This is a genomic window from Patulibacter minatonensis DSM 18081 (assembly GCF_000519325.1).
Taxonomy (GTDB): domain Bacteria; phylum Actinomycetota; class Thermoleophilia; order Solirubrobacterales; family Solirubrobacteraceae; genus Patulibacter; species Patulibacter minatonensis.
On record NZ_KI912613.1, the window covers coordinates 975369 to 1090416 of the forward strand.

The window sequence follows — 115048 nt, forward strand, 5'->3', positions numbered from 1 at the left end:
ATCCGGACCTCCTGCGCCGTGACCGCCGCCGTCCGCCCCCCGCCGCCGCCCGACCGCCCCCGCCGGCCCGCCCGCTCCTACGCCGCGCTCGTCGTCCGGAACCTCCGCAGCGCCAGCGGGATGCAGACGCCCATGATCAGGGCGCACCAGAGGACCATGCCGATCACCGGGTGCTCGAGGGGCCAGGAGCCGGTGGCGTTCGTGCCCTGGCTGACGTGGCGGATGCCCGCGACGAGGGTCGAGATCGGGTCCCACTCGCCGATGAACTGCGGGACCGCGTCCATGCCCTCGATCGGGACGAAGGTGCCGGCGAGGAACGAGAGCGGGAAGACGATCGCGAAGCCGACGCCCTGCATCGCGTCGGACGAGCGGACGATCATGCCCATCAGCACGCCGAACCAGGTGAACGCGAACAGCCCGAGCAGGATCAGCAGCAGGAGGAGGACCACGTCGCCGGCGCCGACGTCCGGCTTCCAGCCGAGGAGCAGCCCGAGGCCCGCGACGATCGCCATGCCCAGGATCTGCTCGAGGACCTGGCCGATCACCTGGGCGGAGATCACCGCCAGGCGGGTCACCGGCAGGGACCGGAAGCGGTCGATCACCCCGGTCGAGAAGTCGGTCGCGGTCGCCGTGCCGGCCCCGATCACGCCGAACGCGATCGACTGGCCGATCAGTCCCGGCAGGAGATAGTCCTGGTACCGCGTGCCGGGGATCGCGATCGCGGACCCGAAGACGTAGAGGAACAGCAGCGTGAAGATGACCGGCTGGATCGTCACGTCGCTCAGGCGCTCGGGCACCCGCGGGATCGTGCGCAGCTGCCGGCCGACGAGCAGGAGGGTCTCGCGGACGTACCGCGAGACGACGGCCGGACGGGCGGGCAGCGCCGGCAGCGGCGTGCCGGGGGTGGGGGCGGTCTCGGTGCTCATGCCGCCACCTCCTCGCCGTCGGTCTCCGGATCCGGCGCCGGCGGCTGGCCGGTCAGGGCGAGGAAGGCGTCGTCCAGGGTCGGACGGCGGAGAGCGAGCTCGTCGATCGGGACGCCGGACTCGCGGACGACGGCGGAGATGCGCTCGAGGTCGAGGCTCTCCTCCGGCGCCGGGATCGAGAGGGTGCGGCTGCCGCGGCTGACGGTGACGTCGAAGCGGCCGTCGAGGGCGGCGTGCAGGCCGTCGACCCCGGCGGCGTCGATCGCGACGACGTCGACGCGCTGCTCGCCGATCCGGGCCTTCAGCTGGGTCGGGGTGCCGGCGGCGACCTCGCGGCCGTGGTCGATCAGGACGATGTGCTCCGCGAGCGCGTCGGCCTCCTCGAGGTACTGCGTGGTCAGGAGCAGCGTCACGCCCTCGGCGACGAGGTCGCGCACGGTCTGCCAGACGACCTGGCGGCTGCGGGGGTCGAGCCCGGTGGTCGGCTCGTCGAGGACGAGCAGCTGCGGCTGGACGACGAGGCTCGCGGCCAGGTCGACCCGCCGGCGCTGGCCGCCGGACAGGCCCTTGATGAGGCGGTCGCGGAACTCGCCGATGTCGAAGCGCTCGATCAGGTGGTCGGCGATCGTGGTCGCCGCCTTCTTGCCGTGGCCGCGCAGGCGCCCCATCAGGACGAGGTTCTCGCGGGCGGTGAGGTTGCCCTCGAGCGCGGCGAACTGGCCCGTCAGCGAGATCACGCCGCGGACCGCGTCGGCCTCGCGGGTCACGTCGTGGCCGCCGACCCGGGCGGTGCCGGACGTCGGGGCGATCAGCGTGGCGAGCATGCGGACCGTCGTGGTCTTGCCGGCGCCGTTGGGGCCGAGGATCGAGACGACGGTGCCGGGCTCGACGCGCAGGTCGAGCGCGTCGACGGCGGTGAAGTCGCCGTAGCGCTTGGTCAGGCCGTCGGTCTCGACGGCAGGGGTGGCGGAGGCCATGGGCGAGGTCCTTGGTCGGGGCGCGGTGCCGCCGGGGCGGTCGGGGGACTGCGGGGCCGGCCCGCGGGCGGGAGGCAGGCGTACGGTGCCTGCGGGACGACGACGCCGGGGAACATACAGTCACTAGAAAACTTCTGCAACTGGAACGTTGCTAGGCTGGCTCCGTGAGTCCCAGCGCGCCCACCCCGGACCCGGACGTCGCCGAGCTCGAGGTCGGGCCCGACGAGCGGGTCCCGGTGTCGCGCTCCGAGATCGCGGCCGGTCTCGCGCACATCCGCGAGCTGCACGAGCAGGATCGCCGTCCCGACGAGGGGCTCCGGGAGCGCAAGAAGCGCATCACCCGCCAGCTGATCTCCGACACCGCCACCTGGATGTTCTGCGAGCGCGGGTTCGACCGCGTCCGCGTCGCCGAGGTCGCCGCCGAGGCCGGGGTCTCCGAGAAGACGGTCTTCAACTACTTCCCCACGAAGGAGTCCCTGGTCTTCGACCGGGAGGACGACGTCGTCCGCGGACTGCGCGAGGCCCTGATCGAGCGCGGCCCGGACGAGTCGCCGACCCAGGCGGTCGTGGCGTTCATCGAGCGCGAGTGCCGGCACATCGCCGGGATGGGGGCGGAGTTCCAGCCGATGTTCCTGGCGTTCATGCGGCTGATCCAGGAGACGCCGGCCCTCCAGGTCGCGCGTCAGCGGATGGCGGCGAACCTCGTCGAGGCGGTCCGCGAGGCGCTCGCCGAGTCCGTCGGCGTCGACCCGCGCGACCCGGAGCCCTCGGTCGCGGCCCACGCGCTCGTCGCGTTGTGGGAGGTCCAGCTCAGCTCGCGGCAACGCCACATCCGCGCCGGCACGCCGCCCGCCGCCCTCTTCGACGCGGTGATCGACGACACCCGCCGCGCCGCCCGGCTGCTCGACACCGGGCTCTGGTCGTTCAACCAGGTCGCACAGGGCGCCAGCGCGCGGTCGCAGCTCCAGGCCGCCGCCGCGGCGGCGAACGAGGCCCGGGCCCAGGTCTTCGAGGCGCTCCGACAGGCGAAGGCGGCGTGGAGCGAGATCCGTCGCGGACACGACGACGGGCGTCGGTGACGACCGCGGCCCGGCAGCCGGCCCCGCCCGGCCCAGGCCCGCCCGGCCCCGCCCCGGCCCGCCGGAAGCGACCGCGAGGGTGCGTGCGGACCGACGACCCGGGTAGGGACAACGGCGTTCACCACCGACGCCGATGCGATCCCCCGGAGATGCCGAACTGATACCGCCACCCACGATCCTCGTCCTGTGATCGTTCCCTCCGATCCCCCGGCGGACCGCCGGGGCCCGGCCCCCGGGCCGACCGCCGACGCGCGCCACGACCTGCGCGCGCGGCCGGTGATCGGGGTCCTCACCGGGTTGTGCGCCATCGTCGCGCTGGCCGGCGCGGTCGCCGCCACCGGCGTCGCGGTCGTCGTGGTCGGCGGCGTGCTCGCCCTCGGCCTGGCGGGCACCACGGGCGCGATCTGGTCGCGGTCGCTGCTCGCGCCCGCCGCCGCCGTCCCCGGAGCCGTTCCGCCGTCGATCGCCGCCCCGGCCACCGCCGCGTCGCCGGCGCTCGCCCCGACCACGGGGAGCTCGCCGACCGCCGTCCCGGCCGGAGCCGCCATCCCCACTGCGAACGCGCCGTCCGCCACCACGCTCCTCGCGCCGCACCCCGATCCGACGCTGCGCGCCGAGCTCGACCGCATGGAGCGCCTGCAGCAGCAGGACCTCGCCCAGCGCCTGCACGACGGGCCCCTCCAACACGTCATCACCGCGCTGCAGGACGTGACCGACATGCGCGAGGGCGAGGACGTCGACCTGCGCGAGCTCGAGGTCACGCTGCGCGAGGCGATCCTCGGCATGCGCGACGCCTCGACCGACCTCTACGACGACGTCGTCCGCGACGCCGGCCTCGCCGCCGCGCTCGGCCAGGTCGCCAAGACGGCCGAGCGGGCCGGGGGGCCGACCGTCGACGTCGCGGTGGCCGCCGACACCTCGTCGGCGCACGACGCCCTGGTGATCGCCGCGGCCCGCGAGCTCCTGACGAACGTCCGCAAGCACGCGCACGCGTCCCACGCGCTCGTCGTGGTGGAGCGCACGCGCGACGGCCTGCTGCGCCTCGTCGTCGACGACGACGGCATCGGCTTCGACGACGACGCGCGCCGCGACGCCGCGGCGCGCGGGCACCTCGGACTGCGCTCGGTCGAGGACCGGGCACGGCGTGCCGGTGGTCGGCTCGTCGCCGGCAGCAGCGACCGCGGCGCGGTGGTCGAGGTCCTCCTCCCGGCGGACGACGGCGCCCGACCCGTCGTGGCGCGCCGCGGCGTCCTCGGCGCCGCGCGCACCGGCGACGGCCCGGGCCGCCTCGTCGGCGCCTGACCGGCCCCGGACGAGCGGCCCTCGGCCGGGCCGCGGGCACGATCCCGTCGGGTCGCCGCTCGTCGACGGAGCCCCGAGCCGTGCTCGGGCATACCACGCACCCGGCCGCCGGTCGCCGGCGATGCCGACCCGATCCTGACTCGCTCCGAATTCGATACGGACGTCCACGATCGTGGACCCATGTCGTACGCCGCCCTCCGTCCGGCCGGCGGGTGGTCCGCCTCACGGATCGCCGTCGTCGCCGCCGCCCTCCTCCTCGTCGCGCTCGGCTCGTACGCCGCGCTGACGACGCACAGCTCGAAGGTCGCGGTGCTGCCCCTCGCCGCCACGCTGATCGTGACCCTCGGCCTCGGTGTCCTCCTCGCCCGGTGGCTCGACGTGCCCTCACCGGCGGTCCCCGCCACCGCCGACGACGCCCGCCCGTCCGGCCTCGGCGTCCTCGACGGCGTCTCGGCCCTCGACCGGGACCAGCAGGAGGACCTCGCCAAGCGCCTGCACGACGGCCCCCTGCAGGACGTCATCTCAGCGCTCCAGGACGTCGAGGAGCTGCGCGCCGGCGAGCCGACCGACCTCGCGGACGTCGAGACGTCGCTCCGGGCGGCGATCGCCGGCATGCGGGCCACGAGCGCCGACCTCTCCGACGACGTCCTCCGCGACGCCGGCCTGTCGTCGGCGCTGCGCCGCGTCGCCCGCAAGATCGAGCGCGACGGCGGCCCGGTGATCGAGGTCGCGGTGGCCGCCGACACCTCCTCCGAGCACGACGCCCTCCTCGTCGCCGCCGCCCACGAGCTCCTGACCAACGTCCGCGCCCACGCACGCGCCGGGCGCGCGGTCCTCCTCGTCGACCGGACCCCGCAGGGCACCCTGCGCCTCGGGGTCCAGGACGACGGCGTCGGCATCAGCGCGTCGGACCGTCGTTCCGCCGTCGCCCGCGGGGCGCTCGGGCTCCGCGCGGTGCAGGAACGCACCGTCCGCGCGGGCGGCACGTTCCGGGTGATCGACGTCGACCCCGGCACCAGCATCCGGCTGGAGCTGCCGGTCGCCGGCGCCGCCGACGAGCGCTGGAGCACCCCGGCGGTCGCGCCCGCGGGGCCGTCGGTGCCGGTGGCCTGACCCCGTCGACACGCCCCGGGCCCGGCCACGGGGCCGACACGCCCCGGGCCCCGCGCATCGTCGGGCCCGTCCCGCTCGGGCCCGACCGCTACTTCGAGGGCTGGACGAGCCCCGGCGCGATCATCTTCCGGACGTCGACGCGGCCGCCGAGCTCCGGGTCGTCCTCGTCCAGCCGGTCGGCCAGGGTCTGCTCGCGGCGGATCGTGGTCTCGTCGAACGGCTCGACGGTCTGCAGGCGCAGCGGGACCGCGCGGCGGGTGACCTCGAGCGGCAGGCCGGACTCCTTCGACCACGCCTGCGCGTACTTGTCCGGGTTCTTCGCCGCCCAGTCGAACGCCTTGCGCAGGCGCGGCAGGAAGTCCTTGATCGCCGCGACGCGCGCGGGGTCCTGCAGCGCGCTCTTCGACGCGAGCGAGAAGTAGTAGCCGTAGTCGTCCGGCGGGCCCGACGCGATCGCGCGGGCGGGCCGCGACGGGTCGATCTCGGCCTGCGTGACGAACGGCTGCCAGGCGGCGAGCGCGTCGACGCGACCGGACTTGTAGGCCGCCAGCGCATCGGCCGGCGGGACGAACACGAGCTTCACGTCCTTCGGCTGGAGACCCGCGCGGTGCAGCGCCTGGAGCAGCGCGCCGTGCGCGGAGCTCGCCCGCCCGACCGCGATCGACTTGCCCTTCAGGTCCTTCACGGTGCGGATGTCGGAGTCCTTCGGCACGACGATCGAGTCGTCGCCGCCGCTGCGCAGCCGGAGGGCCGCGACCGCGCGGAAGTCGGTGCGGTTCGCGGCGCCGTAGATCGGCGGCGTCGAGCCGACGGAGCCGATGTCGACGCGCCCGGCGTTGATCGCCTCGACGATCGGCGGGCCGAAGGTGAAGCGCGAGAAGCTGACCTTGAACGGCGCGCCCTTCAGCGCCCCGGACTGCTCGAGGACGGAGCGGATGCCGTCGGACTGCACCGCGACCTTCAGCGTGGCACCCTGCGCGGACCCCGCGGCGGCGACCTGGAACGACCCGCCCTCGTCGTCCCCGACGGAGCCGCTCGTGAAGCCGACGACCGCGAGGGTGACGAGCGTCGCGGCGGCGAGGCTCAGCCGGGGCAGCAGGCTGCGGCGGGCCGGTGCGGGGCCCGACGCCGGCGCGCCGGCGGTGTCGTCGCGCTCGTCGCCGAGCCGGCCGAGGAGCGCAGCGCTCGCGGCGATCAGCTCGGGATCCTCGCGACGGCGGGGACGGGCGACCTCGACGCGTTCGTCGTGGACGATGCGGCCCTGGTCGATGAGGACGATCCGGTCGGCCAGGAGCAGGGCCTCCGTCACGTCGTGCGTGACGAGCAGGACGGCCGGGCGGTGGCGCTCCCAGAGCTCGGTCACGAGCCCCTGGGCGGACGCGCGGGTCAGGGCGTCGAGCGCGGAGAACGGCTCGTCGAGCAGCAGCAGGTCGGGATCGCGGACGAGACCGCGGGCGAGGGCGACGCGCTGGCGCTGCCCGCCGGAGAGCTGCCGCGGCCAGGCGGACTCGCGACCCTGCAGGCCGACCTCGGCCAGCGCGCGCCGGCCGCGCTCGTCGGCGTCGTCCCCGCGGAGGCCGAGCGTGACGTTCTGCAGCGCGGAGCGCCACGGCAGGAGGCGCGCGTCCTGGAAGACGACGGCCGGGCGCTCGCCGCTGCGGACGTGCCCGGAGGCGTCGGGGTCGAGCCCGGCGAGCACCCGCAGGAGCGTCGTCTTGCCCGACCCGGAGCGGCCGATGACGGCGACGAACTCACCCGGCTCGATCGTCAGGTCGAGATCGCGGAGGACGTCCTGGCTGCCGAAGCGGCGCGAGACGCCGCGGAGGTCGACGACGCTCACGACGCCGCCTCCTCGCGCCAGCGCAGCGCGCGGCGCTCGAGGCGGCGGACGATCGCGTCCGTCAGGAGCCCCAGGACCGCGTAGGCGATCAGCCCGACGACGACGGTGTCCGTCGCCGACACGTCGCGGGCGTTGTTGATGACGTAGCCGAGACCCTCGGACGCGTTGACCTGCTCGGCGACGATGAGCGCCAGCCACGCGAAGCCGAGCGCCTGGCGCAGGCCGATCAGGAAGCCGGGAAGCGCGCCGAGCAGGATCACGTGGCGCAGGCGCTCACGCGGGGTCAGCCGCAGGGTGTCGGCGACGTCGTAGAGCTCCGCGTCGACGGAGCGCAGGCCGCCGACGAGGTTGAGGTACAGCGGGATCGCGACGCCGAGGGCGACGAGGAGGAGCTTCGGCAGCTCGTCGATCCCGAACCAGATGATGAAGATCGGCACCAGCCCGAACAGCGGGATCGTGCGGACCATCTGCATCAGCGGGTCGATCGTGGCGTCCGCGATGCGGGAGAAGCCGACGGCGAGCCCCGCCGAGATCGCGACCGCCGCGCCCAGGAGGAACCCGAGCAGCGCGCGGCGCAGCGAGACCCAGATCGCTTCGAGCAGGTCCTCGTGGACGATCAGGTCGTACGCGTTCGAGACGACCTGGCTCGGGGCGGCGAGGATCCGCTCGGGCGGGACGCCCGTGACGGAGAGCAGCTGCCAGACGACGATCAGCGCCAGGGGCGAGATCCAGCGCAGCTCGGAGGGCAGGAGCGCCCAGTCGGTGCGCAGACCCGTGCGACCGCGGCCGGACGGACCGCCCGACCCGCCCGTGCGGCCCGCCGGGGTCCCCGCGGCGAGGGCCCCGGACGGGTCGCCGCCGCCCCAGGCGGTCGGCGGCGCGACGCTCTCGCGGTCCTTGGTGGAGCTCACGCCGGGACGAGCGTCGGCGCGGCCTGGCCCGGCTCCTTCAGGAGCCCGCGGGCCCGCAGGATCGGCCGGATCCCCTCGCCCACGTGGTAGGCCTCCTCGAGGTGCGGATACCCCGAGAGGATGAACTCGGAGAGCCCGAGGTCGTGGTACTCGGCGATGCGGTCCGCGACCTCCTCGTAGGACCCCACGAGCGCGGTGCCGGCGCCGCCGCGGACGAGGCCGACGCCCGCCCAGAGGTTCGGCGAGACCTCGAGCGCGTCGGTGCGCCCGTTGTGGAGGTCGCTCATCCGGCGCTGCCCCTCGGACTGCGAGGCGCGCTGCGTCTCCTGGGCCTTGCGGATCGCCTCGGGGTCGAGGCCCTGCAGGAGCTTGTCGGCCTGCGCCCACGCCTCCTCGGAGGTCGGGCGCGCGATGACGTGCAGGCGGATCCCGAAGCGCAGCTCGCGGCCGGCGAGGTCGGCGCGCTCGCGGACGCGGTCGAGTTTCTCGGCGACCTGCGCCGGCGGCTCGCCCCAGGTCAGGTAGACGTCGGCGTACTTCGCGGCGACGTCGAGGGCGGGCTTCGAGGAGCCGCCGAGGTAGATGTCGGGCCAGGCCGGGGTCTCGACGAGCTGGGCGTTCTCGACGTCGATGTGGGTCCCGCGGAACGTGACGGGCTCGCCGGTCCAGAGCTCGCGGACGACGTGGAGGAACTCGCCGGCGCGGACGTAGCGCTCGTCCTTGGGCAGCTTGTCGCCGAAGCGCCGCTGCTCGACGTCGTCGCCGCCGGTGACGACGTTCAGGAGCAGGCGGTTCCCGGTGACCCGCTGGAACGTCGCCGCCATCTGCGCCGCGAGCGTCACCGACTGCAGCCCGGGCCGGAACGCGACGAGGAACTTGAAGCGCTCGGTCTGCGCCGCGAGGGCGGAGGCCATGACCCACGACTCCTCGCACCACGTGCTGGTCGGCGTCAGCGCGGCCTCGAAGCCGAGCTGCTCGGCGGTGCGGGCGATCTGCCCGAGGTAGCCGACCGTCGGCTCGCGGTCGGAGCCGCCGCCGAGCGAGACGAGCTGCCGGGTGTCGGGGCGGTGGGATCCGTCTCCGTCCAGCCCTCCGCCGGTCTGCACGCGCGACCCGCGGCCGCCGACGGCGTTGCCGAGGCTGAGGTCGCTCCGCGAGTCGCCGTTGGTGGGGAGGAACCAGTGGAGGGTGACGGACATGCCGGGCTCCGAGGGGGTCGGAGGAAGGAGTGCGGCACCGCGTGGACGCGGGGCCGTCCTTCAAACGTAGCAATGTCGGTCGGGATTACTGCCTACACGGCGGCGTGGCGGCGGATCCGAACGGTGCGGGTATGCCGGGGACGCGGGCGGACCGGGTGCGCGGGGCGACGTGGCGCCGATCCCCTCGCCTGGCATCGGGGCGGGCACCGGACGGGACCTGCCCCGACCCGCCGGATCTCACCCCGGTGGTCACCCTCGCCACGAGTACGGTGCCCGCACCGACGGGGTCCTCCCGCCGTGTCCCCCCCTCAGGAAGCACCAGATGTCCCCATCGACCATCCGGCGGCTCGCGCTCGCGGGCGCCACGGGCGGCCTCGCCGTCGCCCTCGCGGGCTGTTCAGCCCTGGCGACGAACGGCCCGTCCGGCGCCGTCCAGCCGACGCCGCTCTCCGACACCGTCACGGTGAGCCAGCCGTTCTGCACCGCGAACGGCCGCGACGTCTCCACGCGAGCGGCCCTGCAGCGCGCAGCGCTCACGGCCGACCCCGGCTGCGACCCCTTCACCTCCGTGTTCACCGGGCTCGAGGACTTCACCGGTCCCGGCGGCAACCGCATGCTCGTCCCGATCCAGGTCGCGGACGGGACGCCCGCCCCCGTGCTGACGCTGCGTCGCCGGCCCGGCGTGATCTTCGAGCAGGAGCCCGCCGTCCTGTCCGCGTCGCCCGAGGCCCCGGCCGGGCGCCATTGGGTCGGCTACCGCTCGGGGGAGTTCCGCTTCGCATTGGACGAGCCGGACGCCGGGGACGTCGTCGATGCCGTCGTGGCGATCCCGCGCGCGGCCGACCGTCCCGCCTCCGAGCGGCTCTCGACCACGATCGCGATCGGGTCGCAGGTCACGGCGGACGGATTCGGCACCGAGTACGCCGCCACCCGCCCCGTCGACTGCGACGAGCACCTCGAGGAGGGTGCGACCGGGCCCAGCGTCTTCGTGGACTCGACGACCTGCCCGAACGTCGCCGGTGACACCGAGGGCCCCGAGCCGTCGGACTCCGAGCTCACCCCCACCGACGCGGCGGTCCTCACCGGCGACGGGGAGACCGCGGTCGTCGCCGGCGACACCGCCACGGTGCCGTTCACGTTCGCGCGGACGGGCACGGTCGACGACCCCGCCGACGTCGCGCTGAGCGCGTCCACCACCGTCCCCGGCGGCGAGGCCACCCCGACGCCCACCACGGTGCGGTGGGAGACGACGCCCGTCGACCCCACGACGACCACGGGCCCGACGCCGCCGACCGATCCGACCGGCACGCTGTCGCGCGCGGCCCCGGCCACGCGCGCGTCGTCGCCGCGCGCCGCACTCGCGGACGCCTCGACCGACGTCCCGGTCGCCGTCGTCGTCCCCGCCGCGACCGCCGCCGGCGTCTACGACGTGACCCTGAAGGCCTCCGACGACGGTGGCTCGCGCTCGGCGACCGCGCGGATCCGCGTGACGGCCGCCGCGGTGCCCGCCGCGCCGACCGCGCCTGCCACACCCGCCGCACCCGCCGCACCGGTCGGCCCCGCCGGGACCCCGGCACCGACCCGCAAGCCGATCTCGACGACCGTGAAGCTCCTGAAGGTCTCGCTCGTCAGCCGCCGCACCCGGCGCCTGCACCTCGGGCGCGTCACGTGCGTCCGCGAGAAGGGCTCCGGCCCCTGCGTCGTCCGGAGCCGCGTGACGAGCTCGGGCAAGGAGATCGGGCGGATCTCGGTGAAGGTCCAGCCGAGGACCTCCGCGAAGATCACGCTCCGGCTGACCCGCTCCGCGCTGGCGAAGGTCGTCGCGAACGCCGCCCGGGCGACCACGACGGTCTCGGCCGCCGGGTCGACCGACGTCGTCCGGGTGACGAAGGTCCGCGCGAAGCCGCTCCCGCGGAAGCGGGGCTGAGCGGCGGCGGTCGCCGGGAAGGCCCGGCGATCGCGGCACGACGTTCACGCCGGGGCGGGCACGCCCGGCGTCGGTCCTGGCCGCGGCGCGAGGCCGCGGCGGGGCGCTCAGGCCTGCGCCAGCTCCGCCTCGGCGCGCTGCTGCGAGGCGATGATGATGTCCATGACGTCCTTCTCGCGGCCGTCCTTCAGGAGCTGGATCGGGTCCTGCTCGCCGCGGACGATGCCCTCGAAGAACGCCTTGCGGTCCTGGTAGGTCGGCAGCGTGCCCTTGGCCCAGCCGCGGACCTCGTTCAGCAGCACGGCCATGCGGGCGTACTCCTCGCCGAAGAGCTCGGAGACCTCGTCCTTCATCCGCTTGGCCAGCGCGGGCGACGCGCCGGCGGTGGAGATCGCGATCGCCAGCGGGCCGGTGCGCACGATCGCCGGGAGGATGAAGTTGCACAGCGGCGGGACGTCGACGATGTTCGCGAGCATCGCCCGCTCCTCCGCGTCGTCGTAGATGCGGATGTTCGTCTCGGTGGAGTCGGTGCACGCGATGACGAGGAACTTGCCCTCGAGGTCGCCCTGCTCGTAGTCGCGCTTCAGCCACGTGATCGAGCCCTCGACGGCGAGCGCCTCGACCTCGGGCAGGACCTCCGGCGAGATGACGATGACGTCGCCGTCGCACGCGAGCAGCCCCTCGGTCTTCTCCAGCCCGAGCTCGCCGCCGCCGATGACCAGGCACTTCCGGTTCCGGAGCTTCAGGCATGCGATGTAGAACGGCGTGTCCAGCATGTCCTGGACGCAGGTCTGATCGCAGATCCCACGCTTGAACTGACAGACGCAGTCCTTCCCGGCGTACGCAGCAGCAGGCATCGACCCAGTCTACGCGCGGACGTTCGGGGCCGGTTGCCGGAACGTCGCCTGCCGGGAGGAGCCGCGGTCCGCACGCGCGTCACGGGGTTCGGTGTTGCCCCCGAACGCGGCGGAGACCCGCTCCGAACGGCAGAAGCCGAGCACCGGTGCACGCCCCGGCGAGCGGTACCGTAGGCGCCGTGACAGGACCGGCCCAGACGGTGGGCTCCAACCTCCGTCGACTACGTCTCGCCCGCGGGCTCTCGCTCGTCGAGCTCGGTCGGCTGTCGGGCCTCGCGAAGGGCACGCTCACCCAGCTCGAGGCCGGCCGGGCCAACCCCACGATCGAGACGCTGCAGGCGCTCGCCGGGGCCCTGGGCGCCGGGCTCCCCGACCTCGTCGCGCAACCGCCGCCGTCGATCGCGGAGGTCGTCCGCGCCGACGAGGGCCCGATCACGTCGGGCCGCACCCTCCACGGCCGGCTGCTGAACCGGTCCCACCTCGGGTCGATGATCTCCGAGCTGTTCGCGCTCCGGCTGACCGCCGGGTCGATGCACCACGCGCAGTCGCACGCCCCGGGCGTGGTCGAGCAGCTGTTCGTGATCGAGGGCACGATCGTGATCGGCCCGGACGACCACACCGAGACGCTCGGGCCCGGGGACTTCGTCCGCTTCCCCGCGGACCGCCCGCACTCCTACGGGGCCCCGGACACGGAGGCCCACGGCCTCCTGTGGCTGCTGTTCCCGACGCTGCCCACCGCGGCGGTGACCCTCAGGCCGATGCCGTCCGACGAGGGCGCGATCGGCGCGGTCGAGGGCCTCGTCGCGCGCGACCCCGCGCCGCCGCCGCCCGTGGGCCGGGCCGTCTCGTCGCAGTCGGGCGGCCGACCGGCGCACCCGGACATGCCGCGCGTGCTCCCGCACCCGCCGGTCCGCGGCCGCCGTCCGACGTCGCGCACCGTGCCCGGCCCGAACCCCGATCGACCGAAGCCGCCCGGCCCCGGCCGCTGAGCCGTCCTCAGCGGCGCACCGTCATGAGGCGCGACTCGTCGGCCGTGGCGGAGACGGTCGCCCGGACGGGCGCGTCCGGGGTCCCGGTCAGGAGCGCCCGGCCGGCGGCGGTGAGCGGCAGCTCGACGATCGCGCCCATCCGCCCGGCCGGCGCGGTCAGGCGCCCGGCCGCGATCGGGACGACGCGCGGCTTCGCGGCGGCGGTGCGGCGGGCGCTGCGGGCCGCGCGCCGGGCGGCCGCGGCCTGCCGCCGGGACGTGGTCGCCGCGCGGGAGGCGGTCCGGGCCTGCGCCGGCCGACCGGCGCGTCGGGCGGCGGCGGCCGCGCGGTCGCGGGAGGCGGCGCGGCGGGCCAGGGTCCGGGCGCGCCGGTCGTGGCGCCGCGCCGCGCGGCGCGCCTTCGCCGCGGCCCCGGGCACGGCGGCGGGACCGGCCGAGCGCAGCGTCGCGGTGGCGTCGCAGGCGGTCCGCAGGTCGCCCCACCGCTCGAGGCGGACGGCGATCCGGCCGTCCCTCGGCGCGACGAGCTGCGCGACCCGCAGCCGGCAGCCCGGGGCGGGCGACGCCGGAGGGTTCGGGCAGCCGTCGGCGCCCGCGGCGCCGCCCTGCCCGCCCATGCGCGGGACCTTCGAGGTCTTCAGGAACGACTCGAACGCCGCCGGCCTCGTGGTCATGATCCCGTCGCCGCAGACGTCGAGGACCTGGCGGTAGGCGGCCTCGTTCTCCGGGACCTCCCAGTAGTGGACGGCGACGCCCTTGCCGTGCGCGCGGTCGGTGACCCAGCGCTGCGCGAGGTTCAGGTCGACGGGCAGGTCCTGCACGACCGGCAGCTTCAGGCCGATGCTGCCGGGGTCGAACGCGAACGGCAGCTGCAGCGCGACGGTCCCCGGCGGCAGCTCCTGGCCGAGCAGCAGGAACTCGACCGCGGCCTGCACCCCCGCCGCGACCGGGATCTCCGGCGCCCGCGCGTGGAAGCGGTCGATCGACGCCTGGTCGAAGCTCACGATCACGAGGTCGCGCCGCGGGCTGTCCTTCAGCAGGTGCGCGAGCGCATCTGCCACCCGGAACTTCTCGGCCTGGTCGGCGCCCTTGATCTCGATGTTCAGCGGCACGTGCGGGAACGCCTGCATGACCTCCTGGAGCGTCGGGATCCGGAAGTCCTCGGCGTCGAAGCCGGCGGGCGCGGGCCGGGCGCCGGTCCGGACGCCGCGCAGCGGGTACGACGACGCCGGGAGCCCCTGCACGGTGCTGCGCCCGGGGACGAACCAGTGCGCCGCGTCGAGCCCACGGAGCTGCGCGAGGGTCAGGTCCTGCACCGCGCCGTGCCCGTTCGTCGTGCGGTCGACGGTGTCGTCGTGCCCCACGACGATCGCGCCGTCCTTCGTGCGGTGGACGTCGATCTCGAGCATGTCGGACCCGTCGCCCAGGGCGGTCGCGAACCCGTACATCGTGTTCGACGGGACCTCGTCCTCGCCGCCCTGGTGCGCCTGGTGCAGGAAGCGGGCGGTGGTCCAGGAGAACGGGACGGACGCGGCCGAGGCGCCCGGCGCGACCGCGAGGAGGCCGAGGACGGCGAGGATCACGAGCCGGCGCCACATGGGCGCCAGCCTACGCGGGATCAGGGCGTGCGGCCACGCGCCGTCCGGGCCGCGGCGAGGCGGTCCCGCAGGACGGTCTCGTGCGGGGCGGGTCGGAGGAACCGCACGTCCTCGAGGCCGGCGGGCATCAGCTCCTGGTCGCTGACCCCGCCCGGGTTCGTGTGCGGGTAGTCGTAGCTCCCGGGCGCCGCGCCCTCGCTGATCTTGCCCCGCAGGTAGGGCGGCGGCGGGGTCACGCCGTGCTCCTCGATGTGCGCCATCGCGTCGTCGATCGCCCGGTACGACGCGCTGCTCTTGCCGGCGAGCGCGAGCCGGACGGTCGCGTGCGACAGCGCGATCCGGCACTCGGGCATCCCGACGCGGTCGACGACCTCCGCCGCGGCGATCGCGAGCGGCAGGCACTGCGGGTCGGCGAGCCCGATGTCCTCGGACGCCGAGACGACGAGCCGCCGGGCGACCGTCCGGGGGTCCTCGCCCGCCGTGAGCATCCCCGCGAGGTAGTAGACGGCGGCGTCGGGATCGCTGCCGCGGATCGACTTGATGTACGCGGAGAGCAGGTCGTGCGGCTGGTCCGGCCCGGCGGTCACGGTCGCGCGGTCGAGCGCCGCCCCGGCGTTCCGGGAGGTCACGCGGACGGGGACGATCGCGCGGCCGCCGGCCGCCCCGTTCCCGGATGTCGCGTCGGCGTCACCGGCGGCGGCGCCCCGGCCGTCGACGTCGCCCGTCATCGTCGCGGTCGCCGTGCGCGCGAGGGCGACGGCGGCCTCGAGCGCGCCGAGCGCGGTGCGGGCGTCTCCGGCGCTGCGGGTGGCGAGCAGCTCGAGGGCGTCGTCGTCTGCCGTGACCTGCGGCCGCGCCGATGCTCCGCTGGTCGACGGGTCGCTCGCGGCGGCCGTCGGGTCCCCTTCGCCCCCCGGTGCGCCGTCGCCCGGCCCGTTCTCGGCGCGCGGCGCCGCCGGCCGGTCGAACATGCGGCGCTCGACGGCGCGGCGGAGGAGCACGAGGACGTCCTCGGTCTCGAGCGCCCGGAGCCGGTAGATCCGCAGCCGCGAGCGGAGCGCGGGCGAGACCGCCGCCCACGCCGGCTCGGTCGTCGCGGCGATCAGGGTGACGAGGCCCTCCTCGACCGCGGGCAGCAGCGCGTCCTGCTGGGTGCGGTTGAAGCGGTGGATCTCGTCGATGAAGAGCACCGTCGGGGTGCCGTTCGCGGCGCGTCGCTCCTGGGCGCGGGCGAGCGCGGCGCGGACCTCGGCCTTCCCGGCGTCGACGGCCTGGAGCCGCTCGACCGCCGCGCCGGCGGCGTCGGCCACGATCCGCGCGAGCGTCGTCTTGCCCGACCCGGGCGGCCCGTGCAGCAGCATCGCGTGCGGCATCCGGGCGTCGATCGCGGCGCGCAGCGGCCGGCCGGGCCCGAGCAGGTCCGTCTGCCCCACGACGTCCTCGACGACCTGCGGGCGCATCCGGGCGGCGAGCGGCGCGTCGGCGGGCACGGCAGCCGTCCCGGCGGGGGCACCGTCGTCGGGGTCGGGGACGAAGAGCCGGTCCACCCTTCGAGGATCGCAGGCGGTCCGGCCGGGGCACCGGCACGCGGAGGTCCCGGACGCCGGTGCCGCAACCGGACCGCGACCCGAAGGCGTACGGTCGGGAGGACCGGGTAGCGCAGGCATCCGGTTCGCCACCCGCCCACTCCCGTGCACTCGACCGACTCCACCCTCCCGATCGACGACCCCGCCCGGCCCCGGGGCGTCATGACGAGCGGGCACGCCAGCCCGGACGGGCTCTTCGACGACCACGCGATGATCCGCCGCGTGCATCGCGAGCGCGCGGTGGCGCTGCACGGGCAGCGCGCGCTCCTCATGCAGGCCGCGCACCCGCTGGCGTTCGTCGGCTTCTGGGGCGCGACCGCCGCGCAGGAGCCCGAGAAGGCCTACCCGCGGCTCGCGCGCACCGCCGAGGCGATGGCGACCGCGGTCTTCGGGTCCGCCACCGACGCCGAGGCGATGGGCCGCCGCGTGCGGTCGATCCACGGGGCGATCTCGGGCACGCTCGCCGAGGACGTCGGACCGTGGACGGCGGGGACGCGATGGAACGCGGACGATCCCGAGCTCCTGCTCTGGATCCTCGCCTCCCTCGTGGACTCGGCCCGGGTCACCTTCGACCGCTTCGTCCGGCCGTTGCGTCCCGAGGAGCGCGACGCGTTCTGGCGCGACTATCGCGTCGTGGGCGAGCTGTTCGGGCTGCGTCAGAGCGACATGCCGCAGACGATCGCGGCGTTCGACGCGTACATCGCCGACATGCTCGCGTCCGACCGGACCGAGGTCATCCCCTCGGCACGCGCGGCCGGCCGGCAGATCGTGCTGCGACCGCCGGTCCCCGTGAAGTTCCGTCCGGTGCTCAAGGTCGCCAACGAGATCACCGCGTCCATGCTGCCCGGGAAGGTCCGCAAGGGCTTCGGCCTGCGGTGGGACCCGGCGCGCGATCTCGGGGTCGACGTCCTGGGCGTCTGGTCCCGGCTCGTCCTGCAGCCGCTGCTGCCGACGACGGTCGCCTGGACGCCCCACGGCAGCCCGGCGCCGATCACCGGCTGACGGCTCGCGTCGCGGGGCCGCCGGGTCCGCCCGCCGGTGTGGTCCTCGCGCGCGCTCGTCAGCCCTCGCGTGACGGCAGCGCCCACACGGCCACCCCCGGGAGGACCACCAGGAGGCCCAGGGTGAGCATCTGGCCGACCGCGTCGACTGCGCCGAAGCCGTCGAGGTGCGTGATGTGGAAGACGAAGTGCAGCAGCGCCGAGACCGTCCACGCGACGCACAGCGGGACGACGAGCTCCCGGGACGGCCGCAGTGCCGCCCACGTGAAGAGCACCGCGAACGCGCAGAAGAAGCCGCCCGCGTCGGTCACGAGGTGCTCGTTGAACGGCGGCAGCAGGTCGACCCAGGCGCTGAGGAACGGGAAGTCGTCGAAGAACGTCCGCGGGAAGAACGCGGCGGGGATCCCCGTGAACGCACTCGAGACCGCGAGGACCCAGAGGGCCGTCCGGCTCAGCAGCGGGTCGCGCACGGCGGCGAGGCCCCGGGGGCGGGAGGCGGTGCTCATCGGGACCCCTCGGCCCGGTCGGCCGCGAGCCACTCCGCGAACGTGGGGCCGCGCGACCCCGGACCGCCGTCCGCCGGCCCGCCGGACCCGGCGCCGTCCTGGGCCGGACCCTCCGCCGCGCACAGCCCGCCCGCCTTCAGCGCCCTCGCCGTCCGCCCGGCCAGCGGGATCCGCAGCGGCACCCGTCCGCGCCCGGTGGCGGTGGACCACGTGTCCGCCAGGTCCGCGACGCGCTCGCGGCGCGGGCCGCCGAGGTCGGGGAGTCGTCCGCCCGGACCGGCGTGCGCCGCATCGGCGAGCCGCGCCGCGACGACGGCCGGATCGATCGGCTGCAGCGGCACCCGGACGCGGGGTCGGACGCCGAAGCGCGCCGTCGCCTCGAAGAGCCCCGCCACGAGCCCGTGGAACTGGGTCGCCCGGAGGATCGACCACGGCACGGGGCCGTCCGCCACCGTCCGCTCCTGCTCGGTCTTCACGCCGTAGTAGGCGATCGGGACGCGGTCGCAGCCGACGATCGACACCAGCACGTGGTGGCCGACCCCCGCGGCGGCGCCGGCCTCGAGCGCCCGCCGGCTGCCTCCGACGAGCAGCTCCTGCGGGCGCTTCGTGGCGTTCGCGAGATCGAGGACCACGTCGACGCCCTCGAGCGCGGCGGCCAGGCCGTCGCCGGTGGTCAGGTCGACCGCGTGGTGGACGGCCCCGCCCGGCGTCGCCGGTGGCGCCGTGCGCGAGAGGACCCGGACCTCGTCGCCGCGCCGCGCGAGCTCGTGCACGACCAACCGCCCCACGCTGCCCGTCCCGCCGATCACCGCTGCCCGCATCCCCGCTCCTCCGCGTCCACGTCCGGCCTGCTCCGGCGACCGTACGCGGCGCGTGGTCCTGCCACCAGAGCCAGTTCGGACCCGGTTCCGTGGACCAGTTCGGACGCGCGTCTCGCGTAGCCTGGGGCGCGTGTCCCCTTCCGCGCCCGAGCCCACCGCGCCGCTGTCGGCCACCGAGCTGCTCCAGCGGCTGATCCGGTTCAACACCGTCAACCCGCCCGGGGACGAGCGCGAGGCCCAGGAGTTCCTCGCGGGGCTGCTGGAGGAGGCCGGGTTCGAGGTCTCGCTCGTCGGCCGGCTCCCGGAGCGCCCGAACCTCGTCGCGGAGCTGCGCGCACCCGAGGGCAGCCCGGAGGGTCCCGTCCTCGGGCTGCTCTCCCACATGGACACGGTGCTCGCCGCGGCGGAGGACTGGGAGCACGACCCGTGGTCCGGCGACGTCGAGGGCGGCGAGATCTGGGGCCGCGGCGCGATCGACATGAAGTCGCAGACCGCCGCGGAGGCGACCGCGGCGATGGACCTCGCGCGGTCCGGCTGGCGGCCGTCCCGCGGGTCGCTGAAGGTGATCGTCGTCGTGGACGAGGAGGTCGGCGGTGCGGAGGGCGCGGTCTGGCTCTGCGAGAACGAGCCCGACCTCGCGCGCTGCGACCTGATGCTCAACGAGGGCGGGGGCGCGCCGCTGGTCTTCCGCGGGCAGCGGCACTACGGGGTCTGCGTCGGCGAGAAGGGCCCGCTGCGGTTCGGGCTGAAGGCGTCGGGCGTCGCGGCGCACGCGGCCACGCCCGGGCTCGGCGACAACGCGCTGACCCGGCTCGCCCCGCTGATCACGCGGCTGGCGGAGGCCGAGCTCCCGTTCGACGTCGACCCGGCGATCCGGGAGATGCTGATCGGCCTCGGCCTGGACGGCGACCACCCCGAGCGGGCCTACGCGCGGCTGCGCGAGGAGGACCCGGCGCTGTCGGCCGCGATCGAGCCGATGGGGCGGATCACGTTCTCGCCGAACATCGTGTCGGCCGGCGACAAGATCAACGTGATCCCCGACCGCGCCGAGTTGCGGGTCGACTGCCGGGTCCCGCCGAACCTCACGACCGCCGAGGCGAAGGAGCGGATCCTCGCCGCGCTCGCGCCGCTGCCCGACGGGGTCGAGGTCGAGTGGGGCATGGAGGTCCCGGGCAACAGCTCGCCGGCCCAGGGCGAGCTGTTCGACGCGCTGCAGGAGTGGCTCGGCGACAACGTCCCGGGCGCCGGGATCGTCCCGACGTTCCTCCCGGGCTTCACGGACTCCCGCACGTGGCGCGAGGCGTTCCCGGACCTCGTCGCCTACGGCTTCTTCCCGCACCGGAACCTGGAGCTCCGCGAGCAGGCCGGCCGGATGCACGCGAAGAACGAGCGGATCGACGTCGAGGACCTCGACTTCGCGACGACGTGCTTCTCCGACGTGACGCGGCGGATCCTGGGGTAGCGCCACCCACCCTGCGAGGATGGCCCCGTGACCGAACCGCGGATGCTGCTCCTCTGGGACTCGCCGAACATCGACATGGTGCTCGGGCAGCTGATCCTGCGGCGCAAGCCGACGGGGCGCGAGCGGCCGCGGATCGACGCGCTGCGCGGCTGGCTGCGGGAGCGCGCCGACGACACCGGGGACCGCGAGGGCGACCGGCCCAAGGTCGAGGCCTCGGTCTTCGCGAACGTCACCGAGCGGACGTTCAACGGCGTCGTCGGCTGGGCGGAGGTCGTGCGCCAGCAGGGCTTCCGCATGTTCCTGAAGCCGAAGACCCGGGACGACTCGGACGTCGACGACGACATCCTCGACCTGCTCGCCCAGCGGCACCGCGAGGGCGGGCTGCGCGAGGCGATCCTCATGTCGCACGACGGCATGGCGTTCGTGGAGGCCGCGAAGACGCTGATCGCCGACGGCGTCCGCGTGACCGCGCTGGTCTTCCCGGAGCACGCGCAGCAGCTCTGCCAGGTCGACGGCATCGAGGTCTTCGACCTCGAGGACGTCCCGGGCCTGTTCGAGTCGCCGCTGCCCCGCCTGACCTACGCCGGCCTGCCCGCCGAGGGTCGCTGGCTGGAGCCGCTCGGCGAGATCTAGCGGCGACGGTCGGCTGCCGTGGGCCGCCGACCCGAGGCGTCCGGCGAGACGCAGCGCGGCCGCCGGCACCGCAGGCCGACGTGCCCCGGGCCCCGCGTGCGCTCAGCCCTCCGACGGCCCGTCCAGTTCCTTCGCGGCCTTCCGCGCCCCCGGCAGCCGCCCCGCCACCCGCGCCAGCGGGACGATCGCGCGGCCGAGATCGTGGGCGGCGTGCTGCATCCCGTCGAGGGCGGGCTCCAGGCGGCCGAGCTGCTCGCCGATCGCCCGGACCTGGGCCTCCACGGACTCGACGCGGCCCGGGAGCTGCGGCAGGACCTCGACGGCCTTCGCGAGCTCGGGCAGGACCTGCGTCGTCTCGGCCAGGCCCTGCAGCGCGTCGACGACCTTCGCGATCTCCTGCAGCGACCGGTCGAGCTCGCCCAGCGGGGCGAGCATCGTCTCGACGTTCGCGAGCGGCCGGAGGTGTTCCTCGAGGCGGCCGAGCTGCCGCAGCGTGTCGTCCAGCGCGGCCAGGCGGGCGAGCGCCTTCGAGAGGTCGGCGAGCTGGTCGAGCGGACCGTCCTCGGCCAGCAGGCGCTCGACGCCACCGTCCTCGGCCAGCAGCCGGTCGAGCGTGCCGCCCTCCTGCACCAGGCGGTTGACGGTGCTGCCGGGCGCCAGCAGGAGCTCGAGCGTGCCCTCGCGTGCCAGGAGCTGCTCGACGAGCCCACCCGGCGCGAGGAGCCGGTCGAGGATGCCGTCGGGCTCGAGCGCGCGCTCGAGCGTGCCGCCGTCCTCGGTCAGGCGGTCGACGGCGCCCCCGGGGGAGAGCAGGCGGTCGAGCGGCCCGTCGGCGACGAGCAGCCGTTCGAGCGGGCCGTCCTCGCCGATCAGCCGGTCGACCGAGCCGCCCGGCGCGAGCATCCGGTCCAGCGGCCCGCCCGCGGCGAGCATGCGGCCGAGCGGCCGGTCGTCGGCGGTCAGCACCGCCAGCTGCTCGAGCCGCGAGAGCGGCCCCGTCGGGCTGGCCAGCCGCGCGAGCTGGTCGACGACGCCCCCCTCGGCGATCAGCGTCTGCAGGCGCTCGCCGAGCCCACCGGGCCGGCGCAGGGGTCCCTTCGGCGCCGCGAAGTCCCGGGCCGCGAGCACGAGCTCCGCCGACGCGACGACGGTGCGCGCCGGCAGCAGCGCGAGCGTGAGGAGGCCCATGGGTCGCGACGCTACCCGCTGGCGGGGTCGCGGAGCCGTCGGAACGCGATCTTCCGGTCGCGGACCGGCGGTCGCGGCCGACGCTCGCGGGGCGGCGGCGAGCCCTCGGCCGCCTCCTGCACGGTCATCGGTCGCCGCGGTCCGTCGCCTCGCGGAGACGGTCGCCGGGCGCGTGGTCGCCGAGGTCGGTCGTCGGTCGCCGCGGTCGGGCTCCGGTTCGGCGGGACGTCAGTCGCCGGGACGCCGCGGACCGTCCGCCCACCAGGGGATCGCCGACGCCACGCCCATCGCGACGCCGACGACGATCAGGACCACTCCGGTGGCGCCGCCGTCCGGCAGCAGGATCACGAGCCCGACGAGGACCAGCCCGAGCCCCGCGCCGAAGATCACGGGCGACCTCCTGCGCTGTCCCACGCCGGGTCCGGCGTTCGCCGAGGGGCCGTCGTCGATCGTCATGACGTCCGTGTACCCCGTCCTCTGCGCGTCGAACGCCCGACGGCCGAGGACGGATCCGTGGCCGCGCTTGCGCTCGAGCCGGGGACGGGACGGCGACCCCGCTCCACCTTCCGAGGTCCTCAGAGCGCGACGACGCCCGCGATGCAGACGACCGCGTCGCCGCCGACCCAGATCCGCTCGCCGTCGTCGACGACGTGCACGCGCCCGGCGCGCCGCAGCGCCGTGCCCTGGGAGGCGACGTAGGACGCCGGGGCGACGCCGTCCTCCCGCAGCCACTGGGCGAGGCTCGCGTTGAGGCTGCCCGTGACCGGGTCCTCGAAGCCCGTCCGGACGACGCCGTCCGCGTCGGGGGCGGCCGGGAAGAACGCACGGACCTCGAAGGCGGCGCCGCCCGGTCCCTCGGCCGCGCCGTCCGCCCCTGCGCCGTACGGCCCCACCACGCCGAGCTTCGTGTCCCCGAGCACCCCGAAGTCCGCGCGCAGCGCGAGGACCTCGGCCGCCGAGGACAGCCGCACCGCGCACCATCCCGGCCCGTTGTCGACCCACGCGTGGGCGAGGATCGCGCCGCGGTCGACCCCGACGCCGGCGGCGATCCGGTCGACGAGGGCGTCGTCGAGGACGCCCTCGCGCAGGCGCTCCGGCGCGGCGAACGCCAGCCGCGTGCCGTCGCGGCGGAGCTCGACGAGCCCGACGCCGCACTCCTGGACGATCCGCTCGGGGTCGCGCGGCGTGGCACCGGCGTTCAGCCACGCGTGGCAGCTGCCGAGCGTCGGGTGGCCCGCGAACGGCAGCTCGCCCGACGGCGTGAAGATCCGCAGGCGGTAGTCGGCGCCCTCGTCCGCGCCCTCGGAGGTCGGCGGCAGCAGGAACGTCGTCTCCGAGAGGTTCGTCCAGCGCGCGAACCCCGCCATCGCCTCGTCGGACAGGTCGTCGCCCTCGAGCACGACCGCGACGGGGTTGCCGAGGTGCGGGACGTCCGTGAAGACGTCGACCTGCCGGAACCCGCGGGAGCGCATGCGTCGATGATGACGCGCGACCGAGGCATCGGCGGGCGACGACGGGACGAGGACGGCCGCGCTATAGGCTCCGCCGCATGTTCGACCGGATCGACCACCTCGGCATCGCCGTCCGTCCCGAGGACCTCGACGACCAGATCGCCTACCACCGCGACGTGCTCGGCTTCGAGCTCGTGCACCGCGAGACGGTGGAGTCCCAGGGTGTCGAGGCGGTCCTCTTCGACGTCGGCGAGAACCACGTCGAGCTGATCTCGCCGCTGGGCCCCGACACCGGCGTCGCGAAGTTCCTCGAGAAGAACGGCCCCGGCCTCCACCACGTCGCGTACCAGACGCAGGACATCGTCTCGGCGCTCGCGACGTTGAAGGAGCGCGGCGTGCAGCTGATCGACGCCGAGCCGCGCGTCGGCATCCGGAACAGCCGCGTCGCGTTCCTGCACCCGAAGTCCACCGGCAAGGTGCTGACCGAGCTCACCGAGCCGGCGCACTGACGCCGCACCCCCTTCCCACCCGCACCCCGCAACGATCAGGAGAGCCCGTGTCTTCCGACGACAAGCTCCGCGTCAGCATCGGTCTGGACAGCGCCCCGCCGCTGGCCGTCCGCCTCACCGAGTCCCAGCTCCAGGGCCTGCAGCAGTCGCTGCCGGGCGGTGGCTGGACCGACCTCGACGCCGAGGACGCCCGCGTCCACCTGAACCTCGACAAGGTCGTCTTCATCCGCGTCGACAAGGACGAGCAGAAGGTCGGCTTCGGGCTCTAGGCCCCCGGGCCCGGCCCGCGCCCCTCGCGGGTGCCCCGCGCCTCGCCGCAGTCCGGCGCACTCCGACCCGAGACGCACGGGGCGGGGCCCGCTTCCCCTCACCGCAGGGTGCAGCGGGGCCCGGAGTCCGGCAGGCAGCGCGTCAGCTCGCCGCGGGCGTAGCGCGCCCCGTTGGACTGCTCCTTCTGCAGCACGCGGTAGTCCGTCCGCTTGAGGCAGTCGTCGTAGTCCTGCCCCTCCTGGATCGTGTAGGTGCAGTAGCGCGTGACCTCGTTCAGGCCGCCCTGCTGGCCCTGGACGGTGCGGTCCGGCGGACCGCTCGCCAGCGAGTTGAGCACGACGACGACGAGCACGACGAACGGCAGCGCGGCGAACAGCAGGACGAGGATCAGCCGGGCCTGCGACCGGCCCTTCGCGATCTCGCCGACGTCCCGCGGACGGTCGTACCGGTTGCGCAGGTGCGGGGCCAGCTCGGGCAGGTCGTCGGCCGAGGACGCGCCGCCGGTCGGGGCGGCGCCGGCGGCCGGTCCCGCGTCGCCGTCGGTCGGTCGCCGGTCGTCCGGCTCGTCCTCGCCGGCGCTCATCGGCGCCGCCCCCAGCGCGGAGCGCTGTCGACCTCGGGCGGCAGGAAGATCTCGACGGGGCCGAGCGGCTCCGCGGTGACGTCGCCGAGGTCGAGGACCTCGCCGTCGACGTTCCACAGGAGGTCGGGGTCGACGTCGACGCGGATGTCGTGCCCCTGGAAGAAGTGCGTGCCGCCGCGGTTGCCGCCGCCACGCATGCCCCAGACACGCCGGATCAGCGTCAGGCGGGAGCGCGACTCGACGACGAAGAGCTCCATCTCGGCGGTCTCGGGATCCGAGTCGGGGAGCTGGACGATGCCGCCGAACGAGCCGGACGCGGCGACGAGCGCCTGCCAGACGTCGCCCTCGTACACCTCCTCGCCGTCGACGCTGACCTTGCAGTGCACCTGTTTGCCCTTCACGCCGGCGATCACCGCGCCGATCGCGTAGGCGACGGGGCCGAGCGCCGACTTGAACGGTGCGGCCTCGCGCGCGGCGTTGACGGCCAGGCCGATCGAGGCGACGTTGACGAAGGGGTGGCCGTCGAGCGTCGCGCCCCACACCGTGCGGTGCCGGGCCTCGGGGTCCTTGGCGACGTCGAGCGCGGCGTCGAAGTCGGCCGGGATCCCGATCGCCCGGGCGAAGTCGTTGGCGGTGCCGGCCGGGAGGATCGCGAGCGGGGTCCCGTGCTCGGCGCAGGACGCGAAGGCCGGGCCGATCGAGCCGTCCCCGCCGGCCACGACCACGCGCTCCGCACCCGAGGACGCCGCGGCGTCGGTCTCGTCGAGCGTGAACGTCGTGACGTCGTGCCCGGGAGCGCCGAGGCGCTCGGCGAGCTCGTCGCTCCCGCGGCCGGCGCCGGACTTGGGATTGACGACCAACGCCAGCTTCACCCGCTACATGGTGCCCGACCGGGGGACGGGCGGGGCCGCGGCGGCCCGACGGGACGGCGGGCGACGCCCGGCGGGACGCCGCGATCCCCCGGCCCGTACGCTCCTGGGGTGTCGATCCTGACCCCGGACCCACGGCTCTTCGGCGAGGCCGTCGACGCCCGCCGCAGCCTGCTGGCCCGCGCCCTGCGCGGCCGCACCGGCAGGGCGTTCGCGAGCCTCGACCTCGCGGGGATGCGGGCGATCCGCTCGACCGCGCGCTCCAAGCGCGCGACGAAGGCGATCGTCCGGTTCTCCCGCACCGGCGAGCACGGTGCCCTGTGGCTCGGGATCGGGGCGCTCGGCGCGACCGTCGACGAGCGCCGCCGCGACGAGTGGCTGCTGGGCGTCGCCGCGGTCGGCGCCGCCTACGTCGTGAACACGAGCGTCAAGCAGGTCGCCCGCCGCCCGCGCCCGCAGCTGCGCGATCTGCCGCCCCTGATCCCGACCCCGACGCAGCTGAGCTTCCCGAGCTCGCACGCCGCGTCGTCGTTCGCCGCCGCCGCGGCGTTCTCCAGCCTGCTGCCGAAGGCGCCGCTCTACGGCGTCGCCGGCGCGATGGCGATCTCGCGCGTCCACCTGGGCGTGCACTACCCGACCGACATCGCCGTCGGCGGCGTCCTCGGCTGGACCGTCGGCGGCGGCGTCCGGGCCGCCGGTCACGGCATCGCCGCGCGCCGCGACCGCCGCCGGGAGCAGGCCGACGACTCCAGCAGCACCGCCGAGAAGGCCGCCACCGCCGCATCGGTCGCCGCCGCTGCGGCCGCGGGGGCCGCGGCTGCCACCACCGACCCCACGACCGGAGACGCCTGATGAAGATCGGCATCGTCGGCATGCCCAACGCGGGCAAGTCGTCCCTCTTCAACGCCCTGACGAAGTCCGGGGCCGAGGCCGCGAACTACCCGTTCACCACGATCGAGCCCAACGTGGCGGTCGTCCCGGTCCACGACGACCGGATGGTCGCGATCGCCGAGCTGCTGGGGTCGTCGGACATCGTCTTCGACCACATCGACTTCCACGACATCGCGGGCCTCGTCGCCGGCGCCCACAAGGGCGAGGGACTGGGCAACAAGTTCCTGGCGAACATCCGGGAGACCGACGCGATCGTCCACGTCGTCCGCGCGCACGAGGACGGCAACATCATCCATCCGGATGGCTCGGTGAACCCGCTGCGGGACATCGAGACGATCGAGACCGAGCTCCTGATGGCGGACCTCGAGCAGGCCGAGCGCCGACTCGAGCGGGTCACGAAGGCCGCGCGCGGCGGCGACGCCGAGGCGAAGGCCGAGCAGGCGTGGCTCGAGCAGGTGGTCGCGGCGCTGAACGAGGGCAAGCCCGCCCGCGTCGTGCCCGCGCCCGAGGACCACCCGCACGTCGTCCGGACCCTGTCGCCCCTGACCGCCAAGCCGGTCCTCTTCGTCGCCAACGTCGACGAGAACGACGCGTCCGGCGAGGTCCCGCCCGCGATCGCCGAGCACGCGAAGGCCGTCGGGGCCGTCGCGGTCGCCGTCTCCTCGCGCCTGGAGGCCGAGCTGATCGAGATGGACGACGAGGAGGCCGCCGCGATGCGCGAGGACATGGGCTTCGCCGAGTCCGGGCTCCAGCGGATCGCCCGCGGGGCGTTCGAGCTGCTGGACCTGATCACGTTCTTCACCGCCGGCGCCGGCGTCCGGGCCCAGTCGTGGCACCTCAAGCGCGGCCTCTCCGTCTGGCACGCCGCCGGCGAGATCCACGGCGACATCCAGAAGGGCTTCGTCCGCGCCGACGTGATCGGCACCGAGGAGCTCCTCGCCGCCGGCGGCTACTCCCAGGCCCGCGACGTCGGCACCCTGCGCACCGAGGGCCGCGACTACGTGATGCAGGACGGCGACGTCATCACGGTGAAGCACACGAACTAGGGCGGGGCGCGCGTCGGGGTCCGGCGGTCCGCGACCGGCAGCGAATCGTGCGCCGTGGGCGCACGGGCCGCTGCCACCCCCGACCGGCCGGGCGCCGGGAGGCCGGGCGCCGGGAGATCCCCGATGCGCACGCGCGGGGGTCGGCGCAGGATCGCGGAATGCCCACCGTCCGCCGCCCCGCCGCCGTCCTGCTCCTGACCGGAGCCGGCGTCCTCCTCGTCCCGACGGGCGCGCGCGCCGACGGCCTCAGGATCGACGCCCCCGCCGCCGTCGACGTCGGGGCGCCCGCCGCGCTCTCCGTCTCGGCCGACCTGTCCGAGCCGAACGGGCGACTGATCGTCGTCACCCGACCCGTGACCGGGGCGCCGTGCGGCTCGAGCGAGCAGGCCGACTACGAGGCCGACCCGACGTCGTGGCGGGAGGACGACGGGCAGCTCCTCGAGGGTCGCGTCGTCGTGCTCGGGGCCGGCCCGTCGACGACCGCGGTCGACCACGCGTTCACCGTGCCGGGGAGGCGACGGATCTGCGCGTGGGTGACGCGCGCCGGGACGACGCCGGCCGCGGGCACCGCGGAGCTCGAGGTGCGGGGCACCGCCGGCACCGTGCGGATCGACCGGTTCCGGCAGTACGCGTCGACGTCGAAGCAGGTGCTGCTCGACCTCGACGTGTCCGGTCGCGCGTCGACGCCGGCGGACGTCCGCGCCTGGGTCGTGCCGGCCGGCGCCTCGTGCCCCGGCCTCGACGTCGTCCACGACCGGGACGGCGTCACCGTCCTGCGTCGCGACGGCGGCCCGCTGCAGGCGGGGTCGTTCTCGACGACGTTCCGGACGAGCAGCCCGCTGGCGCACGGGCGCTGGCAGGCGTGCGTCGCGCTCGGCGACGGCGGGCCGTCCGGCCAGGCTTCCGTCGTCGCGCACGACACGGCGACGGTGCGGACCGGCCAGCGTCCGCGGTACCTCGCCTCCGACCGCCCGCGCGTGATCCGCGCCGGATCGACGCTGCGCTGCCGTCGCGGGACGTGGCGCGCCGAGCCGGCGCCGACCTTCCGCTACGCCTGGCGCCACGACGGGCGGACCGTCGCGGGCGCCCACCGGTCGCGCCTGCGCGTGTCGCGCACCGCCCGCGGCCGGTGGACGTGCGTGGTGACGGCGCACAACCGCGCCGGCACCACGACGGTGCGGACCCTGGCCGTCGGGGCGACGGGGTAGGCGGGCGAAGGGGCTCGGCGCCCGCCTCAGCGACGGATCGTGAGCTTCAGGTCCAGGACGGTGCGGCCCTTCGTGACCTCGGCGGGCTGCTGCTGCTCCTCGGCGTTCGGGTACTGCACGACGGTCCGGATCCGCACCGTCTTCCTCGTGCCCTTCCGCGCCCGCTGGAGCGTGCGCAGAGGCAGCGCCGCGCGGGACTCCACGAGACCTCCCGGCCACTCGCCCCGGCCGACCGTGACGCCGAGGTCCGCGTCGGCCTGCCCCTTCTCGGAGCACGCCGCGGGGAGCGACCGGTACGAGTCGCTGCTCGGCCAGTCGTGGGCGCCGCGCAGCACCGCCATGCCGGGCTCCATCCCGTTCAGCGGCCGCTCGATCAGCGGATCGCCGGCGTCGTAGATCTCCTTGCGGGTGGTGCCGAAGCGGAGTCGGATAGCGCCCTCGGTCGCGCAGGTGCGGGTCCCCTGCACGTTCTCGGCGCGGTCGCCGCCGGTCGTGCCGTCGGGACAGGCGCTGATCTCGGCGAAGCGGCGATCGAAGTCGCGGCGCAGCGCGGCCTTCGCGGCGAGGCGGACCTCCGACGCGGTGAAGGTCAGGGCGCCGTTCTTCCCGACCTTCGCGGTCAGCTTCCCGGGCTTCCCGGACGCCGTGCCGAAGGTCAGCGTCTGCTCCCCCGACTCGCGCTCCGGGTAGTCGCAGGTCGGGGCGACCCGCTTGTCGTAGGTCCACGTCGTCTTCTGCGTGCCGGACACCTCGACGCGGAAGGTCGTGGCCTTCGGCGCCGCCGATGCGGGCGCGGCGGTGGCGAGCAGGACGCCGGCGGCGAGGGTCGCGGGGACGGCACGGGCAGCCCGCGCGCGCGTCGTGCGGTGGGCGACTGCCGACGGGGTGCGGCCTCCGCTGCGGGCGCCTGCTGTGCGCGCCGGGGCCGACGCGGTGGCGGTGTCCCGGCGACCGCTCGCGCTGCCGGCGGTGGGGGTGACGGGGTCAGGGGTCGGTGCGGGATCGGGCACGGGAGCACTCCGGGTCGAGGGGTGGTTGGGCGCGGGACCGGCACCCACCGACACCGTCCCGGCCGACGGGCCCACCCGCATCGGGGATCTCCCTGGGGTTCCACCCGGAGGTTCCGGTGCGCGACGGGAGGTGCCACGATCGACCGATGCTCCACGAGGACCGCTCCCGGGCCGAGTCGTTCGGGCAGGACGCCGCCGCCTACCACGCGGAGCGTCCGTCCTACCCGCCGGCGCTCGTCGACGCCCTGGTCGACCCGCCCGTCCGGGACGTCCTCGACGTCGGCTGCGGCACCGGCATCGCGTCGGCACTGCTGACGGCCCGGGGCGCGCGGGTGCTCGGCGTCGAGCCGGACCCGCGGATGGCCGCGGTGGCGCGGGAGGGCGGCCTCGAGGTCGAGGTCGCCGCCTTCGAGACGTGGGACGCGGCGGGGCGGACGTTCGACCTCGTGATGAGCGCGCAGGCCTGGCACTGGGTCGACGCCGCGGCCGGGTCGGCGCGAGCGGCGGAGGTCCTGCGCCCCGGCGGGCGGATCGGGCTCTTCTGGAACTTCGGCCGGCCGACGGACGCGATCCGCGACGCCCTGGGCGCCGCCTACGCCGCGGCCGGCGAGTCCGACCTGGAGCGGCACTCGGTCCTCCTCGGCAACGCCGACGACCGGCTGACGGGAACGGCCGCCGCACTCGACACCACCGGCGCGTTCGGCCGGGTCGCGGTCCGCGCGTTCCCGTGGGTCCGCGAGTACGGGCGGGACGCCTGGATCCGGCAACTGTTCACGCACAGCGACCACGCGGCGCTGCCGGCCGACCGCCGCGCCGCGCTCTCCGCCGCGGTGGCCGAGGCCGTCGACGGCCTGGGCGGGACGGTGGCCCTGGACTACGACGCGCGCCTGGTGACGGCGGTGCGGCGGGGGTAGGCGGGCGGCACGGACGGGTGAGCCGCGCCGCGGGACGGAGCCGGCGGGACAGGGCCGGCGGGACAGGGCCGGCGGGACGGGCGGGATGACCGGCCGGGCGGACCGCATGGGCGGCCAAGGCGGCAGCGACCGACCGCAGCAATCCGCAGCACCCCGCCGGCTCGGGCCGGCCGGTGCGGGTTCGTGCCGCCCGACCGCAGCAATCCGCAGCACCCCCGCCGGCCCCGGCCGACCGATGCGCCCTCGTGCCGCCCGACCGCACCACCGCGCATCACCGGCGGCCGGCACGCTCCTGCCGTCACCGCGAGCCTCCCGCCAACGACCGCCGCTCCGCGGCACACCCGCTTCACCGCCGCAGGAACGTGTGGCCCACGACTCCTCCGCTCCGCACCGACGCCTCCCCGAGCCCCGACCCGCCGCGTACACCGCACCGCGCCCCGCACCTCACGCCCGGGCCGCTCCGAACGGATCCGCCGCCCCGCCCCGCCCCCTCAGAACACGATCCGCGAGCCCATCGTCACGACCCGCTCGCCCGGCAGCCGGAAGTAGTCGGCGGGGCTCGCCGCGTTGCGGGCCATGCCGACGAAGAGGGCCTTGCGCCAGCGGGCCATGCCGGGGGAGCGGTCGGGGACGATCGTGATCTGGGAGAGGAACCAGGTCGCGTGGTACGGGTTGAAGTCGACCTCGAGGCCCCCCGCGGTGCGCCGCGCGAGGGCCAGGGCCTGCGGCACGTCGGGGCGGTCCATGTAGCCGAAGCGCAGGGTGACGTGGCTGTAGCCGTCGTGGTCGTACCCCAGGTGGTCGAACACGATGCGCTCGGACTCGGGGACGTGCGGGGTGGTCGTCGTGTCGATGGTCACGATGACGACCTCCTCGTGGATCGCGTGGATCCGGTCGACGGCGACGCGGAGCGCCAGCGGCGTCGTGTCGCGCGTGGGGTTCAGGTAGATCCCGACGCCCGGCAGCCGCTTGACCGGCGGGACCATCACCTGCATCCGGTCGACGAACTCCTGCAGCGGCCCCTCGGCCTCGACGCGGGCGGCGGAGACCTCGACGCGTCCGCGGTCCCAGGTGCTCAGCAGCACGAACACGATCGCGCCGACGAGCAGCGGGAACCAGCCGCCGTGCAGGATCTTCGTCGCGTTGGCGGCCAGGAACAGCAGGTCGACGGTGACGAACCCGAGGACGCCGGCGACGACCATCCAGAGCGGCTTGCGCCACAGCACGCGCACGACGACGAGGAACAGGACCGAGTCGATCAGCAGCGTCCCGGTCACCGCGATCCCGTAGGCGGTCGCGAGCTTCGCGGAGGACCCGAAGCCGATCACGAGCGCGAGGACGGCGACGAACAGCCCCCAGTTCACCGCGGGGACGTACACCTGCCCGATCTCGTCCTCGGAGGTGTGGCGGATCGACAGCCGCGGGAGGAACCCGAGCTGCACCGCCTGGCGCGTGACCGAGAACGCGCCGGAGATCACGGCCTGCGACGCGATCAGGGTGGCGAGCGTCGCGAGGACGACCATCGGCACCCGCGACCACTCCGGCATCAGCAGGTAGAACGGGCTGGAGATCGCCGAGGGCGTGTCGAGGATCAGCGACCCCTGGCCCATGTAGTTCAGCATCAGCGCCGGGAAGACGACGAAGAACCACGCGCGGCTGATCGGCTTCCGGCCGAAGTGCCCCATGTCGGCGTAGAGCGCCTCCGCACCGGTGACGGTCAGGACGACCGACCCGAGCGAGATGAAGGCGATGCCCGGGTGGTCGACGAAGAACTCCACCGCGTAGTGGGGCGACAGCGCCCGCAGGATGTCGGGGTGGTGGACCAGGCGGCCGATCCCCGCGACGGCGAGCACGAGGAACCACAGCACCATCACGGGCCCGAAGATCCGGCCGATCACCTCGGTCCCGAAGCGCTGGATCGCGAACAGGCCGGTGAGGACGGCGATCGTGAACGGCAGGACGTACGACTCCGCGCCGGGGGCCACGACCTCGATCCCCTCGACGGCGGACAGCACGGAGATCGCGGGCGTGATCATGCCGTCGCCGTAGAACAGCGCGACCCCGAAGAGGCCGGCCGCGACGAGCGCGACCTTCACCCACGGCCGGTCGAGCTTCGCCCGGCGGATCGCGGCGACCAGCGCCATGATGCCGCCCTCGCCGTGGTTGTCCGCCCGCATGATGAACGTGACGAACTTGACCGAGACGATCAGCGTCACCGACCAGACGATCAGCGAGATGATCCCGTAGACGTCGCCCTCGGTCGGCTTCACCGCGCCGTCGTCGGCCGCGAAGACCGCCTGCAGCGCGTACAGCGGGCTCGTGCCGATGTCGCCGAAGACGACGCCGAGGGCGCCCAGGGTCAGGGCGGCCATGCCGGCGTGGTGCCGGGGCGCCGCGGCGCTGGGAGCGGGCATCGCGGGCGGACCATACGCCGCCGGCGGCGCGTGGTCCGTGATGTGGCGCGGCGGCGCTCGCGTCGGGGCGGCACGTCGGCCGCGGGTCCGGATCCGCCCGGGGGACCCGCGGACCGTGCTGATCTGCAGGTGACGCCCGAGGGCGTCTTGCGGCCGCGGCGGCCGCGGGCCGGTTCAGACCGCCGCCGCCCGCTCCGCGATCACGCGCGTGGCGTGCCGGCACCACGGCCCGTAGGTGCGGCGGAGGACGGCGAGGACGGGGCGCACCGCGTCGATGTCGATCCCCACGACGCTGCCGCCACCGGTCCGGGCGTCGACGCGGTGGTGGAACGTGACCCCGCCGGTCCGCCACGACCACGAGCGCCCCGGGTCGACGGCGACGATCCGGACGGGGACGGGCAGCGCGCCGAGCAGCCGGACCGCACCCCGGGCGCCCGGGCGGACCTCGGGCGAGCCGAGGCCCCAGGCCCCGCGGACGTGCCAGGCCCATTCGTGCCACCGGTCCGGCCGCGCGAGCAGCGACCAGACGGCGGCGGGCGACGCGGAGGAGGCGGTCTCGTAGCGCAGCATGCCGGTCCGCTACCCGCCACGATGGGCGTCACCCCACGCCGGCCGGCGTGCCGCCCTACAGCCCGGCGACCGGCGTCGAGAAGCTGCCGACGCGGACCCGCCAGGAGCCCTTCTTCGGCACGACGGTCTCGAAGCGCCCGTCCTTCAGCGCGACGCGACGGACGGTCGTCCAGCGGTCGCCGTCCTGGCGCTGGAGTCGGCCGGCGGCCCCGCGCGGCGCGGGCCGGACGCCGCCCACGAGGCGGCAGCGGGGCGCGACCTTCGGCGCCTTCGCCCGGATCGCCCGCGTGGCCGACGGATCCTGGGCCGTCAGGAGCGCCCCGATGTCGGCCGCGCCGTCCCCGGCGACGGCGATCGCCTGCTCGGCGGGTCCCGCTCCCGCGTCCGGGGCGTCCCCGCCGGGCGGGGACGGAGCGCCGGGCGTGGTCGTGACGCCGGGCAGCGTCGGCGCGGCCGGGGTCGTCGGGGCCGGCCGCCCGCCGTCGGAGCCGTCGAGCGGTGCGGCGCCCGACACCGCGAGGCCGATGCCCTCGCCCGCGGCGGTGCTCTGCGGGTCGCGGGCCCGGCGCCGGAGCTCGGCACGGACCGCCCGCGCCGCCGCCTGGTCGCGGGCGAACCGGACCTGCGCGGCGGTCGGGCCGGCCTTCAGGCACCCGGACATCGAGACGAGCGCGAACGTCGCCCAGCGGTCCGGCAGCGCGAAGGCGCGCTGGAGCTGCCCGCCGTCGATGTCCTTGGTGCCGGTGGTACCGGTCACCCGCGCGCGGACGACGCGGGGCGAGTCGCCGCGCTCGAGGACGTCGATCCGCCGCAGGTCGCCGACGCCGAACCGCGCGGTGCGGGCGTCCGCCGACCGCGCGGAGAACGTCCGGGTCCAGCGGTGCAGGGCGACGTCGCCCTCGTACGGGTCGGGCACGCTCTGGAGCCACGAGCGCTCCTCGCCGCCGAAGACGTTGCTCGAGTCCTCGGTCCGTCCGCCGCTGGTGGAGAAGAAGTACGTGATGACCGGGGTGCCGTTCAGCGTGACGACCTGGCCGCTGGTGGCGTCGACCGCCGCGTTGCCCTCGGCGGTCTCCCCCGCGATCCCCGTGTAGACCTGCGACCGCGTGTCGGGCCACTGGTCGAACGGGCGACCGCCGACGGCGTTGGTGATCGCGTAGGTGCGGGCGACGATCGCCTGCGCCTGGAGCGCCGCGGTCGGGAAGTTCGAGGGCGACTCCTCGGTGACGACGCCGCGGAGGTAGTCGTCCATCGGCAGCTCGTTGACGACGACGAGGTCGCCGCCGTCGGGGAGGACGTCGATCGTGCCGCGGTACGAGCCGCCCTGCACCCCGTCGGCCGACCGGCCCGCGACGCGCAGCACGCCGGCGTTCGCGGGCACGACCTCGATCCCGCCGCCCGAGGACCCGACCTTCTTCTTCCTGCCGATCTGCCGGATCTCGATGCCCGACGACGTGCGGATCAGCCGGTAGGACCTCGTCGTCTTCGTCGTGATGCCGCCGATCGACTTGGCGCCCGAGATCGTGGTCTCGCGCACGCCGGTCTGCAGGGCGACCCGGACCCGGCGGTCGGCGGCGCCCGAGCGCTGGAGGCTGGTGCCCCGGTAGTAGTGGGCGAGGATCCTCCGGACCGAGAACCCCTTGGCCGCCATCCCGGCCGCCCCGTACTGGCTGAGACCGACGCCGTGACCGAACCCGGCGCCGTTGACGACGAGCCGCTCGGCGGCCGGCGCCCCTGCCGCCACCGGACCGGCGAGGAGCGCCCCGGCGCCCAGGACCGCCCCGGTCGCGATCCCGCGGCGGCGCCCAGCGGACCGGGCCGCGCGGACACGGGCGTCCGTGGCACGGACGGGTGGGGCTGAGGGCCGGGGGTCCCGCATCGACCGGCACCGTAACCCGCCGGGGCGTTCGGGTGCCGCACACCCCGGCCGTCGGGGGTGACCCGGGCGACCGCCTGCGACCGGCACGACCCCCGGGAGGCTCCGATACCCTCCGGGCTTCGCGTGGGCTGCCGTCCCTTTCTCCCGCGCGAGCTTCTCCGTGTCTCTCGCACCGCGCCGGTCATTGCTCATCCTCGTGCCCCTGGTCGTCGCGGCCGTGGTGGCCGCGATCCTGCTGCTGCCGGGCGGCGCGGGACCGGTCCGCGCCAAGGCCGCCGGCGGGGACGCCGAGCCCACCAAGCCGATCACGATCAGCGGCCCGTTCGGCCGGATCGCCGTCGCCGGTCCGTGGACCTACGCCTCGGACCCGCGCGACCAGGGCCTCGGCAAGGGCTGGTCGAAGGGCACGTTCCCCGGCAAGGACGTGACGATCCCGTACGTCCCGAACGCCGCGCGGATCACCGGCGCGGCCGGCGTCGTCTCGCACCGCGGCTCGGTCGGCTGGTACCGCACGACGATCAACGTCGACGCCGACGGGCAGTACGCCGTGGCGTTCGGCTCGGTCAACCACCACGCCACGGTGTGGATCGACGGCAGGCAGGTCGCCAAGCACACGGGCGAGTTCCTGCCGTTCGAGGCCCGCACGAGCCTGAAGGCCGGCGCGCACTCGCTCGTCGTCCGCGCCGACTGGCGCGACCCGGAGAAGATGAAGGCCCAGGGCTGGCACCGCCTGTGGTTCAACTTCGGCGGGATCAACCGCGAGGTCACGATCCGCCGCCTCGGCAACAGCGAGGTCCAGGCCCCCTACGTCACCACGACGTTGCAGAACGGCTCCGCGAACGTCCGGATCTCCGCGAAGGTCGTCAACCGCGCCGGCGCCCGGGACATCCAGCTCGCCGGCGTGCTGCGCCGCGACGGGCAGGACATCCCCGTCCAGTTCCCGTCGGTCCGCCTGAACGCCCGCGAGACCCGCCGCGTCGAGGCGAACGTGAAGATCGACCAGCCCGCCCTGTGGGCGCCGGGCTCGCCGAACCTCTACGACCTCACGCTCGCGGTGCCGAACGAGAGCGCGTACCAGACCCGCATCGGGCTCCGGCAGATCCAGAAGCAGGGCCGGAACATCCTGCTCAACGGCAAGCGCGTGACGCTCCGCGGCGCGTCGATCCACGAGGACGCCCCCGGCGCGGGCACCGGCCTGAACGCCGAGCAGATGGACGCCCTCGTCGGCGACCTCAAGGAGCTCGGCGCGAACGCGACCCGCGCGCAGCACCCGCTGTCGCCCGCGCTCCTGGAGCGCCTCGACGCCGCCGGCATCCTCGTCTGGCAGGGCGTCGGCCCGACGGACTCCCCGGGCTCGTGGCAGAGCGACACCCCCGCGAAGGCGAAGGTCGCCCGCGAGCGCGTGCAGACGACGCTCGACGAGCAGCAGACCCACCCGTCGATCGTCGTGTGGAACCTCGTCAACGAGATCGCCCGCAACGGCGGCACCGACAACGGCCAGGTCCCGTACATCCGGGAGGAGTCGAAGATGCTGAAGACGGTCGACCCCGGCCGTCTGACCGCGCTCGACGTCTGGGCCACGCCCGTCAAGTACACGAACGCCGACCCGGTGGGCGGCGCGCGGATCCCCGAGAAGATGGGCTCCGTCTACCAGTACATCGACGCGATCGGCATCACGAGCTACCAGGGCTGGTACAGCGATCCGGGCAAGTCGATGGACTTCCTGAAGCAGAGCATCCAGCGGTTCACGGGCGCCGTGAAGAAGATCTACGCGGGCAAGGTCATCGTGCTGACCGAGTTCGGCGCGGAGGCCAACGGCGAGAACCCGACCTCCCGTCCCGGCGGCTACGGCTACCAGGCGAACCTCCTGAAGACGACGATCGACGCCTACGCGAGCGATCCGGAGATCTCGGGCGAGATCGTCTGGAACCTGCGCGACTTCGGCGTCGCGCCGACGTTCATCGGCGGCTCGATCCGGCGCACCTACAAGGGCACGATCCGCCTGGTGCGCGGCCTGAACCAGAAGGGCCTCTTCACCTACAACGGCCGGCCGAAGCCGTCCGTCGCCCCGGTCAAGGCCGCCCTGGCCCGCGCCGCGGTCGCCGACGAGCCGAAGTAACGCGCGGCCCGGCCGCTCGCCGCGGCCGGCGGGACGTCTCAGTCGGTCCCGTCGGCAGCCCACAGCTCGGTGGCGCTGCCGACCGGGACGGGCTCGCCGGGGACGAGGCCCAGGACGCGGGTGAGCTCGATCGAGAGCGGGCCGGGCTGCGCCGCCTTGTCGGTCGGGAACCACGGCCGCCACTCGCGGACGCAGATCAGGAGGCCGGACTCGTCGCCGACCGCCGCGAAGCCGTCCCGCGGGTCGCCGTACCAGAGCCGCTCGCCCAGGCCCTCGAGCCGGTCGACCAGTGCGCCGACGTCGGGGGTGGTGATCCCGACCTCGCTGATCCCGCGCACCAAGCCGGCGCCGCGGACCTCCTCGGGCGTCGCGATGCCCGCGATCCACGGCTCCCACGGGCGACGGTGCCGGGCGATCAGCTCGACGACGTGGCCGCCGGGCGAGATCGCGTAGACGCTGTGGGCCGCCCAGTCGGGGAAGTCGACGATCGTCTCGCCGTCGCGCAGCTGCACGAGCGGCGACGCGCGCTGCAGCCACTCCGACGCCTCGACGAGCCGGTCCTCGGCGACCTCGAGCGCCACGTGGTGGCTCGGTCGCCCTCCCGCACCGCCGCGTGCGCGCGCGCCGTCGGGGACGGGGGTGAACGCGAGGACGCCGGACCCGACGCGGACCGCGAACCCGCCCGCCGGAGCGCCGGGCGCGGTGTCGAGCCCCAGGCGCCCGGTCCACCACTGCTGCTCCTCCGCCATCGCCGTCGTCGCGAGGGTCACGCGCCGGAACCGCGGCGGGGCGTCGGAGGCGGGCGGGAGCACGGGCACGCCTCCACGCTAGATGGTCGGGTCCGCCGGGGCGCGGCCGGACGTGGCGCGGGCCGTGCGGGCGACCTCCGTTCGACGGGGACGCGGCGCCGGACCGCAGGACGCGGCGCTCGATCCCGCGTGCGAGCGCCGACCCGCCGCCGCCGGACCGGATGCCGAGTCGTCCGCCCGGCCCGCGCCGACCCACGTCCGCCGCATAGCCTCCCGCCGATGGCCACCGTCCGCTGGACCCTCCAGGTGCGGTCCGGGCGCTTCCGCACCCGGACCGTGCTCGTCGACGCCGAGGGCGCCGACGTCGCCCGGGTCGAGCAGGACGGACGGGTGCGTGCGACCCGCGCCGGCACCGCGGTCGACCCATCAGGCCGGACCTGGCGGGTCGTCGGCGCGCCGGAGGACCTCCTCGTCACCCGCGACGGCGAGCGCTGCGCCACCGTCGACCACGGCGTGCTCGAGGCCGGCGGCCGCACGCTCGGCTGGCGCCTGCCGGAGGACGGGTCGCGCACCGCCCGCGTCACGAGCTCCGCCGGCGACCCGAGCGTCCTCCTGCGCATCGCGCCGGGCGAGGGCGGATCGACGCCGCCGTGGGCGACGATCGAGTTCGACGACTCCCTCCCCGAGACCTTCGGGGTCGTCCTCGCCGCCTGCGTCCGCCTGCTGCAGGTCGACGCCGACAAGTAGCGGTCGGCGCTCCGTTCCTTCCGAGGACGTCCCGGTCGGTTCGGCGGTCGTCGGGCGCCGGGATATGTTGTGGCCGTGGAGTCGCCGCGGTGGTCGTTGTTCGTGGTGGGCCGGAGGCGCCCGCAGGTCCTGCTGTCCGACGGCGGGGAGGACGCGCTCGCCGAGCTGCAGCTGCGCGGCGGCGGGCGCGGGTCGCTGGGCCGGGCCACCGAGCGCGACGGCCGGCGGTTCGACGCGTTCCTGGACGGCGGCGAGGTCCGGGTCGAGTGCGCCGGTCGGGTGCTCGTCCGCGCCCAGGGCGAGGAGCTCACGACCGGCGGGCGGACCTACCCCTGGAAGGCCGACCTCGAGGGCGGCCGCACCGCCTCGCTGACGGACGACGACGGCACGCCCCTGCTGCAGATCGAGCCGGGCCCGGGCGGGGACGGACCGTGGATCACGATCGCGTGGTCCGACCACCTGCCGTCGCCGCTGGCGGTCACCCTGGCGACCTGCTTCGTCCTGCTCCGCGTCGACGCGCTCGGGCGCCGGGGCTGAGCGGACCGCGACCGCCCGTCCCGGAGGACGGACGGCCGCTCCGGGCCTCAGCCCTGGTTGCCGCGCGCGATCTTGCGCAGGTCGATCGTCTTGTCGAACAGGTCGGCGTCGACGCCCTCGGCCAGTGCGACGTCGCGGAGGGGCTCGCCGGAGTCGGTCGCCTTCTTGACGATCGTGGTGGCGAGGTCGTAGCCGATGGCCTCGTTCAGCGCCGTGGCGGTCGCGAGGGTGCCGGCCGCGGAGGCGTCGGTGCCCTTCGTGTTCGCCGTGATGCCGTCGACGCACTTCGTCGAGAACGACGTCGACGCGGTCGAGAGCAGGTGGATCGACTGCAGGAGGTTGCGGGCGATGAGCGGGACGCGGACGTTCAGCTCGAACTGGCCCTGCATGCCGCCGATCGTGATGGCGGTGTCGTTGCCGATGACCTGCGCGGAGACCTGGATGACGACCTCGGGCAGGACCGGGTTGACCTTGCCCGGCATGATCGAGGAGCCCTTCTGCAGCTCGGGCAGGAAGAGCTCGCCGATGCCGACGCGGGGGCCGGAGCCCATGAGCGCGATGTCCTGGGCGATCTTCGTGAGCGAGACCGCGACGACCTTCAGGGCGCCGGAGAGCTCGACGAGCGCGTCGCGGTTGCCCTGCGCCTCGAACGGGTCGGCCGGGGCGGCGATGAGCTCGAGGCCGGAGTCGGCGATGAGCTTCTCGCGGATCGCGGGCGCGAACTCGGCGGGCGTGTTCAGGCCGGTGCCGGTCGCGGTGCCGCCGAGCGGGATCTGGCCGACGTGCGGCAGGGCGGCCTCGACGCGCTTGACGCCCTGGCGGACCTGCGCCGCGTAGCCGGAGAACTCCTGGCCGAGCGTGACCGGGACCGCGTCCATGAGGTGGGTGCGGCCGGCCTTGACGACGTCGACGAACTCGTCGGCCTTCGCCTGCAGCGACGCCTCGAGCTGCTTCAGCGCCGGGATCAGCGTGTTGGTCGCCTCGTCCAGCGCGGCGAGGTGGACGGCGGAGGGGAAGGTGTCGTTCGACGACTGCCCCATGTTCACGTGATCGTTGCGGTGCGCCTCGCCGCCGGTCAGGGCGGAGATGACCTCGTTGACGTTCATGTTCGTCGACGTGCCGGAGCCCGTCTGGAACACGTCGATCGGGAACTGGTCGTCGTGGTCGCCGGCGACGATCTTGCCCGCGGCCTCGGAGATCTGGTCGGCGATCCCCTGGTCGAGCTTGCCGAGCTCGGCGTTGACCAGCGCGGCGGCGCCCTTGATGCGGGCCTGCCACCGGATCACCTGGATCGGGACGCGCTCCCCGGAGATCGGGAAGTTGTCGACGGCCTTCTGGGTCTCGCTGCCGTACAGGGTCTCAGCCATGGTGTGTCCCTCTCTCAGGGGTCGTGGGCGACGGAGGGCACACTACTCGCGGGCACGCGGTCGATGACCTGCGCTGGGGACGGGCGTGCCGGACGTCCGCGGGCTACGGAAGGTAGGAACCGTCGGCCCCCTCACCCGACCCGCCGCGGCGGACCGACGGGGACGTCGCCGGGGTGGCGCGGAGCCGCTCCCGACCTCGGTCGTGGCGTGGCGGGCGCGCAACTCCGCGTCGCCCGCCCGGTTGTATGGACCATGTCCCGTCCCCCGTTCCGTCCCGCCCTCGATCTCGTCGCCTCGCGGGCGTCGCCCTCCGGCCGCGCTCCCGCGGCGGCCACGTCGCTCGGGCGCCGCCTGGCCCCGCGGCGCGTCACCGCCACCCTGACCCTCGCCGCCGGCCTGCTGGTCCCCGCCGCGGCCCACGCCGCCCCCGCCGACCCCGTCGTCCTCGACGCGAAGACCCCGCTCGACGCCGCTGCCTTCGGCGACACGATCGCCTGGCTGCGTCCGCTCGACGTGCGCGGCACGCACGCGCAGCTCGTCGTCCGGGAGGCCGGCGCCGAGCCCCGCGTCCTCGCCCAGACCCTCCCCGCGAACGTGAACGACCTCGTGATCGGGCGGGACGCGACGGGCGCGCGGGTCGCGATCCTCGCCACCGCGTCCACGCGCGGCGGGATCCCCGTGCGGTCGACGCCGGTGCGGAAGGGCGCCCTGTACGAGCTGCCGCTCTCCGGCGACACCGCACCGCGCCGGCTCGCGGTGTCGCGGCCCGGGACGGACCTCGCAGCGCCGGGCCTCCTCCGCGGCCGGCTGTCGTTCGCGAAGCGCGAGACCCTGCGCGAGGGCGTCCGCTGGACCCTCCGCCGCGGAAGCACGACCTCCTCGACCTCGACGCTCCTGTCCCGCGGGACCGCCGACGCGACGATCCCGCAGACGACACCGGTCGCACGGGGTCGCGTCGCCTACGTCGTGTCCACCCGGGATCGCAAGACCACCGGGGCCTCCGTCGTCCTCCGCCAGGTCCGGGCCGGCCACCGGTCCACGGTGCTCGGCCGCACGGACTACGGCGGCGCCTCGGAGAGCGGCTTCGGGCCCCTGACCCCTTCGGCGGAGGGCGGGCGGCTGACCGCGTCGCGGTGGACCGTCGCCGGGGCGCACGTGCACGACCTGAGCACGTGGTCGCTGCCGGGTGGCTCCGTCGTCTCGAACGCGAAGACCGCCCGGGCCCCCCAGTGGGTGGTCCCCGTGGTCGGCACCGGAGCCGGGACCGCCACCTTCGAGCCGCAGGGCACCGCGCAGGGCCTGACGTTCACGCCGGCGGGATGAGCGGGCCGATGCACCGGTCGGTCGTGCTCGCCGTCGCGCTGCTCGCGGTCGCCGCGCCGTCGGCCGGTGCGGATCAGGTGCTCGACCCCGTCACCCCGGTCGATGTCGCCGCCTCAGGACCGACGCTCGCGTGGCTCCGACCGCTGCCGGGTCGCGGCGGGCGGACGCAGCTCGTCGTCCGCGACGGGCCGGGCGCCGCACCGCGGATCGTGCCCCGGCCGCTCCCCGCGGACGTCGACGACCTCACGATCGGCGCCGACTTCGGTGGTGCGCTCTACGCCGTCGTGGCCACACGCAGCTCGCAGGACACGCTCGGCCGCAGGCCCACGGGACGCAAGCGGGTGCGCGGCAGGCTCTACGACGTGCGCCTGGACGGTTCGGCGCCGGCGAGGCTGGTGCCGATCTCGCGCGGCGGCGGCGACTTCGGCGCGCCCGGACTGCGCAACGGGCTCCTGAGCTTCTCCTCGTACGAGACGCACCGGCGACGGGCCCACTGGGAGCTGCACGAGACGACGCTCCGCGACGACTCGTGGTCCATGCTCTCGCACGTCCGGCGCGACCGCCTGTACGAGGCGTCCCAGCCGGTCGGGCAGATCACCGTCGTCGAGGACCGGTTCAACCCCGACCAGGACACCGACCTCGTGGCGTACGTGACCGCCGAGCGCGAGCGGCGCACCGGCCGCGTGCGGCACGTGCTGCGGAGCATCGTCTCCGAGGGCCGCGCGAACACGGTCGCGAGCACCGTCGGGACGACCACCGGGGACGCCGGGTTCGGCCCGCTCACGATGACGGCGAACATCGCTGTCGCGGCGTCGCGCTGGAGCGTGTCCGGCATCGGTCCCCGCGACACGAACACCTGGGGCGCGGAGAGCGGGGCGTTGCTGCTCCCGGGCCCCGCGTTCCGGCGCTCGACGCTCGAGGTGCCCGTCGGGTCCGAGGGCGTCGCGCGCTACGGGCGCCGGTCGGAGGGCGACCGGGCCGGCCTGGTCCTGGGGTCGCCCGGCGGCTGAGGTCCACGCCGACGTGGCCGGGCGCGGGGTGCCCGGCCGTCGGTGCCGGCGACCGCGCGGCCGGGAGCCCGAGGGACGGACCGGCCGCCCGCGGCTACGCTCGCCGCCCGTGCCTCCGGCCCTGCGCTCACCCCACGACCGCGAGATCCTCCGCCTGGCGTTCCCGGCGCTCCTGACCCTCGCCGCGGAGCCGACGTACCTCCTCGTCGACACCGCGATGGTCGGGCACCTGGGCGTCGCGCCGCTCGCGGCGCTGGCGCTCGCCGTCTCCGTCCTCGGCACGCTGTCGGGACTCGGCGTGGTCGCGACGTACGCGACGACCGCCGCCGTGGCGCGGCTGTCGGGCGCGGGCCGTGCGGACGACCTGCGGGCGCTCGCGAGCCAGGCGCTGTGGCTCGGCGCCGCCGTCGGGCTGACCGGTGCGCTCGTCGCCGTCGCCCTCGGTCCGCTGTGGATCGACGCGCTCGGGGGTTCCGGCGAGACCGCCGACGACGCGGCCCGGTACCTGCGGATCGCCGCCCCCGGCCTGGCGCTCGCTCTGGCGAGCATGGCCGCGCAGGGCTGGCTGCGCGGGACGGGCGATCTGCGGACCCCGCTGAAGATCGTGCTGCTCGGCAACGCGATCAACCTCGTCCTGAACCCGCTGCTGATCTACGGTGCGGACCTCGGCCTGGACGGCAGCGCGATCGCGACGCTCGTGGGGCAGCTGACGATGGGGGCGTTGTTCGTGCGGCTGCTGTGGCGGGCGGGGGCCCCGCCGACGTCCGTCGCCGACGCGGCGAGCGCGTCGCCGGCCGCGGGCGACGGGGTACCGTCCGCCGAGCGTCCCCGTGCCGACCGCCGCCCGTCCCTCGTCCTCCTGCGCCGGCTCGGGGCGGCCGGGGCGTTCCTCCTCGTGCGGACCGGGGCACTGCTCCTGACGTTCGCGGTCGCGTCGGCGATCGCGTCACGGGTCGGGGAGTCGTCGCTGGCCGCGCACCAGATCGGCTGGCAGCTGTTCCTGTTCCTCGCGCTCGTGCTCGACGCCGCCGCGATCGCGGGCCAGGTGCTGATCGGCCGTGCGCTGGGGGCCGGCGACGTCGACGGGGCGTTCGAGGCGTCCCGGCGGATGGTCCTCCTGACCGTGGTGGTCGGGATCCTCGCCGCGGTCGTCCTGCTCGCGCTCCGGGGCCCGATCGTCGGCGCGTTCACGGACGACGCGGCCGTCCGTGACCGCGCCGGGGCGATGTGGCCGCTGCTGTGCCTGATGCTGCCGTTCGCGGCCGCGGTCTTCGCGTTCGACGGGATCCTCATCGGCGCCGGCGACGCCCGCTTCCTGGCGCTGGCGATGACCGTCGCGGCGCTGATCGGGATCCCTGCGATGCTCGCCTTCCGCGAGGCCGGCTGGGGCATCGGCGGGGTGTGGGGCGGGATCGTCGTCGTGATGGCCGCGCGCTTGGCGGGGACCTGGTGGCGCTACCGCGGAGGACGGTGGGCGCGGCCCGGGGCGTGGCAGGGGTGACGGGCCGACCGTGTCGGATCGTGGACCGCCCAGGTACCGAACCCGACGCGAAGCGCGCCGGGCCGCGGCGACAGGGCGACCGTGTCGGATCCGGTACCGCCCAGGTACCGAACCCGACACGCAGCGCCCCGAGCCGCGGCCGGCCCACCCACCGACCGACCCCCGTGCCCCACCACCGACCGGTCGGCGTCCTAGGGGTCGAGGGGCTCCGGGAGCGCGAACCCGAGCTCCTCGCAGCGCTCCTCGACGCGCCGGATCACGGTCTCGAGCACCGCCACGCGGGCCCACCGCTTCGAGTCCCCGGGGATGAGGTTCCACGGTGCGTGGCCCGAGTCGGTCTCCGCGACCATCTCCTCGACGGCCTCGGTGTACGCCTCGCGCTTCTCGCGGTTGCGCCAGTCCTCGGCGGTGAGCTTCCAGGACTTCAAGGGATCGTCGCGACGGCGCTCGAAGCGCGAGAGCTGCTCCTCGTCGCTGATGTGCAGCCAGAACTTCACGAGGATCGTGCCGTCGTCGGTGAGCTGGCGCTCGAACTCGCGGATCTCCTGGTAGCCGCGCCGCCAGTCGAGCTCGGGCGTCAGATCCTCGACGCGCTCCACGAGCACCCGTCCGTACCAGGTGCGGTCGTAGACGGCCATGCCTCCGCGGCCCGGCAGCGGCAGCCAGAACCGGTGCAGCCAGTGGTGGCGGAGCTCGTCCGGCGACGGCGCCGCGAACTCGGCCACGCGGTAGTGCCGCGGGTCCATCGCGCCCGTGAGCCGCTTGATCGCCCCGCCCTTCCCGGACGCGTCCCAGCCCTCGAAGACCACGAGGAGCGGAGGGCCGATCGGGTGCTCCTGCTCCACCGGGTCGTCGCGCTTCCCGTGCTGCGACGCGCTCGTCTGTCCGCCGAGGGTCAGGCGCAGCTGCTGCATGCGGGCCTGACCGGCCTCGAGCCGGACGTCCTGCTCCTTGCGGGACAGCTTGAGCGTCAGGTCCAGGTCGTCGAGTCGTCCCATCCGTGCACCCTACGACGCGGGGCCCGGATCGCCCAGCGGCCGGGCGGCTACTGCAGGACGGCGGCGAGCACGGACGCCGCCCACACGGGCAGCGCCGGCAACAGCAGCAGCGGTCGTGGGGTCAGGCCGCTCCCGTGGACCCGATCACCGAACGCGCGCCAGACCCGGACGCCGCCCCACCAGACCAGGCCGGCGACGGCGAGCGCGACGACGACGATCGCGACGCTCGGCGCATCGGACCCCCCGGAGTCGCACCCCGCGATGCAGCCCGAGGCGAAGAACGCGCCGGCGAGGCCCGCGAAGACCACCCCGATCCCCACGAGCAGGCCGAGCGCGAGCAGCACCACGCGGGCCAGCGCGGGACCGGGACCACCACCCACCACGCGAGGGACGCCATCGCCGGAGGCTCGCACACCCGGTGTCGAGGGCGGGCGATCCCCGTCGGCCTGTCGCATCACCGCGCCGTCACCCGCACCTCCGGCGGCCGGGGATAGGCTCGGCTGCATGGGCGACCACGACGCACTCCTGCGCCGGTACGCGCCCCGGCTCCGCTACGACGGGCAGGAGACGTTCTTCGCCGACCACCCGGCGATCGTCGCGGTCACGCCGGGGGCGACCCTCCAGGCGGCCGACGGGACCGTCCTGGCGCAGGCGGCCGACGGGACGCTGACGCTCGAGCTGCTCGGATCCCGTGCGGCGGCGGGCGCCGCCGGGTCGGCCGCCGACGGGTCGGCCGCTTCCCGGTCGGGCCCCGACGGGGCGGGCGGTCCGGCCGCCACGACGGCGGACGGACGCGGCGGCGACCGACCACCCGCTCGCCACGAGCGCCTCTCCCTCGCCGGCAAGGACTACCGCGAGCGCTACGCCGCGACCCGGCAGGAGCACCCGGGGCTCCGCAACCATCTCGTCGCGCGCGCCGTCCGCGACCGCGAGGGCGCGCTCTGGCTCCAGTACTGGGCCTGGTACGTGTACAACGACTACCGCCTGGCCGCGAACGTCGGCCTGCACGAGGGCGACTGGGAGATGGTCCAGCTCCTGTTCGACGGCGACGACCCCGACGACGCGCGGCCGATCTACGCGGTCTACGCCCAGCACCGCCACGCCGAGCGGCGCGCGTGGGACCGCGTCGAGCGCGACGGCGATGCGCCCGTCGTCCACGTCGCCCGCGGCTCGCACGCCGCGTACTTCGAGCCAGGCGTCTTCGGCACCGACGCGTGGATCGACATCGCCGACGGGCGGCGGTCCTCACCCCGCTCGACGCTGCTGATCGTCGACGACGACACGGCGTGGACCCGGTGGCGCGGCCGTTGGGGGGACACGGAGTCGCGCATCGACGGCGTCGAGTCCGACAGCCCCGACAGCCCGTGCGAGCGCGCCCACTGGACCGACCCCCTCGTGCTGCTCGAGCAGGCGACGGAGGAGCGGCTCCCGCGGTCGGCCGTCCCCGGGCCCGACTTCGCGGTGCGCCGGGAGGACGGGCACCTGGCGGTCGCCTACGACCTGCGGAGGCTCGATCCGCCGGCCGTGGCGGTCCTCGTGACGGTGAACTCCCACGGCGAGCCGGGCGTCCCGCCGCGGACCGCCACGTTCGACGTCCGCGAGCGCGACGCGAAGGGCGTCGTCACCGCGCTCGACGTGGCGGCGGACCGCACGTACGAGGTCCTGCTGAGCGTCGTCTCCGCCGACGGCGAGCCGACCGCCCCGGTCCGCCGCATCCTCGATCCCGGCGACCACGAGAAGCGGAGGAGCCTCTCGACGCGGATCGGCCTGGCGCTCGCGCCCCTGATCGGGAACCTGCCGGGCGGCGGATCGCGCGGCGGGGGCTGATCCGCGGACCCGGCGGGCGACGAGGTCCGCCTCGTCGCCCGCGGGCGCCGTCTCAGCCGCCGAGCGCGACGTACGCGTCGACGGGGAGGGTGTTGCCGTTCGAGACGCCCTGGCCGCTCAGCTGGACCTGGACGTACGCGAGCTCCCCGGCGGGGATCGTGACCGGCGTCGGGCTGCACGAAGCCTGCAGGACCGTGAAGGCGGCGACGAGGCCGGTGAGGTCGGGCGCCGCGATGCACGCCATGCCGGTGGGCACGATCGACCCGTTCCCGCTGTCGACCCGCACCAGGGTGGCCTTGAGCTGCAGCGTCGTGCCGATCAGCGCCAGTCCCGTCCGGGTCACGAATCGGACCCGCATCGACGAGAACGTCGTGTCGACGGGGAGGAGCTGTGCGACGGCGCGGACCTCGGGGGTCGAGGTCGTCTCCGGCATCACGCCGGAGAGCGGCAGTCGGCCCAGCACGCCGGGCACCCCGCCCAGGTTGGTCGTCACGGTCATGGAGCCGGACGAGGACGCGAAGGTCGAACCGGCGTCGCCCTTGTCGCCCTTGTCGCCCTTGGTACCCGGGGCGCCGGACTCGCCCTTCGCACCCGGCGCCCCCGGGTCGCCCTTCGCACCCGGCGCCCCGGCGTCGCCCTTCGCCCCCGGCGCCCCCGGCGCCCCCGTGTCGCCCTTCGCACCCGGCGCACCCGGGGCGCCGGCGTCGCCCTTCGCCCCGGGGGCGCCGTCGTCGCCCTTGGCGCCGGGCTCGCCCTTCGCCCCTGCGGCCCCGGTCTCGCCCTTCGCCCCGGCCGGCCCGGCGGGGCCGGCGGCACCGGCCTTCAGCACCCCGTCCGCGAGGTCGCCGGCCTGGATCGACTTGTTGCGGATCTTCGACGACGTCACCGCGTCCGTGCGGATCCGGTTGCCCGAGATCGCCTTCGGCTCGATGTCGGTACCGCGGATCGAGCCGTCGCGGATCTGCGCCGTGCCGACGGTGTCGCGGCCGAGGGAGACGGCGGCGATGCTGGTGCCGCCGAGGGCGACGAATAGCGCGGTGCTGGCGATCACCGTCGCGGGTGAAGGCCGCGGGAGTCGGCGCCTCCCGCGGGGCTCGTGGTCGTGGTCGGTGGCGTCTTGGGGGACGTGGTGCTCGGTCATGGTGCCGGTCAGCATCGACACCACCCGGGTGAGCGGACAAGCGCCACCGGGATGATTCGCCGACGCGACCTGGGACACGTCGTCGTGCCCGCGCACCCCGTCCGACGGGAGCGCGCGAGCACGGACGGGACGACCCGCCCGCCCCGGACGGCGCCGCGACCGTGGCGGCCGGGCGCAGGGCCTCGCCGGATCAGACGATCGGCAGGACGTCCTTGCCGGCGGTGTCGTTGATGATCATCGCCATCGAGACGTAGAGCACGGAGGCGGCGGTGATCAGGCCCAGGACGCCGCCGAGGTGCACGAGGCCGGACCCGCCGGGCGCGGCCATGTTGCCGAGCGCGAGGCAGAGGATCGTCAGGCCGAGCAGCATCTGCGCGGCGAAGACCATCTTCGCGACGAACCAGGCGGCGGCCCCGAGGCCGAACGAGACGATCGCCCAGAGGAGCAGGTAGGTCCCGAACGCGTCGCCGAAGCTCGCGGGCCCGGCGGCCTCCGTGACCGTCGACCCGGTCGTCAGGAGCATCAGGCCGAGCGACAGCCAGAGCGTGCCGTACATGACGCCGAGGGTCCCGGCGAAGAGGTTCCCGGCGCGGAAGTTCCAGAGCCCGCCGGTGCCGATGCCGAGCCCGCCGACCGCGAACGCCGCGGGGATGACGACGCCGCCGGCCTTCGGGTCGTAGAGCTCGACGTTGCCGGCGGAGAGCAGGGCGAGCGCGACGCCGAGGCAGCCGAGGATGAGCGCGGTGCCAGCGGCGGTCGCGGCGTAGAAGACGCCGGCACCGCCCTCGGGCGAGTTGATGACCTTCTCGGACAGCCGCCCGGTCGCGGTGCCCGGCGGGACCGGGGCGGTGCGGGGCGCGAGGCCGTTCGTGGGTGCTGCGGGTGCTGCGGTGGCCATGATGGATCCTTCGGTGTGGTGGGATGAACCACCGACTCGCCCTCCAACGAATCGATGTGGACCGGGCGCGGGGCGCCCGGAAGATGGGTGGACCTACGTCGTCGCGGCCGACGTGACGGCGGAGACGAGCGGGGCCAGGTGGCCGGCGTCGCGGGCCACGCCGGCGAACCGGCCGGAGCCCCACGTGTGCTGCCACGGCAGGCCGAGGACGAAGAGCCCGGGGACGCTCGTGACGCCGCGGTGGTGCGTCGGGTAGCCCGAGCCGTCGAACGCGGGGACCTTGACCCACGACCAGTCGGAGCGGAAGCCCGTCGCCCAGATGACCGTCGTGATGCCGGCGGCCTGCAGGTCCAGCTCCCCGCCGCCGTCGGTCCCGGGCTCCCAGAGCGAGACGTAGCGCTCCTCCTCGGGCGCGTCGACGCCTTGCGACGCGATCCACGCGTCGACGCCGTCCTTGATGCGCTCGGACACCGCGTCGGCCACGTCGAGGTTGCGGCGCAGGTCGCCCGCGAACGTGAGGGCACCGTCGCCGATCGCGGCCAGCCGGCCGTGGAGCGTCATGCCCTCGACGGCGAACCGCCGCAGGTCGATGTCGCGCCCGCCGTCGCGGCCGGTGACGTAGTGGTTGGCCTCGTGCCGGGCGCCGAGGCCCTCCTTGTGGTCCTCGATCGCCATGTCGTAGTGGCCCGAGTCGTGGAGCCACGCGACGACGTCGCGACCGCGGTAGAAGCGGGCGACGCGCGGCGCGGTGCCGACGGCCAGGTGGACCTCGCGGCCGGCGAGGTGCAGGTCCTCGGCGATCTGCGCGCCCGACTGCCCGGAGCCGACGACGAGGACCGCCCCGTCGGGCAGCGGCGCGGCGCTCTTGTACCGCGACGAGTGGATCTGCGTGACGGTCTGCGGCAGGCGCTCGGCCATCCGCGGGACGGTCGGCACGTGGTACCCGCCGACGGCGAGGACCACGGCGTCGCAGGTGACGTCGCCGGCGGTCGTCCGGACGAGGTAGCCGTCCGGTGCGGAGGAGAGGACGCCGTCGTGGACGTCCGCCGCGGTCGGGGCGGTCGACGCGTCGCGGGCGGCGCCGCGGGGCGCGTTCGCGCGGCGGTCGGTCCCGACGCCGCGGGCCTCGACGGACGTCACGGTCACGCCCTCGCGGACCGGTGCGCCGAACGACGCGGCGTAGGACTCGACGTACTCGACGATCTCGTCCTGGACCATGAAGCCGGTCGGGTCGTCGCCGTCGTACGGGTGGCCCGGGAGCGTGCACTGCCAGTTCGGCGTCACCAGGCAGAACGACTCCCAGCGGTCCTCCTTCCAGGAGTGCGCGACGGTGTGGCGCTCCAGGACGACGTGCTCGACGTCCTCCTGCTTCAGGCACCAGCTCATCGACAGCCCGGCCTGGCCGCCGCCGACGATCACGACGGGGACGTGCCCCTCGAGCCTGCCGATGCTCGGCTGCGCCTGGAACGTGCGCTGCGACTGGGACCGCCCGCCGGCTCCGCGTCGCAGGTAGTGGACGTGGACCGTGCCGCCGGACTTCCCGTGGACCGCGGCGGCGCCCTCGACGTCCTGCTTCTGCGCCAGCGCCGACGTGCACGCCATCCCGTACTGCTGCCGGACGCGCTCGGAGGCGGCGTCCATGCCGGCGTTCACGCGGCGGACGAACTCGTCGACCGGGTAGCTGGCGGCGGGCGCGAGGTGGGCCTCGATGGCGCGCGACGGCGACGTGCACTGCTGCACGTGGCCGTCGGGCCAGCTGACCTGGAAGTGGACTTCGGGCATCGGGATGGTCCTCGGGGCGGGCGGTGGGGCGATGAGCGGTCCGGACCTCGGCACGCCCGCCCGCGCCTGGCAGGCGGACGTGCCGACGTCCGGCGGGTGGGGTTCGGGCCGGCGGTCAGGCGGCGGTCGGCGCCTCGTACGGGATCGGGGTGGCGGCGGCGTAGACGTCGGGCCGCAGGTCGCGGACCGGGGAGAGCGCGCGGCGCGCCTTCGTCAGCGTGGCGCCGAGGTCGAACTCCGCGATCGCCAGGCCGCCGGACGAATCGGTCTCCGCGACGACGTCGCCGTTGGGGTTCGTGATCCGCGAGCCGCCGAGGAACCGCAGCGAGCCGAAGTCGCCGGACTGGTTCGCGGACGCGACGACCATCGAGTTCTCGGCCGCGCGGGAGCGGTCCCAGAGCTCGGCGCGGCGCCACTGGCGGTCGTCCTCGCGGCGCTCGGCGGCGTTCGTCGCGCTGGTCGGCCAGGCGGAGAGGAAGCAGAGGACCTGCGCGCCGTCGAGCGCCAGCGTCCGCGCGGCCTCGGGGAAGGCCTTGTCGTAACAGATGAGCAGGCCCACCCGGCCGATCGGCGTGTCGATCGCGGAGAGGTGGTCGCCGGGCGTGGTGAAGCGTCCCTCGTCCAGCGGCATGTGGATCTTGCGGTGGATCCCGAGGACCTCGCCGCCGGAGACGAGCGCCGCGACGTTGTGGCGGACCTCGTGCCCCGGCCGGTCGGGGTCGGGCTCGCCGGCCTCGCAGAAGCCGACCGCGATCACCATGTCGCCGGCCAGGTCGGCGACACGCTGCAGCTCGGGGCCGTCGGGCGACAGCGCGGGCGGCGGGTCGTCGACGTCGCCGTGCAGCGACTCGACGTAGCCGCCGAGCGCGGCCTCGGGCAGGACGAGCAGGCCGACGCCCGCGGCGCGGGCCTCGTCGACGAGGCGCTCGATGGTGGCGAAGCAGGCGTCCATGTCGCGCCCGAACGGGGCCGCGGCGGCGGCGATCTTCAGGTCGGTCATGCGAGGTCCTCGGGGGTGGTCGGGCGGGTGGTCGGCCAGGTGGACGACCCGCGGGAGGGCGGGGAGGTGGTGCGGGTGGCCGGACCCAGTCCGGTCACCGCGCCGTCGACGGCGGTCGTGACCTCGCCGTCGGGCCAACGGAGGCGGACGCCGGGGCCGTCGACGAGACGGCCGCAGGGCGCCCCGACGGCGGGGCCCGCCGGGAGGGAGGTCGGGCGGCCCCCGTCGTCGGTCGTGATGAGGGCGAACCCGGGGAAGCAGGTGAGCCAGTCGCCGGCGGTCGCGCCGGCCGGCTTCGGGATCGAGGCGACGTCGAGCTCGGCGCCGCAGCCGGAGGCCTCGGCGAGCATGCCGGTGGTCCCGACGACGCCGGCCATCGACACGTCCTTGGCGGCGCGGACGCCCCCCTGGTCGCGGGCGGTCCGGACGGCGTCGAGCATCGTGCGCAGCTCGTCGCGGCGGCGCCACGACGTCGAGTCCCATTGGCGCCCGTGGTACCCGGGGCGCCAGTCGCCTTCGAGGTCCGCGGTGACCGTGATGGTCTGCCCCGACGCGCCGGAGCCGGGCACCGGGTCGGCCGTGTGGCCGAGGCCGGTGACGCTCAGCGCGGCGGGGACGCCGAGCTGCGTGTGGCCACCGAGGACCGGCAGGTCGAACGCCTGCGAGCCGCGGCGGACGCCGTCGAGGATCCGGTCGGCGTGGCCGGCGTCCGAGGCCCCGAGCGCGTCCAGCGCGCCGAGCGGCCGGGCGCCCATCGCGGAGAGGTCGTGGGCGGTGACGAGCATGGCGCACCAGCCGGCCCACTCCGGGTCGCGCTCGACCATCGACGGCGTGATCGCGTCGGTGCACGCCACGACGCCCGGGGCGTCGGGGACCGGGACGGCGTCGTCGCCCTTCCACGGGTCATCGGGGACGAGCCCGTCGTAGAGCCCACCGAGCGGCGCCTTCGTCGCGTGCACGAGGCGGGCGATCCGGTCGACCGGCCAGTGCATGAGCACGTGCTCCGCGCCTGCGACCTCGATCCGCCGCAGCGGGGTCCAGCCGAGGCGCCGGAAGAACCGGACGTGGTGCAGCTGGACGTGGGCGTCGAAGCGCAGGGCGCCGACGTCGAGCGCCTGGACGCACGCGGCGCGGACGAGCGCCGCGCCGATCGCGCCGCGGGCGGTGCCGGGGACGTCCTCGCAGACGAGCCGCGAGCCGCGCCACCAGCCGAGCCCGCCGTCGCCGTCCTCCGGGTGGATCCGCACGCCGCCCAGCACCTCGTTGGTCGGGGTGACCGCGACGAGGACCCGCGAGCGCGGGTGGGCGTCGTAGGCGTCGACGTCCTCGCCGGTGAAGAGGCCCTGCTGCTCGACGAACGCGCGGCGGCGCAGGCGGCGGTACGCGTCCAGGCGGTGCGGATCATCCTCGGCGTCGACGATCAGGACGTCGTGCGCCAGGCGGGTCGCCGGGGTGCGGCGGCCGGTCGCGCGCATCGCCGGCGGGGCCGGGGCGCCGAGCATCGCGAGGACGTCGAAGGCGGAGGGCGGGGCGGCCGGCAGGGGCGTGCCGGCGAGGTCGGTCGGGGGACGCATCGGCTCAGCCCCCGTCCGCCGCGAGCGCGGAGCAGGCGCCGCACGCCGCGCAGCCGGCGACCTGGTCGACGCCGCGCATGCCCGCGTGGCGCAGGGCGCGGGCGACGCGGCCGGTGACGGCGCGGAGCTCCGCCGCGGATGGTGCGCCCACCCCATCGGTGAAGGCCAGCGAGCCGTCCATCGGGCGGTACGGCACGACGAAGGGGTAGACGCCCATGTCGATCAGGCGCTCGGCGGCGGCGACGAGGTGGTCGGGCTCCTCGCCCAGGCCGACGAGCAGGTAGGTCGAGACGCGGTTCGGGCCGAAGACCGCGACGGCGCGGCGCCAGGCCTCCTCGTAGCGCTCGATCGGCACCTCGGCCTTGCCGGGGGTCCAGCGGGCGCGGACGTCCTCGTCCATCGACTCGACGTGGATGCCGACGGCGGCGGCGCCGGCCTCGTGCAGCCGGTCGATCCACCCGAGGTCCAGCGGCGGCTCGATCTGGACCTGGATCGCGAGGCCGGGGACGGCGGCCAGCACGGCCTCGACGCACCTGACGAGGTGCTTGGCCCCGCGGTCGCGGCCGTTGCTCGTGCCGGTCGTCATGACCATCTGCTGCACGCCGTCCAGGCGGACCGCGGCGGCGGCGACCTCGGCGAGGTCCTCGGGGCGCTTGACCTGCGCGGTGTTGCCGGCGCGGAGCGACTCCTCGATCGTGCAGAAGCGGCAGCGCGTCGACTCGTCGCGGTAGCGGATGCAGGTCTGGACGACGGTGGTGGCCAGGACGTTGACGCCGTGCAGCCGGGCGAGGTCCTCGTACCGCGTGCCGTCGGCGGTCGACAGGTCGTAGAAGGCGGGGCGCTCGATCGCCTCGACGGAGACGTCCTCGACGACGACGCCGTCCCTCGTCAGCGCGCCGTTCGCGTCGAGCGAGAACGGCGAGTCGGGCGACATCGGCAGGGTGGTCTGGGAGCCGCAGCCCTTCGCGGTGCCGGCGCCCGCGAGCTTCCAGTGGCCGTCGTTCGACGGACCGGCGCCGCCGCGGCGCGAGAGGCCCGGGGTCGCCCGGAGCCCGTGGACCGCGAGCTCGGCGCGCAGGGCCAGGTCGATCGGGGTGACGGTGTCGGCGCCGGCCTCCGGTGCCGGGACCTCGTCGGCGGTGATGCCGAGGACGGACGAGAGCGGCGTCCCGTCCGTCGCCCACGCCGCGGAAGGGGCCTCCTCGGCGGCGCGGCGCGCGGTGCGTCCCAGGAGGCCGGGGCGGGTGGGCGCGATCTCCTGGTACGCGGACATCGTCCTAGAACATCCAGGTCGTGTTGATGATCGCGCCCTTGCGGGCGTACTCGATCAGGCAGTCCTGCAGGTCGAGCGGGTGGCACGGGATGACGCCCTCCATGAGGTCCTCCTCGCGGGCGCCGTGGAGCGCCAGGCCCAGCCGGCAGGCGTAGACCTTGCCGCCCTCGTTCAGGTAGCGCTCGAGCTGCCCGTTCTCGTTGCGCATGCCCGGGAAGATCTCGGCGCCGATCGTCGGGAAGCCGCGGGTGTGCAGCGCGTTCAGGGCGCCGATCCCGAAGAAGTAGAGGGCGGTCTCGAACCCCTTGCGCTGTGCGCGGATCGCCTGCAGCACCGCGACGAGCGACACCGACGACTCGTGGGCGATGCCGTGGACGAGGCCGAGGTAGCTCTCGCCCTTCTCCGCCTGGTAGTCGGGGAAGACCTTGGTCTGCCCGTAGATCGACCCGCCGATCTCCTGGGTCGGGTGCGGGATCTCCGAGATGCTCGCGATCTCGCTGTCGGTGAGGCTGGGTGCGATGGCCATGAGGGGTGCTCCTGTGTCGGACGGATGCCCCTCCGGCCCCGGCGCCCCGACCGATCAAGGAGGAGGCGACGCGGGGACCGGTGGAGCGGACTGGTCACAGCCTCCCGCCGCCGGGGCCGCGTTTCGATGGCCCGGATGACCAGGCTGGGCGGGGGCCGACTGGCCCGACGTCCAGTCCGCACCCGCCACGTCGGGAGGACCGGCGGGTCGACCGTGGGGTTGTCCCTACCCCCGCCGCGCAGGCGTGGGGTCGGCCCGACGACGGGCGTGGGGTGCGATCGGCGCGACGTCCGCCGAGGCCGCCGGTCGCTCGGGAGTCCACCGGCGGACCGCCTCGCGTCGGCCCCTCCGCGCCGCTACCGTCCGCGGCGTGCCGGACCCCCTCCGCCTCGTCGTCGCCGAGGACCACGCCCTGATCCGCGAGGGGCTCGTGCGGATCCTTCGCGACCTGGGGTTCGACGTCGTCGGGCAGGCCGGGGACGCCCCGACGCTCGAGGAGCTGGCGGCCGAGCTGCGCCCCGACGTGATCGTCGTCGACGTGCAGATGCCGCCGACGCAGACCGACGACGGCCTCCGCGCCGCCGAACGGATCCGGTCCGCGCAGCCCGACGTCGGGATCCTCGTGCTCTCCCAGTACGTCGAGGAGCACTACGCGATGGAGCTGATCGGCGAGGACCCGCGCGGCGTCGGCTACCTGCTGAAGGACCGCGTCGCCGACGTCGAGACGATCGGTGAGGCCGTCCGTCGCGTCGCCGCCGGCGGGTCGGCGCTGGACCCCGAGGTCGTCGCCCGGATGTTCGGCCGCCGGCGCACCGGCGACGTCCTCGCCGGCCTGACCCCCCGGGAGCGCGAGGTCCTGGCGCTGATGGCCGAGGGGCGCTCGAACATCGGGATCGCCGACGTCCTCGGCGTCACCGGGGCCGCCGTCGAGAAGCACGTCACCGGCATCTTCTCGAAGCTCGGTCTGGCGAAGGAGCCCACCGAGCACCGGCGCGTGTCGGCCGTCCTGACGTTCCTGCGCGTCGGCGGCTGACCGGCACCGGCGAGATCACCCGGGGCCGGATTCCGGCGCGATCGCTCTGCTGGACGGCCGATCCGGGCGGCAGCGTGCACCGGGACACCCGACCGAGACGAGCGTCTACGCGCCAATATATAGTTTCTCGTGCAACTTTCGTAGGTTCTGTGGACACCCGGCGTCTTCGTGTTCAAGCGCCCACCGCGGTGGGCGCCACGCCCGAGCTTCACGCCGGGCGGGACAGGCATCGAGGGCACGGTCGGCGATGGGGGATCTCGACCGTGCCCCCGAGCTCTTTCGTCTCCCGCGGCCCACCGGCCGCCACCTCGCAGGCGTCACACCGCAGCGCGCACCAGCGCCGCGGCCAGCACGACCATGAAGACGGCGATCGCGCCGTCGAGGACGCGCCACGCCGCCCGCCGCGCGAAGACCGGGCGCAACAGCCGGGCGCCCTGCCCGAGCGCCAGGAACCACGCGGCGCTCGCCACGGCCGCGCCGACCGCGAACCACCACCGGCGGTCGCCCTGGTGCTCGGCGACCGACCCGAGCAGCACGACGGTGTCGAGGTACACGTGCGGGTTCAGCCACGTGAACGCCAGCGCCGTCCAGAGCGTCGCCACCCACCCCGCGGGGACCGCCGCCTCGTCGGCGCGCATCGCCGACGGCCGGAGCGCCCGGCGGGCGGCCAGGGCGCCGTAGGCGAGGAGGAACGCCGCACCCCCGAGCCGCATCGCCTCGGCCAACCCCGGGCGCCCGGCGACGACGGCCCCCGTCCCCGCGACGCCGGCGACGATCAGCAGCACGTCGGAGAGCGTGCAGACCCCGACGACGAGCAGGACGTGCTCACCGCGGAGCCCCTGGCGCAGGACGAACGCGTTCTGGGCGCCGATCGCGACGATCAGCGACAGGCCGAACAGCAGTCCGGCCCCGGCGGCGAGCAGTTCCGGTCCTCCGAGCACGCGGCGGAGTCTGCGGTCGCGACCGTCGGAAGTCCAACGACGGATTCTTCAGCCGCTGTAGCATCGCTTTCGATGGACCTCGACCTCCAGCAGCTGCGAGCCCTGTCGGCCGCGGTGGCGGAGGGCACGCTCGACGGCGCGGCGCGGGTGCTCCACGTGACGCCGTCGGCGGTCAGCCAGCGCCTGCGGGCGCTCGAGGCCGCGACGGGGCAGGTGCTCCTCGTGCGCAGCAAGCCGGTGCGCGTCACCGACGCCGGCCGTCCGGTGCTGCGGCTCGCGCGCCAGGTCGAGCTCCTGATGACCGACGCGGCGCTCGAGCTCGACCCCGCCGCCGACGGGGGACGCACGCCGCCGCTGCCGGTCGCCGTCAACGCCGACTCCCTCGCCACCTGGGTGCTGCCTGCACTGCGGCCCCTGGCGGACGAGCTGTTCTTCCGCCTGCGGCGCGAGGACGAGCGCCGCACGAGCGAGCTCCTTCGCGACGGCACCGTGCTCGCGGCGGTCTCGACGGACGCGGAGCCGGTCGCCGGCTGCCGCGTCGTGCCGCTGGGGGCGATGCGGTACCGGCCGGTCGCGTCGCCGGCGTTCGCGGCGCGGTGGTTCCCGGACGGTCCGGACGCGGCCGCCTACGCCCGTGCACCCGTCGTGACGTTCGACCGGGACGACCCGCTCCAGCGCGCCCACCTCGACGCGCGGTCCCCCGGCGCCGACCCGCCCGTCCACTTCGTCCCGTCGTCGGCGGACTTCCTCGAGGCGGTCCGGCTCGGCTTCGGCTGGGGTCTCGTCCCCGACCTCCAGGCCGACGACGACCGGCGCACCGGCGTCCTCGTCGAGCTCGACCCGGGCACCGCCACGGACGTCGCCCTCCACTGGCAGCAGTGGCGCCTGCGCTCCCCGGCGCTCGACCGGCTCGGCGAGGCGGTGATCGCGGCGGGGCGGGAGGCGCTGGTGCAGCCGGCGGGGTGACCGGGCCCAGCGGGCGATGCGGCGGCCGGACCGCCGGCCACCCGGCGATCGGCAGGAGGACGCCGACGCGGCGCGCCTCACCCCGCCGGCGTCCGCCTGGTCCCCTCGGCGTCCCGGCCGACCGCCGGCCCGACCGCCCGACGACCGAGCGGGATCGTCGCCGTCAGCCGCGTGCCGAGCGGGGCCCGGCGCCGAGCGTCCCGGACCTCCAGCCGGCCCCCGAGCGCGGAGACCCGGTCCTCCAGTCCCCGGATGCCGCTGCCGGCGTCGGGGTTCGCGCCACCGTCGCCATCGTCGCGGACCTCGATCTCCAGCGCGCCGTCGTCGTCGCGCACCCGGACGAGGACCTCCCCCGCCGACGGCGCGTGCTTCGCCACGTTCGTCGTGGCCTCGGAGATCACGAAGTAGGCGCAGGCCTCGACCTCCGCCGGCCAGCGGTCGGCCGGGACGTCGACCTCGACGTCCACCGCCGACCGCGCCGTCAACGACTCGACCGCCGCGCGCAGCCCCCGGTCCGACAGGATCGCGGGGTGCACGCCGGCCACGAGGTCCCGCATCTCGCGGATCGCCTCCTGGACCTCGTCGCTGGCCCGCGACAGCAGCGCCCTCGTGTCGCCCGCCCCGTCGCCGACGCGGACCGCGGCGCTGCGCAGCGTCATCAGCACGTGGACCAGGCGCTGCTGGGCGCCGTCGTGGAGGTCGCGCGAGATCCGGCGGCGTGCGGCGTCGGCGGACGCCAGGATCCGGGCGCGCGAGTGGTGGAGCTCGAGCGCGTGCGACCGCCCGATCCCGTCCGGCGCCTCTCCGCCCTCCGGGTCGACCTGCCGGAAGACGACGACCGCGCCGCGCTTGCCGTCCATCAGGAGCGGCGACGACGAGTACGCGATCGGCACCATCGAGCCGTCCCTGCGGACGAACCAGTCGAGCTCCATCCGCACGACCTCGCCGGTCGACCGGGGCTTGAGCAGCATGCACTCCTCGGACGGGAACGCCGACCCGTCCGGGTGCTTGTAGTGGATCGTCGCGTGGCTGTTCCTCCCGAGCAGCTCGGACTCGTCGTCGTAGCCGAGGAGCGCCACCGCGGCCGGGTTCGCGAACTGCACGCCCCCGTCGGGATCGACGACGTAGAACGCGTCGGCCGAGCTCGCCAGCAGCGCCTCGAAGAGCTCGGGGCCCGGATCGACGTGCGTCGTCTCCTCGTCGTGAGCGGGCACGGGGTCCACGGGTCGACGGTACCCCGGGCCCTCGGCCCTCCGGGTGCGCGGGCGGCCAGAACGCGGGCCGCCCCGTTGTCCGGGTCGGAGAACCGGACGCGCCGGCGCGTCCGTCTTCACCGGAAGGCCGCCCGAACCTTGTTTGTAGCCATTAGCATCAAGCCATGCGTGACGTGACCCCCGCGGAGCAGGAGTACCTCGAGACCCTCCTCCACCTGTTCGAGGCCGGCCGCCCCCTGACCGCCGCGAACGTCTCGCGGGAGATGTCGCTGTCGGCGCCGACCGTGCACGAGATGGTCAAGCGCCTCGAGGCCGACCGCCTGATCGAGCGCGACGAGCGCAAGCGGATCTCGTTCACCGACGAGGGACTCGAGATCGCCCGCCACGCCGCCAGCCGCCACCGCCTGGTGGAGCGCTTCCTGACCGACGTCCTCGGGATCCCCTGGTACGAGGTCCACGGCGAGGCCGAGAAGATCGATCAGGCGATGAGCGACGTCGTCGCCGAGCGCATGCGGGTGGCGATCGGCACCGCGACGACCTGTCCGCACGGGCACCCGATCGCCGCCGGCAACCGCGTCATGTGCGGCACCCGCCTGGCCGAGGTCCCGGTCGGCAGCCGGATCACCGTCCTGCGGTTCGAGAACGAGCACGACGCCGCGCTGCGCGACCTCCACGAGGCCGGCCTGAAGCTCGGCTTCGCCGCCACCGTCGCCCGGATCGACCCCGACGCCGTGGTCCTCGAGACCGACGACGGCGAGGCCCGCGTCGCCACCGACGTCGCGAACACCGTGGCGGTCTGGAGCACGGCCGCCGTGCCGCAGGAGGCGCCGGCGGGCTGAGCGGCCGCCCGCCCCGCGGGCCTGCACGGGTCGGCCCGGGGGGCGGGACACCCCGCGCGGACCCGGCGATCCGCCATTGGTCCACGCCCTGGCGACCACCGTTAGCCGAATGTTTGTCGGCGCCACCTCCGACCGTGGTTCACTCGCCCGGTCGCTGCACCCCGCAGCGCGGGACCAGGGGACCTCATGGACATACGGCGTGGACCAGGACTCGCGCGGAGCGGGACGAGCGGAGCGCTGCTGACGCTGCTCCTCGTCCTCGGACTGAGCGGCACGGCGCACGCCGAGGTCACCGGCGTCACGTCGAACCAGCCGGACCCGACGACCGGCGAGGTGATCACGTTCACCGCGACGCGCGACGGCGAGTGCCCCGACCTCGTCCGGTTCTCCGTCGACGGCGTCGTGCGGCAGACCCGGTCCAGCGCGGAGCCGGACGAGGACACGTTCGCGACGACCTTCGACACCGTCGGCGACCACGTCGTGCTGGTGGAGCAGCTCAACGGCCCCGATCCGGTCTCGAGCGGCTGCGGCGCCCCGGGCAGGCTGCTCGGCTCGCGGTCCTTCCCGCTCACGACGAAGGCCGGCCTGGCGGGCACGATCAGCGTCGCCCCCGACCCGCCCGTGGTCGGCCGGGTCGCGACGCTCTCGGCGACCCAGACCGGCGGCACGCCGGGCTTCTCGTACTTCTGGGACACCGACGACGACGGGCAGTTCGACGACAGCGCGGCCGACGGCACCGAGCGGACGGTCAGGCCGACGTTCGCGACGACCGGCCCGCACGTCGTGCGCGTGAAGATCCAGGACGACGCGACGCGGGCCCACGAGACGGTCGTCACCCGGACGCTGGACGTCATCGATCCCCCGGTCCCGACCACGCCGGTGACCCCGGGTGCGCCCGCACCGCCCGCTCCCGCGCCGGATCCGCCGTGCACGAGGACGCTGACGTTCGCGCTGACCCAGGTCACCACGAAGGGCTGCTTCTCCCAGGTCGGCGCGGTGCCGTCCGCCCGCTGGGAGACGACCGACGCGGTCAAGCTCAACGGGATCCCCTTCCCGGACTACGGCCAGACGTTCGAGATCACCTACCCCGACGCCGCGAACCCGGGCGGACGCTTCCGGACGACGAACGCGTCGATCCGCATCGGCGGCTTCACCGCACTGTCGGGCGACGTCGACTTCTCGCTGCCCGAGGGCGGGAAGGGCGACGAGAAGACGGTCCGCAGCATCGAGGTCCCGCAGAACGCCGCGCTCTTCGGGCTGAAGGTGCGCGGCTCGATCGCGCTGCGGATCGGGTACGCCGACGACGGCTCGCACTACGCGACGTTCCCGCTGAACATCGAGCTGCCGTCGTCCTTCCGCTCCAGCCCGGCCCGTGACGCCGGCACCGTCACGGGCACGGCGTCCCTGAGGGTCGACGAGGCCGGTGTCCGCTACGACGGACTGAAGATTCAGGCGAAGGACGTCTGGATCGGCCGCATCAAGGTCGTCGAGACCTGTTTCTCCTTCGTGCCCTCCGGCGGCCAGTCGGTCGAGCCCTGCGCCGCCCCGGACCTCGACGGCAGCCCGTACATCACCTGTGCGACCGACACCGGCACCGACCGCTGGGACGGCAACGCCGTGATCCAGCTGCCGACGTCGAGCAACACGAAGCTGGCGGCGTTCGGCGGCCTCGCCGGCGGACAGGTGAGCAAGCTCGGCGGCTTCGTCGACGACCTCGGCACCACCGTGCCGATCGTGCCCGGCGTCTTCCTCAACCGCGTCGGCGTCGGGCTGTGCCTGTCCCCGCCGCCGTTCAAGCTGCGCGGGGACGTGGGCGTCGCCGCGCTGCCGAGCCCCGCCGGTCCGATCCTGAACGTCAACGGCCACTTCCTGTACACCGACGCGACCGCCTCGGACCCGTGGTCGCTGAACGTCGGCGGCAACGTCAAGGTGCTCGGCGAGGAGGTCGGGAGCGGCGAGGTGACGTTCAACGCGTGGGGCGACGTCGACTTCGCCCTGAAGGCGAAGCTCGACCTCAGGATCGCCAGCATCGAGGGCGAGGCGGCCGGCTGGATCGAGCCGCGCAACGACCTCTTCAACGTGGAGGGGTCGCTCAGGGGCTGCATCACCGGTCTGCCCTGCGCGACCGCGCGCGGGCTCATCTCGAGCTCCGGCGTGGCGGGCTGCCTCGACCTCGGGACCCTCGTCTTCTACGAGCCGGTGAACCCCCGCCAGGGCTCCTTCGGCTTCGGCTCGATCTCCTTCAGCACCCGCAGGGTCGAGGTGCCGATCAAGGGCGGCTTCGGCTACACGTTCGCGACGAAGAAGGTCGACCTGCTCGGCGGCTCGTGCGACTTCGGGCCCTACAAGGCGACGCGCGGCGGAGCGACCACCCGCGCGGCCACGCGCGACGTGGCCGCCGGCGCCCCGGTGACGACGCGCGGCGCGTCGACGACCGCCCCGGCCGCGGCGACCCCGCACCAGGCGGGCGCGGGGCTCTCCGAGGAGATCTCGAAGGGCACCAAGGCGGTGACGCTCCGCGTCGCCGGCGGCGCCGGACCGCCGAAGGTGGTCCTCCGCGGACCGGGCGGTACGACCATCACCTCGCCGGCCGCCACCGGCACCGCGCAGGTGAAGGGCCGCTACACGCTGGTCGAGAACCCGACGGACGGCACCACGAGCATCGTGCTCCTGAAGCCGGCCGCCGGGACCTGGACCGTCGAGGCGGCGCCCGGCTCGACCTCGACCCCGACGCGCCTGGACCGCGCCGACCTCGACGCGCCCCCGGTGCTGCTCGGGCAGACGCGGAAGACCAAGAAAGGGCAGGAGGTCTCGCTGACCTTCGCCGTGGCCGACGGCACCTCCGTCCGGCTGACCGAGCGGGGCCCGAAGATCGGCCGGACGATCATCGGCTCCGTGAAGGGCCGGCCCTGCCGCGGCGCGAGGCCGCTGCCCGACGGCCGTCGCCTGCGGTGCGTGACGACGACGTTCCGGCCGTCGCGCGGCCCCGGCGGCAGGCGGACGGTGCAGGCGGTCGTCTCGCGGAAGGGCATCGCGCTGAAGCGGGAGACCGTCGCGACGTTCACCGCGCCCCGCGAGACCCTGCCGCCCCTGCCGGGCGCCCTGCGCGCCCGACGGGTGAAGAGCGGCGCGCTGGTCGTCGTCTTCCCGAAGGTCCAGGGCGCCGTGCGCTACTCGGCCACGGCGGTCCTCAGCGACGGGCGGAAGCTCGGCTTCGACCTGTCGTCCAAGTGCCGCGCGGTGCGGATCCCGAGCGTGCCGAAGGGCATCCGGGCGACGGTGAAGGTCGCGGGCGTCCGCTACGACCTGAAGCCGGGCCGCTACCGCCAGGTCGTGATGTCGAAGAACAGCGAGTCGGCGGGGCCGTTCCGGAAGCTGCCCTACCCCTGCCGCTGAGGCGGTGAGGAGTCGCGGTCCCGGCGTCGCGCGCGACGGGACCGCGGTCGGGGTGCGCCTCCCGGCGTCCTCCGCGGCCCGCTTCGACGTTCGCGTCGCCATCCGACGACGACGTCACGTCGGGCCGACGAGCACGCCACCCCCGCCGGCCGGCACGCCCCGTGCGACGCTGCCCCGGCGCACGCGGTCTTGCCGCGCTTGCTTCCGCCCCCCCGGCCGTCGACGATCGGCGGTCGATGACCGCGATCCGCACCACGGCTGCCTCGGAGCTGCTCGGCGTCTCCGCCAGCACGCTGCGCGGCTGGGAGCGCCGCTACGGCTTCCCCACGCCGCAGCGGACCGGCGGCGGGCACCGGCAGTACGACCTCGGCGAGATCGAGGCGCTGCGCGAGGCGATGGACCGCGCCCCCGACGCGGCCACCGCGGTCGCCCTGGCGCGGCGCGACCACCAGCACGGCGACGGGCGCGACACCGGCGACCCGTTCGCGTCCTGGGAGCGCGACCAGGGCGCCGGGCGCTCACGCGGCGTCGCCTCCCCCGTCGACCGCCTGCGCCGCGCGCTCCGGCGCTACGACGAGGGCGACGCCGACCGCGTCGTCGAGGAGTCGCTGCACCTGCGGTCGCTGGAGCGCTCGGTCGACGAGCTGCTGCTGCCCGCGATCGACGCGCTCGACCGCGAGCACCCCGGGTCCGTCGAGTTCGCGTTCGGCTGGCGGTGGGCGCAGCGGTGGCTGGCCGCGGCGACCCGGACCGCGCCCCCTGCACACCGACCACACCTGGTGGTCGTGGTCGACGGCACCGACCACGGCTCGGTCGACGCGCTGCGCGTGCAGGCGCTCGACCTCGCGCTCCGGCGCGCCGGCGTCCTGCCGATCACCGTCGGCGCCGGCCTGCAGCCGACGGAGCTCTCCCGCGCCCTCGGCCGGATCGAGCCCGCGGCGCTCGTCCTCTCCGGCCGCGGGGTGCCGCTGGACCGGCTCGGGCGCCTCGTCTTCGCCGCCCAGCGCGCGGCCGGCGGGGAGCTGCCGGTCCTGGACTTCCACGGGCCGCTCGTCGAGGCCCGCACCACCGGCGTCGAGCGTCTGGACCCGGCGCCGCTGGTCGCCCGCTCGCGGCTGCTGCAGCTGCTCGACGGCGACGTCGAGCAGCCGATCCGCGTACGTCGCGGGCGCTGAGACGCGATCGCCCCGCACCGACGACGCTCCTTCGAGCGAGGTGACAGGGGTGGATCCACCATGCTCCGACCGCCCCGGCGGTACAAGGTCCGCGCGGTCCCGGACCGGTCCCACCGCCCGATGTGCTCGACCGGACGTCCACCGGCGGCGTCGCCGCACGCGAACGTTCGGGCGGCAGCTCACCAGAGCGGCGGTTCGTCGCGTCGCTTCTCGGACCTCGACGGCCGGGCGTCCTCCACGTTCCGCCCCGCGGCACCCGGGTCGCGCCAGGCCGGACGCCCGCCCGGCGGGTCCGGTCGCTGCGTCCCTCCGCGCCACGGCGGCAGCTCGTCGCCGTCCCCGGTCGCGCGGCGGTCGCGCCAGGGCAGTCGCGGCCGATGCCGGGTCGGTGTCGGCTCCGCCGGGGGCGGCTCCTGGGGCCGGCGCCACGGGGGCAGGTCCTCCTCGCGCTCGACCGCGGACTCCCACGCCCGGGTCCGGTCGCCGCCCGGATCCGCGCTCCGCGGTCCACCGCGCCACGGCGGCAGGTCCGCGCGGTCGCGGGGCGCGTCGGCCGGGCGGTTCCACGCCGGCGTCCCGGTGCGCCCGCCGGACGCGGTCCGACGGACCGGCGCGGGCGCATCGATCGACGACCAGGCCGGGGCGTCGTCCCGGCGGGCGGGGGCGTCCCGGCGCGGCGGGGCGGGTTCGCTCGGCGGGGTCGGATCGCGGCGCGGCGGCACGTCCTCCCGCCGAGGGGTGGCCTGCCGCGGCGAGGCCGGTTCCCGGCGCGGCTGCGCGTCCTCCCGCGGAGGGGCGGCCTGCCGCCGAGGCGCCGTCTCCCCGCGCGGTGGAGCAGCCTCCGGCGGCGCGGTGTTCCGACGCGGGAGAGCGTCGTCGCGCGACGACGTCTCCCGTCCCGGCGCGGCGCCCTCCCGGGGACCGCCTCTCCGGGCGGGGCCGTCCTCCCGTGCGGCGTCGTCCCGTGCGGCCCGCGGGCCGGCAGCGGACGACGACGCGGAACGTGCCGTCCCGAGCCCGAGGCGCGCCGCGGGCGCGGGGTCGGCCGGCCGGGCGCGGCCCGACGACCAGGCCGGCGCGGGGCCGCCCGTCGTCGCGGTCGCGGTGCCGCCGCGGACGGCGCCCTGGTCGATCCGACGCCAGTTCGCCGCCGGTGCGGGGCGGACCGGCGCGGGGCGCCCGTCGTCGGGACGGGACTCCGGCGGGGCCTCGCCGCGCCCGAGCCGGGCGTCGATCGCCGCGGGCCCCGACGAGGAGAGGAACAGGATCCACGACGCCCACGCGAGCGCGGCGACGAGCATGGTCCCGGGGACCCAGCCGTACCCGAGGTCGCCGTCGAACGCGCGGCGCAGGACGAACAGCAGCCCGACGAACGCCGTCGCGAGCCCGCCGACCGCCGAGTACCGGTCGCCCCGATCACCGCCGACGGGCGAGATCCGCGCCGCGCGGACGAGCTCCCAGACGACCACCTCGAGCGCGAGGATCCAGGCCAGGACCCCGACCCCGCTCCACCCGTCGACCTCGAGCGTGACGCCGCGCGAGGAGTAGTGGAACCAGGGGAGGAACGAGACCGCGAACAGCAGCGCCGCGGAGCCCAGCAGCACCCTGCGGGGTCCCGAGAGCCGTTCCAGCGCCTGCAGCACCTTCCCTGTGTACCACGCCGACCGGGGGGCCATGCGCCGGTCGGCGACCACGGGCTCACTCCACGACGACGCGCGCCCAGACCGCCCGGTGGTCGCTCCCGGGGATCGGTCGGACCCCGGCGTTCGTCGTCGCCCAGCGGCCGCTGGTCAGGACGTGGTCGATCGCGGGCCGGACGATGCCGAGCGGTCCCCCGGTCCAGGTCGCCCGCAGCCCGCGTCCGACGTCGGACGCGGCGTCGCGACAGCCGGCTCCCAGGAGCGCGCGGAACGGCGAGTGGTCGAGCGTCGCGTTGAAGTCCCCGGCCAGGAGCTCGCCGTCGCGGCACGGCCGGCGCAGCGCGCGGAGGTCGCGGCGCCAGGCGGCCTGGGACGCCGCGGGGGGCGGCGGGAGCGGGTGGACCGCCGAGACGACGACCGACCGGGTGCGGCCGAGCGTCAACCGCACCCGCACCGCACCGTGCGAGTCCGGTCCCCCTGCAGGTGGCGCGGGCAGACGCGCCGGGCGCAGGTGCGCGCTCACGAGCATCGACGTCGGCCGGGCCGAGCGGTCGTCGTCCGGGCCGCCCCGCGCGTCGGTGAACGCGACCCAGCGCAGGCCCGTCGCCGTCGACACCTCGCGGGCGTAGGCCCGTGCCGTCCGCGCGTTCGCCTCCGGCAGCGCCACGACCCGGGCGCCGGTCCGCCGCACGAGCACCGCGACGGTCTCCGGCGTCGCCCGGGACGCGAAGACGTTGGCGCTCAGCACGGTCACCGCCGTGCCGCCGCTCGGCAGCGGAACGCCTCGGCCCAGCACCCGCGGGGCGATCTGCCCGGCCGCCGCGAGTGCCGCGAGCAGCAGCAGCCCCGCGGGGACCGCCGGCAGCGGGCGGTCCTCCGGGCCGTCGACCCAGCGGGTCAGCCGGACCACGACGAGCCACCCGCACGCGACCACGACCGCCAGGACGACGAGCGGCACGCGCAGGGCGGCGAGCTGCGTGAACGGGGCCTGCGCGTCGAGGCGGTGGGTCCCGGGGAACGGCACCTCCGCGGACCACAGCACGAGGACCCCGAGGACGGCGACGGACCACGCGACGATGCTCGGGACGGCGGGCCGCATCGCCGAGGAGGATCGCAGGCGCACCGGCCACGGACGCCGGAACGCGATCGGGCCGCGCGATGCGCGGCCCGACGGGGGGCGGCCCGGGGGCCGCGGGTGCCCGGCCGCGAGGGCCGGGCGGGCGGATCAGACGCCGAGGATGCGGTCGATCTCGCCGTTCAGGCGGGGCTTCGGCATGGCGCCGACGATCTGCCCGGCGGGCTCGCCGTTCTTGAAGACGATCATCGTCGGGATCGACATGATCCCGTACTTGGCGGCCGTCTGCTGGTTGTCGTCCGTGTTCAGCTTGACCACGCGGACGTCGCTGCGCTCGGAGTCGATCTCCTCGAGCACCGGGCTGACCGCGCGGCACGGGCCGCACCAGGGGGCCCAGAAGTCGACGATCGTGGCCTGGTCGCTCTCGATGACCTCGGCCTGGAAGTTGCTGTCGGTGACGTCAGTCGCCATCTCACTGCTCCTCGTTGGAACCGCACTCGATCCTCGCGGATCCGGACTGCTTCTGCCACCCACTATACAAAATGAAGCGAGGGGCCTCGTGGGCTCCGCACCACCGGCCGCGGACGTCGCGGCGGGGCGACCGGGCTCCCGGCGTCGAGGCTACCGGCCCGGGGTGCTCATCGAGGCCGGATCGTCCTCCGGCACCGACGCGCGGGCGCCGGCGGCGAGCGGCGCCCGCCACCGCGAGCGCCGGAGCGCGGGCACGAGGACGACGGCCTCGCGTGCGATCCGCCAGTTCATCTTCGACGAGCCGGCCGTGCGGTCGCGGAAGACGATCGGGACCTCGACGACCCGGAACCCGGAGCGGACCGTGCGCCACGTCAGCTCGACCTGGAACGCGTAGCCGACCGAGCGGACCGTCGGCAGGTCGATCGCCCGGAGCACGGCGGCGTCGAAGCACTTGAACCCGCCCGTCAGGTCGCGCACCCGCAGGCCGAGGGTGACCCGGGCGTACCAGGAGCCGCCACGGGAGATCACCCGGCGCAGCAGCCCCCAGTCGCTGACGCCGCCGCCCGTGACGTACCGGGAGCCGAGCGCGAGGTCCGCGCCGCCCCGGACCGCGTCGAGCAGCCGCGCGAGGTCGCGGGGGTCGTGGGAGAGGTCGGCGTCCATCTCCATGACGTGCGTCGCGCCGGCCCGGAGCGCCACCTCGAAGCCCGCCAGGTACGCCGGCCCGAGGCCCTGGGGCCGCTCGCGGTGGAGCACCCGGACCTCGTCGGGGTGCGCGGCGGCGAGGCGGTCGGCGATCTCGCCCGTGCCGTCGGGTGAGCCGTCGTCGACGATGAGGATGCGGAATCCGTCCGGGCACGCGGCGGCGAGGGTCTCCCGGGAGAGCCCCACCACCCGCTCGACGTTCTCGGCCTCGTCGAACGTCGGGATGACCAGCCACGGGACGTGGGCGACCGTCGACATCAGCGGGAACGGTAGACGCTGGCGACCGGGGAGGTGCCGCCGGTCCGTGCGAGCCCGCAGGCGCCGGAGGCCCGCCGGAGCGGTCGTGGCGCGGCGGCGCTCAGCCGAGCAGCGCCGGCAGCAGCTCGTCGCGGACGACGGCGTCGACCCGGTCGGCGTCGAACCGCTCGGCCAGCGACGCCCGCGCCCGCGCGGCGTCATCGGACCCCGGATCGCGTGGCGCGTCGAGCGCGGAGCGGATCGCGGCGGCGAGCGCCCCGGTGTCGTCGGGCCGGTCGACGACGAGCCGCGGCGCCGCGACGCGGGCGACCGCCAGCGCGACGTAGGCGCCGGGGGCCGTCGTCGTCACCAGGCGGCAGCCGGCAGCCAGGGCCTCGAGCTGGACGAGCCCGTGGTCCTCGCGTCGCGGGGCGATCACGAACGTCCGGGCATGGGCGAGGAGGTCCGCGAACGCCTCCGGGGCCAGCGGGCCCGCGTCGCGGACGCCCGGGGGGATCCCGGCAGGACCGGCGGCCGCGGCGACCGCCCCGGGCCGCGCGCCGCAGACGACGAGCTCCTCGCCGTCCCGCCGGGTGCCGCGCCAGGCGGCCAGGACGCGGTCGAGACCCTTCTTCCAGGGGTCCGCCGCGTAGGTGACGGCCGCGACGTCGCGCTCATCCCACGCGCGGGGCTCGGGCCCCAGGGCGACCGGGGGCGGCACGACCACCGCGGGCGGGCGCGGGACCGGGACCTCGGCCAGCGCCTCCGCGGACTGCGGGACCAGCAGCGGGCTGCGGCGCAGCAGCAGGCGCTCGCGGGGGCGCTGCCAGACGCCGTGCCGCCCGGGGCGGTTGGCGGCCATCGCCGCGTCGAGCCGGATCGCACCCGGTCGCGGCCACAGGAGCGCGGCACCGACGCTCCCGTAGACGACGGCGCGCGGCCGGTGACGACGGAGGCCCTCCTGCGCGGCGTGGCGGGCGGCGAGCGCCCAGACGAGGTCGGTCAGCGCCAGCGTCCGGACGTTCCGCGGCGGGCGGGCGCGCACGACCGCGATCCGCGCGCCCGCGCGCTCGATCGCGCCGGCGAGCTGGTCGTCGACGGTGCGCAGGCCGGACGTCGACCCGAGCGAGACGAGCAGGACGTCGGCGGGGAGCCCGGCGGCGGTCACACGCCGGCGGCGGACTGGCGCTTGTGCTCCGGGCGGTCGCGACGGAGCCCGGGCGTGCGGAGCAGCTTCAGCGGCGAGACGGGGCCGGTGCGCTCGACGAGGAACTCGACGCCGTCGCGCTCCTCGATCGCCTGCACCGCGGACTCCTGCTTGCGCCAGCCGAGCGCCCAGATCAGCAGGAACCCGGTGGCGACGCCCGCGACCTGCGGCAGCCAGATCGCCGCGACCCCGGACGCCATCGTCACGACGAACAGCGGCCAGAGGCGGTTCAGGAGCGTCAGGACCGGTCGTGGCTCCGGGAGCTGCTCGGCCGCCCGGGCCTCCGCCAGGACCTTCGCGATCTGCGGGCTCGTCGCGTCGAGGGCGCCCGCCCGGATGCCGAACAGGCTCGCGAACAGCCACCAGATGCCGGAGATCACGGCCGGCATCGGGTCGCTGTTGACCTGCGCGTGCAGCACGACGAGCAGCCCGAGGACCGTCGCGGACGCGCCGGAGAGCAGGACGGTCGTGTGGAGGAGCTTGCGGAAGGTCACGGGAGCAGGAGCCCCTCGAGCATGGCACGGACGCCGTCGGTTCCCGCGACGGTGACGTCGGCCCCGTCCGAGACCTCCTGCGGTGCGCCGACGTCGACCGCCGCCACGCAGACGGCGTGCGTCAGCGCCCCGGCGGACCGGAGCTCGCGCAGACCGGCGAACGCGTCGAGGTCGGTGCGGTCGTCGCCGGCGTAGAGCGCCGGGCCGGACGGGCGACCGTCGAGCAGCCAGCGTACGGCCGCGCCCTTGTCGAACGGGACGGGCGGCCGGAGCTCGAGGACCATGCGGCCGCGGTGCAGCACGAGCCCCTCGGCCTCGGCCCGCGCCCCGATCGACTCCGCGACGGCCTCCGAGGCGTCCTCGTCGTCGGCGCCGCGCCAGTGCAGCGCCTGGATCGGGCCCTTGTCCTCCAGCCGGAGGTCCCGGGCGGCGGGGCCGTCGTCCTGCGTGCCGGCCAGGAGGCCCTCGGCGAGCTCCCGGACGCGGGGCTCCCAGTCGGCGATCTCGGGCCGGACCTCGGGACCGTCGGCGCCGTGGCGGAGGATCTCCGTGCCGTGGTTGCCGACGTAGTGGAGGCCGTCGACGCCGACCATCGCGCGTGCGTCCTCCGTGCGCCGGCCCGTGATGCAGGCCACGAGCCCGTACCGCGCGACGACGGCGGCCACGACGGCGCGGGTCGCCTCCGGCACGGCCGCGTCGGCCGCCCGGGTGGTGATCGGAGCGAGGGTGCCGTCGACGTCGAGCAGGATCGCCGCCCGGTCGGGGTGCTCGCGCAGCGGGGCGAGCAGGTCGCCGTGTGGGCCGTCGGGCACGGGCGTAGTGTCGCGCATCCCGGGCACCCCGGGTCCACCACCCGGCCCGGACTACGATCCCCCCCGTGGATCGACGTCGAACCGGAGCGATCGCCGGGATCGGCACCGTCGCGGGCCTCTTCAGCGGCCTGTTCGGGGTCGGGGGCGGCGTCGTGATGGTCCCGCTCCTGATCCTGCTGCTGCAGATGGACGAGCGCCGGGCGACCAGCACCTCGCTCGGGGCGATCGTCCTGATCGCGAGCGCGGCGACCCTGACCCAGGGCGCGTACGGGACCCTCCACGTGACCGAGGGCCTGCTCGTCGGCGTCCCCGCCCTCCTCGGGGTGCTGTCCGGGACCTGGCTGCAGCAGCGGATCCCGGCCCGCCGCGTCTCCCTGATCTTCGCGGTCCTCCTGATCGCCGTCGCCATCAGCATGGTCCTCTCCAACGGCGACGCCGACGGCTCCGGCGGCGACCTCGATGCCGGCCGCGTCGCCCTCGCCGCCCTGTTCGGCTACGCCGCCGGCGTCGTCTCCGGCCTGCTCGGCGTCGGCGGCGGCACCCTGTTCGTCCCGGGCCTGATCTACGTCCTGGGCCTCGGCCACGTCGACGCCGAGGCCACGTCGCTCCTGGCGATGGTCCCGATGTCGCTCCTGGGCGCCTGGCGCCAGCACCGCTACGGCAACCTCGAGCTCCGCACCTCGATCACGATGGGCCTCCTGGCGATCCCGGGCGCCCTCGTCGGCGTCGTCCTCGCCAACGCGTTGCCCGTCCGGGTCCTGGAGATCGGCTTCGCGCTGCTGCTGGTCTACGTGGCGCAGCGCCTGGGGCGGCGGGGGCTGCAGAAGGAGCCGGAGACGGCCTGACGCGGGTCGGGGCCGCGGCCGCCGTGGTCCGCGTCGGATCCGGGACCTCCGCGGTACACGATCCGACACGGACCACCGGCCCCCTACTTCCGGGGCAGCACCTTCAGGTTGAAGGTGGCCGCCAGCTTCAGGCCGTCCCCGGAGAAGGACACCTTCACCGTCGCCGAGTCGCCCCGGCGGAGGGTCCGGCGCATCGCCGCGGTCGGGCGCATCCGCACCGTGAACGACTTCCCGGCGGCGATGGTCAGCGTCCGGGAGCCGACGATCGAGCTCGTCCGGCGGACCAGGACCCGGACGCGGCAGGAGCCGGAGCCCTTGCCGCAGGCGACCTCGAACGCGAACCGGCCCTGGGAGTCGAGGCGCGCGGAGCGGGTGCTCGACGAGACCGTCTTCAGGACCGGCGCGGCCGGCGGGTCCGGGCTCGCGGGCGGGGCCGGTGCCGCGGGCGTGGTCGGCGCGTCCGGCGTCGTCGCGACGGGCGGCGTCGGCAGCGCCGGGACGACGATCGACACCGTGGTCGTCGTGGTCTGGCCCGCGGAGTCCGTGACGGTGGCGGTCAGCGGGACGGTGGTCCCGGCCTGCGCCGCGGTCGGCGTGTACGAGAACTCGTACGGCCGCGTCGACAGCGTGGCGACCGGCGCGCCGGCGGCGGTCAGCGTCACCGACCGGACCCCGAAGTCGTCCGACGCCCGGACCACCGGGGAGATCGTCGTGCCGACCGGGACGACGTCGCCCGCGGTCGGGTCGACGATCGCGGCCTCGGGGGCCGCGTCGGGCGTCTTCGCCGGCAGCGCGAGGGCCGCGGCCGACGTGCGGAACGGGTCGGCGACGGTGCCGGCCTCGGTCGTCAGGCTCGGCGCCGCCGGGGTCCCGGCGTCGGTGCCCGAGCCGCCCTGGCAGAACGTCGTCGGGCTGCTGGGCGCGCCGAGGACGTTGCCGCCGGTGCGGACCGGGCCGAGTGCGCATCCCCAGTAGTTGCCGGTGGCGAGCGCGGGGGCACCGGTGCGGATGGCGGCGTTGGCCGCGTCGGCGTTGTAGATCGCGAAGCCGTCGCCGCCGAACGTCGTGCCCGTGACCTGGAAGGCCCGGACGCCGGGGTTCGTGACGTCGTCGCCGGTGTCGGCGTCCGCGAGCAGCAGGCCGACGGAGGCCCGGGCGTTCGCGCTGCCCGTCCCCGCGACGCCGTTCCAGACGTCGACGATCTCGCTGCCCGTGACCCGGCCGCGCTGACCGGACTGGTACCGCACGCCGGTCTGGGTGCTCGCGGCGCCGCCCTTGGCACCGACGATCCGGCTGCGGAGCACCGAGCCGTAGGCGTTCACGTTCGAGCGCGTCGTGTTCGTGGCCGCCCCGTCCGCCCCTCCGACGGAGGCGTCGAAGAGGACCCCGCCCGCCCCGAAGCCGGTCACGAGGCTGTCCTCGACCGTCACCTGGCGGCGGATGCCGCCGAGGACGGCGCTCTGCAGCGAGTTGGTCTGGACGATGCCCCAGCCGTGCGGGCGGCCCGCGACGGCGTCGGCGGCGGGACGGCGGAGCGGCCCGACGACGCTCTTCGCCACGCGACCGGAGGTGTTGAAGAACGCGATGCCGGCCTCGGCGTAGGCGTCGGGCGACTCGACGGTGACGCCCGAGAGGTCGAGGAAGTTCTCGTTGTCGTCGGAGGACCCGAGCGTCTGGCGGTTGACGGAGATGACGTTGCCGCCGCCGTCGCGCAAGTACGGGACCGTGCCGGCGAGCGAGTCGCCGAGCTCGGCCGCGGGCATGATCGTGACCTTGTCGGCGCCCGCGCCCCGGATCGTCAGGGGCTTCGTGATCGTCAGGCCGTTCCGCGAGCCCTGCTGGGCGAAGCTCTGGGTGTTGCCGTACGGCGGGGTGGACTGCTCGCGGTACACGCCGTCGCAGATCACGACGGTGTCATGGGCGGCGGCCTGGTCGACCGCGTCCTGGATGGACGTGAAGCCGGCTGATGGGCACTGGGCGCGGTCGTCGTCGACCGTGTAGGTGGCGGCGCTCGCGGCGGCCGGTGCGGCCGCGCCGACGAGCACGACCGCGAGGAGGGTGCGCCGGAGTCGACGGAGGGGCGGAGACGTCATGGGATGCGGTGCACCTCGGTGCGTGGTCGACAGTGATCGGCGATGAACGATGTCCACGCGTTGGATATCTCTGCTTGAACTGCAGAATCCAACGCACAGGGGCCGGTACGGCGAGCCGGAACTCTAGGCGCAAGCCCTCGCGACGTTGGAATCCGGTGTGTTCTGTACGCCGCGTCTCCGTCTGTCCGGATGGCGTACGAACGTTCGGTTCTGCGTCCATACGGTTGTCGGCGGTCCCGTGGCTCCCGCTGCGGCGACGGTCCTCGTCATCCATGCACGGAGAACTGTGAACATCGCCCGCGCCCCCCTCGGGGCTCTATCCGCCACGGTGCTCGCGCTCGTGGCCGTCCTCCTGGCGGCCGTCCCATCAGCCGCCCGCGCCGCCGACCCGGACCCGATGCTGCGGGGGCCGTACGGCTTCACCACCTCGGAGAACGCGCCGTCGAAGAACTTCACGGCCGGCACGGTCAACCTGCAGGAGCCGAACGCCGCCGGCGGCGCCACGACCGGCCCGGCCGCCGCGGCCTCGCTGCAGATCCGCGGCTCGCTCTACACCCCGGTCGGACGCACCGAGCGCTCGCCGGTGATCGTGCTGGTCCACGGCAACCACGGCTCGTGCGACACGGGCGCCGCGCCGAACTGCACGGTCTTCAAGCGCAACGACCGCGGCTACGCCTACCTCGGCGAGAACCTGGCCACCTGGGGCTACACGGTCGTCTCGATCGATCAGGACCAGCTCATCTACTACCAGGACCAGAACATGGCGAAGGGGATGCACCAGCGTCGCCTGCTGATCGCCGCCACCCTGGACGCCCTCTACAAGGCCGACGCCGAGGGTCTCACGGGCCCCGACCAGAACATCGGCGACTCGCTGAAGGGCAAGCTCGACCTCACGCGCATCGGCCTCATGGGCCACTCCCGCGGCGGCGACGCGGTGACGAGCTTCATCGACTACAACCGCACCCGCCCGGCCCCCGGTCGGCGGTACCCGCTGCGCGGCGTCATCGCGCTCGCGCCGACCGACTACGAGCGCCGCGCGCCGACGAAGGTGCCGTTCCTCTCGATCCTCCCGCAGTGCGACGGCGACGTCTCCAACCTGCAGGGCGCGCGCTTCTACGAGCGGGGCCAGCAGGCCGACCCGGACAACCCGTTCCCGCTGCTCCAGGTGGGCGTCCTCGGCACGAACCACAACTGGTACAACAGCGTCTGGGCCGCCGACGGCGAGGACAGCAACCCCAACGACGCCGCGTGCGCCGTGTCGCAGCCCAACAACCTCCGCCTCAGCGGCGGGCGCTCGGTCAACGACCCGGCCCTGCCCACGCTCGACCGCGGAGCGAGCCCCGGCGGTACCTACACCTTCAACAACCGCGGTGACGGCAACCCGGCGCTGATGGGGGACCAGGAGCGCGTCGGTCTCTCGCTGATGTCCTCGTTCTTCCGGCGCTACGTCGGCGGCGAGGGCGCGTTCGACCGATTCATGACGGGCGAGCGCAACGCCGACGGCCTGTCCGAGCTGCCGGAGACCGCCTGCCCGAACCAGCAGGTCTCGTTCGGCACGCCGGCGACCGGCACCGACGGCACCCGGATCGCGTGCAACGAGCGGACCCTGACCGACTACGTCGCCCCCGCCTCCGAGCGCGAGGACGTCATCGGCCCGGACGCCGACACCCCGCTGACGACCAGCGCGGTCGGCACGGCGCTCGTCTCGAGCGGCTTCGCCAACCCGTTCACGGCCGACGGCGGCGTGCTGCCGGTCCCGGCCACGACGACCACCGGGCTCGACTGGTGCAACCCGGAGCCCGACGACTTCGCCCCGGCGCAGATCGGCAAGCCGTCCTACCCGACCGCGAAGAAGGCGTGCCCGCTCCCGGGCGTCGCCGCCCTCGGCGGACAGGCCGGCCAGCGCGAGAACGGCCCGGTCAACCAGTCCTACGGCCTGCAGCTCTCGGCCGCCTGGGAGAACCCGGTCGGCACGACGGGCAAGCCGGCGACGATCGCGACGCGGATCCCCGCAGCCGACGGTGACGTCTCGGGCAAGAAGGCCCTCGCGCTCGCCGCGGGCGTGAACTTCTTCGACCCGCGCAACATCGACCCGCTGAACCCGGACCGCAGCGCGATCACCGCCGCGACCCGCGTCGGCTCCGCGGCGGAGTGGGCCCCGACCACCTGGACGCAGGACTTCACCATCGCGGTGACGGACGCGGCCGGGCACGAGGGGACCGTCTCGGCGGCGAGCCAGCGCTACGGCAACGCGCTGCAGCCGTCGGTCGGCTCGACCACCAGCAAGGTCCACATCCTGCTGCACGAGATCCGCGTCCCGCTCGGCGACTTCGCCGCCCAGGGCGTCGACCTGAAGACGGTCCGGAAGGTCGAGCTGCGCTTCGGCGAGGCCGGCAAGCCGGCGCAGGGCTCCGTCCAGCTGGCGGACGTCCGGTTCCAGGAGGACACGGCGGGCACGAAGGTCCTCGTCGACGACGCGGCCGCCGACGGTCCGTCGACGGGTCCCGCGACGTCGGGCCCGAGCCCGGCGACGATCCTCGCCTCCTCCCCGCGCGCCGCGGCCTCCCCGGCGCTCCCGGACGCGATCGGCGTCGACGGCGTGACGACGGTGACGAAGGCCGGCGCCTGCGTCGACCGGACCGCACCGCGGACCAGCGGCGTGAAGGTCGCGCTGAAGGGCCGGAGGCTCACGGTCTCGGGCAGGGCGACCGACGCGGGCTGCGTCACGAAGACCCGCTCGGCCGCCAAGGGGCGCGTGACGTCGGTGCAGGTCACGCTCGCGAAGGCCGCGGGCAAGAAGGTCCGGTTCGTCCGCGGCACCGGCGCGCTGTCGAAGCCGATGGCGAAGGCCAGCGCGGTCGCGCTGGTCGCGAAGGGCACCTCGAGCTGGACCCTGAAGCCGACAGGCCGCCTGGCGAAGGGCCGCTACGCGATGACGGTCCGCGCCTACGACGCGGCGGGCAACGTGCGGGCGAGCACCCGCACGGTGACCGTCCGCTGAGGACGCGCGCCGCGGCCGTCCTCCGGGGCGGCCGCGGCGGGTGGGGCGCGGGCGGCGTGAGCGGGGGACGGCCGCCCACCGTGTCGGATCCGGTACCTCCGCGGTACGCGATCCGACACAGCGGGCCCCGGGCAACCGCCCTCGTGGTCCGTGTCGAGTTCGGTACCTCTGCGGTACACGATCCGACGCGGCCGGCCCGCGCTGCGCCGCGCCCTCAGCCGTTCCCGAGCCCGTGCTCCAGCGCGTCCTTGATGGTCGCGTCCAGCGCGTTGAGGCGGTGGAGCGTCGCGGCCTCGGCGGAGCGGAAGCGGCCGCCCGCGCGCTCGGCGCCGTGGTGGGTGAGGACGCAGTGGGCGAGGTGCATCCAGCGGGTCTCGTCGACGCCGGCGCGGCGGGCGGGCTCGGCGATGATCCGCAGGCCGAGCTCGATGTGGCCGAGCATCTCTCCCTGCTCGGTCCGCCCGATCTCGGCCGCGTAGGTGAACTCGCGGGTGCGTCCGAGGTCGTGGACGATGCAGGCCGTCAGCAGGAGGTCGCGGTTCAGGCCCGGGTGGTGGACGCACGCCTCCTGTGCGAGCGCCCCGACCGCGACGGTGTGCTCGAGCAGCCCGCCGAGGTAGCTGTGGTGTCCGCCGATCGTGCACGGCGCGAGGCGCCAGCGGCGGCGCAGGGCCTCGTCGCCGAGCAGCTCGCGCAGCAGCCCGCCGAACGTGTCGTCGCCGACCTCGCCCGCCAGGCCCTCGAGGAAGCCGTCGAGCTCGTCGAGGTCGCGGTAGGCCGTCGGCAGGAACTGGGTCGGATCGATCTCCGCCGGGTCCAGCCGCTTGACGACCGTGAGCTCCGCGACGAGCTCCTCGCGGTAGCGGTCGACCGTGCCCGCGACCTGGACGACGTCCCCGCGCTGGAACGCGGCGTCGAGCCGGTCGACGTCCTTGAAGATCCGGGCCGGCATCGTGCCGGTGCGGTCTCGCAGGTCGAGCGCCAGGTACGCACCACCGGAGCGTCCCTGGGAGCGGTCCTTCCGGATGCACGCGAAGGCGCCGGCGATGCGGTCGCCCGGCCCGAGGGCTGCGAGGGAGGCGGGTGCGGGAGGCGGAGGCGTGGACACGAGGTCGGGTGGCGGAGGACCTGATGGGCCCGCGGTGCACGAAGCATCCCGCGCGGACGCCGTTCGCTACCGCCCGTAGCCATCTTGTACCGTCAATCGGATGATTCCCCTTCGTTGGGACGACCGCCCGGTCGGGTTGCGAGACCCGGCTCTGGTGTGCGCGTTCACCGGCTGGACCGACGCAGGGGACTCCGCCAGCTCGGCGGTCGGTGTGATCTCGCGCCGGCTCGGTGCGCAACGCTGCGCCACCGTCGACCCGGAGCTGCTGTACACGATGCAGTCGTACCGGCCGCACATCACCATCCGCGACGGCATCGCGACGGACATGGACTGGCCGACGGTGGAGCTGCGCGCCGCCGTCGTCCCGACCGCGCGCCGCGACCTGATCCTCGTCACGGGCCCCGAGCCGGCGATGCGCTGGCAGTCGCTGTCGGAGACGCTGATCGAGACGGCCAAGAGCCTCGGCGCGACGTTCGTCGTCACGCTCGGCGGCCTGCTCTCCGACGTGCCGCACACGCGGCCGGTGCCGATCACCGGCGTCGCCACGGACCCGGACTCGATCACCGCGCTCGGCGCGATGCTGCCGGACTACGAGGGGCCGACCGGCCTGACCGGCGTCGTCCACCACGAGGCCCAGAAGCAGGGCCTGCAGGCCGTCACCCTGCTGGCGCACGTGCCGCACTACGTCGCGGGCGTGCCGAGCCCGAAGGCGACGCTCGCGCTCGTCGAGGCCGTCGAGGCCCTGACCCAGGTGCCCGTCCCGACCGCCCGCCTCCGCGCGGCGTCGGAGCGCTACGAGCAGCAGGTCTCCGAGGCCGTCGAGCGCGACCCGGAGCGCCGCGAGCTCCTCGAGCGCCTGGAGCAGATGGCCGACCTCCGCGACGTCATCGGCGACGACGACTCCGAGGAGGACCTCGCCGAGGCCGCCGAGGCCCAGATCCAGCTGAACCTCGGCGAGCTCCCGACGGGTGACGTCATCGCCGACGACTTCCTCGAGTTCCTCCGCGAGCAGGACCACACGGCGCCGGACGAGGACGACGACGAGGACGCGGACCATCGGGACTGACCGACCCGCCCCCGGAGCCACCCGCGGGTGGATGCCGGGTGGTCGAGGCTCTCAGGTCTCGGCGGCCGGGCAGGTCAGCTGGTAGTCGCAGATCGCGCAGGTCTCGTACGACGGGGTCGGCTCGAAGTCCTGGGCGAGGATCGCGCCGCCCACGCGGCCCACGGTCTCGGTGATCCTGTCCCGCTCGCTGCCCTCGGCGTCGAGCGGGGTCTTCACGTCGTCGAGGATGTAGTGGTAGCTCTGGCGCGGGGTCTCGATGCCCCACGCGTCGACGGCGGCGACCGCGTAGAGCTGCAGCTGGACGTCGTCGCGCAGCTGCTCGGGCGTCCGCGGGCGACCGGTCTTGTAGTCGACGAGCTCGTAGGCCCCGTCGGGGTGCCGGTCGACGCGGTCGACACGCCCCCGCAGCGTGTGGTCGCCGAGGCGGAACTCGAAGCCGCGCTCCAGCCAGACGGTCTCGGAGTCCTCCGCGGACGTGCGCGCGTGGTATCGGGCCATCGAGTCCTGGGCGCGCGACCACAGGCGCGCCTCGTCGGCCACGCCCTGCAGGCCCGAGCGCCGCCAGCTCGCCGCCAGCAGCTCCTGCAGCTCCGCGAGCTCCGTCCCCCCGCGGCCGTGCCAGCGCTCGAGCACCTGGTGGACGACGATGCCGAACCGCTGCGCGACGGTCGGCTGCTGCGGGATCCGCAGCACGCGGTTGAACTTGTAGCGGAGCGGGCAGGACCCGTAGACGAAGAGGTCGCCCGCGCTCATCACGACCCCGTCGTCGCGCAGCGGCAGGAACGGCTCGAGCGACGGCTCGCCGCGACCGGCGGCGCGACGCTCGGCGGTTTGGCTCGCGGCGGAGAGGATGTCCTCCTCCAGCGACGAGCTGAGCAGGATCTCCTTCTGCTGCGCGGTCGCCGCCTGGTGGATCGCGCCGTCGATGCCCGGCATGGCGGCGGAGACGTCCTGCCCGTCGGGCCGGTTGATGAGCGCCGCGACCTTCATCAGCTCGAGGTACCGCGTGACGCCGTGGGCGACGTCGAGGTCGGTGTCCATCCGCAGGTCGCCGAGGCGCGCGCCGATCGTGGCGACGTCCCGCAGGAGCTCGTCGCGCAGCGTCCGGAACGTGGCGTGCAGGGTGTCGTCGGGGCCGAAGAGGCGCTCGTCGTACTCCTCCCACTCGCCGTCGACCGCGCGCCGCGCGTCCTCGACCAGGGGCGACGGCTCCCGCGCCGCGCCGCTGGTGGCGAGCTCCGGGTACGCGAGGACGACGCCCTCGCGCGCGCGGGTCATCGCGACGTGCAGCGCCCGCCGGGCCTCGTCGACGGCGATCCCGCGCGACGGGTCGGCCTGGGCGTCGGCGCCGGCCTGCAGCACCCCGCCGCCGACGCGGTCGTCGCCGAGCAGCTCGTCGGGCAGCGGGTCGACGAGCCGCCGACCGGCAGCCGCGCCGATCGCCCCCAGGCGCGACGACTGCAGCCCGAGGACGAAGACGTGGTCGAGGTCGAGGTCGGCCGCGGCCTCCAGCGGCAGGACGCGCACGACGCCGCCGCGGGAGGGGCGCCCGTCGGCCCCGTCGCGACGGTCGCCGGTGCCGGGACCCGCCGACGGCCTGCGGTCGCCCGTCCCCGCGGCCGCCCCGGCTGCCGCGACCGGTCGCGCGTCGCGGTGCCCGGCCGGGTCGAGCTCCTCGCCGTGCGGGTCGCCCTCCATCCCCGCCGCGAACGGCACGGCCTCGACCTTGCCGTCCGGGTCGCCGCCGGCCTCGGCCAGCAGGATCAGCCAGCGCGCGAAGTCCCGGGCCGTCGCCTGCGGGGCGATCCGCACGTGGCGCTCGGCGAGCTGCCCGACGCGGGCGAGGTCCCGCAGGCGCAGGGCGACGTCGCCGCCCTCGCCGAACAGCTGCTGCCGGCGCAGGCCGAGGTGCTCGACGAGCCGGTGGACGAACTGGTCGGGCGGCGTGACGTCGAGCGCCCGCGTGGCGCTGCGGTAGAGGCGGAGGAACGCGGCGACGCGGTCGCGGGCCTCCGGCGCCATCTGCGGCGACTCCATCGACGCGGCGAGCGCGCCGACGAGGTCCATCCGCCGGCGCCGCGCGAGCTGCATGCAGCGCGCCAGGTCGGCCGGCCGCAGGTCGATCGGCGGGCGGGCGAGCGCACGGCTGACGGCGGGCGCGTCGGACGGGTCGACGAGGAGCCGGAGCCACGCGAGGACGTCGCGGACCTCGACGCGCTCCAGGAACGCGCCGGCGCCCCCGAGCCGCGCGGGCACCGCGAGCTCCTCCAGCGCCGCCACGACCGGCCCGGCCTCGCGGCGCACCGACGTGACGAGCACCGCGATGCGCTCCGGCCGGGCCCCGTCGCGGAGCAGGCGCTCGACCTCGCCCGCGACGGCCTGGGCCTGCGCGCGCTCCGACGCCGCCCGCCAGAACCGCACGCGTCCGCCCGACGGGGCGTGCCAGGCGTGGACGGTCCGGTCGGCGGCGGGCTCGACGACGGCCTCCGCGGCGCGGAGCACGCGCTCGGGGCTCCGCCACGACCGCTCGAGGGTCACGGTCCGCAGGTCGGGGTAGGTCGCCGCGAGGTCCCGCAGGTTCTTCGCCGCAGCGGCGCGCACCCGGCGCGTGGCCTGGTCGTCGTCGCCCGCGGCCGTGAGCGCCGTGCCCCCGCGGGCGAGCGCGTGGAGCAGCCGCATCGCCGCCGTCGGCAGGTCCTGGATGTCGTCGACGAGGAGCGCCTGGAACGACGACCCGATCCGCGCGCGGACCCGGGCGGTGCGGGCGTCGACCTCGGCCCGGGCGACCCCGGCGAGGCGGCCGGTCGCTGAGGGTCCGTCGGTGTGCAGCGCGCCGCCGGTCGCCGGCCCGCCACCGGCCGGCGCGCCGTCCGATCCCCCCGGGCCCGGTCCGGATGACGGCCCCCTGGCGGCCGGACCGCCGTCCGTCCCCTCGAGCAGCCGCACGAGGTGCAGGAGGAGGTCGCCGTGGTCGATCAGGCCGCGCTCGCGCAGGACCCGGTCGTGGAGCCGCATCAGGGCCGCGAACTCGCGCTCGCGCGGCGCGCGCGGGTCGACGTCGGCCAGCCCGGCGGCCCACCGGCCCAGGGCGTCGGCGTCGACGAGCGACTCCTTCAGGCGGTCGATGCGCGCGACCGCGCCGGCCAGCAGGCCGACGTGCCCGCGGCCGCCGGAGCCGCCGTCGTGGTGCAGCAGCCCGAGCTCCTCGCGGTGCTCCAGGAGCAGTGCCACGCGCTCGGTCCGGGTGGCCGGGACGACGAACGGGTCGACGCCGGCCTCGGCGGCGACGTCGCGCAGCAGCCGGTGGCCGAGGTCGGGGAGCGTCGTGACGACGACGTCGGCGGCGGCCGCCCCGAGACGCTCCTCCAGCCGGCGTCGCGTGCGGGCCGCGGCGGCGGGCGTCGCGCCGAGCAGCGCGATCCTCGTCGGGTCGACGCCGGCGGCGGTCACGAGCCACGCGGCGCGGGCGGCGAGGGCGACGCTCTTGCCGGTGCCCGCGGTCCCGCGCACGAGCAGCGCGCCGCCCGTGCCACCGCGCCCGGCGTCGGCGTCGCCGTGCGTGGCGACGCGGACCTGGGCGTCGGAGAGTCCGTCGAGGGGTTCCATGGCGAGGACCGTCCGGCGCGGTCGCGAGGATCGCGGGACGCCGGGGTCGGCCCTCTAGGATAGGTCGCTGATGCCTTCCTCCCCGCAGCCTGCTCCCGAGACGTGGATCGCCGCGTTCAACCGGGCTGCGGACCGCGTCCGGGATCGCCTCGACGCCGTGACCTCGACGCCCGACCGGCTCCGCGAGACCGGCACGACCGGCGAGGGAGGCGACCGCACGCTCGTGATCGACGCCGAGGCCGAGGACCTGGTGTTCGCCGAGCTGCACGCGCTGCACGACGAGGGCGCCCGGTTCACCGTGCTGTCCGAGGAGCGCGGCGTCGTCGACCTGGGGTCGCCGGACGTGCTGGTCGTCGTCGACCCGATCGACGGCTCGATGAACGCCAAGCGCGGCATGCCGCACCACGCCGTCTCGATCGCGGTCGCCGAGGGGCCGGGCGTCGCGCACTCCGGCACGATGGCCGACGTCGTCTGCGGCCTCGTCGCGGACCTCGGCCCCGGCGAGCGCTGGACCGCGATCCGCGGCGTCGGCGCGTGGCTCGACGGCGTGCCGATCGTCGCGCCCGCCGCCGAGCGCCTGACCGAGGGCGGCAAGCTCGAGCTCGTCGCCATCGAGTCCGCGCACCCCGCCCACGTGATGGCGTCGGGCGAGGCCCTGCTCGAGCACGTCCACCGCCTGCGCGCGATCGGCGCCATCGCGATCTCCCTCTGCGCCGTCGCCGGCGGCCGCGTCGACGGCATGGCGTCCCTGTGGCGCTGCCGCGCGTTCGACGCCGCCGCCGGCCAGCTGATCGTCCGCGAGTCCGGTGGCCTCGTCGCCTTCGGGGACCTCGACGCGCCGCTCTCCGCCCCGCTGGACCTCATCGGTCACGGCCCGGTGGTGGCAGCGCGCTCCGCCGAGGGCCTCGCGCGCGTGGCCACGCTCCCGCACGACTGAGCGCGGCACGGGGTCGGCCCCCGGGGGTCGATGCGTCTCGCCCCACCGAACGACGGACCATCGCCTCGGGGGGCGGCGGAGCCGGGGGTCGACGCGTCAAGCCCCACCGAACGACGGACCATCACCTCGGGGCGGGCCGAGGGCCGGCGTCGATTCGTCGATCCTGGCCGAACAACGGACCATCGCCTCGCGGGGCGGCGGAGCCGGGGGTCGACACGTCGAGCCCCACCGAACGACGGACCTTCACCTCGGGGGGCGGCGGAGCCGGGGGTCGCCACGTCAAGCCCCACCGAACGACGGACCATCACCTCGGGGGGCGGCGGAGCCGGGGGTCGCCACGTCTCGCCCCACCGAACGACGGACCATCACCCGCGGCAGCCCTGGAGCGAGCCGGAATCCATGTGACGTCGCACACGCAGAGCGCCACGACCGCGAACAGTTGTTCGTGCAATCGCCTCGCTCCGGCGTTCGAGCGGACGGGTCGAACCGTCGACCACCCGGCGGGCCGCCCGCCCGCGCCCAGTACCCCTGAAATCGCCTCCCAGCAGGGAGATCCTGGCTCACGGCCGGTCCGGATGGTCGCCCCGACGACCGCCGCACGGCTTCCACGGACCCCCGCCCCCGACCGCGAACGACGGCGAACGCATCGCGTACGCCGTCCGATCCGCGGTGCAACGGGGCCGGGACGTCGTTGTAAGAACAGACGTTCGTCGATACATTGGATGAACTTAGAACTAAGCAGCTTCCTCCGAGGCTGCTCCGTCCGCAGCCCCGACCCCGAGGATCCCCATGGCCGACACCCCGAACACCACCAGCACCAGCACCACGAGCTCCGCCGCCGACAAGCCGGCCACCAGCACGGCCAAGCCTGCCGCCGCGAAGCCCGCCGCCGCCAAGTCGACCACGGCCTCCAAGCCCGCCGCGAAGCGCACCACGGCCGCGAAGCCCGCCGCCAAGCGCACCACCACGCGTCGCACCGCCGCGAAGCCCGCCGCCAAGCGCACCACCGCCCGCACGCAGGCCGCCGGCGCGAAGACCTCCGCCAAGGCCACCGCCACGCAGGCGTCCGGCGCCGCGAAGTCGGCCACCAAGGCCGCCGCCCCGAAGGCCTCCGCCGCCAAGGCCTCGGCCAAGCGCACGAAGACGCAGGCCACCGGCGCCGCCAAGACCGCCGCGAAGAAGACCGCGACGACGACGAAGGCCAAGGCCCGCACCGCGGCCACGAAGGCCAAGAAGACCGACGCCGCCAAGGCGACCGAGTCCCGCATCGTCGCCGCGCGCCGCGTCGCCGCCGACTTCTACGCCGCCGCGCCGAAGAACCTCGAGGAGGCCCAGAAGCAGGCCGTCGAGGTCCGCGAGCTCGCCACGAAGCGCGTCGAGGCGTACACCGAGAAGGCCCAGGTCGTCTCCGAGAAGGCCGCGCTCATCAGCACGGGCGCCGTCCTCGAGGCCAAGGACGCCGCGGCCAAGGAGCTCGTCGCCCGTCGCGACGCCGCCACCAAGCTCGTCGCCGACCGTCGCGCCGCCGCCACGAAGCAGGCGCAGGCCCGTCGCAAGGAGCTCGACAAGCAGCTGAAGACGTTCGAGAAGCGCGGCGCCAAGGCGAAGGCCGACCTCGAGCGCGACCTCACCCGCACCCGCACGCAGATCGAGCGCGAGCTCCGCGAGCGCCGTGCCGCCGTCGAGGCCCGCATCAACGACCTGCCGTCGACGCCCGCCGAGCTGCGCACCGAGCTGCCCAAGCTCCGCGGCGAGGTCGAGGCCCGCGTGACGAAGGCCCAGAAGCAGGCCGCCGAGTACGCCGGCCAGGCGCGCGAGCGCGTCCTCGCCCTCGTCTAGAGGAGCCATCCCGGGCCCGCGCCCAGGGGCGGCGCACCCGGACGGTCGCGCCGGCCTCCCGGCGCACCAGCAGCACCTCGCGATCCCGGCCCCGGCCGGGATCGCGGCGTTCCGGGCCCTCCGGCACCGGACCACGGTCCGCCCCCGCCGGGACCCGCGACGGGGCCGGGCCGCGAGCGTGCGACAATGGAAGGTATGCCTACGCGCGAGGACATCCTCGAAGCCCTGAAGTCGGTGATCGACCCCGAGCTGAAGAAGGACGTGGTCGAGCTCGGCATGGTGCGCGAGATCACGATCGGCGAGGGACGCGTCGACGTGATGATCTCCCTCACGACGAACGGGTGTCCGCTCCGGAACCACTTCGTCGTCGCGGTCCGCAAGGCCCTCCGCGGCCTCGGCGTCGAGGAGTCGGGCGTCGAGTTCGACGTGCTCTCCCCCGAGGAGAAGGCCGCGCTGCAGAAGAAGCTCGGCATCCAGGGCTCCCTGCCGGCCGGCGAGAACGTCTCGCTGATCAAGAACGTCATCTGCATCGGCTCCGGCAAGGGCGGCGTCGGCAAGTCCAGCCTGACCGTCAACCTCGCCGCCGCGCTGGCGTCCGAGGGCAAGTCCGTCGGCGTCCTCGACGCCGACGTCTGGGGCTACTCGATCCCGCGCATGTTCGGCCTCGGTGCCGAGCGTCCGCCGGTCTCCGCCGAGCGCAAGATCCTCCCGCTGGAGTCGCAGGGCGTGAAGGTCATGTCCATCGGCTTCTTCGTGCCCGAGGACTCCGCGGTCGTCTGGCGCGGCCCGATGCTCCACAAGGCGCTGAACCAGTTCCTCGACGACGTCGAGTGGGGCGAGCTCGACTACCTCCTGATCGACCTGCCGCCGGGCACCGGCGACGTCTCGATGACGCTGGCGCAGCTCCTGCCGCAGGCGCAGTTCCTCCTCGTCACGACGCCGCAGCCGGCCGCGCAGAAGGTCGCCCAGCGCGCCGCCGAGATGGCCACGAAGGTCCAGCTCGGCCTCATGGGCGTCATCGAGAACATGTCCGGCTTCACCACGCCGGACGGCGAGCGGTACCCGATCTTCGGGGACGGCGGCGGGCAGGACCTCGCCGACCAGCTCGACCTCCCGCTCTTCGGCAAGGTGCCGCTGACGATGGCGCTGCGCGAGCAGGCCGACGCCGGCGTCCCGCTCGTGTCGGTGAACCCGGACGACGCGGCCGCGCAGGCGATCCGCCACATCTCCCGCGGCATCATCGCGTCGACCCCGGAGCTCCCGCCGATCCTGGCCGAGCTCCCGCCGCTGATGCCGGTCCTCCAGAACGAGCCCAAGGGCGCCTCGCTCCCCATGGCCTGAGGTCCGGGCCGCGGGGCCCGCAGGACCGGCGCCCGTGGGCGCCGCGACCATCACCCGGATCGTCAGTCGGCCGCCGCGAGGCGGCCGTCGTCGTTCCCGGCGGGCGCGGATCGGCGTCCCCGCGCGCGAACGTCCCGGTACCCCCTGTGGATGCGCCCCGGCCAAGACAGGACCGAGTCCTGATTTCTTGTTTCCTGATCGGATTTCCGCCATTGTCGGCCGCATGAGCACGACCGACGACCTCCTCGAGAACGCCGCCGCCTACGAGGCGAGCTTCGACAAGGGCGAGCTCCCGCTGCCGCCCGCCAAGAAGATCGCGGTCCTGGCGTGCATGGACGCCCGCCTGAACCCCTACGGGCTGCTCGGGCTCAGCGAGGGCGACGCCCACGTCATCCGCAACGCCGGGGGCGTCGTCACCGACGACGAGATCCGCTCGCTCGCGATCTCCCAGCGCCTCCTGGGCACCGAGGAGATCGTCCTGATCCACCACACCGACTGCGGCATGCTCACGTTCACGGACGACGAGTTCAAGAAGAGCGTCCAGGACGACGTCGGCATCAAGCCCGAGTGGGCGGCCGAGGCGTTCCCCGACCTCGACGAGGACGTCCAGCAGTCGATCGCCCGCATCAAGGCGAGCCCCTTCATCCCGAGCAAGGACAGCGTCCGCGGCTTCGTTTACGACGTGCACACGGGCGGCCTGCGCGAGGTCGCCGCGGCCTGAGGCGGGACCCGGTCCGCGGCCCACCCGGCGGCCGCGGACCGACCGTCGCCGGGCTCACCCCCGCAGCGCGACCGTCCGCTTCGTCGCGACCTTCTTCGCGCCCGTCGGGGTCACCTCGACGACGACCTTCGTCGTCCGCCCCTTGCGCACGACCTTGCGCCCGGTCGCCGAGAGCTTCACGACGATCGTCCCGGTCCTCCCCGGCGACAGCGTGTAGCGGCCCGTCCCCGTCACGGTCCGGACCGCCTTCTTCCCGCGACCCCCGACCCGGACCTTCGACGCGGTGCGCAGGCGGAACGTGCCGCGGCAGCGCTCCGCCGCGGTCGCCGGGCACGCGACGCGCACCGGGATCCGGCCCTTCGCCTGCCGGAGCGTCCCCGCGGGGACCGTCGGCCCACCGGCCGGCGTCGGCCCACCGGTGCCGCCTCCGCCCGTGACGAGCTCGTCCCGGGTCAGGCGGGTGATGCGGTTGGCGTTCTGGTCGACGAACCAGAGCGCCCCGTCGCCGCCGAAGGCGACGTCATCGGCGCGGCGGGCACCGAGCGGCAGGACGCTCACGGCCCCCGCCGGCGTGACGCGGCCGATCACCTGGTCGTAGCCCTTGCTGCCGAACCACGCCGCGCCGTCCGGGCCGATCGCGATGCTCGAGGGGGCGACGCGGTCCCCGACCTTCCACTCCTGCGCGGCGCCGTCCGGCGTCATCCGGCCGATCGCGCCGTTGCCGGGCTTCGTGGCGAACGTGCCGCTCGACAGTCGCGCGAACCACATCGCGCCGTCCGGCGCCCCGGCGAGTGCCGAGAACGCGAAGCCGTCCGCCGTCGGCAGGTTGACGTTCGTCGCGCCGTCGAGCTCGATCCGCTTGAGCGCCGACCCCTTGTACGCGCACCACATCTTCCCGTCGGCGCCCGGCGCCAGGAGCCCGTCGAAGTCGCAGTCGGGCGTGCCGCCGGCGGTCGTGGAGGCCTGTGGCGGGGCGAAGCGGGTGATGCCGTCCCCGAGGCTGTCGGACACCCAGACGGAGCCGTCCGGCGCGGCCGCGATGTCGTTCCCGCGTCGCAGGCCGGGCTGCGGGTCGTCGAAGTCGCCCGCACCGCCGCGGGCGGTCAGGTCGACGTAGGACCCGGCCGTGGCCTGCCCCGGCACCGCCGGGTCGATCACGAAGACGCGCGCGTGGGCGTCGGACAGGACCCAGACGCGGCCGTCGGCGGCGACGGTCAGCTCTTCCGGGCCGTACGTCCCGTCCCACGGCACCGACCACTCGGTGATCTGGCCGCTCGTGGTGATGCGCCCGACCTTGCCCTTCTTCTCCTCCGTGAACCAGAGGCTCCCGTCCTTGCCCGTCGCGATGTCGTGCAGCCCGGCGTCCGAGGTCGGGACCGGGAAGTCCTTGATCTCCGCGGACGCCGGCAGCGCGCCCACGCCGACGCAGGCGATCGCGGCCGCGGTGACGGTCAGCGCGCGGCGACCGGGCCGGAGGACGGGCGGGACTGAACCGCGGGGGGCGGAGCGGAGCGACATCGGGGGACCTCGGAGCTCGTTCGGGGGATCGCGCCGGAGCGCGTTGCGGACATCCTGCCGGACGGACGGTGCTGCGCCAACCGTCATGTGGCGGACCGACCGGCCCGCATAGGATCGGGGACGACCACGAACCCGACCCGACGCTCCATGACCGACGAGACCCCCGCCCCGTTCACCCCCGAGATGCTCGAGTCCGCCAAGGCGTTCCCCGGCCGCTACGCGCCCTACGACTCGGCGGCTCCCGTCCGCCACGTCGCGGTCGTCGCCTGCATGGACGCCCGCCTGGACCTCTTCGGCCTCTTCGGGCTGCAGACCGGCGACGCGCACCTGATCCGCAACGCCGGCGGCGTCGTGACCGACGACGTGATCCGCTCGCTCGCGATCTCCCAGCGCAAGCTCGGGACGCGCTCGGTCGTGCTCGTGCACCACACGGGCTGCGGCATGCAGACGTTCTCGGACGACGAGCTGAACGCCGAGCTGCAGGCCGAGACCGGCTACAAGCCGACCTGGTCGCCCGAGTCGTTCAAGGACCTCGAGGAGGACGTCCGGCAGTCGCTGCGCCGCGTGCGCTCGAGCCCGTTCATCCCGCACACGGACGACGTCCGCGGCTTCGTCTTCCAGGTCGAGGACGGCGGCCTGCGCGAGGTCGTCCTGGAGGACTGAGCGCCGGCGCTCGGCGGAGCGCACCCGGAGCGGGTGCGCTCAGCCGTTCAGGACGCGAAGTACTTGATGTTCTTGTCCACGAACGAGGCCCACTCGTCCGGGATCTGATCCTCGGCGAACACCGCGTCGACCGGGCACGCCTCGACGCACGCGTCGCAGTCGATGCACTCCTCAGGATCGATGTAGAGCTGCTCCGCCGCGTCGTAGTCGGGCTCGTCCGGCGTCGGGTGGATGCAGTCGACCGGGCAGACCTCGGTGCACGAGTTGTCCTTCGTGCCGACGCAGGGCTCGGCGATCACATAGGCCATTGACGATTCCTCAACCTGGTTGCTCTTCGGGTGTTGCGGCGAAGCATAACGGCGGGAACCCGCGGTGCCACGGGCCCCACCGGACGTTCGTACCGTCGGTATCCCTAACTCGGACCCGCCCGGGCGGTCGCCCGGGGCCGGACCGTGCCGGGGGCGCACAGAGGACTCCCCCGACGGTGCGTACGCTGCAGGGATGATCCTCCTCACCGGGGCAACGGGAGCGACCGGGCGGCGTGTCCTCGATCGCCTGCTCGCACGCGGGCATCGGGTGCGCTGCCTCGTGCGCAACCCGTCCCGCCTGGGCTCGCGCCGCGTGGACGTCCAGCTGTCGCTGTGGAACCTGACGGACAACCGGCTGCCCGGGGGCGCCCTCCGCGGGGTCGACACCGTCGTGCACCTCGCGGGTCCGCTGAGCGATCAGCCGATCGGCCAGCTCGAGGAGCTGAACGCGACCGCCAGCTGGCGGCTCGCGGACGCCGCCGCGACGGCCGGCGTCGAGCACTTCGTGTACGCCTCCGCCCTCGGTGCGGGCGGGGCGGCGGGCTGCCGGTTCCTCCGCGCCAAGGAGGTCGGCGAGCGGGTCGTCGCCGGTGCCGGCGCCACCGGCGGGATGGGCGTGTCCGTCGTCGCGCCGTCCCTGATCCTCGCGCGGGGCCAGCGCTGGGCCTCGTGGGCGCAGGCGTTGTCGCTGCTGCCGATCGTCCCCGTGCCCGCGCGGTCCCCGGGTCGCTCGCGGCCCGTGTCCGCGGCGGACGTGGCGGACGCGATCGTCGCGGTCGTCGAGGGGGACGCACCGAAGGTCGGGAGCCCCGCGCGCCACGAGCTCGCGGGTCCCGACGCCTACGCCGTCAGCGACCTCGTGCCCGCCCTCCACACCGTGGTCGGCCGCGAGCGCCCGACGATCGCGCTGCCGTCGTGCGTGCTGAACGCCGCCGTCGCCGTCCTCGAGCGCCCCGGCGCCGCGGACCGCGAGGAGCTCGCCGTCCTCACGTGCGACACGACGGGCCGCCACGGCACCCGCGACCTCGAGGCCCTCGGCGTCCGGCCGGGTGGCATCGTGGAGGCGCTGGCGGGCTGAGGCCTCAGGTCCGGGCGAGCGGCGCGATCGGTGCCGGCCCGGCCGCCGCCTCGAGCTGGGCGGCGAGGGCCAGCAGCTCGGCCTCGCCGCCCGGGCGCCCGATCAGGTGCGTCCCCACGGGCATCCCGGCCGCGTCGTCGCCCTCCGGGCGGACGGTCAGCGGCAGCGTGATCGCCGGCTGGCCGGTCACGTTGCAGATCGCCGCGAACGGGCTGAAGAGCGCTCCGTCGGCGAACCCCTGCCGCGGATCCGGGCCGTCGGGGTCCAGGGCGTCGACCGGCGGCGGGGCCGTCGCCAGGGTCGGGGTGAGCAGCACGTCGTAGTCCGCCGCCCAGGTCAGGACGCGGCGCGCGACCCCCTGGATCTCCGCGTCGGCGAGCAGGAGGTCGACGGACGGGAGCGCGAGCGCGTCCTGGTAGAGCGCCCAGGTCAGGGACTCGACCTCGTGCGCCTCCACCTCCCGCCCCCGGCGCCGCCCGATCGCGCGGACCTGGGACGCGACACCCGCACCGAACGCGGTCCCGAACAGGTCGAGCAGCCCGGGGATCCGCCACGGGGCCGCGACCTCCTCGACGTCGTGGCCGAGCCGCCGGAGGAGGTCCGCGGCACGATGGACGCCCGCCGCGTCGGCGGCGGACGCGACGGGGCCGCCGTCGCTCCCCGCCGGGGTGCCGGGTCCCGGAGCCGGATCTGCCGCGGAGGCCCGCGACGCGCCGCTCCCGTGCGCCGAGCCGGACGCGGACGCCGGGATGCCGAGCGCCGGGTCGAGGGTCAGGCCGATCCGCAGCGGGCGGACGTCGCCGACGGTGCCGCGGCGCGCCTCGTCCGCGAACGGCCGGGTCGGCGTCGGCAGCGGCGCGAGGTCGCCGTCCTCCGGGCCCGCGAGGACGTCGAGCGTCGCCGCCGCGTCGGCCACGGTGCGGGTCAGCATCCCGTCGCAGACCAGGAGGTGCCAGCCGAGGTCGGGGCCGAGCGGCACGCGTCCGCGGGACGGCTTCAGGCCGACGAGCCCGCAGGCCGCCGCCGGGATCCGGATCGAGCCGCCGCCGTCGTTGCCGTGGGCGGTCGGCAACATGCCCGAGGCCACCGCCGCGGCCGCCCCGCCGGACGACCCGCCGGCCGCGCGCTCGAGGTCCCACGGGTTGCGCGCCGCGCCGAACCTGCGGCCGCGGGTGACGGGGGTGACGCTGAACTCCGGCAGGTTCGTGGAGCCGAGAACCACGAAGCCGGCGGCGCGGAGGCGCGCGGTGACGTGGTGGTCGACGGTCGCGGCGGTGTCGGCGATCGCGGCGCCGTAGGTGATCCGGCGCCCCGCGACGGCCCGGTTGTCCTTCATCGCCGTCGGGACGCCCGCGAACGGCCGCGGGTCGCCGGGCCGGATCGCGGCCGCCTCGGCCAGCGCGTCCTCCGCCCACAGGTCGACCAGCGCGTTCACGCGGCCGTCGAGCGCCTCGATCCGCTCGATCGCCAGACGCACGAGCTCGACCGCGGAGACGGCGCCCGTCCGGACGAGGTCCGCGAGCTCCGTGGCGGGCCGGAGGAGCAGGGACGCGTCGGCGGACGGCATGCGACGACGCTAGCTCAGCCGGGACCGGTCACCGTCCCGCCACCGTGGTGCGGGCGGTGTTCCGTATCGTGGTCGGGGCAGGATCGAAGCGACGGAGGACCCGCAGATGACGGATCAATGGCGTTCCGGGCTCGAGGGCGTGGTGGCGTTCCAGACCACGATCGCCGAACCGGACAAGGAAGGCGGCGCCCTCCGCTACCGCGGCGTGGACATCGAGGACCTCGTCGGGCACGTGCCGTACGAGCGCGTCTGGGGTCTCCTGGTCGACGGCTCCTTCGATCCGGGCCTGCCGTTCGCGGAGCCGCACCCGCTCACCGTCCGCTCCGGCGATCCGCGCGTCGACGTCCAGGCGGCGCTGGCGATGCTCGCGCCCGAGTGGGGCTTCAAGCCGCTGATCGACACGACCGACGAGGAGGCCCGCGACGAGCTGGCCCGCGCGTCCGTGATGGCGCTGTCGTTCGTCGCCCAGTCCGCCCGCGGCGGGGGTCGGCCCCCGGTCCCGCAGGCCGCGATCCGTGAGGGCTCGACGCTGGCCGAGCGGTTCCTGATCCGGTGGCGCGGCGAGTTCGACCCGCGGCACGCGAAGGCCGTCGACGCCTACTGGATCTCCGCCGCCGAGCACGGGATGAACGCCTCGACGTTCACCGCCCGCGTGACGGCGTCGACCGGCGCCGACGCGGCCGCGGCGCTGTCGAGCGCGGTCGGTGCGCTGTCCGGCCCGCTGCACGGCGGCGCGCCGTCGCGCGTGCTGGCGATGCTCGACGGCGTCGAGAAGTCCGGCGACGCCCTGGCCTGGGTGAAGGCCGCCCTCGACAAGGGCCAGCGGCTGATGGGCTTCGGGCACCGCGTCTACCGCGCCGAGGACCCACGCGCCCGGGTGCTGCGCCGCACCGCGAAGGAGATCGACGCCCCGCGGTACGAGGCCGCCGTCGCCCTCGAGGAGGCCGCGCTCGGCGAGCTGCACGCCCGCAAGCCCGACCGCGTGCTCGCCACGAACGTCGAGTTCTGGTCTGCGGTGATCCTCGACTCCGCCGAGGTCCCGTCGCAGCTCTTCACGCCGATGTTCACGTGCGCGCGCGTCGCCGGGTGGTCGGCGCACATCCTCGAGCAGAAGCGCGAGGGCCGGCTGATCCGCCCGACCGCGAAGTACGTCGGCGAAGCCCCCCGGTCCGTCGCGGACGTCGGCTGACCGTGGGCGGTCAGCTGCACCTCGGGCGCCTCTTCGGCGTCCCGATCGTCGCCGGGTTCTCCTGGCTCCTGTGGATCTTCGTCGCGCTGTACCTGATGGCCGGGTTCTTCCCGGACGAGATCGCTCCGACCGAGGGCAAGGCGTACCTGCTCGCGGTGATCGTGGTCTTCCTCTACGTGATCGCGCTCGTCGGTCACGAGTTCGGGCACGCCCTGATGGCGCGGGCGTTCGGGATCGAGACGGAGCGCGTGGAGCTCTGGGCGCTCGGCGGCCTGGCGCACCTGTCGCGGGGCGCGCGGTCGCCGAAGGAGGAGTTCTTCGTCGCCGCCGCGGGGCCGGCGGTGACGCTGCTGGCGGCCGTGATCGCGGGGGTCGTCGTCGGGATCGTGGACGGCTTCGACCTGCAGACGCTGTGGCAGATCGGGACGCTCCAGTACTCGGGGAGCACCGCCGTCAGCTCGATCGCGGGGATCATCCTCTTCTTCGAGGGTCTGGCGCTGATCTTCAACCTGCTGCCCGCGCTGCCGCTTGACGGCGGCCGGATCGCCCGGTCGATCGTGTGGAAGGCGACCGGCGAGCCCGCCCGCGGCACCGCCTTCGCCGCGCAGGCCGGCAAGGTCCTGGCGGTTTTCCTCGTCGGCGCCGCCGTCTGGCTCGTCGCCGACACCGGGAGCACCTTCAACGGCCTGATGGCGCTCTTCCTCGCGTACTTCATCTGGCAGAACGCCCAGGCCGCGGCGATCCCGACGGAGCGCCGGAAGGCCGCCCCGAGCCTCGTCCCGGCCTCCGCGGTGATGGACCGCTCGCCGGTCTGGGTCGCGGCGACGGACACCGCGTCCGAGGCCCACGAGCACACCTTCGGGCCCCACGAGGTCGACTGGGCGGTCGTCCTCGACGACGAGGGCCGGCTGAAGGGCATCCTGCCCGCCCTGCGGGTCCGCGACGAGCTCGACGCCGGCCGCCCGACCACCCCGGCCGGCCGGCTCCTGACCGGCGGCCGCACCGCCTCGGTCCGCGACGACGTCCTGCTCCACAAGCTGTTGAAGGACAAGGACCTCGAGCGCCTCGGCGCGCTCCCCGTCGTCGACGGCGACGGGGTCCTCGTGGGCGTCGTGTCGCGCGAGGCGGCGCGGCAGGCGCTGGTGGTGGAGGGCGGGCTCCGGACGTAGGGCGCGGGTGGGGCGGCGTCGCGGATCGTTGCCGCCGGGCGGCGCGCACCCGCGGCCGCGCGGTCCCGGCGATCCGCTGCTGCGGATGGTTGCCGCCGGGCGGCAGGGACCTGCAGCGACTCGGGCAGGTGGGACCCATCGTCAGCGTGGTCCGCGCTGCTGCGGCCACGGCGCAGGAATGTGCGCCACGGTCGACGGGGTGCCGTGGCGGCGTGCGTTGCTGCGGTGAGGGCGCAGGAATGCGCGCCGGACCCTGCGGAACCGGGGGAGTGGCGTGCGTTGCTGCGGTGAGGGCGCACGAATGCGCGCCGGACCCTGCGGAACCGGGGGAGCGGCGTGCGTTGCTGCGGCGACGGCGCACGAATGCGCGCCGGACCCTGCGGAACCGGGGAGCGGCGTGCGTTCCTGCGGTGAGGGCGCACGAATGCGCGCCGGACCCTGCGGGACCGGGGTAGCGGCGTGCGTTGCAGCGGCACGAACCACGACCGTCGCCCCGGGCCCTCCGCCCGTCCGACGACCACCCGCCGGCACTCCGTCCTCCGACGACCACCCGCCGCGACCGTCAGGCCGCCGGCCGGACCGGCCGCGTCGTCCGACGACCCGGGGCGGGCAGCGGTCGGCCGGACGCCGAGGCCGGTCGGCCGGACGCCGAGGCCGGTCGGCCGGACGCCGAGGCCGGTCGGCCGGACGCCGAGGCCGGTCGGCCCGGTGCCAGGGTCGGCCGGGTCCTGGCGGGGCCGGCGAGCCGGCCCCGCACGCCGCGGAGCAGCGGCTGCTCGAACAGGTGCCACGAGGCGGCCGCGAGGAGGATCGCGGGGCCACCGACGGCGGCGGTGGTCAGCCAGACGTCGTCGGTCGGCAGGAGCCCGTGCGCCTGGAGACCGAGCAGCACCGGGTAGTGCCACAGGTAGATGCCGTAGGAGCAGGTGCCGAGGTACGCCAGCGGGCGCCACCCGAGCGGACGCGGCGCGTGGACCGTCGAGCACGCGACGCAGACCGCGGCGAACCCGACGGCGGCGGGCAGATCGCCCAGCGCACCGTACAGCGGCGCGCCGAGCCGACCGCTGCCGTGCGCCCAGACCAGCGCAACACCTGCCACGAGCAGCGTCCTCGCGGCCCACCGCGGCACCGTCCGCCCCTCGACCAGCACCCGCGCCGCCATGCCGACGCAGAACAGGCAGAGGACGTCGGGGAGGACCGTCCGGATCACCGGCGAGGTCGCGTTGTGCCCGGTCCACGCCGACCACCCGACGGAGGCGCCGGTCAGGGCGAGGAGGACCGCGAGCTGCGGACCGCGGCCGGAGGTGCGAGTGCGGCTCCGGGCGGTGCCGCGGGAGGGCCCGGCGTTCGTCAGGGTCGTGCGCCGTCGTCCGCCCCGGACCCGGTCCGTGGCGCGCGTTCGCGGCGCAACGCCCAGGCCCGTCAGAAGCGGGTGCCGCGGGCGCGGCCGCACCGTCGCGTCGCCCGTGGTCGCCCGCCGGCCGCCCGGGCCCCACGCGCCGCGGAGGACGTCCCCGAGACCGACCGCCAGCAGCGCGAGCAGCCCGATCAGCGGCACGACGGCGTAGAAGGTGACCTCGACCGCCAGCGACCAGGTCGGCGGGTTCAGCATGCCCGCCATGTCGCCCGAGTAGTTCTGGGCGAGGACCGCGAAGCCGAGGAGGCGACCGTCCTCGACGAGCCGGGGGTGTCCCGTGCCGTGGAGCAGCACGACCGCGGCGACGATCGTCAGCCAGTAGAGCGGCAGGATCCGGGCCGCCCGCAGGGCGTAGAACCGTCCGAGCGACGGTCTCCGCGCCGCGGGGTCGACCGCGGCGCGGGCCCACGGCGCGTAGACGAGGAACCCCGACAGGACGAAGAACAGCGGCACGCCGAGCGCGAGCTCGTCCCACCAGATCCCGAGGACCTCGCGCGGGTGGCCCGAGTACTGCCACGAGTGGTGCGCGACGATGCCGATCGCCGCGAGCGCACGCAGCCCGTCGAGGGCGGGGCGTCGCGTGGTCTCCCGGGGCACTCCTCCACCCTCGGCCCCGGGGCTTCAGCGCAGATGAGTGCGGCGTCGGAACTGTTCGAGAGTCCGATGAGACCGTTCACAGGAACGGGTCGGGGGGCGAGTCGGAGGTCATCGATGGTCGGATGCCGACCACGAACGACCCCCGGTCCGGACCCCGACGGTCCCGGCGAAGCGCTGCGGTCACCGATGGTCGGATACCGACCGGAGGTGCCCCCGCGAGCCCACCCGGCACCTCGCCGGCACCTCGCCGCCGCCGTCAGCCGCCGCCGCGGAGCCCGTCGACGACGCGCTCGAGCGTCGCGGCGAGCTGGGCCAGCTCGTCCTCGTCGAGGCCCGCCAGGGCGGCCGGCGGGGCCGCGAGCCGCCGCTCGACCTCGGCCCGGACCCGGACCCCGGCGACGGTCAGGGCGAGGACCTTCACGCGGCGGTCGCCGGCGGCGGGACGGCGCTCGACGAGGCCCCGCTTCTCGAGCCGGTCGACGATCCCCGTGACGTTGCCCTTGTCGCAGGACAGGGCGCACGCGAGCGAGCCCATCGGCTGCGGCTCGTCGGGGTCGAGGTGCCGCAGCGCCGCGAGCTGGGAGGGCGGGAGGTCGAGGTCGCGGGCGACGTCGGAGCCGTCGCACCGGCGGAGCTCGACCAGGGCCGTCAGGTGCCCCCAGACGACGACCGCGTCGGCCGTCGTCGTGTCGTCGGGAGCGGCCATCGGGACCGAGGATAGTCGGCGCCCATGTCGGGTGGACGGCCGGCGCGCGGCCGGGGCACACCCCAGGAGCGACAGCCCGACGCCGGCGCTCGTGCCGGGCGGCGGTGCGTGTCGGGTTCGGTACCTCGGCGGGACACGATCCGACACGCACGGCGGTGATCGTGCCGGCCGGCGGAGCCCTCCCGACCGCCCGGAACGACGGACGGCCGCCCGAGGGCGGCCGTCCGTCTGGTCCCTCTCGTCCGCCGCGCTCGGCGGCCGACGGGTGGGACCGGGTCCTCAGGCACCGGATCCGGTGCCGAGGGGTGGCTACATCATGCCGCCCATGCCGCCCATGCCGCCCATGTCGGGCATGCCGCCGCCGGCGCCGTCCTTCTCCGGCGGGTCGGCCACGATGGCCTCCGTCGTGAGGATGTTCTTGGCGATCGACGCGGCGTTCTGCAGCGCGGAGCGGGTGACCTTGGCGGGGTCGACGACGCCGGCCTTGACCAGGTCCTCGAGCTCGCCGGTGGAGGCGTTGAGGCCGACACCCGGGTTCGCGTTGCGCACGTCGTTGATGACGACGGAGCCCTCGAGACCGGCGTTGAACGCGATCTGGCGGAGGGGCTCCTCGAGCGAGCGCAGCACGATCCGGAAGCCGGTCTGCTCGTCGTCCTCGAGGTCGGCGGAGTCGACCTTCAGGCCGGCCTGCAGCAGCGCGACGCCACCCCCGGGGACGATGCCCTCCTCGAGCGCGGCGCGCGTGGCCTGCAGCGCGTCCTCGACGCGGTGCTTCTTCTCCTTGAGCTCCGTCTCGGTCGCGGCGCCGACCTTGACGACGGCGACGCCGCCGGAGAGCTTCGCGAGGCGCTCCTGCAGCTTCTCGCGATCGAAGTCGGAGTCGGTGTTCTCGACCTCGGCCTTGATCTGGGAGATGCGGCCCTTGATGGCCTCCGCGTCACCGGCACCGTCGACGATCGTCGTGTTGTCCTTGGCGACGACGACGCGGCGGGCGCGACCCAGCTGGTTGATCTGGGTGTTCTCGAGCTTCAGGCCGAGATCCTCGGTGATGACCTCGCCACCCGTGAGGATCGCGATGTCCTCGAGGATGCGCTTGCGGCGGTCGCCGAAGCCCGGAGCCTTGACGGCGACGCCGGTGAAGGTGCCGCGCAGCTTGTTGACGACCAGGGTCGCGAGGGCCTCGCCCTCGACGTCCTCGGCGATGATGAGGATCGGCTTGCCGGCCTGGATGACCTGCTCCAGGACGGGCAGCACGTCGCGGACGGCGCCGATCTTGGAGTTCGCGATGAGGACGTAGGGGTCCTCGAGCACGGCCTCCATGCGGTCCTGGTCCGTGACCATGTAGGGCGAGACGTAGCCCTTGTCGAACTGCATGCCCTCGGTGAACTCGAGGTCGATGCCGAACGTCTGGCCCTCCTCGACGTTCACGACGCCGTCCTTGCCGACCTTGTCGATCGCGTCGGCGATGACGTCGCCGATCTCGGCGTCGCGGGAGGAGATGGTCGCCACGCGGGCGATCTCGTCCTTGCCGGAGATCTCGACCGACTGGGCGGCGATGGCGGCGACGATCTGCTCGACGGCCTTCTCGATGCCGCGCTTCAGGGCGAGCGGGTTGGCGCCGGCCGTGACGTTCTTCAGGCCCTGCTTGACGATCGCCTGGGCGAGCACCGTTGCGGTCGTCGTGCCGTCGCCGGCGACGTCGTTGGTCGCCGTGGCGACCTCGCGGACGAGCTGCGCGCCCTGGTTCTCGAAGACGTCCTCGACCTCGATCTCGCGAGCGATGGTCACGCCGTCGTTCGTGATGGTCGGGGCGCCGAACTTCTTGTCGAGGACGACGTAGCGGCCCTTGGGCCCCAGGGTCACCTTGACGGCGTTGGCGACGGCGTCGACGCCGGCCTCGAGGGCCGCACGCGCTTCGGTGCCGAACTTGAGCTGCTTAGCCATGTGTGTTCTTCCTTCTCAGTCTCGGAGGGAGGACGACCGGCGTCAGCCGGTCACCTTCGCCAGGACGTCGCTCTCGCGGAGGACGAGGAGCTCCTCGCCGTCCACCTTGATCTCGGTGCCGCCGTACTTCGAGTACAGGACCTCGTCACCGACGGCGACGTCGAGCGGGATGCGCTTCTCGCCGTCCTCGTCCCAACGGCCCTGGCCGGCGGCGAGGACCTCGCCCTTCTGGGGCTTCTCCTTGGCGGTGTCGGGGAGCACCAGACCGCTGGCGGTCGTCTGCTCCTCGTCGATGGCACGGACGATCAGGCGATCGCCGAGCGGCTGCAGCGAGATGGACATACGGGTCCCTCCGGGCTTCGTGTTGCGTGAAAGACGGCTGTCGGCACTCTCACCAGGAGAGTGCCAACGTGGGGCCAGCATAGCGGGCGGCGCCTTCCGGTCAAGCCACGTTGGCACTCTGGTCACAAGAGTGCCAAGGCTCGTGCAGGACCTTCGCGGTGTGCCGTCCGCCGGAGTCGAGGACGCAACGCCCGGCCGCAGCCGACCCGGCGGACCCGAGATTCCCTCCCGTTCCAGCGGTTTCCCGGCGCAGGCGGTCGTCCGGGGAGCGGACGTGGCGGCGTGGGCGTGGGTCGACCACCGCCTCCTGCGACGGCACGGGCCGGCTGCGCGGACGGCCCCGGGCCGGGGAACGCCGCCGCGGAGACCGGTGCCCGGCCCGTGCTCGCCTCCCGCCCTGCACCCACGATCGGCCGCCCGGGCGGTCGCTGAACCCCGCGGGAGCCGATCCGGCGATGAGCCGATGGTGCGCCGCGCCGTCCGGCCAGGATCGTTGCGCTCGCTCGGGGCGGGCGACGACGGTGCGCCGCATGCCTACAGTCCACAGCGAGCCCACGCCGCCCGAGGCCCCCCGCCGACGGTTCCGCCCCACCTATTCCGGCGCCGTCGCGACGTCCGCCCTGTTCATCGCCCTGGGCGGCACGAGCTACGCCGCTGCGACCGAGCTCGGCCGCCACGCCGTCGAGTCGCGGAACATCGCGCCGGGCGCGGTCGGCAACTCGAAGATCGCCTCCGGCGCGGTCACGGGCAACAAGCTCAAGGACGACGCGATCACGAGCGCCAAGGTCGCCGACGGTTCGCTCCGGGCGAGGGACTTCGCGATCGGTGATCTTCCGGTGGGCGCCACCGGCGCGCGCGGCCTGCCCGGCCCGAAGGGCGACACCGGGTCGACGGGTCCGGCCGGTGCGACGGGCAAGGCGGGGAAGGACGGCGAGAACGGCGCGCCCGGGGAGGACGGTGGCACGGGCGACAAGGGGGACGACGGCGCACCCGGCGCGAAGGGCGACAAGGGCGACGACGGCGCACCCGGCGCGAAGGGGGACAAGGGCGACCCCGGCGACGGGACCGGCTTCACGACGTTCGGCACCGGGACGGCGACGACGATCGCGGGCGGGCTCTCCGGTCAGGGCGTGTTCCTGCCGCTGAACGGCGGCGCGCCGACCGCGCCGACGGGCTCCGTCAGCGGAGGCGCCGACGCCGCCGAGGCCGTGAAGGTCGCGACCATCCTGCCGCGCGGCACGTCGATCACGTCGGTGCGGTTCGGCTACCGGCTGAACACGTCGCTGGCCCTCATCGGCTCCACGATCAACCTGCGAGCGCAGGTCTACAGCGCGTCGGACTACGGCGGCACGCTCCAGCCCGTCCCCGGGACGTCGTGCACGGCGACCCCCTCGCTGACCGGCATCGCAGCCGTCGGTACGACCGGCTCCGGCACGTGCACCGGCCTGGACGTCCCGCTCCAGGCCGGCGACCCCGCGATCGTCGTGGTCACCGCCGAGGCCGTGGGCCTCACGCTCGTCAACTCCCTGCCGATCTCGACCTCGGTCGCGGTCGGGACGAACTGATCGCGGACGGGCCTGACACGACGCCCGTCCCGGTGCCCTACTTGACCGTCAGCACCTTGCTGATGGTCGAGAGGTCGGTGCGGTCCGCGAGGACCGCCCCGCGGTACCAGGCCTGCACGCCCTTCTGGGTCTTCGAGAGCTTCACGGAGACGCGGAAGCTGCCGTCGGCGTTCGGGGTCACCGAGCGCAGGACGGACGTGTCCTTGCCCGCGCCGCGGTAGGCGACGAGCGTCACGGGCTCGTCGTCGGCCGCGCCCTTCAGGACGCCGACGACGGTGAGGCTCCGCGTCCCCTTCCTGCCCTTCTTCGGCTTGCCGGCCGTGCGCAGCGTCAGCGCCGGGGCCTTCGACTTCAGCAGCGAGCCGTTGCGGAAGACCGCGCCGAGCACGCTGTCCTGGAGCACGACGCCGGACCCGAACACCGAGGCGACCGGCGGGGTGGTGGCCCCCGGGGTCGGGAGCACACGGAGGGTCTTCGCACCGTCGCGGGTCACGAACGCACCGGCGGGCGTGATCAGGACGCCGCTCTGGTCGGACGAGAACTCGAGGCTCGGGTCACCACCGCCGCGGGTGTCGGGGCCGGCGGCGCCGAGGTTCGGGGCGATCGCGCGGCGCTTGAACGTCTTCGCGCCGTCGGTCGAGCGGTAGAGCGTGCGGCCGTCGAGCGCGAACGCGGTCTTCGCGGAGACGAGCTGGACGTCGTCGCTCGAGGCGGGGAGCTTCGACTGCTTCCACGCCTTGCCGCCGTCGGTGGAGCGGACGACGAGCAGGCCCTTGCCGCGCCTGCCCCAGGCGACGACCGTGTTCCCCTGGGCGGCGACGCTCGTGAACCCGCGGCCCTGCAGGACGTTCGACTCGACCGGTGCGGGCTTCGCCGGGTCGGTCAGGCGGACGACGCCGCGCGCGCCGACCACGATCGGGGTCTCGCCGGAGACCGCGAGGGCGGCCGGCTTGATCGCCGAGACGTCGGCGAGCTTCGCCCAGACGCCGTTCTCGAGGCGCTGCAGCGTGCCGTCGTCGGCGAGCGCGACGAGCTTGCCGCCGGCCGACGCGACGCGGGTCAGGTTCGGGGTCGCGGGCAGCGCGACGTCGCCCCAGGTCGCGCCGTGGTCGGAGGACACGTGCAGCCGGCCGACGCTCGCGATCGCGAGGAGCCCGTGGACGCCGAGCGAGCCGGTGCGGTCGTCGCCGGAGGCCAGCGGCCGGTAGGCGGTGGCGCCGGCGTCGTCTGTGCGCAGGACCTGCGTGCCGCCGCTCGCGGGCTTCGTGATGCCGACGATCGCGTCGGCCGCGGGACCGGTGACCTCGGCCGCGGGCAGGGCCGCGACGCGGGCGCCGAAGGCGTCGCCGTCGAAGCGCAGTGCGCTCTGTCGCGCGGGGTCGCCGGCGGCGGTGACGCCGACGACGCACCCGCCGGCGGTGCCACAGACGACGTTCTTCACCGTGACGCCCGTGGCGCCCGGCAGGTCGTCCGGGATCGGCACGACGCGACGGGTGAACGTGGCGCCCTGGTCGGTCGAGACGAGGACCACGTCGCCCGCGCCGACGACGATCGCGCCGTCCGCGCGCTTCGCCAGCCCGGCGATCGAGGGGAGCGCGTCGACGAGCGGCGCGGCGTCCGCGTCGGTCGGCGGGCCGGGCACCTTGACGCCCTGCCACGAGGCGCCGCCGTCGACGGTCCGCTGCAGGCCGAGGCCCGCGGCGCCGGCGACGACCGTGCGGAAGCCGACGTTCTGGTCGAGCGCCAGCTGCGGTCCGCGCTCACCGGCGTTGGCGACGGTCCACGTCTTCCCGCCGTCGACCGTGCGCCACGTCTTCTTGTCGCTCGACGCGAACGCGACGTCGGGGCTCGCGACGGTGACGGAGAGGTTCGACCCGGAGCACCCCGCGAGGGGGTCGCCGGCCCAGGTCAGGCCGCGGTCCTCGGAGTGCCGGACGCGGCAGGAGTCGGCGAGCAGCAGGCGGTCGGGACCGGCGGCGGCGATCGCCAGGCCGGCCGCGTCGCCGCCGTTGATCTCGACCCGGCCGACGCGCGATCCGGCGGCGGAGGTGACGGCGATCGGGACGCGCTGGTCCTTCACGTCGGAGCCGAGGATGGCGGTCGTCGTGCCGCTCGCGGAGACGTGCGAGGGGGTGCCGACGCCCAGCGACGCTGGTGCGTCCCAGCCCGTGAACGTCGTCGCCGCGGGGGTCGCCGCGGAGGCCGCGGCGGGCATCGCAGCCACGCCGAAGGTGGCGGCCAGTACGGCCGCTTCTCGATGGAAACGCATCGGTGCTCCTGGGGTTCGGGACCGCCACGCGCGGTCGATGCCATGAGAACCCGGCGGATCGCGGAACGATGCGGCGCCCCCTCGAAATAGGTGCGCGAACGCTCCTCGCGGCTGGTCCCGGGCACCCGCCCGGCGGCCCTGGCCGGTCGTGCCGCCGGGCCGTGGGACCGGCCCGGACGCGCAGCGCCCCGGCCGTGGGGACGACCGGGGCGACAGGGCGCTGGGGGCTTGGTGGGGCCGGGCCGCGGGGGCGGCCCGGGCCGGGGCGGTCCCGGCGGGCGGGACCGCTCCGTGGGCCGGCGGGGTCCTAGTGGAGGACCGGCTCGCGGACCTGCGGGGCGGCGCTGCGGGGGTCGTCGCCCTCGCCGCCCTCGCCGTCGTCGCCCGCGTCGGCGGCCTGCGCGGCGGCGGCCTCGGCGGCGAGCTCGATGCCGCTCTTCGTGCCGAGCGCCTTCTCGCGGAGGAACCAGACCGCCGCGAAGGCGACCAGGCCGAGCGGGGCGGCGATCAGGAAGATCTCCGCCACACCGGTGCCGTAGGCGTGCTCGACGACCTCACGGACGGGGACCGGCAGCGCGCCGACGTCCGGGATCGTGCTGCCGCTGGGGGCGCCGCCACCCTCGACGCCGCGGGCGGCCAGGCCGTCGGCGGTGGACGAGGCGACCTTCGAGCCGAGGATCGCGCCGAGGACCGACACGCCGATGGCGCCGCCGAGCGAGCGGAAGAAGGCGATCAGGGCCGACCCGGCGCCGATCTTGTCCGCGGGGATCACGTTCTGGACGGCGAGGATCAGGTTCTGCATGACGAGGCCGATGCCGACGCCCGCGACGAACATGAACGCGCCGACCTCGACGAGGCTCGTCTTCTCGTCGATCGTGCCCATCAGGCCGAGTCCGGCGGCCAGCGCCAGGGTGCCGGCGAGCATGAAGCGCTTGTAGCGCCCGGTCTGCGAGATCCGGCGACCCGACAGGGTGGACGAGCCGAAGAGGCCGACGACCATCGGGATCGTGAGCAGGCCGGAGGCCGTCGGGCTGTAGCCGCGGGCGAGCTGCATGTACTGGGTCAGGAACAGGGTCGTGCCGAACATCGCGACGCCGACGGCGACCGAGGCGATGACGGCCATCACGACGGTGCGGTTCTCGAACAGGTCGAGCGGGACGAGCGGCTCGGGGGCGCGGCGCTCGACGAGCACGGCGGCGATCAGGAGGACGATGCCGCCGATCACCATGGCGCCGGTCTGCCAGCTCATCCAGTCGAAGTTCTTGCCGGCCAGGGACACCCAGATCAGCAGCGAGGCGACGCCGGCGGCCATGAAGGTGCCGCCGAGCACGTCGATGTGGACGTCGTCGCGGCGCTTGAGCGGGAGCTTCAGCTCGCGCTGCAGCAGGACCAGGGCGAAGAGGGCGAACGGGACGCCGACGAAGAAGCAGGCGCGCCAGCCGATGCCGTCCGTGAGGACGCCGCCGATGACGGGACCGGCGACGGTGCCGAGCCCGAAGACCGCGCCGAGGTAGCCCATGTAGCGGCCGCGCTCACGGGGCGAGACGAGGTCGGAGAGGATGACCTGGACCAGCGCGGTGAGGGCACCGACGCCGACGCCCTGCAGCGCGCGGCAGGCGATCAGCCAGGTGGTCGACGTGGCGAAGCCGGCCAGGATCGAGCCGGTCAGGTAGATGATCAACCCGAGCTGGATCAGCTGCTTGCGGTTGAAGAGGTCCGACATCTTGCCCCAGATGGGGGTCGAGATCGTCATCGTCAGCAGGGTCGCGGTGACGACCCAGGTGTAGGCGGACTGGCCGCCCTTCAGGTCGGAGATGATCTCCGGCAGCGCGGCCGAGACGACCGTGCTCGACAGGATCGCGACGAACATCGCGAGCAGGAGGCCGGAGAGGGCCCGGAGGATCTGGGCGTGGGACATCTGCCCCGCCGCGGCGGCCGGCGCGCCGGCGCCCGCGGGGGTGGGTTCAGGACTGCTCATCGGGACTGCTCCTCGTGATGCGCGTCCGCGGGGTGCGCGGACGTGAGGGTGGGGTCGGCCGCGGGGCGGTCGGCCGGGACGTAGGTGGGGCGGGCGTCGCACCCGGAGAACGCCTCACGCAGGCGGACGATCCCGTCCGCCAGGCCGGTGACCTCGTCGTGGTCCCAGTCGGCGACGGCGATGCCGAGCGCGTCGAGGAGGCGCTGGTGCGCCCCCGCGAGCTTCGCGGTCCCGTCGTCGGTGATGGCGACGAGGCTCGAGCGGCCGTCGTGCGGGTCGGCGACCCGGTCGACGAAGCCCTCGTCCTGCAGGGCCTGGATCTGGCGGCTGGCGACCGAGAGGTTGACCTGCACGTCGGCCGCGACGTCGCTGATGCGCGCCGGGCCGATCCGCTCGACCGCGCTGAGGACCATCAGGCCCGCGACGGCGTGCTCGCCACCGGCGAACCGCTGGAGCTCGCGCCGAAGGGCGGAGAGGTTGTAGAGCGCGTGGGCGAGCTCGTCGATGTCGTGGGCGGTGTGGGCCATGGGTTGCGATACCTGCTTCCTGCAAGCAAGTATACCCACAACTGCTTGCTTTACGCAAGCACGTAGTTCCCGGGCGTGTCCGGGCGTCCGTCCGGGCCGCTGGCCCGGCGCCGGGGACCCGCCCGCCCGGCCCACGCCGCGGACCACCGCCCGGCCCGGGTCGGGCGGTCGACGGGCCCGGGGCGGACCGCCCTACCAGCCGACGCTGCCGTGGCAGTCGGTGTAGGTGCCCGTCGGCCCGTCGGCGGCGACGGTCGCCATCGCCACGATCGCGTCGGTGCCCTCCTCGACCGTCTGCGGGCCGCTGTTCCCGTTCAGGTCCGTCGCGGTGTAGCCGGGGTCCACGCAGTTGACGCGCAGGTCGGGGAGCGCCGCCGCCCACTGGGTGGTCAGCATGTTCAGCGCCGCCTTCGACGACGTGTAGGCGGGTGCCTGGAAGCTGCTCTCGATGCGGTCCGGGTCCGAGGTGGCCTCGTGCGAGCCGAGGCCGCTGGAGACGTTGACCACCACGCCCCCGGTGCCCGCCTGCAGCAGGGGCAGGAACTTCTGGAAGACGCGCACGGGCCCGAAGACGTTCACCGCGTAGACGGCCTCGACGTCCTCCGCGGTGACCTCGCCGACGGGGTCCTGACCGCCGGCGACACCGGCGTTGTTGATCAGGACGTCGAGGGTGCCGCCGGTCGCCGCGGACACCTCCTCCACCGCGCGGCCGACGCTCGCGTCGTCGGTGACGTCGAGGACGATGTGGCGGGCCCCGAGGGCCTCCGCGGCCTCGCGACCGCGCTCGGGGTCGCGCGCCCCGACCCAGACGTCGTGGCCGTCGGCGAGGAGCCGCCGGGCGGCCTCGCGGCCGAGGCCCTTGTTCGCGCCGGTGATGAGGATGGTCGACATGTCCTCATGCTCGCGCGGACGGGTCCCGGGCCCCATGGACAGGGCCATCGCGCCGACGGCGGATCCAACCCGCCGGCACGAAGGGCGCGGGCCGTCGGCCTCAGCCGCGCAACGGCGGGACCACGTTCGGTGCCGTCCTGCCGGCCAGGACCGCCGCGATGTTGCGGAGCGCCATGTGGGTCATCGCGGTCCGGGTCTCGAGCGACGCGGACCCGAGGTGCGGGAGGCAGACGAGGCGCGGCTCGTGGAGGAGCGGGTCCGCCGGGTCGCGGAGGGGTTCTGTGGCGAAGACGTCGAGCCCGGCGGAGTGCAGCCGGCCCTCGCGCAGGGCGGCGAGGAGGGCGTCCTCGTCGACGACCCCGCCGCGCGCCGTGGAGACCAGGGTGCCCTCGGGACCGATGAGATCGAGCTCGCGGGCGCCGATCAGGTCGGCGGTCTCCGGGGTCTTCGGCACGTTCAGCGACACGACGTCGGAGCGCTCGAGCAGCTCGTCGAGACTGACCGCCTCGGCGATCCCGTCGGCGGGCTTCGGGCTGCGGCTGTGCTGGACGACGGTCATCCCGAAGCCCGCGGCGCGCCGGCCGACCGCGGAGCCGATGTCGCCGTAGCCGACGATCCCGAGCGTCGCGCCCGCGACCTGGAGGCCGAGGAACGACCGCGGATCGAACGCGCCCCATTCCCCGGCGCGGGTGGTGTCGAGCGCCGGGACGAGCAGCCGGCGCGCCATGAGGATCAGCGCGAACGCGACGTCGGCGGTGGCGTCCGCCAGCACCCCGGGGGTGTGGGTCACGACGACCCCGCGCTCGCGGGCGGCGTCGAGGTCGACGTTGTCGAAGCCGACCGCCACCAGCGCGACGACCTTGATCTGCGGGTTCGCGTCGAAGAACTCCGCGCCGACCTGGTCGGGCGTCGAGACGACCAGCGCGTCGCAGCCGGCGGCCAGGTCGCGGAGGCCGGCGGCGTCGGGGGACGCGCCCTCGTCGGGGAGCACGAGCTCGGCGCCGTCCGGCAGCGGCGCGTCCTCGAGCCCCGGGTATCCCCGGCGGGAGAGCGCGATGCGGACGGTCGGGGCGTCGGACGTCATGCGCGGGACGCTAGCGGCGTCGGGGTTCGATCCCGGTCCAACCGTCGGTGCGCCGCGGTCGGGCGGAGGGTCGACCGGTCCGCGACGGCCCGCTCGTCGCCGCCGCACGGAGCGCGTCAGGCCCCGACGGCGGACCCGCACGTCGCCGCGACGGCGTCCGCGAACGCGTCGACCTCGTCCGGCGTCGTGTCCCAGGAGCACATCCAGCGGACCTCGCCCGTCGACTCGTCCCAGGTGTAGAAGCGGAACTCCTCGAGCAGCCGGTCGGCCACGCCGTCGGGCAGGAGCGCGAAGACCGCGTTGGCCTGCACGCGCTGGGTGAGCGTCACGCCCGGGACGTCCTGCACCGCCGCGGCCAGGCGGGTGGCCATCGCGTTGGCGTGCGCGGCGCTCGTGCGCCACAGCTCGCCCTCGAGCAGCGCGACGACCTGCGCGGCGAGGAACCGCCCCTTCGACGCGAGCTGGAGGGTCTGCTTGCGCAGGTAGGTCGTGCCCTCGCCGACGCCGTCGGTCAAGAGGACGAGCGCCTCGGCGCCGAGCAGCCCGTTCTTCGTGCCGCCGAACGACAGCGCGTCGACCCCCAGGTCGGTCGACGTCGCGGCGAGCGGGACGCCCAGTCCCGCGGCGGCGTTGGCGATCCGGGACCCGTCGACGTGGAGCAGCAGGTCGTGCGCGTGGGCGTGGTCGGCGAGCTCGCGGAGCTCGCCGGGCTCGTAGCGGGTGCCGAGCTCGGTGCTCTGCGTGACCGATACGACGCGGGGCTGGACCGCGTGCTCGTCGCCGACGCGCGTCAGGTGCCGGTCCACGAGTCCGGGCGTGAGCTTGCCGTCGGGGGTCGGGAGGGTCAGGAGCTTCGTGCCGCCCATCGACTCGGGCGCGCCGCCCTCGTCGACGTTGACGTGGGCGGTCTCGGCGCAGATCACGCCCTGCCACGGCCGGCAGAGCGCCCGGAACGCCAGGACGTTCGCCCCGGTGCCGTTGAAGACGAGCCAGGACCGGGCCGTCGGCCCGAGGTGCCGGCGCAGGAGCTCCTCCGCCCGCGCCGTCCAGGGGTCCTCGCCGTACGCGACGGCGTGGTCGACGTTCGCGTCGGCGATCGCCGCGAGGACCTCGGGGTGGACGCCCGCGTAGTTGTCGGAGGCGAAGCCCTTCATCGCCCGATCCTCGCATCCGGGGCGTGCGACCCCGTCGCCCGGGGACGCCGCCCGCCGGTGCCTCCCGGCCCGGCCCCGTCGTGCGGACCGGTGCCCCTCACGCGGCGACCGCGGCCGAGGCCGCCGAGACCCGCTCCGGCCGCTCCAGCGCCGGCGCCATCTTCAGGCGCAGCGACGTGTAGAAGATCGAGAGCGGGAACTCGTCGTCGAGGACCTCGTCGACGTGGACCCGCGGGTCCTCGACCTCGGCCAGCGGCTGCGACGCCCAGACGGAGCCCGCGGCCGGCGGGACGTACGTGGCGACCAGCGCGTGGGCGGCGCGCCAGTGCCCGAGCTTCGTGCGGTCGATGCCCTCGCGGTAGAGGTCCTCGACCAGGGTGCGGAGCTCCAGGACGCCGTCGGCGACGTGGTCCCAGTCGATCGACAGGCGGTTGTCCGTCCAGTGCAGCCGGCCCGTCCGGTGCAGGTAGGCGAACAGGAGCTGTCCGCCGAGCCCGTCGTAGTTCCGCACCCGCGTGCCCGTCACCGGGAAGCGGAAGAGACGGTCGAGCAGGATCGCGCGCTGCGCGTCGCGGGCGACGGCGACGCCCTGCCGCTCGAGCAGCACGGACTCGCCGAACGCGGTGAGGTCGCAGCGGAGCTCCTCCAGCGCGTACATCCAGTACGGCATGCGCTGGCGGATCATGAACGGGTCGAACGGCAGGTCGCCGTGGCTGTGCGCGCGGTCGTGGACGAGGTCCCACAGCAGGTAGGCGTCCTGCGCCGCGCGCTGCGAGGCGCACAGCGCCGCGACGTCCGGCGGCAGGTCGAGCCGCAGGATCCCGGCCGCGGCGGTGACGGTGCGACGGAAGCGCTCGGCCTCGCGGTCGCAGAAGATCCCGCCGAAGTGGTTGGCCGCGCGCTCGGCCACCGAGACCGTCTCGGGGAACAGCACTGCGCACTCCGAGTCGTAGCCCGAGGTGTGGTCGACGAAGGTCACCGGGACGAACTTCGCGTTGTCGTACCGCTCGCGCTCCAGGTGCGCGAGCCACGCCGGCCACGGCACCCGGACGAGCAGGGCCTCGAACGCGGTGTCGCGCGAGCCGTTCTGCTTGTACATCGGGAACAGCACGAGGTGCTCGACGCCGTCGCGACGCTCGAGGTCGGGGCGGAACGCCTCGAGCGACGGCCCGAAGTCCGGCACGCCGAACCCGTCGTCGGCCCAGTGCCGGAGGTCGTCCACGACGGCGGCGAGGTACGCGGACTGGTGCGGCAGGTGGGGCGCCAGGGCCTGCACCGCGGCGACGACCTCGCGGACCTGGTCGGCGGCCTCGGCGGTGTGGCGGTCGCCACCCGCCGCGACGTCGATCGCGCCGTCGGGCCGCTGCAGCGCGCGCAGGGCCTCGACGGCACCGACGAGCGCCGACCAGGCCGGGTCGGTGAAGGCGGAGGACGGCTCGTCCGCGCCCTCGTCGGCCATCGACGGCGCGGCGAGCCACGACGTCAGGTTGCGGAGCAGGGTCTCGTGGTCGCCGTCGCCGAGGCAGTCGTCGCCGAAGAGGTCGGAGTCGCCCAGGACCGCGACGCGGCCGGCCCCGGCGGACGCCACCGCCGCGAGCGGGGCGTCGGGGGTCGAGGCGGTCGCCGACGTCCGCAGCAGCGCCCGCGCGCCGCCCGCGAGGTCGAGGGTGGCCGCCCGGTAGAAGCACGCGCTCGAGACCCCGGCCAGGAGGTCGACACCGCCGATGCGCCCCGCGGCCCCGCGGACCGGCGCGGCGAGCACCCAGTGCGGGGCACGGTCGTGGTGCGCGTAGTCCGAGACGACCTCGTTGTGGACGGCGATCCCGTACGGGGCGAGGAGCTCGGTGACGTTGTTGCCGTACTTCTCGTGCTCCTCCTCCGCCAGGACGAGCAGGCCGCCGCCGGCCGCGACGAACGCGTGGATCGCGTCGAGCTCCTCCGCGCGCAGGAGCGGACCGTCGCCGGGCACGGTCCGCTCCCAGCGGGGCTCCGACGGATGCGCGATGACGAGCACGTCGACGTCGGCGAGCACCGCGGGCGTGAGGACCCCCGCGGTGTGCGCCCGGACGTCCAGGTCCCACCGCCGCAGGCGCTCGGCGGCCTGCGCGTAGGAGGAGTCCTCGGGGTGCGACGGCTGCATCTCGCGCGCCACGTCGGGGCGGATCGTCCACGCCTCGCGGTGCGCCTCGTCGAACAGGACCCGCGCGAGCGGGTGACGGGTGGGCACCGGGGGGATGTCGAGGCTCATGGCGATGGCGTCAACGCTACGGGCCCCATGATCCGCTGTCGATGCCGACCTGCGTCGAATTCGTGTCAGAATCGTGCAGATGGATGACATCGACCGCCGAATTCTTGCGCTGCTCCTCGAGGACGGACGGCGGACCTACGACGACGTCGCCGCGCACGTGTCGCTGAGCGCCCCGTCGGCCAAGCGGCGCATCGACCGGCTGCGCGCGTCAGGCGTCCTCCGGGGCTTCACCGCGTCGATCGACCACGGGGCGCTCGGCTTCCAGACCGAGGCGCTCGTCGAACTCTTCTACGGTCCGGCGGTGCAGCTGGACGAGGTCGCGGCGTCGCTGCGGATCCGGCCGGAGGTCGTCGAGGCGTGGAGCGTCACGGGCGAGGCCGACGCGATCGCGCGGGTCCGGACGAAGGACAACCTCGACCTCGAGCGCCTGATCCGCGACCTGCAGCGCGACGGCCAGGTCGTCCGCACCCGCTCGCAGATCGTGCTCTCGCGGCTGGTGGGCCCGGGCGAGCCGGGCCAGTAGAGCAAGGCGTCGACGTGGAGCGTCAGTTCTGGGCGCCGCCGATACCGAGGCGCGCGTCCGCGAAGCCCGGCGGGCTCGAGATGATCTGGCTGAAGCGGACGACGGTGACGATGTCGTCCTGCGTGACCGTGCGGCCGTAGATCTGCTCGAGGAAGTGGATGAGCTCGTCGTGCCGGCGGAACTCCGGGTTGTCGTGCTCGATGTCGCGGGGCGAGAGGTCGCGGACCCGCTTGACCTCGACCGCGTCGATGACGGCGTCGAAGATCTTCTCGCGCGGGGAGAACTGATACCCGATCGTCACGAGGACCGCCTGGTTCTTGCGGTACTTGTGGGACTTGTCGCCGAGCCGGATCGTGGCGGTCTTGCGGCCCCGCTTCAGCTGGTCGGCGAAGATGCGGGAGTAGAAGTTCAGGACCTGCATGCGGGGCGAACCCTAACGGCCGGGGGTGCCCCTGGCCATGGATTGCACGGATCGGCCCGCTTTTCAGGCGCCCGGGGTCCGCGCCATCGCCTGGGCGACCATCTCGCGGTCGCCGGGGAACGCGAGCTCGTCGAGCGCCTGCTCGAGCGGCATCCAGTAGGCGCGGGTGACCTCGAAGCCGTCGGCGATCGGCTCGCCCTCGACGTGCGCGCAGAGGTACATGCGGACGGTCTTGCGGATCCGCTTGCCCTCGCGCTGGTACCAGTAGACGACCTCGCCCAGGCGGGCGGTGATCGACGCGGAGACCGACGTCTCCTCCCAGATCTCGCGCAGCGCTGCGGTCGGCGGGTCCTCGCCCTCCTCCGGGTGGCCCTTGGGGAGGGTCGCGATCGTCCGGCCGTCGGGGCGGACGGGGTTGATGACGAGGCACGCGCCGTCGCGCACGACGACGCCGCCGCAGGAGAACTCCTTCTCGGCCGGCGGCTTCCCGCCACCGGTGCCCGGGCCGCGGCCCCGGCCGCCACGACGACGCCGCCGCCCGCCGCGGGCGCCGGTGGCCGCGGACGTCGGGGCGTCCTTCTTCGCGCCGTCTTGTCGACCACCGGGCGCGTTCCTGCCGCCGTCCCGGGGGCCGTCGCCGCCTGCGGACTGCTTCTTCGACTGGCCCTCCGCGGACGGACCGTCACCCGGGGAGCCGGGTGCGGCGTCCGTGGCGGGGCGACCGGATCGTCGTCCCCGCCGGCGGCGGGCCATCAGTACACGTAGCGGTCCAGCGCCGCCGGATCGTGCACGAGGATGCGTCCCCGGCCCTGCTTCAGCACGCCCGCCCGCTCGAGGACGGCGAGGAACCGGCTCGCGGACTCGCGCGAGCTGCCCGCCAGCTGGGCGATGTCCGCCTGCGTGATGCGGATCTCGACCTCGGGGTCCTCGTTGCCCTCCTCGCGCGCCTGCTCGACGAGGCGGGTCATCACGCCCGCGACACGGGACTGCACCGTCTGGAACGACTGGCGGGAGAGGCGCTCGTTGGCCTCGCGCAGCCGGCGGCCGAGCGCGACCACGAGCTTGGCGGAGATGTCGGGGTGCTCGCGCATCAGTCGGCGCATGTCGCCGGCGAGGATCGCGAGGGCCTGGACGCGGTCCAGTGCCTCGACGGTGGCGGAACGCCGGTCGGTGTCGAACATCGCGAGCTCGCCGAAGATGTCGCCGGTGCCGAAGTGCGCCAGCGTGA

Annotated in this window: 98 protein-coding genes and 2 pseudogenes (1 of these 100 running past the window's edge); 39 read left to right on the forward strand and 61 right to left on the reverse strand. The window is 75.0% G+C overall.

Annotation, left to right across the window (positions count from 1 at the left end):
* Nucleotides 1–77: 77 nt before the first annotated feature.
* Nucleotides 78–926: an ABC transporter permease gene (locus PATMI_RS0104495; RefSeq protein WP_026910010.1), complete on the reverse strand. Its 849-nt coding sequence runs from the start codon at nt 924–926 to the stop codon at nt 78–80.
* Nucleotides 923–1903 carry a daunorubicin resistance protein DrrA family ABC transporter ATP-binding protein gene (locus PATMI_RS0104500; protein WP_026910011.1) on the reverse strand — a complete coding sequence of 327 codons (981 nt, stop codon included), beginning with the start codon at nt 1901–1903 and terminating at the stop codon, nt 923–925. The genes PATMI_RS0104495 and PATMI_RS0104500 overlap by 4 nt, the downstream gene beginning before the upstream one ends.
* Before the next feature lie 164 nt (nt 1904–2067).
* On the opposite strand from PATMI_RS0104500, the gene PATMI_RS27375 reads away from it, so the two are divergent.
* From PATMI_RS27375 to PATMI_RS33870, 3 genes are all read left to right on the forward strand, one after another.
* Nucleotides 2068–2982 (forward strand): TetR/AcrR family transcriptional regulator, encoded by a 915-nt coding sequence (locus tag PATMI_RS27375; protein ID WP_051471053.1) that lies wholly within the window; start codon nt 2068–2070, stop codon nt 2980–2982.
* A gap of 186 nt (nt 2983–3168) precedes the next feature.
* The gene (locus PATMI_RS33865) at nt 3169–4284 is read left to right on the forward strand and encodes a sensor histidine kinase (protein WP_051471054.1); all 1116 of its coding nucleotides are present in this window, start codon (nt 3169–3171) and stop codon (nt 4282–4284) included.
* A 180-nt stretch (nt 4285–4464) separates the two neighbouring features.
* Nucleotides 4465–5397 (forward strand): sensor histidine kinase, encoded by a 933-nt coding sequence (locus tag PATMI_RS33870; protein ID WP_051471055.1) that lies wholly within the window; start codon nt 4465–4467, stop codon nt 5395–5397.
* A gap of 88 nt (nt 5398–5485) precedes the next feature.
* Here the strand turns inward: PATMI_RS33870 and PATMI_RS38670 are convergent, their stop codons facing one another.
* The 4 genes and pseudogenes from PATMI_RS38670 to PATMI_RS0104530 form a co-directional block, all read right to left on the reverse strand.
* On the reverse strand, nt 5486–6349 hold the full coding sequence (locus PATMI_RS38670) for an ABC transporter substrate-binding protein (protein WP_342673043.1): 864 nt from the start codon (nt 6347–6349) through the stop codon (nt 5486–5488).
* Between the two features lie 207 nt (nt 6350–6556).
* A pseudogene (locus PATMI_RS38675) lies at nt 6557–7258 on the reverse strand (ABC transporter ATP-binding protein); the annotation flags it as partial.
* On the reverse strand, nt 7234–8148 hold the full coding sequence (locus PATMI_RS38125; RefSeq protein WP_084269669.1) for an ABC transporter permease: 915 nt from the start codon (nt 8146–8148) through the stop codon (nt 7234–7236). The pseudogene PATMI_RS38675 and the gene PATMI_RS38125, both read right to left, overlap by 25 nt.
* Entirely contained in the window at nt 8145–9347 is a 1203-nt protein-coding gene (locus PATMI_RS0104530) for an LLM class flavin-dependent oxidoreductase (protein ID WP_026910013.1), read from the reverse strand. Before PATMI_RS0104530 ends, PATMI_RS38125 begins: the two co-directional genes overlap by 4 nt.
* Before the next feature lie 322 nt (nt 9348–9669).
* Between PATMI_RS0104530 and PATMI_RS0104535 the strand changes: the two genes are divergently transcribed.
* Complete coding sequence (locus PATMI_RS0104535; RefSeq protein WP_026910014.1) at nt 9670–11274, forward strand: hypothetical protein; 1605 nt, start codon at nt 9670–9672, stop codon at nt 11272–11274.
* A gap of 107 nt (nt 11275–11381) precedes the next feature.
* Here the strand turns inward: PATMI_RS0104535 and PATMI_RS0104540 are convergent, their stop codons facing one another.
* Nucleotides 11382–12131, reverse strand: coding sequence for a precorrin-2 dehydrogenase/sirohydrochlorin ferrochelatase family protein (locus PATMI_RS0104540; RefSeq protein WP_026910015.1), 750 nt, complete (start codon nt 12129–12131; stop codon nt 11382–11384).
* A gap of 179 nt (nt 12132–12310) precedes the next feature.
* Here PATMI_RS0104540 and PATMI_RS27395 point away from each other — a divergent pair, with 179 nt between their 5' ends.
* Entirely contained in the window at nt 12311–13120 is an 810-nt protein-coding gene (locus PATMI_RS27395) for a cupin domain-containing protein (RefSeq protein ID WP_169738327.1), read from the forward strand.
* A 7-nt stretch (nt 13121–13127) separates the two neighbouring features.
* Here PATMI_RS27395 and PATMI_RS33875 read toward each other — a convergent pair whose 3' ends face one another.
* A complete protein-coding gene (locus PATMI_RS33875; RefSeq protein WP_051471057.1) occupies nt 13128–14717 on the reverse strand; it encodes a glycerophosphodiester phosphodiesterase family protein in 1590 nt (529 codons plus the stop codon).
* Between the two features lie 20 nt (nt 14718–14737).
* Nucleotides 14738–16264: a replication-associated recombination protein A gene (locus PATMI_RS38490; RefSeq protein ID WP_026910016.1), complete on the reverse strand. Its 1527-nt coding sequence runs from the start codon at nt 16262–16264 to the stop codon at nt 14738–14740.
* A gap of 144 nt (nt 16265–16408) precedes the next feature.
* On the opposite strand from PATMI_RS38490, the gene PATMI_RS33880 reads away from it, so the two are divergent.
* Nucleotides 16409–17305, forward strand: coding sequence for an oxygenase MpaB family protein (locus PATMI_RS33880; RefSeq protein ID WP_051471058.1), 897 nt, complete (start codon nt 16409–16411; stop codon nt 17303–17305).
* A 58-nt stretch (nt 17306–17363) separates the two neighbouring features.
* Here the strand turns inward: PATMI_RS33880 and PATMI_RS0104570 are convergent, their stop codons facing one another.
* Together PATMI_RS0104570 and PATMI_RS27410 are read right to left on the reverse strand one after the other, a co-directional pair.
* On the reverse strand, nt 17364–17810 hold the full coding sequence (locus tag PATMI_RS0104570) for a hypothetical protein (RefSeq protein ID WP_051472318.1): 447 nt from the start codon (nt 17808–17810) through the stop codon (nt 17364–17366).
* The gene (locus PATMI_RS27410; protein WP_084269673.1) at nt 17807–18631 is read right to left on the reverse strand and encodes an SDR family oxidoreductase; all 825 of its coding nucleotides are present in this window, start codon (nt 18629–18631) and stop codon (nt 17807–17809) included. Before PATMI_RS27410 ends, PATMI_RS0104570 begins: the two co-directional genes overlap by 4 nt.
* 130 nt (nt 18632–18761) lie before the next feature.
* Here PATMI_RS27410 and PATMI_RS0104580 point away from each other — a divergent pair, with 130 nt between their 5' ends.
* Both PATMI_RS0104580 and PATMI_RS0104585 read left to right on the forward strand, forming a co-directional pair.
* The gene (locus PATMI_RS0104580; protein WP_026910018.1) at nt 18762–20093 is read left to right on the forward strand and encodes a M20/M25/M40 family metallo-hydrolase; all 1332 of its coding nucleotides are present in this window, start codon (nt 18762–18764) and stop codon (nt 20091–20093) included.
* Nucleotides 20094–20120: 27 nt separating this feature from the next.
* Entirely contained in the window at nt 20121–20726 is a 606-nt protein-coding gene (locus PATMI_RS0104585; protein WP_026910019.1) for an NYN domain-containing protein, read from the forward strand.
* A 102-nt stretch (nt 20727–20828) separates the two neighbouring features.
* On the opposite strand, the gene PATMI_RS27415 is transcribed toward PATMI_RS0104585, so the two are convergent.
* The 3 genes from PATMI_RS27415 to PATMI_RS0104610 form a co-directional block, all read right to left on the reverse strand.
* Complete coding sequence (locus tag PATMI_RS27415) at nt 20829–21914, reverse strand: hypothetical protein (RefSeq protein WP_051471060.1); 1086 nt, start codon at nt 21912–21914, stop codon at nt 20829–20831.
* A gap of 228 nt (nt 21915–22142) precedes the next feature.
* Nucleotides 22143–22370 carry a hypothetical protein gene (locus PATMI_RS0104600; protein WP_026910020.1) on the reverse strand — a complete coding sequence of 76 codons (228 nt, stop codon included), beginning with the start codon at nt 22368–22370 and terminating at the stop codon, nt 22143–22145.
* Nucleotides 22371–22489: 119 nt separating this feature from the next.
* On the reverse strand, nt 22490–23386 hold the full coding sequence (locus PATMI_RS0104610; RefSeq protein ID WP_026910021.1) for a PhzF family phenazine biosynthesis protein: 897 nt from the start codon (nt 23384–23386) through the stop codon (nt 22490–22492).
* A gap of 77 nt (nt 23387–23463) precedes the next feature.
* Here PATMI_RS0104610 and mce point away from each other — a divergent pair, with 77 nt between their 5' ends.
* Nucleotides 23464–23874 carry a methylmalonyl-CoA epimerase gene (gene mce / locus PATMI_RS0104615; protein ID WP_026910022.1) on the forward strand — a complete coding sequence of 137 codons (411 nt, stop codon included), beginning with the start codon at nt 23464–23466 and terminating at the stop codon, nt 23872–23874.
* 47 nt (nt 23875–23921) lie between these two features.
* Nucleotides 23922–24143, forward strand: a complete 222-nt coding sequence (locus PATMI_RS0104620; protein ID WP_026910023.1) for a hypothetical protein — start codon at nt 23922–23924, stop codon at nt 24141–24143.
* Between the two features lie 98 nt (nt 24144–24241).
* Here PATMI_RS0104620 and PATMI_RS0104625 read toward each other — a convergent pair whose 3' ends face one another.
* Both PATMI_RS0104625 and PATMI_RS33885 read right to left on the reverse strand, forming a co-directional pair.
* The gene (locus tag PATMI_RS0104625) at nt 24242–24727 is read right to left on the reverse strand and encodes a hypothetical protein (RefSeq protein WP_026910024.1); all 486 of its coding nucleotides are present in this window, start codon (nt 24725–24727) and stop codon (nt 24242–24244) included.
* The gene (locus PATMI_RS33885) at nt 24724–25599 is read right to left on the reverse strand and encodes a diacylglycerol/lipid kinase family protein (protein ID WP_026910025.1); all 876 of its coding nucleotides are present in this window, start codon (nt 25597–25599) and stop codon (nt 24724–24726) included. Before PATMI_RS33885 ends, PATMI_RS0104625 begins: the two co-directional genes overlap by 4 nt.
* Before the next feature lie 108 nt (nt 25600–25707).
* On the opposite strand from PATMI_RS33885, the gene PATMI_RS27425 reads away from it, so the two are divergent.
* From PATMI_RS27425 to PATMI_RS0104645, 3 genes are all read left to right on the forward strand, one after another.
* On the forward strand, nt 25708–26448 hold the full coding sequence (locus tag PATMI_RS27425) for a phosphatase PAP2 family protein (RefSeq protein WP_051471061.1): 741 nt from the start codon (nt 25708–25710) through the stop codon (nt 26446–26448).
* The gene (gene ychF / locus PATMI_RS0104640; RefSeq protein ID WP_026910026.1) at nt 26448–27533 is read left to right on the forward strand and encodes a redox-regulated ATPase YchF; all 1086 of its coding nucleotides are present in this window, start codon (nt 26448–26450) and stop codon (nt 27531–27533) included. Before PATMI_RS27425 ends, ychF begins: the two co-directional genes overlap by 1 nt.
* Nucleotides 27534–27691: 158 nt before the next feature.
* Complete coding sequence (locus PATMI_RS0104645; RefSeq protein WP_026910027.1) at nt 27692–28741, forward strand: hypothetical protein; 1050 nt, start codon at nt 27692–27694, stop codon at nt 28739–28741.
* A 26-nt stretch (nt 28742–28767) separates the two neighbouring features.
* On the opposite strand, the gene PATMI_RS0104650 is transcribed toward PATMI_RS0104645, so the two are convergent.
* Nucleotides 28768–29751: a hypothetical protein gene (locus PATMI_RS0104650; protein WP_026910028.1), complete on the reverse strand. Its 984-nt coding sequence runs from the start codon at nt 29749–29751 to the stop codon at nt 28768–28770.
* 146 nt (nt 29752–29897) lie between these two features.
* On the opposite strand from PATMI_RS0104650, the gene PATMI_RS0104655 reads away from it, so the two are divergent.
* Entirely contained in the window at nt 29898–30665 is a 768-nt protein-coding gene (locus PATMI_RS0104655; RefSeq protein WP_026910029.1) for a class I SAM-dependent methyltransferase, read from the forward strand.
* Nucleotides 30666–31156: 491 nt separating this feature from the next.
* On the opposite strand, the gene PATMI_RS0104660 is transcribed toward PATMI_RS0104655, so the two are convergent.
* From PATMI_RS0104660 to PATMI_RS0104670, 3 genes are all read right to left on the reverse strand, one after another.
* Nucleotides 31157–33079, reverse strand: a complete 1923-nt coding sequence (locus tag PATMI_RS0104660; protein WP_051471062.1) for a potassium transporter Kup — start codon at nt 33077–33079, stop codon at nt 31157–31159.
* 174 nt (nt 33080–33253) lie between these two features.
* Complete coding sequence (locus PATMI_RS0104665; RefSeq protein WP_026910031.1) at nt 33254–33649, reverse strand: SRPBCC family protein; 396 nt, start codon at nt 33647–33649, stop codon at nt 33254–33256.
* Nucleotides 33650–33704: 55 nt separating this feature from the next.
* A complete protein-coding gene (locus PATMI_RS0104670) occupies nt 33705–35528 on the reverse strand; it encodes a SpoIID/LytB domain-containing protein (RefSeq protein ID WP_026910032.1) in 1824 nt (607 codons plus the stop codon).
* Between the two features lie 196 nt (nt 35529–35724).
* On the opposite strand from PATMI_RS0104670, the gene PATMI_RS0104675 reads away from it, so the two are divergent.
* Nucleotides 35725–37647: a glycoside hydrolase family 2 protein gene (locus PATMI_RS0104675; RefSeq protein WP_169738328.1), complete on the forward strand. Its 1923-nt coding sequence runs from the start codon at nt 35725–35727 to the stop codon at nt 37645–37647.
* Between the two features lie 38 nt (nt 37648–37685).
* Here PATMI_RS0104675 and PATMI_RS0104680 read toward each other — a convergent pair whose 3' ends face one another.
* The gene (locus PATMI_RS0104680; RefSeq protein WP_026910034.1) at nt 37686–38465 is read right to left on the reverse strand and encodes a VOC family protein; all 780 of its coding nucleotides are present in this window, start codon (nt 38463–38465) and stop codon (nt 37686–37688) included.
* Between the two features lie 210 nt (nt 38466–38675).
* Between PATMI_RS0104680 and PATMI_RS27430 the strand changes: the two genes are divergently transcribed.
* Nucleotides 38676–39143, forward strand: coding sequence for a hypothetical protein (locus PATMI_RS27430; protein WP_036725227.1), 468 nt, complete (start codon nt 38676–38678; stop codon nt 39141–39143).
* Between the two features lie 75 nt (nt 39144–39218).
* Nucleotides 39219–39680: a hypothetical protein gene (locus tag PATMI_RS0104695; RefSeq protein WP_026910036.1), complete on the forward strand. Its 462-nt coding sequence runs from the start codon at nt 39219–39221 to the stop codon at nt 39678–39680.
* A gap of 47 nt (nt 39681–39727) precedes the next feature.
* Here the strand turns inward: PATMI_RS0104695 and PATMI_RS0104700 are convergent, their stop codons facing one another.
* Nucleotides 39728–41047 (reverse strand): class II fumarate hydratase, encoded by a 1320-nt coding sequence (locus PATMI_RS0104700; protein ID WP_026910037.1) that lies wholly within the window; start codon nt 41045–41047, stop codon nt 39728–39730.
* Between the two features lie 252 nt (nt 41048–41299).
* Here PATMI_RS0104700 and PATMI_RS0104705 point away from each other — a divergent pair, with 252 nt between their 5' ends.
* From PATMI_RS0104705 to PATMI_RS0104715, 3 genes are all read left to right on the forward strand, one after another.
* Nucleotides 41300–42370 carry a hypothetical protein gene (locus PATMI_RS0104705; RefSeq protein ID WP_026910038.1) on the forward strand — a complete coding sequence of 357 codons (1071 nt, stop codon included), beginning with the start codon at nt 41300–41302 and terminating at the stop codon, nt 42368–42370.
* Nucleotides 42367–43380, forward strand: a complete 1014-nt coding sequence (locus tag PATMI_RS37230; protein ID WP_036725230.1) for a hypothetical protein — start codon at nt 42367–42369, stop codon at nt 43378–43380. The genes PATMI_RS0104705 and PATMI_RS37230 overlap by 4 nt, the downstream gene beginning before the upstream one ends.
* A 109-nt stretch (nt 43381–43489) precedes the next feature.
* Complete coding sequence (locus tag PATMI_RS0104715; protein ID WP_026910040.1) at nt 43490–44881, forward strand: MATE family efflux transporter; 1392 nt, start codon at nt 43490–43492, stop codon at nt 44879–44881.
* A 191-nt stretch (nt 44882–45072) separates the two neighbouring features.
* Here the strand turns inward: PATMI_RS0104715 and PATMI_RS0104720 are convergent, their stop codons facing one another.
* Together PATMI_RS0104720 and PATMI_RS33890 are read right to left on the reverse strand one after the other, a co-directional pair.
* Nucleotides 45073–45879: a polyphosphate kinase 2 family protein gene (locus PATMI_RS0104720; RefSeq protein ID WP_026910041.1), complete on the reverse strand. Its 807-nt coding sequence runs from the start codon at nt 45877–45879 to the stop codon at nt 45073–45075.
* 47 nt (nt 45880–45926) lie between these two features.
* Nucleotides 45927–46259 (reverse strand): hypothetical protein, encoded by a 333-nt coding sequence (locus PATMI_RS33890; RefSeq protein ID WP_051471063.1) that lies wholly within the window; start codon nt 46257–46259, stop codon nt 45927–45929.
* 124 nt (nt 46260–46383) lie between these two features.
* Between PATMI_RS33890 and PATMI_RS0104730 the strand changes: the two genes are divergently transcribed.
* Entirely contained in the window at nt 46384–47706 is a 1323-nt protein-coding gene (locus PATMI_RS0104730) for a hypothetical protein (protein ID WP_026910042.1), read from the forward strand.
* Nucleotides 47707–47758: 52 nt separating this feature from the next.
* Here PATMI_RS0104730 and PATMI_RS37815 read toward each other — a convergent pair whose 3' ends face one another.
* The 8 genes and pseudogenes from PATMI_RS37815 to PATMI_RS0104765 all read right to left on the reverse strand — a co-directional run bounded on the left by PATMI_RS37815 (nt 47759) and on the right by PATMI_RS0104765 (nt 55900).
* Nucleotides 47759–48862: a collagen-like triple helix repeat-containing protein gene (locus tag PATMI_RS37815; RefSeq protein ID WP_084270292.1), complete on the reverse strand. Its 1104-nt coding sequence runs from the start codon at nt 48860–48862 to the stop codon at nt 47759–47761.
* Between the two features lie 175 nt (nt 48863–49037).
* The gene (locus PATMI_RS0104740) at nt 49038–49745 is read right to left on the reverse strand and encodes an acetate uptake transporter (protein ID WP_026910043.1); all 708 of its coding nucleotides are present in this window, start codon (nt 49743–49745) and stop codon (nt 49038–49040) included.
* Between the two features lie 93 nt (nt 49746–49838).
* Nucleotides 49839–51194, reverse strand: a complete 1356-nt coding sequence (locus PATMI_RS0104745; RefSeq protein WP_026910044.1) for an MSMEG_0569 family flavin-dependent oxidoreductase — start codon at nt 51192–51194, stop codon at nt 49839–49841.
* Between the two features lie 78 nt (nt 51195–51272).
* Nucleotides 51273–51527, reverse strand: a pseudogene (locus PATMI_RS38680) (MSMEG_0570 family nitrogen starvation response protein); the annotation flags it as partial.
* 115 nt (nt 51528–51642) lie between these two features.
* Nucleotides 51643–52527, reverse strand: coding sequence for a carbon-nitrogen hydrolase family protein (locus PATMI_RS27445; RefSeq protein WP_036725237.1), 885 nt, complete (start codon nt 52525–52527; stop codon nt 51643–51645).
* On the reverse strand, nt 52524–54101 hold the full coding sequence (locus PATMI_RS27450; protein ID WP_245604079.1) for an MSMEG_0567/sll0787 family protein: 1578 nt from the start codon (nt 54099–54101) through the stop codon (nt 52524–52526). Before PATMI_RS27450 ends, PATMI_RS27445 begins: the two co-directional genes overlap by 4 nt.
* 4 nt (nt 54102–54105) lie before the next feature.
* Nucleotides 54106–55374, reverse strand: a complete 1269-nt coding sequence (locus PATMI_RS0104760) for an MSMEG_0568 family radical SAM protein (RefSeq protein WP_211241694.1) — start codon at nt 55372–55374, stop codon at nt 54106–54108.
* Between the two features lie 4 nt (nt 55375–55378).
* The gene (locus PATMI_RS0104765; RefSeq protein ID WP_026910046.1) at nt 55379–55900 is read right to left on the reverse strand and encodes an MSMEG_0572/Sll0783 family nitrogen starvation response protein; all 522 of its coding nucleotides are present in this window, start codon (nt 55898–55900) and stop codon (nt 55379–55381) included.
* Between the two features lie 370 nt (nt 55901–56270).
* Between PATMI_RS0104765 and PATMI_RS0104770 the strand changes: the two genes are divergently transcribed.
* On the forward strand, nt 56271–56933 hold the full coding sequence (locus PATMI_RS0104770) for a response regulator transcription factor (RefSeq protein ID WP_026910047.1): 663 nt from the start codon (nt 56271–56273) through the stop codon (nt 56931–56933).
* A gap of 317 nt (nt 56934–57250) precedes the next feature.
* On the opposite strand, the gene PATMI_RS0104775 is transcribed toward PATMI_RS0104770, so the two are convergent.
* Complete coding sequence (locus tag PATMI_RS0104775; RefSeq protein ID WP_036725239.1) at nt 57251–57874, reverse strand: LysE/ArgO family amino acid transporter; 624 nt, start codon at nt 57872–57874, stop codon at nt 57251–57253.
* A 72-nt stretch (nt 57875–57946) separates the two neighbouring features.
* Here PATMI_RS0104775 and PATMI_RS0104780 point away from each other — a divergent pair, with 72 nt between their 5' ends.
* Entirely contained in the window at nt 57947–58840 is an 894-nt protein-coding gene (locus tag PATMI_RS0104780) for a LysR family transcriptional regulator ArgP (protein WP_026910049.1), read from the forward strand.
* A gap of 77 nt (nt 58841–58917) precedes the next feature.
* Here the strand turns inward: PATMI_RS0104780 and PATMI_RS27455 are convergent, their stop codons facing one another.
* Nucleotides 58918–60063: a PAS domain-containing sensor histidine kinase gene (locus PATMI_RS27455; protein ID WP_084269681.1), complete on the reverse strand. Its 1146-nt coding sequence runs from the start codon at nt 60061–60063 to the stop codon at nt 58918–58920.
* 155 nt (nt 60064–60218) lie between these two features.
* Between PATMI_RS27455 and PATMI_RS27460 the strand changes: the two genes are divergently transcribed.
* From PATMI_RS27460 to PATMI_RS0104800, 3 genes are all read left to right on the forward strand, one after another.
* Nucleotides 60219–60893: a metal-dependent transcriptional regulator gene (locus PATMI_RS27460; protein WP_051471064.1), complete on the forward strand. Its 675-nt coding sequence runs from the start codon at nt 60219–60221 to the stop codon at nt 60891–60893.
* Nucleotides 60894–61079: 186 nt separating this feature from the next.
* Nucleotides 61080–64289, forward strand: coding sequence for a hypothetical protein (locus PATMI_RS0104795; protein ID WP_026910050.1), 3210 nt, complete (start codon nt 61080–61082; stop codon nt 64287–64289).
* 236 nt (nt 64290–64525) lie between these two features.
* Nucleotides 64526–65464 (forward strand): MerR family DNA-binding transcriptional regulator, encoded by a 939-nt coding sequence (locus PATMI_RS0104800; protein WP_026910051.1) that lies wholly within the window; start codon nt 64526–64528, stop codon nt 65462–65464.
* A gap of 179 nt (nt 65465–65643) precedes the next feature.
* On the opposite strand, the gene PATMI_RS0104805 is transcribed toward PATMI_RS0104800, so the two are convergent.
* The 7 genes from PATMI_RS0104805 to otsB form a co-directional block, all read right to left on the reverse strand.
* Nucleotides 65644–67107, reverse strand: coding sequence for a hypothetical protein (locus tag PATMI_RS0104805; RefSeq protein ID WP_026910052.1), 1464 nt, complete (start codon nt 67105–67107; stop codon nt 65644–65646).
* Nucleotides 67108–67162: 55 nt separating this feature from the next.
* The gene (locus tag PATMI_RS0104810) at nt 67163–68203 is read right to left on the reverse strand and encodes an endonuclease/exonuclease/phosphatase family protein (protein WP_026910053.1); all 1041 of its coding nucleotides are present in this window, start codon (nt 68201–68203) and stop codon (nt 67163–67165) included.
* A 126-nt stretch (nt 68204–68329) separates the two neighbouring features.
* On the reverse strand, nt 68330–68650 hold the full coding sequence (gene trxA, locus PATMI_RS0104815; RefSeq protein WP_026910054.1) for a thioredoxin: 321 nt from the start codon (nt 68648–68650) through the stop codon (nt 68330–68332).
* A gap of 150 nt (nt 68651–68800) precedes the next feature.
* Nucleotides 68801–69613, reverse strand: a complete 813-nt coding sequence (locus PATMI_RS27465) for a polyprenol monophosphomannose synthase (RefSeq protein ID WP_051471065.1) — start codon at nt 69611–69613, stop codon at nt 68801–68803.
* A 100-nt stretch (nt 69614–69713) separates the two neighbouring features.
* The gene (locus PATMI_RS0104825) at nt 69714–70760 is read right to left on the reverse strand and encodes a glycosyltransferase (protein WP_026910055.1); all 1047 of its coding nucleotides are present in this window, start codon (nt 70758–70760) and stop codon (nt 69714–69716) included.
* Nucleotides 70757–71293 (reverse strand): hypothetical protein, encoded by a 537-nt coding sequence (locus PATMI_RS0104830; RefSeq protein ID WP_026910056.1) that lies wholly within the window; start codon nt 71291–71293, stop codon nt 70757–70759. The genes PATMI_RS0104825 and PATMI_RS0104830 overlap by 4 nt, the downstream gene beginning before the upstream one ends.
* Nucleotides 71290–72105, reverse strand: a complete 816-nt coding sequence (otsB, locus tag PATMI_RS0104835) for a trehalose-phosphatase (RefSeq protein WP_026910057.1) — start codon at nt 72103–72105, stop codon at nt 71290–71292. The genes PATMI_RS0104830 and otsB overlap by 4 nt, the downstream gene beginning before the upstream one ends.
* Before the next feature lie 65 nt (nt 72106–72170).
* On the opposite strand from otsB, the gene PATMI_RS27470 reads away from it, so the two are divergent.
* Complete coding sequence (locus PATMI_RS27470) at nt 72171–72950, forward strand: sulfite exporter TauE/SafE family protein (protein ID WP_051471066.1); 780 nt, start codon at nt 72171–72173, stop codon at nt 72948–72950.
* Between the two features lie 83 nt (nt 72951–73033).
* Here PATMI_RS27470 and PATMI_RS27475 read toward each other — a convergent pair whose 3' ends face one another.
* Nucleotides 73034–75043 (reverse strand): Ig-like domain-containing protein, encoded by a 2010-nt coding sequence (locus PATMI_RS27475; protein ID WP_026910058.1) that lies wholly within the window; start codon nt 75041–75043, stop codon nt 73034–73036.
* 238 nt (nt 75044–75281) lie between these two features.
* On the opposite strand from PATMI_RS27475, the gene PATMI_RS0104850 reads away from it, so the two are divergent.
* Entirely contained in the window at nt 75282–78044 is a 2763-nt protein-coding gene (locus PATMI_RS0104850; RefSeq protein ID WP_245604080.1) for an Ig-like domain-containing protein, read from the forward strand.
* Between the two features lie 214 nt (nt 78045–78258).
* Here PATMI_RS0104850 and PATMI_RS0104855 read toward each other — a convergent pair whose 3' ends face one another.
* Nucleotides 78259–79152 (reverse strand): HD domain-containing protein, encoded by an 894-nt coding sequence (locus tag PATMI_RS0104855; protein WP_026910060.1) that lies wholly within the window; start codon nt 79150–79152, stop codon nt 78259–78261.
* A 100-nt stretch (nt 79153–79252) separates the two neighbouring features.
* Between PATMI_RS0104855 and PATMI_RS27480 the strand changes: the two genes are divergently transcribed.
* Nucleotides 79253–80218 carry a PAC2 family protein gene (locus tag PATMI_RS27480; RefSeq protein ID WP_084269683.1) on the forward strand — a complete coding sequence of 322 codons (966 nt, stop codon included), beginning with the start codon at nt 79253–79255 and terminating at the stop codon, nt 80216–80218.
* A gap of 51 nt (nt 80219–80269) precedes the next feature.
* On the opposite strand, the gene PATMI_RS0104865 is transcribed toward PATMI_RS27480, so the two are convergent.
* Nucleotides 80270–83824 (reverse strand): ATP-dependent DNA helicase, encoded by a 3555-nt coding sequence (locus PATMI_RS0104865; RefSeq protein WP_026910061.1) that lies wholly within the window; start codon nt 83822–83824, stop codon nt 80270–80272.
* 70 nt (nt 83825–83894) lie between these two features.
* On the opposite strand from PATMI_RS0104865, the gene PATMI_RS33895 reads away from it, so the two are divergent.
* From PATMI_RS33895 to PATMI_RS0104885, 4 genes are all read left to right on the forward strand, one after another.
* A complete protein-coding gene (locus PATMI_RS33895; RefSeq protein ID WP_051471068.1) occupies nt 83895–84761 on the forward strand; it encodes an inositol monophosphatase family protein in 867 nt (288 codons plus the stop codon).
* Nucleotides 84762–85550: 789 nt separating this feature from the next.
* Nucleotides 85551–86600 (forward strand): hypothetical protein, encoded by a 1050-nt coding sequence (locus tag PATMI_RS33900; protein WP_051471069.1) that lies wholly within the window; start codon nt 85551–85553, stop codon nt 86598–86600.
* Between the two features lie 195 nt (nt 86601–86795).
* Nucleotides 86796–87941, forward strand: a complete 1146-nt coding sequence (locus PATMI_RS27495; protein WP_157260616.1) for an Mrp/NBP35 family ATP-binding protein — start codon at nt 86796–86798, stop codon at nt 87939–87941.
* Nucleotides 87942–88164: 223 nt separating this feature from the next.
* Complete coding sequence (locus PATMI_RS0104885; protein ID WP_026910062.1) at nt 88165–88662, forward strand: beta-class carbonic anhydrase; 498 nt, start codon at nt 88165–88167, stop codon at nt 88660–88662.
* Between the two features lie 54 nt (nt 88663–88716).
* On the opposite strand, the gene PATMI_RS0104890 is transcribed toward PATMI_RS0104885, so the two are convergent.
* Complete coding sequence (locus tag PATMI_RS0104890; protein WP_036725251.1) at nt 88717–90180, reverse strand: Vgb family protein; 1464 nt, start codon at nt 90178–90180, stop codon at nt 88717–88719.
* 147 nt (nt 90181–90327) lie between these two features.
* Here PATMI_RS0104890 and PATMI_RS0104895 point away from each other — a divergent pair, with 147 nt between their 5' ends.
* Nucleotides 90328–90843, forward strand: a complete 516-nt coding sequence (locus PATMI_RS0104895) for a beta-class carbonic anhydrase (protein WP_051471070.1) — start codon at nt 90328–90330, stop codon at nt 90841–90843.
* A 47-nt stretch (nt 90844–90890) separates the two neighbouring features.
* On the opposite strand, the gene PATMI_RS0104900 is transcribed toward PATMI_RS0104895, so the two are convergent.
* Entirely contained in the window at nt 90891–91151 is a 261-nt protein-coding gene (locus PATMI_RS0104900) for a 4Fe-4S dicluster domain-containing protein (protein ID WP_026910065.1), read from the reverse strand.
* Between the two features lie 193 nt (nt 91152–91344).
* Here PATMI_RS0104900 and PATMI_RS0104905 point away from each other — a divergent pair, with 193 nt between their 5' ends.
* Nucleotides 91345–92229 (forward strand): NAD(P)H-binding protein, encoded by an 885-nt coding sequence (locus PATMI_RS0104905; RefSeq protein WP_026910066.1) that lies wholly within the window; start codon nt 91345–91347, stop codon nt 92227–92229.
* Between the two features lie 4 nt (nt 92230–92233).
* On the opposite strand, the gene PATMI_RS0104910 is transcribed toward PATMI_RS0104905, so the two are convergent.
* Nucleotides 92234–93796 (reverse strand): amidase, encoded by a 1563-nt coding sequence (locus tag PATMI_RS0104910; RefSeq protein ID WP_026910067.1) that lies wholly within the window; start codon nt 93794–93796, stop codon nt 92234–92236.
* 106 nt (nt 93797–93902) lie between these two features.
* Here PATMI_RS0104910 and PATMI_RS0104915 point away from each other — a divergent pair, with 106 nt between their 5' ends.
* A complete protein-coding gene (locus PATMI_RS0104915) occupies nt 93903–94985 on the forward strand; it encodes a citrate synthase 2 (protein WP_026910068.1) in 1083 nt (360 codons plus the stop codon).
* Nucleotides 94986–94987: 2 nt separating this feature from the next.
* Entirely contained in the window at nt 94988–96154 is a 1167-nt protein-coding gene (locus PATMI_RS0104920) for a site-2 protease family protein (protein ID WP_026910069.1), read from the forward strand.
* Between the two features lie 562 nt (nt 96155–96716).
* Here the strand turns inward: PATMI_RS0104920 and PATMI_RS0104925 are convergent.
* From PATMI_RS0104925 to groES, 4 genes are all read right to left on the reverse strand, one after another.
* Entirely contained in the window at nt 96717–98168 is a 1452-nt protein-coding gene (locus PATMI_RS0104925; RefSeq protein WP_026910070.1) for an acyltransferase family protein, read from the reverse strand.
* A 256-nt stretch (nt 98169–98424) separates the two neighbouring features.
* Nucleotides 98425–98874 (reverse strand): MarR family winged helix-turn-helix transcriptional regulator, encoded by a 450-nt coding sequence (locus PATMI_RS0104930; RefSeq protein WP_051471071.1) that lies wholly within the window; start codon nt 98872–98874, stop codon nt 98425–98427.
* 309 nt (nt 98875–99183) lie between these two features.
* Entirely contained in the window at nt 99184–100818 is a 1635-nt protein-coding gene (groL, locus tag PATMI_RS0104935; protein WP_026910072.1) for a chaperonin GroEL, read from the reverse strand.
* Between the two features lie 42 nt (nt 100819–100860).
* The gene (gene groES, locus PATMI_RS0104940) at nt 100861–101160 is read right to left on the reverse strand and encodes a co-chaperone GroES (RefSeq protein ID WP_026910073.1); all 300 of its coding nucleotides are present in this window, start codon (nt 101158–101160) and stop codon (nt 100861–100863) included.
* Nucleotides 101161–101690: 530 nt separating this feature from the next.
* Between groES and PATMI_RS27500 the strand changes: the two genes are divergently transcribed.
* Entirely contained in the window at nt 101691–102725 is a 1035-nt protein-coding gene (locus PATMI_RS27500) for a collagen-like protein (RefSeq protein WP_051471072.1), read from the forward strand.
* A 37-nt stretch (nt 102726–102762) separates the two neighbouring features.
* Here the strand turns inward: PATMI_RS27500 and PATMI_RS0104950 are convergent, their stop codons facing one another.
* The 7 genes from PATMI_RS0104950 to PATMI_RS27510 form a co-directional block, all read right to left on the reverse strand.
* Nucleotides 102763–104949 carry a hypothetical protein gene (locus tag PATMI_RS0104950; protein WP_157260617.1) on the reverse strand — a complete coding sequence of 729 codons (2187 nt, stop codon included), beginning with the start codon at nt 104947–104949 and terminating at the stop codon, nt 102763–102765.
* A 352-nt stretch (nt 104950–105301) separates the two neighbouring features.
* A complete protein-coding gene (locus PATMI_RS27505) occupies nt 105302–106972 on the reverse strand; it encodes an MDR family MFS transporter (RefSeq protein ID WP_169738329.1) in 1671 nt (556 codons plus the stop codon).
* Nucleotides 106969–107499: a MarR family winged helix-turn-helix transcriptional regulator gene (locus PATMI_RS0104960; RefSeq protein WP_026910075.1), complete on the reverse strand. Its 531-nt coding sequence runs from the start codon at nt 107497–107499 to the stop codon at nt 106969–106971. The genes PATMI_RS27505 and PATMI_RS0104960 overlap by 4 nt, the downstream gene beginning before the upstream one ends.
* Nucleotides 107500–107691: 192 nt before the next feature.
* A complete protein-coding gene (locus tag PATMI_RS0104965; RefSeq protein ID WP_026910076.1) occupies nt 107692–108390 on the reverse strand; it encodes an SDR family NAD(P)-dependent oxidoreductase in 699 nt (232 codons plus the stop codon).
* Between the two features lie 100 nt (nt 108391–108490).
* Entirely contained in the window at nt 108491–109474 is a 984-nt protein-coding gene (locus tag PATMI_RS0104970; RefSeq protein WP_036726981.1) for a 2-hydroxyacid dehydrogenase, read from the reverse strand.
* A gap of 116 nt (nt 109475–109590) precedes the next feature.
* Nucleotides 109591–110628, reverse strand: a complete 1038-nt coding sequence (locus tag PATMI_RS0104980) for a threonine aldolase family protein (RefSeq protein ID WP_026910077.1) — start codon at nt 110626–110628, stop codon at nt 109591–109593.
* A gap of 97 nt (nt 110629–110725) precedes the next feature.
* Nucleotides 110726–112876 (reverse strand): DUF6421 family protein, encoded by a 2151-nt coding sequence (locus PATMI_RS27510; RefSeq protein WP_051471073.1) that lies wholly within the window; start codon nt 112874–112876, stop codon nt 110726–110728.
* Nucleotides 112877–112949: 73 nt separating this feature from the next.
* Between PATMI_RS27510 and PATMI_RS0104990 the strand changes: the two genes are divergently transcribed.
* The gene (locus PATMI_RS0104990) at nt 112950–113399 is read left to right on the forward strand and encodes an Lrp/AsnC ligand binding domain-containing protein (RefSeq protein WP_026910078.1); all 450 of its coding nucleotides are present in this window, start codon (nt 112950–112952) and stop codon (nt 113397–113399) included.
* Nucleotides 113400–113421: 22 nt separating this feature from the next.
* On the opposite strand, the gene PATMI_RS0104995 is transcribed toward PATMI_RS0104990, so the two are convergent.
* From PATMI_RS0104995 to PATMI_RS0105005, 3 genes are all read right to left on the reverse strand, one after another.
* The gene (locus tag PATMI_RS0104995; RefSeq protein ID WP_022929804.1) at nt 113422–113820 is read right to left on the reverse strand and encodes an ASCH domain-containing protein; all 399 of its coding nucleotides are present in this window, start codon (nt 113818–113820) and stop codon (nt 113422–113424) included.
* A gap of 63 nt (nt 113821–113883) precedes the next feature.
* A complete protein-coding gene (locus tag PATMI_RS33905; protein WP_026910079.1) occupies nt 113884–114573 on the reverse strand; it encodes an NUDIX hydrolase in 690 nt (229 codons plus the stop codon).
* Nucleotides 114573–115048 carry the 3' portion of a Crp/Fnr family transcriptional regulator gene (locus PATMI_RS0105005; RefSeq protein WP_026910080.1) on the reverse strand. It continues 238 nt past the right edge of the window, so the window shows 476 of its 714 coding nt (coding positions 239–714); its start codon lies beyond the right edge, outside the window — the gene reads right to left on this strand; it ends in the stop codon at nt 114573–114575. The genes PATMI_RS33905 and PATMI_RS0105005 overlap by 1 nt, the downstream gene beginning before the upstream one ends.

Coding starts and splice junctions, on each gene's coding strand:
- PATMI_RS0104720 (WP_026910041.1), bottom strand. CDS start 45,879: ATGGGACGACTCGACGACCTGGACCTGACGCTCAAGCTGTCCCGCAAG.
- PATMI_RS0104540 (WP_026910015.1), bottom strand. CDS start 12,131: ATGCCTGCTGCTGCGTACGCCGGGAAGGACTGCGTCTGTCAGTTCAAG.
- PATMI_RS27450 (WP_245604079.1), bottom strand. CDS start 54,101: ATGCGTCCCCCGACCGACCTCGCCGGCACGCCCCTGCCGGCCGCCCCG.
- PATMI_RS0104905 (WP_026910066.1), top strand. CDS start 91,345: ATGATCCTCCTCACCGGGGCAACGGGAGCGACCGGGCGGCGTGTCCTC.
- PATMI_RS0104795 (WP_026910050.1), top strand. CDS start 61,080: ATGGACATACGGCGTGGACCAGGACTCGCGCGGAGCGGGACGAGCGGA.
- PATMI_RS0104730 (WP_026910042.1), top strand. CDS start 46,384: ATGGGCGACCACGACGCACTCCTGCGCCGGTACGCGCCCCGGCTCCGC.
- PATMI_RS0104570 (WP_051472318.1), bottom strand. CDS start 17,810: ATGAGCACCGCCTCCCGCCCCCGGGGCCTCGCCGCCGTGCGCGACCCG.
- PATMI_RS33900 (WP_051471069.1), top strand. CDS start 85,551: ATGGCCGACACCCCGAACACCACCAGCACCAGCACCACGAGCTCCGCC.
- PATMI_RS0104800 (WP_026910051.1), top strand. CDS start 64,526: ATGACCGCGATCCGCACCACGGCTGCCTCGGAGCTGCTCGGCGTCTCC.
- PATMI_RS0104495 (WP_026910010.1), bottom strand. CDS start 926: ATGAGCACCGAGACCGCCCCCACCCCCGGCACGCCGCTGCCGGCGCTG.
- PATMI_RS0104625 (WP_026910024.1), bottom strand. CDS start 24,727: ATGAGCGCCGGCGAGGACGAGCCGGACGACCGGCGACCGACCGACGGC.
- PATMI_RS27495 (WP_157260616.1), top strand. CDS start 86,796: ATGCCTACGCGCGAGGACATCCTCGAAGCCCTGAAGTCGGTGATCGAC.
- PATMI_RS0104655 (WP_026910029.1), top strand. CDS start 29,898: ATGCTCCACGAGGACCGCTCCCGGGCCGAGTCGTTCGGGCAGGACGCC.
- PATMI_RS0104700 (WP_026910037.1), bottom strand. CDS start 41,047: ATGGCTGAGACCCTGTACGGCAGCGAGACCCAGAAGGCCGTCGACAAC.
- PATMI_RS27460 (WP_051471064.1), top strand. CDS start 60,219: ATGCGTGACGTGACCCCCGCGGAGCAGGAGTACCTCGAGACCCTCCTC.
- PATMI_RS0104895 (WP_051471070.1), top strand. CDS start 90,328: ATGACCGACGAGACCCCCGCCCCGTTCACCCCCGAGATGCTCGAGTCC.
- PATMI_RS33870 (WP_051471055.1), top strand. CDS start 4,465: ATGTCGTACGCCGCCCTCCGTCCGGCCGGCGGGTGGTCCGCCTCACGG.
- PATMI_RS33905 (WP_026910079.1), bottom strand. CDS start 114,573: ATGGCCCGCCGCCGGCGGGGACGACGATCCGGTCGCCCCGCCACGGAC.
- PATMI_RS0104970 (WP_036726981.1), bottom strand. CDS start 109,474: ATGACGTCCGACGCCCCGACCGTCCGCATCGCGCTCTCCCGCCGGGGA.
- PATMI_RS0104865 (WP_026910061.1), bottom strand. CDS start 83,824: ATGGAACCCCTCGACGGACTCTCCGACGCCCAGGTCCGCGTCGCCACG.
- PATMI_RS0104930 (WP_051471071.1), bottom strand. CDS start 98,874: ATGGCCGCTCCCGACGACACGACGACGGCCGACGCGGTCGTCGTCTGG.
- PATMI_RS0104705 (WP_026910038.1), top strand. CDS start 41,300: ATGTCCCGTCCCCCGTTCCGTCCCGCCCTCGATCTCGTCGCCTCGCGG.
- PATMI_RS0104535 (WP_026910014.1), top strand. CDS start 9,670: ATGTCCCCATCGACCATCCGGCGGCTCGCGCTCGCGGGCGCCACGGGC.
- PATMI_RS0104740 (WP_026910043.1), bottom strand. CDS start 49,745: ATGGCCACCGCAGCACCCGCAGCACCCACGAACGGCCTCGCGCCCCGC.
- PATMI_RS0104915 (WP_026910068.1), top strand. CDS start 93,903: ATGACGGATCAATGGCGTTCCGGGCTCGAGGGCGTGGTGGCGTTCCAG.
- PATMI_RS0104765 (WP_026910046.1), bottom strand. CDS start 55,900: ATGGCCATCGCACCCAGCCTCACCGACAGCGAGATCGCGAGCATCTCG.
- PATMI_RS37815 (WP_084270292.1), bottom strand. CDS start 48,862: ATGCTGACCGGCACCATGACCGAGCACCACGTCCCCCAAGACGCCACC.
- mce (WP_026910022.1), top strand. CDS start 23,464: ATGTTCGACCGGATCGACCACCTCGGCATCGCCGTCCGTCCCGAGGAC.
- groL (WP_026910072.1), bottom strand. CDS start 100,818: ATGGCTAAGCAGCTCAAGTTCGGCACCGAAGCGCGTGCGGCCCTCGAG.
- PATMI_RS27505 (WP_169738329.1), bottom strand. CDS start 106,972: ATGAGCAGTCCTGAACCCACCCCCGCGGGCGCCGGCGCGCCGGCCGCC.
- PATMI_RS0104610 (WP_026910021.1), bottom strand. CDS start 23,386: ATGCGCTCCCGCGGGTTCCGGCAGGTCGACGTCTTCACGGACGTCCCG.
- PATMI_RS0104665 (WP_026910031.1), bottom strand. CDS start 33,649: ATGCTGCGCTACGAGACCGCCTCCTCCGCGTCGCCCGCCGCCGTCTGG.
- PATMI_RS33875 (WP_051471057.1), bottom strand. CDS start 14,717: ATGTGGCGCCGGCTCGTGATCCTCGCCGTCCTCGGCCTCCTCGCGGTC.
- PATMI_RS27500 (WP_051471072.1), top strand. CDS start 101,691: ATGCCTACAGTCCACAGCGAGCCCACGCCGCCCGAGGCCCCCCGCCGA.
- PATMI_RS0104780 (WP_026910049.1), top strand. CDS start 57,947: ATGGACCTCGACCTCCAGCAGCTGCGAGCCCTGTCGGCCGCGGTGGCG.
- trxA (WP_026910054.1), bottom strand. CDS start 68,650: ATGGCGACTGACGTCACCGACAGCAACTTCCAGGCCGAGGTCATCGAG.
- PATMI_RS0104980 (WP_026910077.1), bottom strand. CDS start 110,628: ATGAAGGGCTTCGCCTCCGACAACTACGCGGGCGTCCACCCCGAGGTC.
- PATMI_RS0104900 (WP_026910065.1), bottom strand. CDS start 91,151: ATGGCCTATGTGATCGCCGAGCCCTGCGTCGGCACGAAGGACAACTCG.
- PATMI_RS0104645 (WP_026910027.1), top strand. CDS start 27,692: ATGCCCACCGTCCGCCGCCCCGCCGCCGTCCTGCTCCTGACCGGAGCC.
- PATMI_RS27410 (WP_084269673.1), bottom strand. CDS start 18,631: ATGCGGGCAGCGGTGATCGGCGGGACGGGCAGCGTGGGGCGGTTGGTC.
- PATMI_RS0104965 (WP_026910076.1), bottom strand. CDS start 108,390: ATGTCGACCATCCTCATCACCGGCGCGAACAAGGGCCTCGGCCGCGAG.
- PATMI_RS27430 (WP_036725227.1), top strand. CDS start 38,676: ATGGCCACCGTCCGCTGGACCCTCCAGGTGCGGTCCGGGCGCTTCCGC.
- PATMI_RS0104995 (WP_022929804.1), bottom strand. CDS start 113,820: ATGCAGGTCCTGAACTTCTACTCCCGCATCTTCGCCGACCAGCTGAAG.
- PATMI_RS27465 (WP_051471065.1), bottom strand. CDS start 69,613: ATGTCGACGGTCGCCCACGTCCCGTGGCTGGTCATCCCGACGTTCGAC.
- PATMI_RS0104530 (WP_026910013.1), bottom strand. CDS start 9,347: ATGTCCGTCACCCTCCACTGGTTCCTCCCCACCAACGGCGACTCGCGG.
- groES (WP_026910073.1), bottom strand. CDS start 101,160: ATGTCCATCTCGCTGCAGCCGCTCGGCGATCGCCTGATCGTCCGTGCC.
- PATMI_RS27510 (WP_051471073.1), bottom strand. CDS start 112,876: ATGAGCCTCGACATCCCCCCGGTGCCCACCCGTCACCCGCTCGCGCGG.
- ychF (WP_026910026.1), top strand. CDS start 26,448: ATGAAGATCGGCATCGTCGGCATGCCCAACGCGGGCAAGTCGTCCCTC.
- PATMI_RS0104670 (WP_026910032.1), bottom strand. CDS start 35,528: ATGCGGGACCCCCGGCCCTCAGCCCCACCCGTCCGTGCCACGGACGCC.
- PATMI_RS0104660 (WP_051471062.1), bottom strand. CDS start 33,079: ATGCCCGCTCCCAGCGCCGCGGCGCCCCGGCACCACGCCGGCATGGCC.
- PATMI_RS37230 (WP_036725230.1), top strand. CDS start 42,367: ATGAGCGGGCCGATGCACCGGTCGGTCGTGCTCGCCGTCGCGCTGCTC.
- PATMI_RS27415 (WP_051471060.1), bottom strand. CDS start 21,914: ATGGGCCTCCTCACGCTCGCGCTGCTGCCGGCGCGCACCGTCGTCGCG.
- PATMI_RS27445 (WP_036725237.1), bottom strand. CDS start 52,527: ATGACCGACCTGAAGATCGCCGCCGCCGCGGCCCCGTTCGGGCGCGAC.
- PATMI_RS0104910 (WP_026910067.1), bottom strand. CDS start 93,796: ATGCCGTCCGCCGACGCGTCCCTGCTCCTCCGGCCCGCCACGGAGCTC.
- PATMI_RS0104885 (WP_026910062.1), top strand. CDS start 88,165: ATGAGCACGACCGACGACCTCCTCGAGAACGCCGCCGCCTACGAGGCG.
- PATMI_RS0104500 (WP_026910011.1), bottom strand. CDS start 1,903: ATGGCCTCCGCCACCCCTGCCGTCGAGACCGACGGCCTGACCAAGCGC.
- PATMI_RS27475 (WP_026910058.1), bottom strand. CDS start 75,043: ATGACGTCTCCGCCCCTCCGTCGACTCCGGCGCACCCTCCTCGCGGTC.
- PATMI_RS0104600 (WP_026910020.1), bottom strand. CDS start 22,370: ATGACGATCGACGACGGCCCCTCGGCGAACGCCGGACCCGGCGTGGGA.
- PATMI_RS0104960 (WP_026910075.1), bottom strand. CDS start 107,499: ATGGCCCACACCGCCCACGACATCGACGAGCTCGCCCACGCGCTCTAC.
- PATMI_RS0104760 (WP_211241694.1), bottom strand. CDS start 55,374: ATGTCCGCGTACCAGGAGATCGCGCCCACCCGCCCCGGCCTCCTGGGA.
- PATMI_RS33895 (WP_051471068.1), top strand. CDS start 83,895: ATGCCTTCCTCCCCGCAGCCTGCTCCCGAGACGTGGATCGCCGCGTTC.
- PATMI_RS0104810 (WP_026910053.1), bottom strand. CDS start 68,203: ATGCGGCCCGCCGTCCCGAGCATCGTCGCGTGGTCCGTCGCCGTCCTC.
- PATMI_RS27480 (WP_084269683.1), top strand. CDS start 79,253: ATGATTCCCCTTCGTTGGGACGACCGCCCGGTCGGGTTGCGAGACCCG.
- PATMI_RS0104890 (WP_036725251.1), bottom strand. CDS start 90,180: ATGTCGCTCCGCTCCGCCCCCCGCGGTTCAGTCCCGCCCGTCCTCCGG.